The organism is Stenotrophomonas sp. ZAC14A_NAIMI4_1 (assembly GCF_003086915.1).
Taxonomy (GTDB): domain Bacteria; phylum Pseudomonadota; class Gammaproteobacteria; order Xanthomonadales; family Xanthomonadaceae; genus Stenotrophomonas.
In genome coordinates this window covers 1,547,143-1,662,485 of the sequence record NZ_CP026002.1, presented here as the reverse complement: position 1 = coordinate 1,662,485, position 115,343 = coordinate 1,547,143, and the positions used below count along the sequence as shown (strand labels likewise).

The following is a 115,343-nucleotide window of genomic DNA, read 5'->3' as shown; positions in this document are numbered from 1 at the left end:
GCATCGACGCTGGACAGCACGGCGGCAAACTTGTCGAACTGGTCACGGGTACGGCTGTAGCGGTGCGGCTGGAACGCCACCACCAGGCGCTTGTCGGTCCAGCCACCGCGCGCGGCGGCAAACACCGCTTCCAGCTCGCTGGGGTGGTGGCCGTAGTCGTCGATGATGCGCACCTTGGCGCCGCTGGCGGTGGTCACTTCGCCCAGGTCGTTGAAGCGGCGGCCGACGCCGGCGAAGCTTTCCAGTGCACGCGCGATCGCGTCCGGGGCCACGCCCAGCTGCCAGCCGACCGCAGCGGCGGCCAGCGCGTTCAGCACGTTGTGCTTGCCCGGCAGGGCCAGCACCACTTCCTGGCTGGTGCCCTGCGGCAGGCGCAGGGTGAAGCGCATGCGCGAGCCTTCCTGCACCACGTTCTCGGCGCGCACGTCGGCCTGCGGGCTCATGCCGTAGCTCATCACGTGGCGCGGGGTCTTGGCCGCCAGTGCGGCCACTTCCGGGTCATCGATGCACAGCACGGCCAGGCCGTAGAACGGCAGGCGCTGCAGGAACTCGGCGAACGCCGCCTGCACGCGGGCGAAATCGTTGCCGTAGTTTTCCAGGTGGTCGGCATCGATGTTCGTGATGATCGACATCAGCGGGTTCAGGCGCAGGAAGCTGCCGTCGCTTTCGTCGGCCTCGGCCACCAGCCACTGGCCACCACCGAGCTTGGCGTTGGCACCGGCGGCCAGCAGCTGGCCACCGATCACGAACGTCGGGTCCAGGCCACCTTCGCTCAGCACCGCAGCGGTCAGGCTGGTGGTGGTGGTCTTGCCGTGCGTGCCGGCCACGGCGATGCCACGGCGGAAGCGCATCAGCTCGGCCAGCATGGCCGCACGCGGCATGATCGGAATGCGCTGGCTGCGCGCTTCCATCAGTTCCGGGTTGTCTTCGCGGATGGCGCTGGACACCACCACGCAGTCGGTGCCCAGCACGTTGGCCGCCGAGTGGCCGCGCATGATGCGCGCCCCCAGGCCGGCCAGGCGGCGGGTGGCCGCGTTGTCGGCGTTGTCCGAACCGGACACTTCATAGCCCAGCGTCAGCATCACTTCGGCGATGCCGCTCATGCCGGTACCGCCGATGCCGACGAAATGCACGCGCGGGAACGCGCGCACCAGGTCGTTGGTGTCGTGCAGGCGGCGGATCATGCGCGACCTCGCGCGTGGCAGGCGCAGTGGCGGGCCTTCTTCATACAGCTTCCTCAAGAATGATATCGGCGATGCGCTCGGCGGCATCGACCTTGGCCAGCGCACGCGCGGCTTGCGCCATCTGCATGCGGCGGGCGGGATTTTCGGACAGTTCGCGCAGCAGTGCGGCAATGCCGTCGGCCAGCGTTCCATCCTGCTTCAGCAACACGGCCGCGTCGCGCTCGACCAAATACTCCGCATTGCGGGTCTGGTGATCGTCGACGGCGGCGGGGAACGGCACCAGCACGCTGCCCACGCCCACCGCGCACAGCTCGGCCAAGGTGGACGCGCCTGCGCGGCACACCACCAGGTCAGCCCACGCAAAGGCCTCGGCCATGTCGGCGATGAACGGGGTGATTTCAGCCTGCACGCCGGCCTTGGCATACGCCTCGACCGCTTCGGCATGCAGCTTCTCGCCGCTCTGGTGGCGCACCTGCACCGGCACGGCACTGCCCAGTGCAGCAATGGCCTGCGGCACACCGGTGTTGAGTGCACGCGCGCCCTGGCTGCCGCCCACCACCAGCAGCCGCAGCGGGCCCTGGCGATCGGCGAAGCGCTGTTCCGGCGGCGCGATGGCGGCGATTTCCGCGCGCACCGGGTTGCCGACGAACTCCTCGCCCTTGGCGAAGGTGCCCGGGAAACCGGTCAGCAGGCGGCGCGCGTAGCGGGCCAGGATGCGGTTGGTCATGCCCGGCGCACGGTTCTGTTCGTGTACCAGCAGCGGCAGGCCATGCAGGCGCGTGGCCATGCCACCGGGGCCGGAGGCGAAGCCACCGAAGGCGACCACGGCACGCGGCTGGCGCTTGCGGATGATCATGCCGGCCGCGCGCAGGGCGCGCATCAGCCGCCACGGCGCGCCCAGCAGGGCCAGCTTGCCCTTGCCGCGCAGGCCGGTGATGGCCAGCGTGTCGATCGGAATGTCGTGCTGCGGCACCAGGCGCGTTTCCATCGCACCGTCGGCCCCCATCCAGGTGACCGGCACGCCGCGCTGGCGCAGCACGCGGGCCACGGCCAGGCCGGGGAAGATGTGGCCACCGGTACCGCCGGCCAGGATCATCACCGGGCGGGCCTGGGTGGCCTGGGTGGAGGCGGTGCTCATGACAGCCTCCCGAACGTCGGTTCGATGCGCGACTGCAGACGGCTGGTGCCACGTGCGGCGGCCGGTGCAGCGGCAGCCACCGGCTCGGCGCCCATCGGCGCACTGGCGGCGGCCGGCGCGGCCGGTTCCGGCACGGGGGCGGCCACGGCGTCTTCGCCACCACCGATGCGCACGGCCTGGCGGCGCTCGGCGCGCTTCAGTTCATAGGAGACGCGCAGCAGCAGGCCCATTGCCACGCAGGTCATCAGCACCGACGAGCCACCCGACGAGATCAGCGGCAGGGTCAGGCCCTTGGTCGGCAGGATGCCCAGGTTCACGCCGATCGAGACGAAGGTCTGCATGCTGATCCACAGGCCGATGCCGAAGGCGATGTAGCCGGAGAAGTGGCGCTTCATTTCCACGCAGCGCATGCCCAGCCAGAAGGTGCGGCCGACCAGCAGCGCGTACAGGGCCACGATCACGCAGGTGCCCAGGAAGCCGAATTCCTCGGCGGTGACCGAGAAGATGAAGTCGGTATGCGCCTCGGGCAGGTAGTACAGCTTCTGCACCGAGTTGCCCAGGCCCACGCCGGTCCACTCGCCACGGCCCACGGCCATCAGCGCGTTGGACAGCTGGTAGCCGTCGCCCTGCTGGTCGGCCCACGGGTCCAGGAAGGAGGTGATGCGGCGCATGCGGTACGGCTCGATGATCGCCAGCGCGCTCATGCCGACCAGGCCGATGATCACCGGCATCGACATGCGCGGCATGTTGACGCCACCCAGCACCAGCATGCCGGCGGTGATCGCCAGCAGCAGGGTGGACGAACCGAAGTCCGGCTGCAGCAGCAGCAGCACCACCAGCGCACCGGCCACGCCCAGCGGCTTGAGCATCGCCGGCCAGGTTGCATTGACCTCGTCGCGGAAACGCACCAGGTAGCTGGACAGCCAGACGATGTAGAGGACCTTCACCGCTTCGACCGTCTGGAACTTGGAGATGCCCAGGTTGATCCAGCGGCGCGCGCCGTTGACGGTGCTGCCCAGGCCCGGCGTGAACACCGCCAGCAGCAGCACGAAGCAGCCCAGCAGCAGCAGCTGGTTGTACTGCTCGATCGACTTCAGCTCGGTGCGGGCGGCGACGACCGCCAGCACGATGCCCACCGCCAGGAAGATCAGATGGCGGTTGAGATAGTAGAACGGGCTGCTCATCAGTGCGATCGAGCTGGACGCCACCATGACCACGCCAATGCCCGTGAGCGCGATGATCGCGCCCAGCAGCCACTTGTCGTAGCTGCCTTCGATGGCTTCGAGGCGTGTTGCCTGGCGGGACAGGTCGTTCATTCTCAGCGCACCTTCAGGGTGGCAAGGCCGATCAGCACGAGCACGACCGAGATGATCCAGAAGCGCACGATCACGCGCGGCTCCGGCCAGCCCTTCAGCTCGAAGTGGTGGTGGATCGGCGCCATGCGGAACACGCGCTTGCCGGTCAGCTTGAACGAGGCCACCTGGATCATCACCGACAGGGTTTCGATGACGAACACGCCGCCCATGATCACCAGCACCAGCTCCTGGCGGGTGATGACGGCGATCGTGCCCAGCACCGCACCCAGCGCCAGCGCGCCGATGTCGCCCATGAAGACCATGGCCGGGTAGGTGTTGAACCACAGGAAGCCCAGGCCAGCACCGGCGATGGCCGCGCAGATGATGACCAGTTCACCGGCACCGGGGATCTGCGGGATCTGCAGGTAGTTTGCGAACACCACGTTGCCCGAGGCATAGGCGAACACGCCCAGGCCGCAGGCCACCAGCACGGTCGGCATGATCGCCAGGCCGTCCAGGCCGTCGGTCAGGTTGACCGCGTTGGAGAAGCCGACGATCCAGAAGTAGGCGATGGCCACGAAGCTGATGCCGGCCAGCGGCAGCGCGATCGACTTGAACATCGGGATGTAGAAGGTCAGCGCCGCCGGCACGTCGGCGGTCTGCAGCAGGAAGATGCCCGCAGCCAGGCCGAAGATCGACTGCAGCAGGTACTTCCAGCGCGAGGCCAGGCCGTTCGGGTCACGGCGCACGATCTTGATCCAGTCGTCGTACCAGCCGATGGCGCCGAAGCACAGCATCACCGCCAGCACCAGCCACACGTAGCGGTTGCGCAGGTCGGCCCACATCAGCACCGACAGGGTGACGGTGAGCAGGATCAGCGAACCGCCCATGGTGGGCGTGCCGGCCTTGACGAAGTGGGTCTGCGGGCCGTCGGTACGGATCGGCTGGCCGCCCTTGAACTGGGCAAGCCGGCGGATCACCGCCGGGCCGAGCCACAGCGACAGGAACAGGGCCGTCAGCGCGGCAAGGATGGCGCGGAACGTCTGGTAGTTGAACAGCCCGAACAGGCTCTCCAACTGCTGCAACCATCGAGCCAGTTCATACAACATGCGGGGAATCCTCTCCTTGCGCCAGCAGCGCTTTGACAATCGTGTCCATGGCGCTGCCACGGGAACCCTTGACCAGGCAGCGCACGCCAGCGTGCAGCTCGTCCTTCAGCGCCTGCGACAGCACGCCATGGGTGGGGAAATGACGGCCGCCTTCGCCGAAGGCGGTGGCGGCGGCGGCACTGAGCGGGCCCAGTGCGTACAGGCGCTTGAGACCGGCGGCACGCGCACGCAGGCCCGCCTGCGCGTGCAGGGCCTCGGCATCCGGGCCCAGCTCGCGCATGTCGCCCAGCACCAGCCAACCCTCTTCCGGGGCGGCGGCCAGGGCATCGATGGCGGCGGCCAGCGAACCGGGGTTGGCGTTGTAGCTGTCGTCCACCAGCACCGCACCGTTGTGCAGCTGATGGGCGATCTGGCGGCCCGGCACCGGCTGCGCGGCGGCCAGGCCCGAGGCCACCAGGGCCAGGTCGATGCCGGCGGCCAGGGCCAGGCTGGCTGCGGCCAGCGCATTGCTGACGTTGTGCCGGCCCGGCAGGCCGAGCGCCACGCGGGCCTCGCCCATCGGAGTCGCCAGGGTGAACTGGCTGCCCTGCGCACCACCGCGGATGTCGCGCGCGGTGACGTCGGCACTGTGGTCCAGGCCGTAGCGCAGCACCTTGCAGCGCGCCGGGGTGCCGACGAAATGCTGCTCGAACCAGCGGCCGTAGGCATCATCGACATTGATGACGGCCACGCCATCGGCCGGCAGCGCGGCGTAGATCGCGCCCTTGGTCATCGCCACGCCGAGCAGGCTGCCCATGCGTTCCAGATGGGCCGGGGCGATGTTGTTGACCAGCGCATAGCGCGGGCGGGCGATGTCGGTCAGGTAGGCGATGTCGCCCGGCTTGCCGGCACCCATCTCGTAGACGGCGTAGTCGGCATCTTCCGGTGCATCGATCACCGCCAGCGGCAGGCCGATCTCGTTGTTGCGGTTGCCCGGGTTGGCGTAGACCACCTTGTGCGCGTGCGCGGCCACCTGCTGCAGGATCGCCAGCAGCAGGCTCTTCACGCTGGTCTTGCCGTTGCTGCCGGTGATCGCGAACACCTCGGTGTCGCGGTCGCGCTGCATGCCAGCGGCAATCTTGGCCAGGGCCAGTTCGCTGTCGGCCACCAGCACCTGCGGCACGTCCAGCGGCAGCAGGCGCTCGACCAGCAGCGCGCTGGCACCGCGCGCCTGCGCATCGGCGGCGAAATCATGGCCGTCGAAGCGCTCGCCGCGCAGGGCCACGTACAGGGTGCCCGCGCCCAGGCTGCGGGTGTCATTGCTGACCGCATCGATGGCCACGTCGTCGCCGTGGATCTCGCCGCCGGCCCAGTGCGCGATCAGCGAAAGCAGGGTGCGCTTCATGCGATGCCCTCCCCGGCCTGAGCAGCAAGCACACCGGCCTTGGCAGCCAGCGCGGCAGCCGACACTTCGGTGTCGTCGAAGTCGTGGCGCACGCCATTGACTTCCTGATAGGGCTCGTGGCCCTTGCCGGCGATCAGGATGATGTCGCCCGCACCGGCACGCTTCACCGCCAGGCCGATCGCACGCGCGCGGCTGCGCTGCACGGTCACGGCCGAGGCATCGGTGAAGCCCGCGAGGATGTCGGCGACGATCACATCGCCATCCTCGCCACGCGGATTGTCGTCGGTGACGATGACCTGGTTGGCCAGGCGCTCGGCAATGGCGGCCATCTGCGGGCGCTTGCCGGTATCGCGCTCGCCACCGCAGCCGAACACGCAGTACAACGTGCCCTGCAGGTGGCCGTGCAGGCTGTCCAGTGCCTGTTCCAGCGCATCGGGGGTGTGTGCGTAGTCGACCACCACGGTGGGCAGGCCGTCTTCGCCGCCCAGGCGGTTCATGCGGCCACGGATCGGCTGCAGCGCCGACAGCACCCCGGCGATGCGCTCGACCGGTTCGCCCAGTGCATGCAGGCTGCCGGCCACGGCCAGCAGGTTGTCCACGTTGAAGCGGCCCAGCAGCGGCGACTGCACGGCAGCGCGCGCGCCATCGATGACCAGCTCGAAGCCGATGCCGCGACCGTCCAGCTGCAGGTGTTCCGCACGCACGCGGGCGTCGGCCGCACCGCGCGAGCTCAGGCCGATGGCCTGCACGCTGGCCGGCAGGCCGGCAAACAGCTGGCGACCGAAAGCATCGTCCAGGTTCACCACCGCCGCCTTCAGGCCCGGGCGATGGAACAGGCGCGCCTTGGCCGCGCCGTAGCTGGCCATGTCACCGTGGTAGTCCAGGTGGTCGCGGGTGAGGTTGGTGAACACCGCCACGTCGTAGTGCACGGCATCCACGCGGCCCTGGTCCAGCGCGTGCGAGCTGACTTCCATCGCCACCGCGCGCGCGCCGTCGTTGCGCAGCTGCGCCAGCAGCGCATGCATCTGCAGCACCAGCGGGGTGGTGAAACCGGTCGGCTCGATCGAACCATAAAGTCCGGCGCCCAACGTGCCGATACTGCCACTGGGCGTACCGAGAAGGTGCCAGGCCTGGGCCAGCAGCTGCACGGTGGAGGTTTTGCCGTTGGTGCCGGTCACGCCCACCATCGTCATCGCGCGCGAGGGCGCGCCATGGAACTGGTCGGCCATCGCGCCGAGGCGTGCGCGCAGGCCCGGCACGGCGATGGCATCGGCCGGTGCCGGCAGCTCGGCCGGAGCCGGCGGTTCAAACAGGATGGCGCTGGCACCGGCCGCACGCGCCTGTTCGACAAAGCCCAGGCCATGCGCGCCGAAACCGGCGATGGCGACGAAGGCGTTGCCGGGGCGCACGGCACGGCTGTCCAGCACCAGGCCGGTCAGGACGGGATCATTGCCCGCCAGGGCAACGTCCGGAAGCAACTGCGAAAGCAACATCGAAGGACTCATTGCGTGCCTCCCGCGGGCGGGGCCGGCACATGGTTCTGCGCGCTGGGCAGCGCGGCGTCGAATTCGGCGGCGGCATCGGCCGGCAGCGCGGCCTCGGCCGGCGGCGCCGGCAGGATGGAGGCCGAATGCCCCATCTTTCCGGACTGCTGGGCGGCCAGCCACGACTGCAGGTCGTCCAGCGGGACGTCCATCAGGCGCAGGGTGCCTTCCATCACGTTGTGGTACACCGGCGCCGAGACAAGGCCGCCATAGAACTTGCCGCCCTGCGGGTCGTTGATGACGATGACCGTGGCGAAGCGCGGGTTGGTGGCCGGCACCACGCCGGCGAACAGCGAGTTGTAGTGGCCACGCTCGTAACCCCCCGGGCCGGCCTTGCGCGCGGTGCCGGTCTTGCCGGCCACGTGGTAGCCCAGCACGGCCGCCTGCTTTGCGCCGCCCTGGGTCACCACCGTTTCCATCATCGACACGACCTGCTTGGCCACGCCCTCGTCGATGATCTGCTTGCCTTCGTTGCGCTGGCCCTTCACGAAGGTCGGTGCGATCAGCTTGCCGCCGTTGGCCAACGCCGAGTAGGCGGTGGCGATCTGCAGCGGCGTCACGTTCAGGCCATAGCCGTAGGACATGGTGGTCTTGGTGGCGCCATCCCAGTTGCCCGGGCGGCGCACCACGCCACCGGATTCACCGGGGAAACCGCTATGCGGCACCGAGCCGTAACCGAAGCGGCGCACGCCGTCATAGAAGGTCTGGTCGGTCATCTTCGCGGCGATCTTGGCCGCGCCGATGTTCGAGCTGCGGGTGATCACGCCGGTCACGTTGAGCACGCCGTTGTTGCGCGGCACGTCGCGGATGGTGAAGCGGGCCACCTGCATGTAGCCCGGGTTCGTGTCGATGATGGTGTCCTTGGTCACCGCACCGGACTGCAGCGCGGTGGCGATGGTCAGCGGCTTCATCGTCGAACCCGGCTCGACCAGGTCGGTCACGGCACGGTTGCGGCGCGTATCGGGCACGGCACCGTTGAGCGAATTCGGGTTGTAGGTCGGCAGGTTGACCATGGCCAGGATTTCGCCCGTGGCCACGTCCATGATCACCATCGAACCACCGGCAGCCTTGTTGGCCACCAGCGCACTGCGCAGTTCCTTGAAGGCCAGGTACTGGATGCGGCGGTCGATGCTGAGGGTCAGGTCCTTGCCCGGCTCGGCGGCGCGCAGCAGGTCGCTCTCCACCGTCTCGCCCTTGCGGTTGCGGATCACCCGCTTGGCGCCGGCCTTGCCGCGCAGCCATTCGTCAAAGGCCAGTTCCAGCCCTTCCTGGCCGCGGTCATCGATGTTGGTGAAGCCCAGCACGTGCGCCATCGCCTCACCCTGCGGGTAGAAGCGGCGGAACTCGCGCTGCGCGGCCACGCCCGGGATCTTCAGCGCGACCACCTTCTCTGCCTCGTCCGGATTGATCCGGCGGCGCAGGTACATGAATTCCTTGTCCGACTTCTGCGACAGGCGGCTGCTCAGCTCGTCCACCGACATGCCCACGGCCTGGGCCAGTTCGGGGATGCGGTCCGGCGCGCGCAGCAGGTCCTGCGGGTTCACCCAGATCGAAGCGACCGGGGTGGACACCGCCAGCGGCTCGCCGTTGCGGTCGGTGATCATGCCGCGCGAGGTCTTGATCGGCAATTCGCGCAGGTAACGCGCCTCGCCCTGGCGCTGGTAGAAATCGCTGTTGATGATCTGCACGTACGCCGCGCGACCGACCAGCGACACCGAGCACAGGCCGAGCGCCAGCGCGACCCAGCGCAGGCGCTGGCGCAGGTTGAAGGCGTTGCGCGGGCGGTTGCGGCCGGTCTTGCTCATGGGCGCACCACCACCACGTCGGCGGCTTCGGGGAACTTCATGCCCAGCTTCTCGCGGGCCACGCGGTCGACGCGGTTGGCTTCGGCCAGGGTGGCCTGTTCCAGCTGCAGGCGGCCGAATTCCAGGTTGATGTCATCACGCGTGCGCTCGGCACGCGACAGCTCGATGAACGTCTGCCGATGACGGTGACGCACGAACACGACGCCGATCGCCGAGGCCACGGTGCAGGCCAACAGGATGATCAGCAGCAGCCGGCTCATGCATCGGCCTCCCGCTTCTGTGCCACGCGCAACACGGCGCTGCGGGCACGCGGGTTGGCGGCCAGTTCTTCATCGGTGGCCTTGATGGCACCGCCGATCAGATCCAGGGTCGGCACGAACGCCACGGCCTCGGGCAGGCGGCGGTTGGCCGGCGGCGCCTTGGCCAGGCGGTTCATGTACTGCTTGACGATGCGGTCTTCCAGCGAGTGGAAGCTGATCACCGCCAGGCGGCCACCGGGCTTGAGCCGTTCCACGGCCGCATCGAGACCGGCTTCCAGATCGGCCAGCTCGCGGTTGATGTGGATGCGGATGGCCTGGAAGCTGCGCGTGGCCGGGTGGATCTTGTCCTTGCCACGCGGCATCACCGAAGCGATCAGCTCGGCCAGTTCGGCGGTGCGGGTGAACGGCTGCTTCTCGCGGCGGGCGACGATGGCACGGGCGATGCGGCGGCTCTGCCGCTCTTCGCCGTAGGTCCACAGCACGTCGGCGATCTCGCGGTCTTCGACGCGGTTGATCCACTGCGCCGCGCTTTCGCCGCTGTCCGGGTCCATGCGCATGTCCAGCGGGCCGTCCTTGCCGAAGCTGAAACCCCGCTCGGCCACGTCCAGCTGCGGCGAGGACACGCCGAGGTCGAACAGCACGCCATCCAGGCCTTCGGCCGTCGCATCCCACTGCAGCAGCTGGGCGAAGCTGCCACGGAAAATGGACACGCGCGGGTCCGGCGCGAAATCGCGCTCGGCTACGGCGATGGCTTCCGGATCCTTGTCCATGACCAGCAGGCGCCCCTCCGGGCCCAACTGGGTGAGCACGCCACGTGCATGACCGCCACGACCGAACGTGCCATCCAGATAACGTCCGTTTTCGATCACCCTCAGGCCGTCAATGACCTGGGTGTACAGGACCGGCAGGTGCACCGCCGGCGACTGCGACACCGGAAGGTGACCGGTCTGCGCTTCTGGGCGCATCCGGGCACCCCGGCTCACAACTTCAGGTCGAGCAACCCATCACCCAGATCCTCGTCAGACAATGTCTGCTGGATCAGGGCCCGATGCGCCTGCTCGCTCCACAATTCGAACTTGTCGCCCATACCGAGCAATACCGCCTTTTTTTCAATGCCCACCGCACCGCGGTGGCTGGCGGGAATGCTGATACGACCGTTGCCGTCCAGCTCGAGATGGGCGGCCGAACCGACCAGCTTCTGCTGCAACAGGCGCACGACACGCTGGGTGTTGGGCTTGGACATCACGTCGTCGCGGACCCGTTCCCATTCCGATTCGGCATACAGCCACAGGCAGCCGGCTTCGAACGGGTTGTAGGTAAGAACGAGACGGTTGTTGCTGGCACGCGCGACGAGGTCGCGGTAGGCGGTGGGAACCGCCATGCGTCCTTTATCGTCAACTGTGATGGCCGTCTCGCCCTGGAACACGACGCGTGCACCTTTCCTTCGCCCGGTGAAACATTGAACCACGAAAACCCACAAAACACCCGGATTTCCCTCTGATGCCCACCTTAGCAGCGGCCCTAGGGTTGTCAACAACTTTTCAGCGGGGAAATCGCCAGCCACATCAATGGCTTGCAGCAATGTTTAGAGAATTGTTCAAGGCTTATCCACAAGTTGCTGATCCGTCTCAATTTTTGAGATTGAACAGAAGTTCAGGGGTGTGGAGAGCGCGTGAAACATGGGCTGCGCATTCATCAAAAACGGGTTGAAAGCGGCGTCGCTCTGCGCAAACCGGGCACAATGACGCCATGTGCCTGCTTGCTCTTGGCTGGTTGCATCACCCGCGCTGGCGACTGGTGATGACCGGCAACCGCGATGAGTTCCACGCCCGCCCGACGGCGGCCCTGGCCCCCTGGCAGGACGAGCCGTCCATCATCGGCGGGCGCGACCTGCGTTCGGGCGGCGGCTGGGCCGGCGCAGGCAGTGCCGGACGCATGGCCGTGGTCACCAACGTGCGTGACCCGCTGGCCGCCCAGGCCGGCCCTTCGCGCGGCGCGCTGGTGGCCGATTTCCTGCGCGGCCGCGAACCCGCCGCCGTACACATGGACCGCCTGGCCGGCATCGCCGCGGCGTATGCCCCGTTCAACCTGTTGTTGGCCGATAGCGACAGCCTTGAGTATCTGGGCAACCATCCGGCCGAGCGCCAGACCCTGGGCCCGGGCGTGCACGGCATGTCCAACGGCGCACTGGACGCGCCCTGGCCGAAGACCCGCAGGTTGATGGATGCCCTCTCGGCATGGCTGGACGCCGATGGGGTCGGATCCCTTTCGCAAAGCGAAAGGGCTCTGACCCCAGACCTGACCCCGCTATGGAATGCCCTCGCCGACGAGCACCGCCCCGCCGACAGCGAGCTGCCCGACACCGGCATCGGCCTGGAGCGCGAGCGCTGGCTGAGCCCGGCCTTCATCCGCGGCGACGACTACGGCACGCGCGCCAGCACGGTGCTGCTGATCGATGCCGCGGGCCACGGGCAGATGCACGAACGCCGCTTCGGCGCGCAGGGTGTGTTCCTGGGCGAAAGCCGCGTCGACTTCTGAATTGATCGCGCTTGCCGGCCAGCGGCCGGCACTACCAGGGGATGCCAGGCGCGTACCCGGTAGATCCACGCCATGCGTGGATGGCATTGCCGATTCGGGCAATTGCCGATTCGAGAAATGGAGGCGGAGCCGGCCGATAAGCCGGGTTCTGTCGTGGACAGTCATTCCTCTAGGCGTTACGTCACCGCAACGCTCAAGCAACCTACCCGGATCCAACGCGGGCCGCGCCAATGGATCCCTATTTGGTCTTGCTCCAGGTGGGGTTTGCCGTGCCGGTCTGTTGCCAGACTCGCGGTGCGCTCTTACCGCACCATTTCACCCTTACCGGCCTTCCGAAGAAGACGTAGGCGGTATCTTTCTGTTGCACTTTCCGTCGGCTTGCGCCGCCCAGGCGTTACCTGGCACCTTGCCCTATGGAGCCCGGACTTTCCTCGGCACCCCCGAAGGGATGACGCGACTGTCTGGCCGGCTCCGCCAACGCGCATTCTAGCGCACGCACGCCTTTTCTGCCGTGCTGATCGCGGCGCCTGCATGGGGTGGTAGAGCCACGCCATGCGTGGCTGCAGGAATTTCCACCTCCACGCATGGCGTGGATCTACTGATCCGGCGCTACAGACAGAACCCGCACAACGGCAGGACCTGCGTTCCGAAACGTCGGTATTTATGTCATTTCGACAGACACTATGGAACACTCCGGCCATGGTTGATCCGTATGCCACTGCAAGGGAGCTGATCCAGCGCACGGGCACGGCGCGCTCACGCGACATGGTGCGTGCCGGTGTGGCGCGCGCGCAGCTGTCCCGGCTTGTCGCGTCCGGCGATCTGCTGAGGCTGTCGCGTGGCATTTACACCCTGCCAGACCTTGCGCCTGCGGAAGGACGGGAAGGACTGCTGGTCATCGCCGAACGTCTGGCCACGCCCCGACTGTGCCTGCTGAGTGCCCTGAGCCTGCATGGCCTGACCACCCAGGCCCCGTTCGAAGTCTGGATCGCCATCGGCAACAAGGATCGCGCGCCGCGGATCGACTGGCCGCCCCTGCGTGTTGTCCGCATGTCGGAAAAGACACTAGGGGCGGGACTGGAACCCCTGCAGATCGGCCACGTCACGCTCCGCGTGACCGGCGTCGCCAAGACCGTCGTCGACTGCTTCAAATACCGGAATCTCGTGGGTCTGGACGTTGCCATCGAGGCCCTGCGGGAGGCACTGGGAGCGGGCCTGACCACGATGGACGAGCTGTGGATGTATGCACGCCTCTGCCGCGTTGCCAGACTGATGCGACCTTATCTTGAAGCGCTGGCATGACTCCCACGCCTCCGGCAGACCGCGTCCGTTCCATCCGGCAACGGTTGCGTGATGGTGCACGTGCACGCAACGAAGACTTCCAGTACGTATTGGACCGGTTTGCGGTGGAACGCATGCTCTATCGGTTGTCGCAGTCCCCGTACCAGCAGCAGTTCCTGCTGAAGGGTGCGATGCTCTTCGCCATCTGGTTCGATGTACCCCATCGCCCCACCCGTGACGCCGACTTCCTGTGATACGGCCCAACCGACCCTGCGCACCTGACCCGCATCGTGCATGACCTGTGCGCGATTGAGCTGGACGACGGCCTGTACTTCGATGCCGCCTCCACCGTCATCGATCCGATACGCGAAGGATTCACCTATCAGGGCCTCCGCATGCGCCTGCAGGCGCGTCTGGGCAACGCGCTGTGTCACGTGCAATGGGACGTCGGCTTTGGCGATGCCGTTCTTCAAGCACCACCGGAATGTGAGTACCCGGTACTGCTCGATGAGTTCCCGCCGCCGCGCCTGCGGGTGTACCCGCGGGAGGCCGTCTTCGCCGAGAAGCTCGAAGCCATTGCGGCCCTGGGCATCGCCAACAGCAGGATGAAGGACTACTTCGACCTGTTGGCGCTCGCTCGTGAGGGTCAGATGGTGAGGCCCGCACTGGTCGCGGCGATAAGCGCGACGTTCGAACGGCGAGGTACACGCTGGACGCAGCCAGTGCCCTTCGGCTTGTCGGAGCAATTTGCCGACGATCCCCACAAGCAGGCGCAGTGGACTGCATTCCTGCGCAGGAATCGCCTGCACGCGGAGTCCCTGGACGCCGTAGTGAGGGACATCAGCGCCTTCGTCCGCGCCCTGAACAGGTAACGCGGGCCAAGGCCTTGGGGGTCGGAGCCCCTGCGGGGATCCAGAATCCTTGATTCCCGCCGCGCTACGCGCTCGCCGGGCACGGCCCGGCGCTACCGGCCGTACAACGCCTTGCGCGGGGCTCCGGTCAGTTCGGCCGCCAGCTTGGCGGCGGTCGACGGCGGCAGGTGCTCGCTCAGCTTGGCGTAGACGTGGCGGCCGTGCGCCAGCTGCGCCTCGGCATCGTCGCCGGCGCCCTGCACCATCACCACGAATTCGCCCTTGCGCTGGTTCTCGTCGGCTTCGACCCTGGCCAGCAGGCCGGCCAGATCGCCGTCCAGCACGGTCTCGAACAGCTTGGTCAGCTCGCGTGCCAGCACCGCCGGGCGCTCGGCGCCGAAGATCGCCGACATGTCCGCCAGCGATTCGACGATGCGGTGGGACGATTCGTAGAACACCATCGTGCGCACCTCGCCGGCCAGCGCCTGCAGGCGGTCGCGGCGCCCGCTGGCCTTGGCGGGCAGGAAGCCCTCGAAGCTGAAGCGATCGCTGGGCAGGCCGGCCACGCTGAGCGCGGCGATGGCCGCACAGGCGCCGGGAATGGGGCTGACCTTGATGCCAACCGCACGCGCGGCGCGCACCAGGCGGAACCCCGGGTCGCTGACCAGCGGCGTGCCGGCATCGCTGACCAGGGCCAGCGACTCGCCGGCCTGCAGGCGCGCCACCAGGCGCTGCGACAGCGCCTCTTCGTTGTGCTCGTGCAGGGCCACCAGCGGTTGCTGGATGCCGAAATGGGACAGCAGCTGGCCGCTGCGGCGGGTGTCTTCGGCACAGATGGCCGCCACCGAACGCAGCACCTCCTGCGCGCGCGGGCTCAGATCGGCCAGGTTGCCGATCGGCGTGGCGACGACATACAGGGTTGGCACACTCATTTCAGCGGTACTCACGGGGCAAGGGTAGAATCCTAGCGTGTACCTGGCCAAGGCCGCTGCCCTCATCGCATGGACCCGATCATGAACAAGCCCGCCGCACGCATCTCCGCCCTGTCGTTGTCGCTGATGCTTCTGGCCGGTTGTGCCACCACCAGCTTTACCAGCGCCCCCGAATCGCCGGCCCAGAGCCAGGCGCTGGCGCTGATCGAACAAGGCAAGCCGCGCGACGCTGCCCTGCAGCTGGAAGCGCAGGCCGCCACCCTGCGTGGCGGTGCCCGCAGCAACACCCTGGCCGATGCGGCCTGGGCCTGGCACCTGGCCGGTGACAGCGCCCGCGCGCGCAGCCTGCTGGGCCAGCTGACCGCGCGCCAGCTGTCCGGCGCCAGCCTGCAGCGCTTCCAGCTGGCCAGCGCCGAGCTGGCCCTGGCCGACCAGCAGCCTGCACAGGTGCTGGTCCTGCTGAAGGACCCGGGCGACAACGTGCACCCCAGCCTGCGCACGCGCTGGCACCTGGCCCGCGCCGCCGCGCTGCAGGCCAGTGGTGACGGCTTCGCCGCTGCCGGTGAGCGCGCCCGCGCCCACGCCGGCCTGGCGGGCACCGCCCGCAGCGAGAACCAGACCGCCATCGCCGGCCTGCTCGGCACGCTGGACGACGCCAACCTGCGCAGCCGTGCCACCGCGCTGCCGGCCAACGACCCGCTGTACAACTTCGCAGGCCGCGCGCTGATCGCCCGTGGCCTGCCGCTGCCGCGCCCGTTCGACCGCGAGGGCGCGGCCCAGTTCGATACCAGCAAGCGCCCGCCGGCCATGAGCGACGGCTACCGCCCGCCGGCGAAGATGGCCGTGCTGCTGCCGCTGAGCGGCCGCCTGGCCACCGCCGCACAGCCGGTGCGCGATGGCCTGCTGACCGCCTATTACGGTGAAAGCCGCCGCCGCCCGGACATCAACTTCTTCGATACCGCCGGTACGCCTGCCGGCGCGCTGGCGGCCTATGACAAGGCCGTCGCCTCCGGCGCCGACTTCGTGGTCGGCCCGCTGGGCCGCGACGAGGTGGATGCGGTGTATGGCCGCCAGCCGCTGCAGGTGCCGGTGCTGGCGCTGAATCGTGGCAAGGATGCGCCGCCGGCCGGCAGCGCAGGCTTCTCGCTGGCACCGGAAGACGATGGCATCGTGGCCGCCGAGTACCTGCGTGGCCGCGAGCGCAACCGCGCCCTGGTCATCAGCAGCAACGACGACACCGGCCGCCGCGCCGCTGCCGCCTTCGCCCAGCGTTTTGCCCAGCGCGGTGGCCAGGTGGCCGCCACGGTGGCCGTGGCTGAAGCCGTGGGCGATGTCAGCGCGCAGGTGCGCAATGCCGGCCAGATCGATGCGGTGTTCCTGGCGGTGCGTGCGCCGCAGGCACGGCTGCTGGCGCCGCAGCTGGCCCTGGCCGGTGCCGGTGGCGCCACCCGCGTCGGCACCAGCCAGCTGACCACCGGCAGCGGCAAGGCCGAGGAAGACGTGGCGCTGGACGGCATCATCTACCCGAACGAAGCCTGGAACGTGCGCAGCGTGTCCGGCGTACCGTCGGCCGCACAGGTGGGCCAGACCCTGCCCAGCGCGCGCGGTGCCGCCGGCCGCCTGTTCGCCTTCGGTGCCGATGCGTGGAAGATCAGCGCCTATCTGGAAAAGCTGTCGAACGAAGGCGGCCTGGATGGCGCCACCGGTACGCTGTACCTGGACAGCAACGGCAACATCCTGCGCCAGCCGGCGTGGTCCACCTTCAGCGGTGGCCGCCCGATGCCGATCGTCGGTGGTCGCTGAGCACCTGCAACGGGGCTCGGCGGTGGAAGCCGCCGCCGAGCAGCACCTGCAACAGGCCGGGTTGCAGCCGCGCGCACGCAACGTGCGTTACCGCGGTGGCGAACTGGACCTGGTGATGGACGACGCGGGCACCGTGGTGTTCGTGGAGGTGCGCTACCGCGCACGTTCGGATTTCGGTGGCGGCGCCGCCTCGGTGGATGCGCGCAAATGCCGGCGCCTGGCCCACGCCGCGCTGCTGTACCTGCAGGATCACCCTGCCTTGGCCGACGCGCCCTGCCGTTTCGATGTGGTTGACGCCAGTGGCGATCCGCCGCAGCTGCGTTGGCTGCGGGATGCGTTCCGGCTGGATGATTGCTGATGGCTGCCCATTGCCGGCCAGCGGCCGGCACTACCCCGAGCGATTGCCGGCCAGCGGCCGGCACTACCACGGTGTGTGACTGATGCCGTCGATCATCACCCATGCCGCCGTGCCGCTGGCGCTGTGGTGCGCCGCTGACCGCGGCCGTATTCCGCCGCGCCTGCTGGCCGCTGGCGTGATTGCCGCCATGCTGCCCGATGCCGACGTGCTGGCCTTCGCCCTGCACATTCCCTATGCCGATGCGTTCGGCCACCGTGGCGCCAGCCATTCGCTGCTGTTTGCGCTGGTCGTGGCGGCCTTGGCGACGCTGTTGCTGAGCTTTGGTAGTCGCCGACCTTGGTCGGCGGTTCTGTGCCAACCAAGGTTGGCATCTACCACGGCGCGGCCAACCGCGGCATCGACCGTGCAGGCCGCGGTCTTCGTCCTGGTCTGCGCGGCCAGCCATCCGCTGCTGGATGCGATGACCTCGGGCGGGCTGGGCGTTGCCCTGGCCTGGCCGTGGAGCGAGCTCCGCTTCTTCGCACCGTGGCGACCGATCCGCGTATCACCGTTTGCCCCGCAGTTCTTCAGCGCGCGTGGCCTGGCCACGTTGCTGTCCGAACTGCGCTGGGTGTGGCTGCCGCTGGCCACCGCCGTGGTCGCCTGGAAACTGATCCACCCTGCCCCTGCCGTTCCCCGGGAACCCTCATGAGTACTGCCCTGCCCGCCCCCCTCGTTGCCGAACTGTCCGCCCTGCTGGGCGCGGAGGGCTGGCGCATGGATGACACCGCGCTGGAGGCCAACGCGCAGGACAATTCCTGGCGCCGGCAGCGCCCGGAAGCCGTGGCCCTGCCGGCCGATATCGAGCAGGTGCAGGCCCTGGTGCGTGCGTGCCGCGCGCATGGCGTGGCTCTGGTGGCGCGCGGCGCGGGCACCGGCACCACCGGCGCGGCGGTGCCGCAGCCGGGCAGCATCGTGCTGTCGTTCACCCGCATGGACCGCATCGTTGACATCCGTGCCGGTGACCGCTGCGCCGTGGTACAGCCCGGCGTCCTGAACGGCACGCTGCAGCAGGCGCTGGCGCCGCACGGCCTGTTCTGGGCACCGGACCCCTCCAGTGCGGAGATCTGCAGCATCGGCGGCAACCTGGCCTGCAACGCCGGCGGCCCGCGCGCGGTGAAGTACGGCACCAGCCGTGACAACGTGCTGGGGCTGGTCGCGGTCACCGGTGCCGGCGAAGTGATCCGCTGCGGCGGCGCCTATACCAAGGACGCCACCGGCTACGACCTGACCCATCTGCTGGTGGGCAGCGAAGGCACGCTGGCACTCATCGTGGAGGCCACCCTGAAGCTGACGCCGCTGCCGGTCAGCCAGGCCGGCCTGCGCGTGCTGTACCGCGATGCCGACGCCGCCGCTGCCGCCGTATCGCGACTGATGTCGCAGCCGGTCGTGCCCACCCGCCTGGAATTCATGGATGCACGCAGCCTGGAGCTGCTGCGGTTGAATGGCGCCGATGTTCCCGAGGCCGGCGCGATGCTGCTGGTCGAAGCCGATGGCGACCACGACACCCTGCCCTACCTGCTGCAGGCGCTGGCCAGCGCCGCCGAAGGCGAGGGCATGATCGAACTGGACGTGGCGATGGAAGGCCGCGCGCGCGACCAGCTGTGGGCCGCCCGCAAGGCGCTGTCGCCCGCGCTGCGCAGTGTTGCCCCGGGCAAGATCAACGAAGACGTGGTGGTGCCAGTGTCGCGCATTCCCGATCTGGTGGCCGGCGTGCAGGCACTGGCGCGCGATTACACGCTCACCATCGTCACCTTCGGCCATGCCGGCAACGGCAACCTGCACGTCAACATTCTCTACCACCCTGAGGATGCCGAGGAGAACGCACGCGCGCAGGCCGCGCTGCCGAAGATCTTCGAGCTGACGCTGGCACTGGGCGGCACGTTGTCCGGCGAACATGGCATTGGCATCGCCAAGCGCGATTTCATGGCCCAGGCGTTCACCGCGGAGACGCTGGCGGCGATGCGCGCGATCAAGGCGGCGCTGGACCCGGATGGCATTCTCAACCCGGGCAAGGTGCTGCCGGCGGCATAAATGCCGCTGTAGAGTCGAGCTTGCTCGACTGTCGTCGGCCGCAGTCGAGCAAGCTCGACTCTACGAAAAGCAGTTTGTCGCAATCGGCATGCGTTGACGTGCTTCGCCGCGAAGCTGCAACGATTCGTATTTTTTCTACTTTGCAACTTTCCTCATTGGGCGCCAGGCGCTTGCGGCCAATCATGGGCGCGCCACCGACAACGGGTGGCACGGGACTCCAATCCCGTTCTGATCTGAAGGTTGTATACGTTTGCCTGCCGGCGTCGCGCATCCCGTGTGCGTGGCGTCGGCAGGCACTCTGTCCGCGCATCTATGGCGGGCGGTGCGTGGAGGGTTTCGGCCCGCCGGCTTCATTCAGATCACCGGTATTGGAGCCACGCATCGTCCGCCACCCTCGCGTTCTCGCGCCGGTGGCATCCCGGTTTCATGCACAAGGACGCCAAGATGACCGCAATCGAATATCCCTGTCTGTTCGCCACGCTGGGCGAAGCCGCCAAGCAGTTGCCCGATGAGCTGGCACGCGCACTGGAACGCACGCTTGCCGCCACCCCGGCGGCGAATGACCCTGAGTACTCGCCTGGCAGCATCACCGTGCTGGACTGCCTGCAGCGCATCCGCCAGGGCGAAGCCGCCGATGGCCAGCCATGGCCGAGCGATGGCCACACACCCGGCCAATGCATGGCGCTGGCGGGCATTGATCGTGCCAATGCCGGGCAGACCTTCCTGCTGGAACTGCTGCACGCCATCGAACGCACCCGCGTGGATGGCGATGAGAACCCACAGATGGGTGATGCGGCGCGCGAGGGGATTCTGTTTGCCTGCCGCGCGTTGGCCGAGTACGTGGGTGTGCAGGTGCGCGCGGCGTAGCGGGCGCCATCCCGCACCTGCACCGCGACGCGGTAGCGCCGGGCCAAGCCCGGCGTGTCCCTGTATCAGGCGAAGTGCTGGTACCCGCCGCTGGCGGGTTCACCATCGACCTGCACGCCCTGCCCTTCGGTGATGCGGCCGACGCGGGTCAGCGGCACATCCAGCGATTCGGACAGGTACAGCAGCGCATCGCGCTGGTCGGCTGCAGCGGTGAAGCACAGTTCGTAATCGTCGCCGCCATGCAGCGCGCACTCGCGCGCACCGTCGCGGCCCAGCAGGCCACGCAGTTCGGGCGAGATCGGCAGCACGTCGGCATCAATCTGGGCAGCGACGCCACTGCGCGCCGCGATGTGGCCCAGATCGGCCACCAGGCCATCGGACAGATCCACGGCGGCATGCGCGAAGGCACGCAGGCGCAGGCCGAGGGTGACCCGCGGGGTGGGACGCAGCAGGCGCAGGCGCAGGGTTTCGTAGTCACCCAGCAGGGTGGCGGTGGCCACGTCCAGCGCGCCCTGCTGCCAGAGCTTCAGTGCACCGGCGGCGTCACCGATCGTGCCGCTCACCCAGACATCGTCACCCACCTGGGCGCGGTCGCGGCGCAGCGCCTGGCCGCGGCCAACCTGGCCCATCGCGGTCACCGTCAACGACAGCGGGCCGCGCGTGGTGTCGCCCCCCACGAGGGCCATGTCGTGCTGGTCGGCCAGGGCGAAGAAGCCTTCGGCGAAGGCGTCGATCCACTCTTCGCTGGTGTCCGGCAGGGACAGTGCCAGCGTGCACCACGCCGGGCGTGCGCCCATCGCGGCCAGGTCAGACAGATTGACCGCCAGGGTCTTCCAGCCGATGTCGTAGGCAGGGGTTTCCGCCGGGAAATGCACGCCGCTGTTGAGCGTATCGGCGGTGACGACCAGTTGTTCGTTGGCACGCGGCTGCAGCAGCGCGGCGTCATCGCCGATGCCGAGCAGGATGTCGTCACGCTCGCTGGTGCGCGCGCGGATACGGTCGATGAGGGCGAATTCGGCCAGGGACATGGGGCGCTCCGGCGGGTTGCATGGATGGGCGGCGGGCGCGAATGCGGGCGGATCTTGCCGATCGGATGGAACGGCCGGGGTAGAGTCGACTGTCAGTCGACTGCTCTCCCGTCCGACACTACGACTGCTGATCGAAAGGCAGTCGACTGACAGTCGACTCTACCGAAGCAGATTCCCGCGCCGTTCAACGAACGATTCGGGACGCAGGGGATCAGTGACCCGATTCGACCTTGCGCCATTCCACGGCGGCACGATCCAGCACGCCGTTGACGTAGGTGTGGCCATGCTCGGAACCAAAGCGCTTGGCCGATTCGATGGCTTCGTTGATGACCACGCGGTACGGCACGTCCAGGCGGAAGCGCAGCTCGTAGCCGGCCAGGCGCAGCACGGCGCGTTCGATGGCATCCACTTCTTCAATGCCACGGTCCAGGTACGGGCCGAGGGCTTCGTCGATGTCGCGGCGGTTGTCCAGCACGCCATGCACCAGCGCTTCGAAATACGCCAGATCGGCGATTTCGCGGGCCTGTTCGTGGGCGAACTGGGCGATCAGCGACTGCGCGTTGCCGCCGGAGATCTGCCAGGCGTACAGCGCCTGCACGGCACGACGGCGGGCGCGCGAACGCAGCACCGGGTCGATGCCATCACGGCGGACGGGTTTACCGGAGGGCTTGCCCTGGGTGTTCTTGTTCATGGCAGTTGCTCCAGCAGGTTGACCATTTCCAATGCAGCGATTGCGACTTCTTCACCCTTGTTGCCATGGCTGCCACCGGCGCGGGCCTCGGCATCCTCGGCGCGTTCCACGGCCAGCACGCCGTTCAGCACCGGCACGCCGAAATCCAGCTGCACGCGCATCAGGCCTTCGGCGCAGCGGTCGGCCACGTGTTCGTAGTGGCGGGTATCGCCACGGATGACGCAGCCCAGGGTGAGGATGGCGGCGTGTTCATGGGCGGCGGCCAGGCGCGCGGCGACCAGCGGCAGTTCCCAGGCACCCGGCACGCGGATCACGTCGATGTTGGCTTCGGCAATGCCGTTGCCGGCCAGGCTCTGGCGGGCGCCAGCGACCAGGGTATCGGTGATGCGGGCGTTCCAGCGGCTGGCCAGGATGGCAAAGCGCGCCGACTCGGGGGTGCGAAGATCGCCTTCGTAGTGGCTCATATGCGGCTTGGGGGTTCGATTAGGGGGTGATTCTACCGTGGATGGGCCCCGGGGCGCCCGTGGGTAGTGCCGGCCGCTGGCCGGCAAACCCGGGATGGTGGTTGCCGGCCAGCGGCCGGCACTACCGATCCCATGTGCAGCGGCAGGTTACAGGGTGACCGTCTCCACCACTTCCAGGCCGTAGCCGGCCAGGCCCACCTGGCGGCGGGGGGTACCCAGCACGCGCAGCTTGCCCAGGCCCAGGTCGGACAGGATCTGCGAACCGGCACCGTTGCGGCGCCACTGGCCCACGTCCTTGTCCTTGCCCGGCACCACCGGCGCCGGCTGCTGGCGCAGGCGGGCCAGCAGGGCTTCGCCATCGCGCGGGGCCGACAGCACCACCATCACGCCCGCCCCTTCGGCGGCAATCGCGCGCAGGGCATCGGTGGCGGCCACGCCGAAATCATCGCGGCGCCAGTGCAGCAGGTCGGCCAACGGGTTTTCCACCTGCACGCGCACCAGGGTGGGGGTGTCGGCCGCCGGGGTGCCACGCACCAGGGCGAAATGCAGGTCGTGGGCGATGCGGTCGCGGTAGGTGACCAGCTTGAACGGGCCGAATTCAGTGTCGATCTCGCGCTCGTCCACGCGCTCGACGGTCTTTTCGGTGGCCAGGCGGTAGGCGATGAGGTCGGCGATGGAGCCCATCTTCAGGCCGTGCTCGCGGGCGAACACTTCCAGTTCCGGGCGGCGCGCCATGCTGCCGTCCGGGTTGAGGATCTCCACCAGCACGCCGGCCGGTTCCAGCCCGGCCAGCATGGCCAGGTCCACGCCGGCTTCGGTGTGGCCGGCACGGGTCAGCACGCCACCCGGCTGGGCGATCAGCGGGAAGATGTGGCCCGGCTGGTGCAGGTCGGCCGGCTTGGCGTTCGGCTTCACTGCAGTACGGATGGTGTGGGCGCGGTCATGGGCGGAAATGCCCGTGGTCACGCCTTCGGCTGCCTCGATGCTGACGGTGAAATTGGTCTGGAACTGCGCGGTATTGGCCTGCACCATCGGTGCCAGGCCGAGGTCGGCGGCGCGGGTGCGGGTCAGCGGCAGGCACACCAGGCCACGGCCATGGGTGACCATGAAGTTGATGTCCGACGGCTTGACCAGCTCGGCGGCCATGATCAGGTCGCCTTCGTTCTCGCGGTCTTCGTCATCGACGATGACGACCATGCGGCCCTGGCGGATGTCTTCCAGGATGTCCGGGATCGGGGCGAAATTCATGCGGCATCTCCCTGCAGGTGCTGACCGTTGGCCGGCACACCGATCAAACGCTCTACATAGCGGGCCACCAGGTCGATTTCCAGGTTCACCGCACTGCCCACGCCGGTGGCGGAGAAGGCGGTGTTGGCCACGGTGTGCGGGATGAGGGCGACTTCAAAGCCTTCCTCGTCCACTTCGTTGACGGTGAGGCTGACGCCGTCCACGCAGATCGAGCCCTTCTTGGCGATGTAGCGGCGCAGCGCGGCCGGCGCGGCGAAACGCCAGCGCTGGGCACGTGCATCTTCGTGGATGGACAGGACCTGGCCGAGGCCATCGACGTGGCCGCTGACCAGGTGGCCGCCGAGGCGGTCGGTCGGGCGCATGGCGCGTTCGAGGTTGATGACCGCGCCCTCACCCAGCTGGCCCAGCGTGGTCAGGCCCAGGGTCTCGGTGGAGGCATCGGCCTGGAAGCTGCTGGCGTCGAATGCGATGACGGTGAGGCAGACGCCGTTGATGGCGATGCTCTCGCCCATCTGCACGTGGTCGAACGGCAGGGTGCCGACATTGAAGGTGAAGCGGACATCGCCGCCGATGGATTCGCGTGCGGCCAGACGGCCGACGCCTTCGATGATTCCAGTAAACAAGAAACGTTCTCCGCGGAAAGTGAGCGAAAAACGCCGCAAGGCAAACAGGCGGGCGCAGGGCCGCAAAGGCCCTGTGGCACCGTCTTCTTTCATCCGGACTATGACCGTCGGCTCCGGCATTGGACCGGATCTGCTGACCCCCGGCCGTGGGCCGGGGCGCTCGCGGGCTCGTGCTTGCGCACCTACCGCCGGTGGGGAATCGCACCCCGCCCTGAAGACGTTTGTGTACCGGCGAACCGGCCCGCCCAGTGTACCAGCCTGGGCTGAACGGGGTCGGATCCCTTGTCTGGCCCGCTTGGGGTCAGAGCCCTTTGCGTTGCAAAGGGATCCGACCCCTGCCCTGAACGGATCCGTCCCCCAGATGAACCGACCGCCAGCTGTGACGTCCGTCGCTCGCAATTCGTAAAACTTTCATTAAACTCAAGCCTCGGACGACATGAGGTCGCCACGGACCGCCAACAGGGTGGCCCGCCAATGGACTGCAATTCACAGGAAACCCATGCGCAAGATCCTGATCGTGGCCGCACTGCTGGCCGCCGCCCCGTTCTCGGCCTCGGCCGACGGCCTCAGCTACACCTACGTCGAAGGCGGCTGGAGCCAGGTCAATACCAAGGATGATGGCTTCGACGACCCGAAGGTCGACGGCGGCTACGTGCGCGGTTCGTTCGCTCTGGCCGAGCAGGTGCATGTGTTCGGTGGCTGGAGCTACGGCAGCAAGACCTACCATTACTCGAACGCCAAACTGAAGCTGGAACTGAACCAGCCGGAGCTGGGCATCGGTTACCACATGCCCTTCAGCGACCGCGTGGACTACACCGCCGACATCGCCTGGGTCCGCCAGCAGGCTGAGGTCAAGGCGGACTTCGACGGTTTCGGTCGTATCACCGACAAGGACCACACCAACCTCGTGCGCGCCACCATGGGCCTGCGTGGCAAGCCCTCGGCCATGACCGAAGCCTGGATCAAGGCCGGTTACATGGATGGCGGCAACAACTTTGAAGGCACCTGGGTCGGCACCCTCGGTGGCCAGATCAACTTCACCAAGACCTGGGGTCTGGTGGGCGAGATCTCCGGCTACCGCGACGTCACCCAGTTCTCGGCCGGCGTGCGCGCCAGCTTCTGATTGCTCGATCCTCGTCGTGTAATCGAACGGGCCCCGCAAGGGGCCCGTTTTTTTTGCGACTGTCTTTTCAGACAAATTGCATGGCGTCCCGCGGGCTGCTGCCGCAGGCTGCTGCCCTTTCCCTCTCTGGATGGATGATGCTGGCTTACCGCCTCGCCCTGCTGCTGTGCCTGCCCTTCGCCGCGCAGGCAACTGCTTCGGAAAAGCTGAGCCCCGAACAGGCCTTTGACCTGTACGCGCAGGCTCTGCTGGAAGGTGATGCCCGCGCCGCTGAAGCGTTGACCCGCGCACTGCCCGCCGACGCCCTGTGGAATGCCACTGCCCTGCTGCGCCTGCCACGCCTCCTGCAGGAAGCGCGCGAACAGGTATTCGACCAGTGGGAAGATGACGTCGTCCCCGCCGTACTGGCCGAGGCGGTGGTGACCCAGATCGGCAGAACGTACGCCAGCAGCCACTGCCGGGCCGTGCCCGGGAAGACCATTGCCGAAGCTGCACCGGCCGGGCGGGCGCAGGTCAAGTTTACCTGCCAGGTTCCGGTATGGAATACCGGAAGCGGCCTGCTGGCCGACCCGGCCATCCAGCAGAAACTGCAGGACGACGAGGTGTTTGCTGCGTATCTGATCGCCTCGGAGCTGCGCATGGCGGAGCAGCAGACGATCACCGGCACCGCGCTGCTGGAAGGAAGCGCCGGGACGGGCTACTTCCCCGACGGCGACACGATCCGATTCCTTGCCCCGGTGCTGCTCTCGATCTTTCCGGAAGCGCTGGCCGACACATTGCTGGAAAAGTAGCCGCGTGGCGGCATGGCGTGCACGCCCCTGCCATCGCATCTGCGTGCAGATGCGCTAGTCTTTCGCGCCTCTGCACTACCCACTGGAAACGGAACACCGTCATGAAGACTCCCCTGCGCACCCTGCTCGCCAGCGCCCTGCTGTGCGCCCCTGTGTTCGCCACCGCCGCGCCGGCGCTGACGCCCGAACAATCGCTGGACCTGTACGCACGCGTGCTGATTGAAGACGATGCCGCTGCCGCGCGCACGCTCAACGATGCCCTGCGCAGCGCCCACGACGGCAAGGACGCGGTGACGCCCACGCCGGGCGCACTGGCCAAGGCCCTGGCCGAACCGTGGATGGCGCTGCAGGCCAGTACCGGCGGCACGCCCGATGCCGCCGCGACCGAAGCGCTGTATGCAAAGGTGCTGAAGGCATCGACCTGCCGCGCCACCGGCAGCACCATCGAAGACAACGAGTACGTAGACGGCCAGAAGATCGCCTCGGTCGATTTCAGCTGCAAGGTGGTGGATCTGGAAAGCGTGCGCCCGCTGTTCGCCGCCAGCATGAACAGTGACGACCCTGCCGCCCGCAGCCGCTTCATCGATGCCTACACGCAGGCACTGAAGAGCGGCACGCAGCGCACGGTGACGGGCAGCCAGAAGCTGTACTCCGGCGCAGAGCAGGCGTACTGGTTCAGTGGCAGCTTCGATGAGCTGGTCACCCCGGTGCTGGAAGCACTCGCGCCGTTCCAGCTGTGGATGGAAGATGCCCAAGCCGCCAGCGCACCGAAGGTGACCGGCGTGCCCAGCTGCGACCTGCTGCTGCAGCAGCACCGCAGCTGCGTGGCGAAGATCGCGCCGGATCAGATCAGTGGCGTGGACGCGATGGCCGAAGAACTGAAGGCCAAGGCGCAGGTGCAGTCGGCCGATGAAATGACGCAGGAGTGCAAGGCCCTGCGCCCGATCGCACAGATGATGTGGACCGACGAGTGCGCGTAAGGCCACGGCGCCAACCAAGGTTGGCGTCTACCAGAGCACGGTAGATCCACGCCATGCGTGGATGGCCTTCACCGCATCAAACGCACGGTAGATCCACGCCATGCGTGGATGGATGTCACCGCATCACGCGCGTAGCAGCAACCGCAGGTCGTCGCCCACCTGGCGCTGGTCGACCACGCGCAGGCGTCGCTGCTGGTCCATCGCCTCGATGCCCAAGCCGGCCAGCAGCGGGCGGCCGGTGTCACCCAGCAGCGTCGGTGCCTGGTACAGCAACAGCTCATCGACCCAGCCGCCGCGCAACAGCGCACCGGCCAGGGTGGCACCGGCTTCGGTGTGCACTTCGTTGATGCCACGCTCGGCCAGCAGCGCCAGCACCGCCCCCAGATCCAGGCGGCCATCCACGCTCGGCACGCTGGCGAATTCGGCGTCGGCCGCATCCGGCGCGCTCACCGCGGCAGCGTGCACATACAACGTCGGCGCCCCACCCTCGCGCACGCGGCCGCATTCCAGCGAGCGCAGGCGCGAATCAAGCACGACGCGCAGCGGTGGCATCACCTCGGTATCGGCCAGGCGCACGGTCAGCATCGGATCGTCGGCCAGCACCGTATCGGCGCCGGTCAGGATCGCGCCGGCACGTGCGCGCCAGTGCTGCACGTCTTCGCGTGCGGCGGCACCGGTGATCCACTTCGAGCTGCCATCGGCCATCGCGGTACGGCCGTCGAGGCTGGCGGCCAGCTTCACCCGCAGCCACGGACGGTTGCGTTCCACGCGGGACAGGAAGCCCTTGTTGAGTTCACGCGCCTGCGCGGCCATCAGGCCTTCGGCCACTTCAATGCCCGCTTCGCGCAACAGATCGAAACCACCGCCATCGACCTTCGGGAACGGATCGCGCAGCGCCGCGACCACGCGCGATACACCCGCGTCGATCAATGCCAGCGCGCACGGTGGCGTGCGCCCGTAGTGCGCGCACGGTTCAAGGGTGACGTAGGCGGTGGCACCCCGTGCTTCGCTGCCGGCTTCGCGTAGGGCGAAGACTTCGGCGTGCGGGCCGCCGGCACGCTGGTGCCAGCCCTGCCCGACCACGCGTTCGCCATGGGCGATCACGCAGCCGACCATGGGATTGGGGCGGGTGGTGTAGGCCGCACGCTCGGCCAGACGCAATGCGTTGGCCATGTGCAGGTGGTCAAGGACGGTGAACGGAGTGCTCATGCGGCCATGGTAACGCTGCCATCAGTGCCAACCAACGGTTGGCACCCACCGGGGCAACGGCGCCAACCAAGGTTGGCATCTACCGGGGCAAAGTAGATCCACGCCATGCGTGGATGGAGGCAGTCAGCCCTTCTTTTTCTTGGTCAGGGCGATGACATCGCCCAGCAGCTGCAGCTGTTCGGTGCTGGCCGGCAGCTCACGTTCCAGCTTCTCGATCTCTTCGCGGAAATCGGCCACGTCCTCGAAGCTGCGGTAGACCGAGGCGAAGCGCACGTAGCCGACGTGGTCGAGCTTGCGCAGTTCGTTCATCACGAACTCGCCGACCTTGATGGAAGGCACTTCGCGTTCGCCGCTGATGCGCAGCTGGTGGACTACGGCGCGCACCGCAGCTTCGATCTTCTCTTCGGGCACGGCGCGCTTCTGCAGCGCGCGGTCGAAGCCGGCGCGCACCTTGCGCTGGTCGAAGGCCTCGCGGGTGCCATCACTCTTGACGATGGCCGGCAGCTTCAGCTCGACCGTTTCCAGGGTGCTGAAGCGTTCGTTGCAGGCCTCGCACTCACGCCGACGACGGATCGTCGCGCCGTCTTCGGAGACGCGCGAGTCGATGACCCGGGTATCGGCATGCTGGCAGAAGGGGCAATACATGGAACGCCTGGCTCAGGAAAGAACGTCATGCCATCGTCATGGCAGCGTCGCAAAGGTACCTGAGAAGCGCTTTTGCAGCAAATCCGGGCGGCGCTCAGCCTTATGCGGCAAGGCGTTGCCGGCGGCGCAGCCAGGCCAGATGCGCCGCCGGCAGCAGCAGCGGCGGGCCGAACAGCAACAGGCCGAAGCCCTCCAGGCGTTCGGTCAGGCCGACCACCAGCCCCAGCACGACGGCGGGCACCGCGGCCAGCGCTCCCAGCGCCAGCAACGCCCACCACAGCCGGCCCACCTCCTGCAGGCCAGGCCGGCCCTGCAGCAGGAAACCGGCGCCGATGTGCAACCAGGCGACGATGCCCAGCGCCCCGGCGGTGCCCCAGCACACCAGCAGCAGCCGGCTCAGCAGGCGGGTTTCCTGCATCAGGCCGGAGTACACGCCCACCAGGGCCACGGTGCCGCCCAGCAGCACGCCGGGCAGGCCGAACAACAGGGCAAGTGCGAGGTGCAGGCGCTTGTGCAGGCGCTCATCCATGTGCGTCGCTTCCTGGGTGCCGGGTCAGAGCCCTTTTCTGCGAAAAGGGATCCGACCCCAGCGTCGATCCGGATGTCCGGGGTCAGAGCCCTTCCCTGCGGGAAGGGATCCGACCCCACTCCCCGGTCAGCCGTAGACCGGGTACTTGCGGCACTGCGCGCTGACGGCGTCGCGCACGCGGGCGATGACGGCGTCATCGGCCGGGGCGTCGAGCACGTCGGCGATCCAGTTGGCCAGGTCCACGCAGTCCTGTTCGACATAGCCACGGGTGGTGACCGCCGGGGTGCCCAGGCGCAGGCCCGAGGTCACGAACGGCGAACGCGGGTCGTTCGGCACCGAGTTCTTGTTGACGGTGATGTGGGCCTTGCCCAGCGCGGCTTCCGCATCCTTGCCGGACACGTCCTTGCCGATCATGTCCACCAGCATCAGGTGGTTCTGGGTGCCGCCGGAGACGATCTTGTAGCCGCGCGCGATGAGCGTGTTGGCCATCGCCTGGGCGTTCTTCACCACCTGCTGCTGGTAGGCGGTGAAGCCCGGTTCCAGCGCTTCCTTGAAGGCCACGGCCTTGGCGGCGATGACGTGCATCAGCGGGCCACCCTGGATGCCGGGGAACACCACCGACTGCAGCTTCTTGACCAGGTCTTCGTCGGCGCCCTTGGCGACGATGATGCCGCCGCGCGGGCCACGCAGGGTCTTGTGGGTGGTCGAGGTGACCACGTGGGCGTGTTCCAGCGGGCTCGGGTAGACGCCGGCGGCAACCAGGCCGGCCACGTGGGCCATGTCCACGAACAGGTAGGCACCCACCTTGTCGGCGATGGCGCGGAAGCGCGCCCAGTCGATCACCTGCGAGTAGGCCGAGAAACCAGCCACGACCATCTTCGGCTTGTGCTCCAGGGCCAGGCGCTCGACTTCGTCGTAATCGATCAGGCCCTGGTCGTTCACACCGTACTGCACGGCGTTGAACAGCTTGCCGGAAGCATTCACCTTGGCACCGTGGGTGAGGTGGCCGCCGTGGGCCAGGCTCATGCCGAGAATAGTGTCGCCCGGCTGCAGCAGGGCGAAGTACACGGCCTGGTTGGCCTGCGAACCGCTGTGCGGCTGCACATTGGCGTACATGTCTTCCGTGGAGCCGGCGCCGAACAGCTGCTTGAGGCGGTCGATCGCCAGCTGCTCGGCGATGTCCACGTATTCGCAGCCACCGTAGTAGCGCTTGCCCGGGTAGCCTTCGGCGTACTTGTTGGTCAGCTGGCTGCCCTGGGCCTCCATCACGGCCGGGCTGGTGTAGTTCTCGCTGGCGATCAGCTCGACGTGGTCTTCCTGACGCTGGGTTTCGGCGGCGATGGCCTTGGCCAGTTCGGGATCGTAGGTTTCGATGCGGACGTCACGCGGGAACATCGGTTACTCCGGCAGGCAGGGAAAAAGGGGGATGGCACAGCCCCTGATTGTAGCCCCGTGGCGGCCCGCCGGGGCCGGAATGGACGCGGGGCCGGATCCCCTGGCGGAGATCCGGCCCCGTATGGTTTTGCCTGTGGGCCTGGGGTCGGATCCCTTCCCGCAGGGAAGGGCTCTGACCCCGTTGCCTGGATGGGGTCAGAGCCCTTTCCTGTGGAAAGGGATCCGACCCCGACAGCAACGTGCTTAACGACTGAGCACGTACTGGGCGATGACGCCGGTGGCGATGGCCACCAGAAGCATGTTGCCGCGGTCATCGCGGATCCAGTGGTGACCATACGGCGGGCGACGCAGGTGGTAGCGCGGGTAGTCGTTCACCACGTAGATCGGGCCACGGTAGTAATCGCGGTAGCGGTGGCCGACCTGCCAGCCGTAGCCCGGGCCCGGGCGATAGCCGGGGCGGTAGACCACGCGCGGCGGCGGCGGCGCCGGATGGTAGTAGCGATGGTCATGGTCGCGGCGCCAGTCACGGCGTGCATCGCGGCGGTCGCGTTCGTAGTCGCGGCGCGCCTCGCGTACATCGTGGCGGTACTCGCGGCGATCGTCGCGGCGGTCTTCCCGCCATTCGCGGCGGTCACGGTGGTCGTTGTCGGCAAATGCCGGGGTGACGGCGCCCAGGGCCAGCACAGAGGCCATGGCCCCGGCCACGATGAAGTTGATGCGCATGACAGACCTCTGCTCAGCTGGGTGGGTGGTGATGTCCATATTGCGCAGGCGATCTGAACCGTTTCCGGCTGGAAACGCTTCCCGTTGACGTATTGCACTCTGTATTCAGCCTTCGGCCAGCCCCGCGGGGCGCCGACAGGCGCGGCCGGGAACCGGTTCCGGCTATAATTGGGGGTATTCCATTCAGTCTGTGCCCGCTGTCGTCCGGGATCTTCCCGCTGACGGACGGGTGCAGGGCCGCGCCCCTACGGAGACCTCATGTCCTCGCAATACATCTACACCATGAACCGCGTGTCCAAGGTGGTCCCGCCCAAGCGGCAGATCATCAAGGACATCTCGCTGTCCTTCTTCCCGGGCGCGAAGATCGGCCTGCTGGGCCTGAACGGCGCCGGCAAGTCCACCGTGCTGAAGATCATGGCCGGCGTGGACACCGATTTCGAGGGCGAAGCCCGCCCGCAGGCCGGCATCAAGGTCGGCTACCTGGCGCAGGAACCGGAGCTGGACCCGACCAAGACCGTGCGTGAAGCGGTCGAGGAAGGCGTGGGCGAAGTGCTGCAGGCCCAAGCTGCGCTGGACGCGGTCTACACCGCCTATGCCGAGGAAGGCGCCGACTTCGACGCGCTGGCCAAGGAACAGGAGCGCCTGGAGGCGATCCTCGCCGCGGGCGACGCGCACACTCTGGAAAACCAGCTGGACGTGGCCGCCGATGCGCTGCGCCTGCCGCCGTGGGATGCCGTGGTCGGCAAGCTGTCCGGTGGTGAAAAGCGCCGCGTGGCGCTGTGCCGCCTGCTGCTGCAGAAGCCGGACATGCTGCTGCTCGACGAACCGACCAACCACCTCGACGCCGAGTCGGTGGAATGGCTGGAACAGTTCCTGGCGCGCTACACCGGCACCGTGGTGGCGGTCACCCATGATCGCTACTTCCTGGACAACGCCGCCGAGTGGATCCTGGAACTGGACCGCGGCCGCGGCATTCCGTGGAAGGGCAACTACACCGACTGGCTGACCCAGAAGGATGAGCGCCTGAAGCAGGAAGACAACCAGGAAAAGGCCCGCCAGAAGGCGATCCAGAAGGAACTGGAGTGGTCGCGCCAGAATGCCAAGGGCGGCCGCACCAAGGGCAAGGCCCGTCTGGCCCGCCTGGAAGAGCTGCAGTCGGTCGATTACCAGAAGCGCAACGAGACCAATGAAATCTTCATCCCGCCGGGCGAGCGCCTGGGCAACGCGGTGATGGAGTTCAAGAACGTCTCCAAGAAGTTCGGCGACCGCCTGCTGTTCGACAACCTGAGCTTCCTGGTGCCGGCCGGCGCCATCGTCGGCATCATCGGCCCGAACGGTGCCGGTAAGTCGACCCTGTTCAAGATGATCACCGGCAAGGAAAAGCCGGATACCGGCGAGATCGTGGTCGGCCCGACCGTGAAGCTGTCCTACGTGGACCAGAGCCGCGACGCACTGGAAGGCAACCACAACGTCTTCCAGGAAATCGCTGGCGGCCTGGACATCCTCAACATCAACGGCATCGAGATCCAGTCGCGCGCCTACATCGGCCGCTTCAACTTCAAGGGCCAGGACCAGCAGAAGATGGTCGGTTCGCTGTCCGGTGGTGAGCGTGGCCGCCTGCACATGGCCAAGACCCTGCTGCAGGGTGGCAACGTGCTGCTGCTCGATGAACCGTCCAACGACCTGGACATCGAAACCCTGCGTGCGCTGGAAGATGCGCTGCTGGAGTTCCCGGGCAACACCTTCGTCATTTCGCATGACCGCTGGTTCCTGGATCGCATCGCGACCCACATCCTGGCGTTCGAAGGCGATTCGCACGTGGAGTTCTTCCAGGGCAACTACCGCGAGTACGAAGAAGACAAGCGCCGCCGCATGGGCGACGACGCTGCGCCGAAGCGCCTGCGCTTCAAGGCGCTGAAATAAGAAAGAAAGAACGGCCGCGCTCTGCGCGGCCGTTCTGCATTCTGGTAGGTCACCACCGTTGGTGGTGACGCTTTGAGGCGTACCGACCAACGGTCGGTACCCACCATGAACGCGCGATCGTTCGTTTTGGCAGCTTGCGATCAATGCTGTCGCAATCAACCTGCGTGCAACGTTGCAACTATTTGTATGTTCTGTGCCAGCCGCATCGGTTTTCCTACGCCCTGCTCCATCCCCCAAACGTAGGAAACCCCAATGAAAGCACTGATCATCACCTCGGCAGCGCTGCTGCTGTCTGGCACCGCCGCCGCCGCGACCCCTGACTGGGACGGCTTCTACCTGGGCGCCCAGGCATCACATGGCGAAGGCCACAGCAATGACCGCAGCAATGCCAACGCATCGGAAAAGAGCATCCGCGGCTTCACCGGCGGCATGCAGGGCGGCCGTCGCTGGCAGTTCGACAACAACGTCGTGGTCGGCGTGGAAGGCGCACTGTCCTTCGGCAGCATCCAGCGCGACTGGAAGGAACGCGAACATCATCAGTACAGCCCGTACTACGGCAAGGACGCAGTGACCCGTTCGGGCACCTTCGACGTGACCCTGGGCCGCGCGATGGGCCGTTGGCTGCCCTACGTCGGTGCCGGCGTGACCGTCGCCCGCCAGGAATTCTCGCTGGGCTGCGACAAATCGCTGGTGGAAGCCACCAACGGCTGCCGCGTGGCTGAATTCGAAACCCAGCGCTCGCATACCTCCACCGGCAGCCACGCCGTCGCAGGCGTGCTGTACCGCTTCAACGACCGCCTCTCGGCCGGTGCCGAGTACCGCCGTACCCACCTGGGCAGCAGCCCGGTGACCCTGGAAGACCCCAACTACCCGGCCGCGGCCCGCCGCAGCTTCCATACCGACTACAGCAGCGTTACGCTGAAGTTGAACTACCACTTCTAACCGCCTGGCGACGCACCCGCGGCTCCTTCCGGCGGCAGGGCGCTCAGGCACGAGAGATCTGCGATGTCCCTGTTCGAGCGCCTGTTCCAGCTGCAGCAGCACGGCACCACCGTGCGTACCGAGCTGCTGGCCGGTGTCACCACCTTCCTGACGATGTCCTACATCGTCTTCGTCAACCCGGAAATCCTGGGCACTACGGGCATGGATGCCGGCGCGGTGTTCGTGGCCACCTGCCTGGCCGCGGCCCTGGGCTCGGTGGTGATGGCACTGGCGGCCAACTTCCCGGTGGGCATGGCCCCGGGCATGGGCCTGAACGCCTTCTTCGCCTTCACCGTGGTGGGTGCTGCGGGCCTGCCGTGGCAGCAGGCACTGGGCGCGGTGTTCATTTCCGGGCTGGTGTTCCTGGTGCTGTCGCTGACCGGCGTGCGCGCGTGGCTGGTGGCCGGCATCCCTTCATCGCTGCGCTCGGCCATCGTCGCCGGCATCGGCCTGTTCCTGGCGATCATCGCGCTGCAGAAATCCGGGGTGATCGTCGGCAACGAAGACACCCTGGTGGCCCTGGGCCCGCTGAACACCGCACCGCCGCTGCTGGCCTTGGGCGGCTTCCTGCTGATTGCCGTACTGGAAGCGCGCCGCGTGCGCGGTGCGATCCTGATCGGCATCCTCGCCGTCACCGGCGCCGGCTGGGCACTGGGCGACGTGCAGTACCACGGCCTGGTCTCGCTGCCGCCGAGCCTGGCACCGACCTTCCTGCAGCTGGACCTGCCCGGCCTGCTGCACCACGACGGCGGCGCGCCGATCGCGGTGCTGCTGCAGGTGGTGCTGGTGTTCGTGCTGGTGGAAGTGTTCGATGCCACCGGCACGCTGTACGGCGTGGTGGGTCGCGCCGGCCTGCTGAAGCTGCCGGGCGCGCAGAAGCGCTTCGGCCGTGCGCTGCTGGCGGACAGCACCGCCATCGTGGCCGGTTCGCTGCTGGGCACCAGCAGCACCACCGCCTTCGCCGAGAGCGCCTCGGGCGTGCAGGTCGGTGGCCGCACCGGGCTGACCGCACTGGTGGTGTCGGCGCTGTTCCTGGCCGCACTGCTGTTCTCGCCGCTGGCGGCGATGGTGCCCGCCTATGCCACCTCGCCTGCCCTGCTGTTCGTGGCCGGCCTGATGCTGCGCGAACTGGTGGAAGTGGACTGGAGCGACCTGACCGAATCGGTGCCAGCCGCGCTGTGTGCGCTGGCGATGCCGTTCACCTACTCCATTGCCAACGGCCTGGCGTTCGGCTTCATCGCCTATGCCGCATTGAAGGCCGGTACCGGCCGCTGGCGTGAAGTGCACCCGGCGGTGTGGCTGGTGGCGACGCTGTTCGTGCTGCGTTATGCGTTGGAGTAAGGCGACCGCGCTGCGCGCTCGCCGGGCATGGCCCGGCGCTACCGGAACATGCCCGGCGATCTCCAGGTAGCGCCGGGCCATGCCCGGCGGCAGGTCAATTGTAGGTAATGGTGAACGTGGCGGTGCCGTTGGCTTCGCCCGGCCCCACCGTGCCGGCCTGGGTCTGGATGTAGCGCGCGCGCAGCGGCAGCGACATCGCCGAGCTGCCGGTCACCGTATCACCCAGCATCAGGCTGTCGCCGAAGCGGATCGTCTGCTCGTTGCTGCCATTGCGGCGCACGATCTGGATGCCGATGCGCGTGGCGCTGTTGCTGCCACTGGTGAGGGCCAGCGTCCCGGGCTGGTTGCCGCTGGCCGACGTGGCATCGAGCTGGATGCCGATGGTGCTCTGGTACTGCGCCACGTTGCTGCCCTGGCAGCGCAGGTTGATGTTGAAATCGCGATCCACGGCACGCGAGCCCACGCCGGTGAAGCTGTCGTTGGGCACGCTGCCGAAATCGACCACGATGTTGCGGCTGCCCGCATCCACTTCGCAGGTGGGGCTGACAACGGTGGTGCCCGACCCCTTGAAGGACGACGTCAGCACAGGGCGGCCAGCGCCATCACCGTCGAAGTAGTAATTGGTGAAGCGCCCGTTGGGCGCGATGATCCCCGAACCCGTCACCGCGGCAGTCTTGATCAGCTCGATCTTGAACTGGCCCGCGACCAGCGAGATGGTCGATCCGGCAGAGTAGGAGATCTGATGCGGGTAATAGGTCTGGATGGCGCCCGAGTCGCGGTACAGGCGGATGCCTACACCCTCCACGCCGGTCTGGTAGACATTGGAGTACCCGGGGGACAGCCGCTGCTGCGCGGCGTTGAAGTAGACGCCGACCGAGCGCCCACCCGCCCACCAGTCACAGCTGGCCACGCTGTTCCTTGCGATGATCGGCACGCTCAACTGCTTGATCACACCGCCCACGGGCGTGGTCGGCAAAATGACCACCTGCCCCATGTCCATTTCCACGTCCTGGGCAATGAAGCCTCGCGCATCGATTGAACACGCGGCCAGCGCCTGCCCCGACAGGCCCGTGCCCGCAGCCAGCAGCGCCATCACCAGGGTGCCACGGCGGAACGACATCAACGGCATAGGGCCTCCACGGTAGTCAGTCCGGCCGGGCCGGCGTCGGCGCTGGCGGGCGCCGTGTAATCGATCGTGCAGCGGGCATCCGCGTCGTCGCCCCACTCAACCTGCAGCTGGCCGCTGTCATCGGCGGTACGCACGTACACGCGGCCACCCTGCCCGACCATGCCCACCGGCTGGCCCTGTGCATCCTTCACCTGTGCACCGAAGGGCAGCGTGCTGCCATCGGCGCCATGCGCCTGGATCAACAGCGCGCGACCCTGCCGGGTTTCGAAGCGCAGCAGGCTGATCGCACCGGCGTACGGGGCGATCGACTGGCTGCTGCCTTCCAGCTCGACGTCCAGCGACATGCCCTGCGGGTCGAGGGTGATCGTGTTGAGGCGGTACGGCGAAACATACGGCACCACGGCATAGCCACGACCATCGATGCGCAGGCCTGGCGCATTGGCCACGCGGGCGTCACGGGCACCGGCGGCCTGCACCAGCACCAGCGTGTCACCGCGCTGCGGCGAAAGCGTTACGCCACCGCCATGCACCACCAGGCTGCCCGTCGCGCCGACCGCCAACTGGCGGAATGCGCTGGAGTACCCGTAGGACGCGCTCGTCGCTGCGTAGCGGCTGCGGTACTCGGCGTTGGCGATACCGGTGGTGCCACCCTCGCGGCTGTCCGACAGCGCGACGCCGTAGCTGAGTTCGTTGTCACTGCCGGCAGAGCCGGTGATGCCGATGCGGCTGGAGTCATAGCCCGAACGATCACGCACGCCCACGTCGGCGCTGAACGACATCGGCTGGCGGCGGCCCTGCCCCAGCGGCACGCTCATCGACAGCAGATACTGGGTGTCGGCAGTGCCGGCGAGTCCTTCTTCGGTACGGATGGCGGACACGCCGAAGTTCAACGAGCGCCAGGCGTTGTTGTAGCCCACCTGGTACTGCTTGCTGGTGCCGGGACGGTCATAGAAGTCGCGCAGCGCACCGGTGACGTACAGCGAACCACCGCGCAGGCCAAGCGGCTGGTTGAGGGTCACCTGGAACTGGCTGCGCTGGCGGCCACGCACGCTGGGGTCGTTGCCGCGGCTGATGTCGTCGCGCACCATCAGTGCGTCCTGGAGACTGTAGAAACCGCCGGTGGAATAGCGGTACGCGGCCAGGGTCAGGTTGGTGTTGGTCTCGCCGATCAGGTTGCTGTAGCTCAGGCGCACGCTGGCGCCGGAGCGCTCGCCCAGCGTATCCAGGCGTGTCCGCGCATGGGTGACATCGGCGGCGAACGCGCCCACCGGGGTCGACACGCCGGCACCGTAGAGCAGCGAAACGTAGCCGGTGCTCAACGCACTGCCGCCGTAGACCGTCACCCGGTTGTCGATGCCACGCTGCCAGGTGCCCTGCAGCAGCCACGGATCATCGCGCAGCAGGTCGTTGCGCACTTGGCCAGCGGTGACTGCATAGCGCGAGACACCCGCGCGCAGCATCTGCGGCACCGAGCCGAACGGCACGCTGAAGGTGCGGCGGCGGCCATCGGCTTCGATGACCGACACTTCCAGGTCACCGCCGTAGCCGGTGGGGTACAGATCGTCGATGACGAAGCTGCCGGGCGACACGGTGGTGGAATAGATCAGCTGCTGGCTCTGCCGCACTTCCACCCGCGCGTTGGTTTCAGCAATGCCGCGCACGACCGGCGCGTAGCCGCGCAGCGAGTCGGGCAGCATGCGGTCATCGGTGGCCAGGCTGGCACCACGGTAGGCGATGGAGTCAAAGAGTTCGCCACTGGTGAACGCTTCGCCGACGGTCAGCATGCCGCGCACCTGCGCGATGCCTCGCTGGGCATAGGTGGCGATGCTCTGCCAATGGCGCCCGTTGCCATCGCTCCAGGTCAGGTTGGAATCATGCCGCAGCTGCCAGCCGCCCAGGTTGATGCCGGAGTTCAGGCCCAGATAGGCGGTGCGGTTGCGGCCACCGCCTTCGGTACGCGTCTGGCTGTCGACGGCATTGAAGGTGTAGCCGAGGAAGCCGGCGTTGATGCCACGGTCCCACAGCGCAGGGTTGACGTAGCCGCGCGCGTGGCGGCGCAGGAACACCTGCGGGATGCTCAGGTCGTAGCGCAGGCTGCCACTGTCGAACGTGCCGAAGGCATTGGCCATGCGCTGCTGCACCGGCACGCAGGCATCGGCGGCCGTGGCGACGGCAGGGTCCTGCTGGGCCAGGACGGCCTCGCTGTCCACGCCGAATTCCTCCAGCATGGGCAGGCCCAGGCAGGCGTCGACCTTGCCCTGGGCATCGGCCCTGAACTCGACGTCACGACGCCCCTGCCACGCACCGTTGACGTACACATCCACGCGGTAGCTGCCCGCGACCATCGGATTGCCGTTGGCGAAGGCGGCAAGATCGACCTGGCCGGCCTTGCCGGACAGGAAACTGGAATTGAACTGGGCCTGCTCCGGGGGGGCGGCGGTCGCTGCGGTGCTCTGCGCCATCAATGCCTGCTCGCCCAGGTTTGCAGGCGCGGCCACAGCCCATCCAGGGCTTGCGGCCCCAGCGGCCAGCAGGCATACGGCCTGCCGGATCGACAATGTCAATCTGTTTCCAATCACACTGACATTCCTTGACGACGGCCGTGGTGCAGCCATGACGGGGCGCGCTGCCTGCATGCAGCCGTTCGATCAGTTCCCGCGGGCGAGATCGACGGTGCGCTCTACGCGTCCGCCAAAATCATTGATGGTGACGAAGCGCACCTGCGTGGTCGCTGCAGGCACGGTGAATTCAATGCTCTGGCCGGGCGCGGCCATTTTTCCCTTGTCCTCGACCACCTCGTCGCGGGTGCCTGCCAACGCATGCACTTCGGCCAGGGTGACGTGGTACGCACTCGGGTTTTCCACGCGCAGGCGGTCGCCCGAGCGGCTCCAGCGCAGCAGCGCGGGCGCTTCGTTGGCGGTGCCGGGAAGGCCCTGCGGGCGGTAGAAGAGCTTGAGCCGCGAGCGGAATGCCACCTGCAGCATGTTCTGGTCGGCATCGCCCGTGCGGGCCGGCGAAGGCGGCACGTCCAGCACATTGAACCAGAACACGGTTTCGCGATCGGTCGGCAGCTTGGCACCGGTGAACATCACGCGCAGCGCCTGGCTGCGGCCCGGCTCGACGCGGCTGATCGGCGGCGTCAGCACGAACGGCGCATCGCTGCTGTCGGCGGTCTGGTTGGCATCGCCACTGTCGATCCAGGCCTGGACCAGCGAAGGCGAATCGCCCACGTTGTCCACCTGTACGGTGACTTCGCGCGCCTGGCCGGGGTAGATCACCCGCGTACCGTTGATGACCACGCCAGCCAGCGCCGTCTGGCACAGGGCGAGTGAGAACGCGGCCGTCAGCAGCGTCCGGGAAAGAAAGGCTTTCATCGGAGGAACTACCCGTGGGTGAAGGCAATGCCCCTGCCCGGTGCTGGCACCGGGCAGGGACCAGGCGGCAACGATCAGTTGTAGATGATCGTGTACTTGACGCTGGTGCTGACTTCGCCAGCCGACGCTGCGCCGGTTGCGTAGTACTCAGCGTAGTAGTTCAGGTCGGCGGTGCCGGCGGTGCCGGTGTTCACCCACTGCGAGTTGGTCTGGGCCAGGCCGGAGCTGGCGGCCTTGATCGGCAGCACGTCGAAGTTGCCGCCCAGCAGCTGGACCTGCACGTTGCCTGCGCCATTGGCGGAGGTCGGGGTCTGGTTCAGCAGGCGGCCGGTCGCGAAATCAACGGTGGAACCCGGCTCGAAGTAGGTGGCGACGTTGCTGTTGGTGCCGCACTTGCTCAGGTTGATGGCGAACTGGGTGCGGCCGTTGGTGGCACCGACGGTGGCCAGCGAAGCCTTCGACACGGTCGGCAGGTTGACGGTGAAGTCCTTGCCGGCCGGGGTGGTGATCTGGCAGGTGACGTCGGTGACCTTGCCCTTGAAGGTGATCGTGCCATCGGCGGCGTTGGCGGCCAGCGGTGCGGCGGCGAGCAGGAGGACGGCGAACAGATTGATCTTGCGCATTTGCTTTCTAACCCTACTGAGGAATGTGGACGTAGAGGAGGAAGCAAGGAGCACTGCCGGGCATCAGACCCATCCTTGCGTCTCACCTGTGGCCGGACCCGCGATGACGCCATCCTTGGGGTCCGAGCCGACAGTATAGATCATAAATGTGATCCAGTTCACGCATTGAACGTGTCGCATCGCACATTGACGCCAAATATTTGGCGTGCTACCCGCCATGCCGCTGGCGCGTATCGAACGCACGTCACACTCCTGCGCAGCGGGGTTTACGCGCGTGTCACAGCGCGAGGAGGAGGCTGTTTTCAAGGCAAAACCGCAATATTTGACGCGCATCACTATTGCTCAGTGACGCGCCTTCCAGATCGAAACTCTGACCCTTAAAGACTGTTCCGGGCTGTCGTTAACAGACACATACCGAACCAGAGAACGTCATGAAGACCTCGATCCTGCTCTGCGTGGCCCTGATGGGCGTCAGTTCGCTGGCACATGCCGACGGCGGCACGATCCGCTTCAGCGGTCGCATCGTTGATCCGGGGTGCTCGGCGCGCGTGGACCAGCAGCAGCTGCGCCTGGAAGGCTGCCCGCTGTCGGCCAAGGGCGCGACGGTGGCACTGGTGGCGATGGATGAGGGCCAGGGCGCGGTGCTGCGCGACGGCAAGCGCCAGGGCCAGCAGCTGGCCGTGGCTGCCCGCAGCCTGCGCGCGGGCGATCTGGTGTTTTCGGAAAGCTACCGCCTGGAAGCCCCGAAGCAGCAGCCGCTGCAGGGGGCTTACCTGGTGCGCGTCGACTACCCCTGAGCGTCGCCGCCCAGCGCAACCGGCCCCGGGCGATCAGCCCTGGGGCACTTCCGGCGGCAGTTCGAACACCTGGCGCAGGTAGCTGAGGTAGCCGGGGTCATCGCACATGCTCTTGCCGGGCGAATCGCTCAACTTGGCCACCGGCTGGCCATTGCAGCGGACCATCTTGATGACGATGTTGAGCGGGGTCGGGCCCAGGTCGTTGGTCAGGTGCGTGCCCACGCCGAACGCCACCTGGCAGCGGCCGCGGAAGTAGTCGTACAGGCGCATCACCCTGGTGATGTCCAGGCCATCGCTGAAGACCAGCACCTTGCTGCGCGGATCGACGCGGCGCTGCTGGAAGTGGGCGAGCATGCGGTCGCCCCAGTCGAACGGGTCGCCCGAATCGTGGCGCACGCCGTCGAACAGCTTGCAGAAGTACATATCGAAATCGCGCAGGAACGCATCCAGGCCGACCACGTCGGACAGCGCGATGCCGAGGTCGCCGCGGTACTCGCGGGCCCACGATTCCAGCGCCGCCACCTGCGAATCCCGCAGGCGCGGGCCCAGGGCCTGGAAGGCCTGCAGGTATTCGTGGGCCATGGTGCCGTGCGGGGTCATGCCGTACAGGCGGGCGAAGTGCACGTTGCTGGTGCCGACCAGCTGCGGGCCGAGCGCATCGCGCAGCAGCGGCAGCAGGCGGGCATGCCAGTCACGCGAGTAGCGGCGGCGGCTGCCGTAATCGGCGATGCGGCACTGCTCGAAGCCGGGGGTATCGCGCAGCAGCGCGGCCTTGGCCTGCAGGCGGCGTTCGCCCTCGGCGAAATCAGCCGTGGTGGTGTTGCGGAACCACACCTCGTTGATGATCGCCAGCAGCGGCACTTCGAACAGGATCGTGTGCAGCCACGGACCGGTGATGTCCAGGTCGATCTCGCCGGGCACGGTCTTGGACGGCTGCAGCTGGATGTACTTGCGATCGAGGTGGAACAGGCCAAGGAAATCGGCGAAATCGGGCTTCACGAAGCGCAGGCCACGCATGTAGTCCAGCTCTTCGCTGGTGAAGCGCAGGCTGCACAAGTGGTCGATTTCTTCGTTGATCTGGTCGATGTAGCTCGCCAGGTCGATACCGGGGGTGCGGCACTTGAACCGGTACTGGACCAGGGCGCCGGGGTGCTGGTGCAGCACCGCCTGCATCATGGTGAACTTGTACAGGTCGGTGTCGAGCAGGGACTGGATGATGGCCATGGGCCAATTATGCGCCCGTTCGGGTGAATCGCGGATTCGCGGCGGCGCTGTGTAGAGCCGAGCCGATGCTCGGCTGCTCTTGCCTCAGACGTCATGGACCCGGAACGGAAAGCAGCCGAGCGTGGGCTCGGCGCTACAGGGATCAGAGCGCCTTGCGCAGCAGCCTCGGCACCAGCATCAACGCATGGGCCCAGATCGCGCCCCACACCATCACCCGCACCGGCGCCGAGCGCTGCTTCGCCTCGAACTTGCTGAAGTAGCGCCACAGCCCACGGTGCTTGTGCCATTCGACGAAGAACGGCCGCGAGCGACTGGATACCCCACGCACGTGGGTCACCCGCAGATCGTTGGCGATGGCGACCACGCCGCCGGCATCGCGTACGCGGCGGCACAGGTCGAGGTCCTCGGCGTGCAGGCGGTAGCCCGCATCCCAGCCACCGATGCGGTCGAACAGCGCACGCGACATCAGCAGCAGCGCGCCGGACAGTGCCGGCACCCGCTGCAGCGCCTGCGCCGGGTCACGCGGAATCGCCAGCCGCCCGCCGCGGCCAGGCGAACGCAGCATGGCCAGGAAATCGGGGTCGCGCCGGCGTACGGCTTCGTCGGCGAAGCCGTGCTCGTCCACCTGCTCCACGCCAAGCAGGCAATCACCCAGTGCCAGCGCGCGATCGCGCAGCGCCGCCAGGGTGTCCTCCTCCACCAGCAGGTCGGGATTGATGAATGCCAGCCACGGGCTGCTGGAATCGGCCACGCCCTGGTTGTTGGCGGCGGCAAAGCCGGGATTGTCCGGGTTGCCGATGAAGCGTACCCGCGGGTCGTGGCTGGCGTGGCGCTGCACGATTTCCAGCGTGTCATCCTGCGAACCGTTGTCGACCACCCGGATCTGGGCCACGTCCTGCGCCTGGCGCAGCCGCGACAGGCAGGCATCGATGGTGCTGCCGCTCTGGTAGGTGACGACGATGGCGGCGATGGCAGGGTTCAAGCAGGCGACTCCGGCGGCGTGGGCATGGCGAACAGGTCGCCCTGGTCACGCGGCATTATCGCCTGCCGCAACCGTTGCTGCAGGTCATCGCGCAGCGCATGCAGCGGATCGTGCATGAGGAAATCGGCCAGCCGCGGCATCCAGCCCGGCCAACGCGCGGCCAAGGCCTCCAGGTCGCCCTCGCGGCTCGCGGCCTCGCCGGCACGGCTGACGAAGGCGTTCTCGCATAGCACATTGCGCCAGCCCAGCCCGGCCATGCGCAGGCTGAGATCGACCAGCGCAGCGTTCCAGCCAAGGTAGCTGTCTGTGTCGAGGCCACCGGCACGGCGGCGCGCGTTGCCGCGCACCAGCACCGCATGGGTCACCGCCGAGGGCAGTTCCGGGTGCAGGTTGGGCAGGGATGCACAGGTGTGGGCCAGCAGCGCGGGATCGGCCGGTTCCGGATTGATCTCGCCCAGCCGCGGCCACGCGGCGGTTTCACCTGCGTTGCACCAGGGCGTGGCGGTGGCGATGGCGGCATCGCGGGCGAAGGCGGCCTGCAGCTGCTGCAGCCAGCCCGGCGCAGGCACGCTGTCCGGGGCCAGCACGGCCACGTCCAGCCCCTCGCAGGCGCGCAGCATTTCATCGAGGTGGGCGACTTCGCCGAGCGGGCGCGCGCGGCGGGTGTACTCGGCCTGCAGTGGCGTCTGTGCCAGCCAATGCTCGACCACGGCCTGGGCGCGCGGCCCCGCCTGGGCGTCATCGGCCAGCCACACGGCGGTACCCGCCGCGGTGCCGGCATCGAGCGCGGCCAGGCAACGGTCGAGCGCGGCATCGTCCACGCCCAGCGGCAACAACACGATCGCCCCCATCCCGCCTCCGTGGTTGTCGGTGGCGGTAGCGTAGCACCGGCAGGGCTGCGCCCTGCACCTGCTCAATGCAACGGCAACGGCAACGGCAACGTCAAAAGCTGGCATTCCGTGGGATGGCGGGGTGGGTCCGGTTGAGGGGGACGCCGTGAACCCATCCATGGGGGCTTGGTCGCGGCATCCATGCCGCTCACACCCCCTCAACCGGACCCACCCCGCCTTCGACAGGTTCCTGCGGCTGTTGGAACCTGCTGCGGTTGGTGGGTGCCGACCGTTGGTCGGCACGGATGAATTCATTCGATATTTGACAGAAAAAACGTGTCGACCAAGGTCGACACCTACCAAAAGCCGCCGTTACCAGTAGATCCACGCCATGCGTGGATGAATTCATTCGATATCCGACAGATGTGCCGACCAGCGGTCGGCACCCACCAACAGCCACCGGCCAACTGTCAGAGGCGGGGCGGTGTGGGTGGGCAGGACCGTTGGCGCCATGGATGGCGCCATCGAGCCCCCATGGATGGGTTTACGGCGTGTCCTGACCACCCACACCGCCCCGCCATCCCACGGAATGCCGCTTCGGCTTTTGACGTTGCCGTTGCCGTTGCTTGATGCTTCTGCAGGTGCAGGGCTGCAAGCCCTGCCACAAAAAAACCTTACTTCTTGCGCTCGCGGGTGGGGAACGGCTCCATTGCGCGGAAGCGGTTGCTGTACTCGTCGGTCAGCGTCCGTGCTTCCTGCCCGTTGCGGACGATGGTCGGGGTCAACAGCACGATCACTTCCGAACGCTTGTTCACTCGGGTCTTGTTGCCGAACAGACCGCCGACGATCGGCAGACGGCTCAGGCCCGGCACACCGCTGGAACCGTCCTCGTCGGAATTGGTGATCAGGCCGGCCAGCATGATCGTGTCGCCGCTCTGCAACGCCGCCTCAGTGGAAATCTTGCGGGTGTTGATCGGCGGGTTGCAGGTGGTCTTGGTCGGGTCGCAACCGGTCGGAATGGCACCGGCCGAGCTGACTTCCTGCACGATGTCCAGGAACACCACCCCATCGCGGGTGATGCGCGGGCGCACCTTGAGGATCACACCCGTGTCCAGATACTGCACCGTGCTGTAAGTGCTGTCACTGATACCGGTGTTGACCGACACCGAGTTGATCGGAATCTTGGTGCCGACGTTGAGCTGCGCCTCGGCGTTGTTGCGCACGAAGATGGACGGGGTCTGCAGCAGGCGCAGGTTGGTCACCTTGTCCAGTGCACTCACCACTGCGGCAGCATTCTTGCCGAGGAAGGTCCAGCCGGTCTCGCTGCCGGTGATGGCGCCGGCGAAGCTGCCCCAGATGTTGCGGCCCAACGCGCTGGGCAGGGTGGCGCCGCCGGTGGAACCAGTGAAATCCTGGCCCTGCACGGCATTTTCGAAGAACCAGTTGACGCCGTACTTCAGGTCGCCATTCAAGTCGACCTCAGCCACCTGCGCCTCGATGTGCACCTGCAGCGGCATCACGTCCAGCTTCTCGATCACTTCGCGGATCGAGCGCCAGGCCTGCGGCGTGGCGCGCACCAGCAGTGCATTGGTTTCTTCCACCGCCGACACACCGACGGTGTCGCCTTCAACGTCCAGGCTGACGCTGATGTTGCCTTCCTGGCGCTGCGGCAGGTTCATCGTGCTGGTCATGCCGCCGCTGGCGTTGGACGTACCCGTGCCGTTGTTGCTGCCGACATCGAGATTGTCGCTGTTGCTGCTGTTGCCGCCACGGCTGTCCAGCTGCATCGGCATGGCGCCCGGGGCCAGCCCGGGCACCGAGCCGCGGTTGTTGCGGCTGTTGCTGCTGGCGAAGGCTTCGGACAGGCGCTGGGCGAGATCACGCGCCTTGATGTAGCGCAGCTCGTAGGAGAACAGCCGTGCGCTGCCACCGGCGGTGTCGATGCGGTCCAGCCACTGCTGGATCTGGTCCAGGTAGCGCACCTGCGGGGTGATCACCAGCACGGCATTGGCGTTTTCCAGCGGCAGGAAGCGGAACATGCCGGCGCTGGGGGTCTTGCTGTCTTCGCCGAACACCTTCTCCAGATCGCTGGCGACCTGCTCAGCCTTGCCCGACTGGATCGGGAACACGCCCACCGACATGCCCGACAGCCAATCGACGTCGAAGATCTCGACGGTGTGCAGGTAGTTCTCCAGCTCGGCGCGGGTGCCACCGAGGGTGATGACGTTGCGGCCGGTGTCGACGTTGACGATGGCGTTTGGCCGCGCATACGGCTCCAGCACTTTCTTCATCTCGCTGGCGGAAATGAACTGCAGCGGCACCACCCGCACTTCGAAGCCGCGGGCGCTGGAGGCCGGCGCGGTGCTGGGTGCGACGGTACCGGCCAGCGCCTGGTCGGCGGCAACGATGTTGTAGCGGCCACCGCTGTAGACCATGCGGGCGTTGTTCCAGCCCAGCACCATTTCCAGCAGGTTCAAGGCCTGTGCCGGCGACACCGGCTTGGGCGTGGCCAGGGTGACCGTGCCCTGCACGCCCGGGGCGATGACGTAGTTCTGCCCGAGCATGTCGCCAAGGATCGCCTTGACCACGGCGTGCACCGACTCGCCTTCGAAGTTGAAGGTGGCACTGCCGCCGCTGGCCGAGTGCAGAGCCGGTGACGGCGCACGGGCCGCCTCGCGGTTGATCATCGTGCCGCTGCCACGGCGGATCACCGCCTGCGGCGTACCGGCGGCGGCATCACCTTCGACCACCTGTGGATCGGCGGCGGCGGCACCGGCCTCCGGCGGCGGCGTGGTGGCACTGCGATGGACATGCGGGCCGGACACGGTGGCGCAGCCAACCAGCAGCGTCAGGGCGAGGGACCAGGGCAGAAAACGCAGGTTCATGCATTCACTCTATCGGTTGGTGCCATCGCCCGGGGGCGGCGACGGTTGTTGCTGCTGTTGCTGCAGCTGACGGCGACGGGCCTGGATGCGTTCGCGGATGGCCTGCATCTGCGCTTCGCTGGGGCCGTTGTTGGCGGGGGCGGCCGGCGATGGCGCGTTCGCCGAGGCGGCCACGGCGGCGGCGGAGCTGACGACATCGGGGCTGGGCCGCGCATTGGACGCGGCAGCGGCGGCGGGGGGCGGTGGAGGCGGCGGCACGACACCGGCCGGCGGGACCGCACCATTGGCGCCACGCAGCACGGTCGGTGGTTCGCCCCCCTGCCCGTTGAAGGTGGCCAGTTCCAGCACCTGGCTGCCACTGGGGCCGATCACCGTGGCCTGGCGTGGTTCCAGCGCGACCAGCTGCCAGCCATCCACGGCTTCACCGTTCAGGCGCAGCCGCAGCGATCGATTCTGATCGGTGGTGAAGGTCGCCATGCTGAAGCTGTCGGTGAGCAGCACGCCGGTCAGGCGCAAGGCAGCACTGGCCGCCGGTTCGCTGCCGCCCAGCAGGTAGGGCCGGGGCCGACGGTCTTCGGCGAACAGCGGGCGTTCGCCGATGGCGCTGAAGCTGTCGGCAGCGGACATGCGCTCGGCCGCCATCGGCGGCAGGGCGGGCAGTACGGCCTGCGCGGCGGCATCGCTGTCGGCGGCCGGCAGGCGGCTGCCCAGTCCGAAGCCGGTGGCTAGCCAGATCGCGCCGGCCCAGCCGGCCAGGGCCAGCAGGAAACCGGTGCGCAGCGTGATCGGGTCACGTTTCATCGGTGCCCTCCGCTTCCACCGGCGGCTCGGCCGGTGCAGCGCCGGCATCGGCAGCTGGCGTCGGCGTCGGTGCCGGCGCCGCGGCTGCCGCTGGCGCGGCGGCATCACCACTGGCCGCCGGCAGCAGGTAGCCAGCCAGCTCGAACGACACATCCAGGCCCAGGCCCGATTCATTCGCCGATTGCTGGAAGCGCTGCGCGATCAGGTTGAGGTTGTCGACGAACAGGCGCGGGCTGCCCGTTTCCAGGCTGTGCAGCACGGTGGCCAGTTCGGCCACGCCACAGCGCAGGCGCACCTGCATGGCCACGCGCACGAACTCGGCGTCGCGGCGGTTGTCGGTGAGCGGCGTGCGGTTGCTGATGGTGCAACTGCGGTTGCCCGGGCTGGCGTTGGCCACCGCGTCCTGCACGCGCGCGCCGAGGGCCGCGGCGGCCGCTTCGGCGGTCGCTTCGCGCAGGAACCCAGGGCGCTGCTGCAGGGCCTCGCGGGTCTGCTGCAGGCGCTGTTCGATCTGCGGCTGCTGCTGCAGCTGTGCCTGCACGCGCTGCTGGCGCTCGCGCAGTGCGGCCACGTCGGCATTGACCGCCAGCAGCGGCTGGGTGAACCACGGGTGCACCAGCAGCAGGTAGGCCAGGCCCAGCACCGCTACAAGCAGTGCCAGCGCCAGCCAGCGGTCACGGCGCGGGTTTGGCATCGGCATCGGCCGCCTCCCTGGCTGGGGCGGCGGGCGCGGCGGGCGCGGCGGGCGTGGCCACCTGCACCGGCTGCAGTTCGGCGGTCAGGGTGAAGCGGTCACGGCCACTGCCGGCACCATCGGCCTGCAGCACGCCCGTCAGGTTGACCTTGCGCCACTGCGGCGCATCCTGCAGCAGCTGCACCAGCTGCGAGGCTTCGCTGCTGAGGCCGATCAGCTGCAGGTTGTTGTTTTCGATGGCCAGTTTTTCCAGGTAGGTGCCATTGGGCAGGCGCTGGGTCAGTTCGTTCCACAGCTCCACCGTGCTGGCGCGCTGGGCACGCTGTTTTTCGAGGAACGCGGCACCGTCCAGCAGCGCCTGCAGCTCGCTTCGTTCGCTGGCCACGCCACGCGCACTGCGGGCGCTGCGCTCTACTTCAGCGCGCAGCGCGTCGGCCGCCTCGCGGCGGTTGTCCAGCACCTGGGTGGCGGCCAGCACCAGCATCACCAGCGCGGCCAGGCCGAGCAGCAGGTTCCAGCGCCGTGTCGGGTCATGCCGTGGCTGGCGCTGGGCCTGCGGCAGCAGGTTGACCTGCAGCGGCTGGCCCTGCGCGTCGAGGGCGTCGACACCGGACAGCGCATCGGCCCAGGCCCCCACCTGGCCGCGCCAGGCATCGAGCTGGCGCAGCGGCCAGGCCACCAGTTCAACCTGCAGCAGGCCTTCGCCGGCACTGCCACGTTCGCGTACGTCATAGCTGACCTGGCTGGATTCGAACGGCGTCTGCCGGTCGATCTCGTAGCCGACCACCGCGCGCAGGCGGTCTCCTGCGGCCATGGGCAGGCGCAGGTTGCGGCGCAGGACCTGCGCGTCGGCCAGCAGCCAGACCCGCGGCAGGCGGCGCAGGCGCGCGTCCAGCACCCGGTCCAGATCGGCCGGCTGGGTCGGCCATGGCAGGCTCGCCACCGGCTCCAGGCCCTGCCCGGCTTCGCGCCAGACCTGCAGCAGGTCACCCTGCCGCTGCAGCAGCAGGCGGGTCTGCGACCAGCCCAGCGCCCATTGCCAACGCGCCGGCACCCAGGCCAGCAGGGACTGCCGCCACCAGCGCAGGAAACGGCCCGCACCTGGGCCGATCCGCCCCTGTACCTGCCGCAGGCTGTCCTGCCATGCCGTCATCTTGCTGCCATTCCCTGCTCCCAGCGAAGCACCGTGTAGGTTCGTCCGGGCACACCGCCCGATCCATTGCGTACCACCGCCTGCAGAACCGACAAGCGACCGCTGCCGTCGATGGCACGGGACTCGATACTATAGGTGCCGCTGCCGCTGGCAAGCATTGACGGCATCGCTCCGGAACCTTCGTCACGCTCCAGCTGGGCGCGCTGCGCCAACACCTGTTCGGCATCCAGGCCCAATGCGGTCAACACCGGTGCACCTGCGACGCGCGGATCGGGACGCGCCTGCCGGCTGTAAAGCGTCAGGTACGGCAGCATCGCCGAGTACAGCGACGCACGCATGCCGAGCACGCGCTGCAGTTCACCCAGGGTCTCGAAACGCTTGTTGCGCGGGCCGTACGGCAGGCCCGCAGCGGCGTAATCGGGTGCCTCGGCACCGCCGCCCGGCTGCAACAGGCTGTCTTCGTCGCGCCAGTCGATGATGGCGCCTGCCAGCTGCCGGGCCTGCTCGGGCGATTCGCCCAACGCCTGCAGGAACGCATCCAGCAGCGTCGCGTCGGCCAGGTTCAGGTTGATCTTGCCGTTCTCGTCCACCACCCGGATCTCGACGGGCACATCATCGTACTGCCAGCGGTAGGTACGCCCGTCCGCCTGCCAGGCCGGCCGCTGCGGGTCCGGGCGCAGGCGCAGCAGCGCGTACTCCATGCCGGCACGGGCACGCTCCTGGCCGCGCGCATCATCGTCGAGCACCCGCTGCTGCAGGTGCTCCACGCGTGCGGTCAGCGCGAAGGCACCGACCAGCGCGGTCATCAGCGCGATCAGCCACAGCACCAGCACCAGGGCGGCCCCGCGCCGTGCGTTCACCGCGCGCCTCCCAGGCCGCCGGCGCGCGGTGCGACCACCAGCGGCGGCCACGCCGCGCCACGCTGCGGCACGATCTGCACTTCCACCAGCAGCGGCAGCCGCCGGGTGTCGTCCCAGCGCGGCAGCCAGTCGCTCATCTGCCCATTGGCAGGATCGACGCCGCGGTAGCGCAGCGTCACGTCCTTCAAGCCGTCGGCGAGCACTTCAGGCGGACGCGGCGGGGTTTCCGGCAGGCGTTCGCCTTCCTGCAGCAGCACCATGTCCAGCAGCAGCCGGCGCTGCCCGGGGGCGCCGTCCACCTGCAGGGTATGCAGGTACGGGCCACCGCGGCCGAGATAGCCGGGCAGATCAGCGACGAACTGCATGCCTTCGGCATCGCCCTGGAAATACACCGGTTCGCGGGTGGGATCGGGTACCTCGATCGGGCTGCGCATTGCACCGCCCAGCTGCCGCCGCAGCAGCGCCTGCACCGCGCGCATCCGCTCGCTGTCGGCGGCGATCTGTTCGCCACGCTGGCTGACCGCCATCGCCGCGCGCACGCTGGCGAACGCCAATGCGAGGCCACCGGCCAGCAGCACGGTGGCCAGCATCACTTCGACCAGGGTGAAACCGGCGGCGCGACGCTTCATCGTGCGCTCTCCAGGTCCGGCGGCAACAGGCGCAGGGTGCGCCACTGCAGTCGCTCGCGTTCGCCATCCCCCCAGCGCACCTGCAGCTGCAGTTCGGCCAGCCACGGCGCACCCGGCGACTGCGTCGGCGCGACATCGCCGGCACGCGGCTCGCTCCAGGGCTGCACCTGCAGCTGCCAGTGGTAACGGCCCTGTTCCCACTCACCACTCTGGCTGCCGGCCTGCAGCGGCGCGTCGACACCGGCGCTGGCCAGCAGCGACTGCGCGTGCAGTACCGCACGGGTGCGCAGCTCGGCCTCACGCACCTGGCGCGCGCCGCCGGACAGGCTGCCCAGCAGCAGGGTCAGGGCCAGGCCCAGCAAGGCGAAGGCCACGATCACTTCGAGCAGGGTGAAGCCACGCACCGACTGTTTCATTGCGCCCGCCATGGACCGGAACGGACCTCGCCGGTCAGCCAGCCGACATCGATGCGCCATTCGGCGGCATCGCGCTGCAGGCGGATGCGGCCGCCACTGGAGCCGCCATCGGGATGGAACTCGATCACGCCCTGCCCCGGCGCATCGCTGAGCTGCGCGGCGCCTTCAAACACCACCTGCACCGGTTCGGGCACCGTGCCCTGGCGCTGGTTGGCACCCTGCCAGCGATGCTCGGCCGGCTCGATCACGAAGCGCTGCGGCTCACCGCGTGCGATCGCCTGCGCACGCACCATGCGCAGCTGGTTGGCGATGTCCTTGCCGGCGCTGCGCAGCTGCATGCCGGCAAAGCCACGCGACAGGCCGGCGGCCGTGATCAGGCCGATGGCCGCGATCAGCGCGATCACCAGCAGCATCTCCAGCAGCGACATGCCGGTGGCGCGCCTGCCGTGCAGGCGCGGGCTGGGCAGCCGGCGCGGCAGGGACAGCCTCATGCGGGATTACGGCTCGTATCGGATATCGGCATCGACGCTGCTGCCGCCGGTCTTGCCGTCCTTGCCCAGGCTGACCAGGTCATAGGCCTGGCCTTCGCCCGGCGCGCGGTATTCCAGCGCATGGCCCCACGGATCGTTGAGATCGGCGGCCTTGGCATACGGGCCCAGCCAGCCACCGACGCCGGCCGGTGCGGTCACCAGGTCATTGAGCGAACCGGGCAGCTTGCCGGTGTCGATCTGGTAGTTGTCGATCTTCGAGGCCACGGTCTGCACCTGGGCCTTGGCGATGTTCGCCTTGCCGCGGTCGGCGCCGCCGAGCACGCGGCTGGCGACCAGGGTCAGCACCGCACCGATCAGCACGATGACGATGATGATTTCCAGCAGGCTCATGCCGCTCTGGTGGCGTGCGCTGGCGAAGGACAGGCGGATCGGTCGACGGGAAGCAAGCATGGTCGGTCCTTTCAGTTGCGGTGAGTCGGGGTTGCAGGGAAGGCCATCGTCAGCCGATGGCGTTGGTGAGGTCGTACAGCGGCACCAGCACGGCGACGATGACCGCGCCGACCACCGATGCCAGCACCAGGGTGATGGCCGGCACCATCGCCGCCAGCAGGCGGTCGATGCGGCGGGCGCTGTCCTGTTCAAACGTGTCGGCGGCCTTGAGCAGCATGGTATCGAGGGCGCCGGATTCCTCGCCGACCTGGATCATCTGCAGGGCCAGGCGCGGGAAGCGCTTGCCGCGCGAGAGTGCCAGCGACAGGCCGGCACCGTTCTTCACTTCGTCGGCGGCGGTGTCCAGATCGGCGGCCAGCGCGCGGTTGCCCAGCACGTTGCGGGCGATGCCCAGCGCGCCCAGCAGCGGCACGCCGTTGCGCAGCAGCGTGCCCAGGGTGCGGGCCAGGCGTGCGGTTTCCAGTTCGCCCAGCAGGCGGCCGATGCCGCGCCGCTGCAGCAGCCAGCCATCCAGCGCCAGGCGGAACGCCGGTTGCCGCAGCTGCCGTTCCAGCAGCAGGGTGAACACGCCCGGCACCACCAGCAACAGGATCCACCAGTCGCGCACGAACAGGCCCAGCTGCAGCACCGCGTTGGTGAACCACGGCAGGGCCACGTCCAGGCTTTCGTACATCTGCGCGAACTGCGGCACCACGTAGCCGAGCAGGAACAGCAGGGCGCCACCGACCACCACCAGCAGGATGGCCGGGTAGACCAGCGCGTTGATGACCTTGCCCTGCAGCGCGCGGCTGCGTTCGAGGTAATCGGCCAGGCGCTGCAGGGTTTCGTGCAGGCTGCCACCGGCCTCGCCGGCGCGCACCATGTTCACGTACAGGCGCGAGAACAGGCCGTGCTGGCGCTCCAGCGCCGTCGACAGCGGCGCACCGCCGCGCACCACGTCGCGGATGTCGGTGATCGCGCGCCGCGAACGTTCGTCCTCGGGCAGGCCGAGCAGGATCGACAATGCGCGGTCCAGCGGCTGGCCGGCACCGAGCAGGGTCGACAGCTGCTGAGTGAACTGCAGCAGCGCCGCGCCCTGCAGGGGCCGCGGGCGGAACAGGCTGGCCAGGCTGCTGCCACCTGCCGCGCCGCCTTCGGCCAGGCGCGTTTCCATCGGCAGATGGCCCTGGTCCTGCAGGCGTGCGATCAGATCGGCCTCGCTGGCCGCTTCCATCTGCCCGTCGAAGACTTCGCCGTGCGGGTTCAGTGCCTTGTAGCGGTACGTGGGCATGTCAGCGTCGATCTCCCGCGCGCATCAACCCTCCTCGGTCACGCGCAGGACTTCCTCGATGGTCGTCTGCCCGCTCAGGGCCTTGGACAGGCCGTCTTCGTACATGGTGCGCATGCCAGCCTCGCGGGCGATGCGTTCGATCTCGCCCATGCCGTCGCGCCGCATCACCGCGCGCCGCAGCGCGTCGTTCATCACCAGGAATTCCATGATGGTGGTGCGGCCCAGGTAACCGGTCGGTGCCAGTGCCGAGGGCTTCGGGCGGAACAGGTGGATCGGCCCCTGCGGCTGCAGGCGGCGCAGTTCGAAACGTTCGATCTCCTCCGGCGAGGCTTCGTAGCGCTCGGCGTGGGTGGGCTCCAGGCGGCGCACCAGGCGCTGGGCGAGGATGCCGTTGATGGTGGACGTGAGCAGGTAATCCTCCACGCCCATGTCGAGCAGGCGGGTGATGCCGCCGGCCGCATTGTTGGTGTGCAGGGTGGACAGCACCAGGTGACCGGTCAGCGCCGACTGGATGGCGATGCGCGCGGTTTCCAGATCGCGCATTTCGCCGATCATGATGATGTCCGGGTCCTGGCGGACGATGCTGCGCAGCGCGTTGGCGAAATCCAGGCCGATCTGCGGCTTGGCCTGGATCTGGTTGATGCCTTCGATCTGGTACTCGACCGGATCCTCGACCGTGATGATCTTGACGTCGGCGGTGTTGAGCTGGCTCAGCGCGGTGTACAGCGTGGTCGTCTTGCCCGAGCCGGTCGGGCCGGTGACCAGCAGGATGCCGTGCGGCTGCTCGAGCACCTTGCGGAACTGCGGCAGGAACGCATCGGTAAAGCCGAGCCGGTGGAAATCGAACACCACGGTCTCGCGGTCCAGCAGTCGCATCACCACGCTTTCGCCGTGCGCGGTCGGCACGGTGCTCACGCGCAGGTCCAGTTCCTTGCCCTGCACGCGCAGCATGATGCGGCCGTCCTGCGGCAGGCGGCGTTCGGCGATGTTGAGCCGGGCCATGATCTTGATGCGGCTGATGACCGCGGCGGTGAGGTTGGCCGGCGGGCTTTCGCCTTCCACCAGCACGCCATCGACGCGGTAACGCACCTTAAGGCGGCTTTCAAACGGTTCGACGTGGATGTCCGAGGCGCGCAGTTCCACCGCACGCTGGATGACCAGGTTGACCAGGCGGATGACCGGGGCTTCGGAAGCGAGGTCGCGCAGGTGTTCGATGTCATCGACCGCGCCGCCTTCGCCATCTGCGGTTTCCACGATCGCACCCATCGCGCTGCGGCCCTGGCCGAACCAGCGCTCGACCAGGTCGTCGATCTCCGCGCGCATGCCCAGCATCGGGCTGACCGGTACGCCCAGCGCCAGCTGCACGGCCTGCTGCGGATAGGCATCGTGGGCATCGGCCAGCCACAGGCGTACGCCGTGTTCATCCAGCGCCAGCGGGCACACGTGGAACTGCTTCAGGAAACGCAGCGACAACGGCAGGCCTTCGGCCAGCGACTGCGGCGGTGCTTCGGGCAGCTGCTTGCCTTCCAGCAGCGGCAGGCCCAGTACATCGGCACTGGCCTGCGCCTGGTCACGCTCGGACACCAGCCCCAGCCGCACCAGCAGGCCCAGCAGGCTGCCACCGGCTTCGGCGTGCAGCGGCCGTGCGCGCGCCAGGTCCCCTTCCTTGAGGCGCCCGCGCGCCAGCAGCGCATCGAGGATGCGGCCTTCGGCGTCGTCGATGGCAGTGGCAGCGAGCGCGTTCACATGACTCTCCTGTCGATCCTCCCGACTTTAGCAGCTCAGCCCAGACTTCCGCTGCCTTGCGCGCGCAGGACCATGAAAGACGACGCCCGTCACCTTCCGGTAACGGGCGTCGCCAATTCACTTACGACATTACGTGCAGCCGTGGCCCTTACTGGGTGGCCAGGATGGTCACGCCGCTGAAGGCCGCTTCGCCCACCACCTTCACGTAGTAGGTGCCTGCCACCGGCTTGGCAACACGCACGGTCTCGGTATTGCCCGGGCGGCTGGACTTGGCATCGTTGTCGGTGGCGGTCGGCACGCGGCCCTGCGCCACGTACACCGACACGTTGCCGGTGCCACCGTAGGTCAGCACGCTCAGCTGCTTGCCGGCGACGGCTTCGAAGGTATAGACCGTCTCGCTGCCGGTGGCGCCGGCCACGCCGCTGAGGGCGACCTTGTTGGTCAGCGGGATGCCTTCGGGCTCGCAGTTCTCGGTGCACGGCTCAGCCAGGGCCTTGGCCAGCGCGGCCTTGGCATCGACGATACCGGTGCCGATCGGCGTGGAGGCCGGGATGGTGACCGGGAACGGACGCGCGGTTTCCTTCAGCAGCGCACGCAGGGCCGCCGGCGCCAGCGGATCCTTGCCGTTGGCGATGAGCGCACTCTGCACCAGGGCAGCAACACCGGCCACGTGCGGCGACGCCATCGAAGTACCGCCCATGCCCATGTAGCTGTAGGTGCCGGAGTCCGGCGTGGTGGCCGCATTCGAACCGGACTGCCAGATGTAACCACCCGGGTTGCCGTCCACGCTGCCACCGCCGCCCGGGCCGGACAGGTCCACGCGCGTGCCGTAGTTGGAGTAATAGGTGATGCCACCGGTGATGCGGGTCGCACCCACGGTCACCACGCCCTCGCAGCTGGCCGGGCGGTAGTTGGCGGCATTGTCGGTTTCGTTGCCGGCGGCCACCACCACGGTCGTGCCACGCGAGATCGCGCCGCTGATCGCATCCTGGTAGGCGCCTGCGCACGCACCACTGCCACCCAGGCTCATGTTGATGATTTCAGCCGGGTTGGTGTTGGCCGGAATGCCGGCGACGGTGCCACCCGACGCCCAGGTGATCGCATCGGTGATGTCGGAGAGGTAGCCACCGCACTTGCCGAGCACGCGCACCGGCAGGACCTTGGCCTTGTGTGCGACACCGGCCATGCCGACGCCGTTGTTGGTCTGTTCGGCAACGGTGCCGGCCACGTGGGTACCGTGCCAGGAGCTGTCTTCCGGCTGCGAGCCGTTGTAGCACTCGTTGGCGTTTTCCACCCAGTCACCGTAGTCCTGCGCGCCCGGCACGCGGTCGTCGGTGGCACGGCGCGAGGTCTCGGCGTCGCTGATGAAGTCGTAGCCTTCCAGCAGGTTGCCGACCAGGTCCGGATGCTGCGGCAGGATGCCGGTGTCGAGCACGGCGACGACCACGCCCTCGCCCTGCGAAACGTCCCAGGCCGACGGTGCGTTGATGCCGCCGGTGGGGTTGCTCAGGTGCCACTGGTACTGCGCGTAGAGCGGATCGTTCGGCACCAGGGCCGGCTTCACGTCGCCCGCGCGCAGTTCGGTGCGGCGCAGCTTGACGTCGGCTTCGGCGTACTGGACCGACGGGTCGGCCTTGAGTTCCTTCAGCACGCGCTGCAGTTCGGCCGGGGCCAGGCGGCCCTTCAGGCGGATCACGTCGGCACCGATGCCGAGCTTGCGCACCACCTGCGGGCCCAACGTGCTTGCACGGCTGGCGCCACCGGACAGGCTGGCGCGGGTGAGTGCGGACTGCACCGTGGACAGCTTGGCCGAGCGGTCGCTGGCAGCAGCGGTACCGGCGCGATACTTCACGATGATGCGCTCGGCGCCCGCTTCGGTGGTGCTGGCCTGGCGCACCGGCTCGCGGGTCGGCAGGCCAGCGGCGTGGACCGCGCCTGCGGCGGTCATCGACAGCATGGCGGCAGCAAGCACGTTGATGCGAAGGTTCTGCTTATTGATCACGTCACATTCCTCTTCTGGGTCATGGTTGGATCCAACACTGCGGCCATCAATCCTTGACGGTTCCCGGCTGGCCGAGCCGGGTTTGCCGAGACCTCCCCTCAGGCCCTGTTGCAGAAGCAGCGCCGGCAGCGTGGCCGCCGGCGCGGTGTTGCCTTACCAACCGAAGCCGGCACCGACGCCAACCGAGGCGTCATCACTGCTGAACGCACCGCCGAGGGTGACCGTGGCGCGATCGCTGATCGCACGCTGGTAGCCCAGCGACATCGCCGATTCGCCGCCCTGGAAACCGATGCCGACGCCGACCCGGTTCTGGGTGCGGATGCCCGCGGCACTGGTGGCCATGTTGAGCATGGCCGCGCTCATCGCGCCCTGGCGGTCGATGCGGCGGTCCATGTGGCGCAGGCGCCCATCCACTTCGCCCTTGAACACGTCGAAGCTGTCGGCGACCGCCTGCACGCGGCTGTCGGTGTAGCTGTTGGCGGTGGTGATGCCGCGGTCCAGCTGCCCCTTGTTGACCGCGTCGGTGGCGGCGGTACCGGCTGCCACGTTGGTCACCTGGCGTTCGTTGCCTTCGCTGCCCACCGAGACCGTGTTGGCGCGGTCGGCGACCGAACCCTGGCCCAGCGCGACGGCATTGGCAGCGGTGGCGGACGCGCCCTGGCCGATGGCCGTGGACGACGCCCCGCTGGCCACGGCGCCCTCGCCCATGGCGACGGCATTGGCACCGACGGCCGGCTGCGCGGCAGCAGCACCCTCCACGCTGGGCTTGGCCACCACGTTGGACCGCGAGGCCACTGCATCGGCCTCGGCCACGGTGGCCACCTGGGCGGTAGTGGCCTGCACGCTGGCGCTGCGCAGGCTGGCCGTGGCGGTACGGCTGGTGCCACCGGCAGTGCGCTGGTCAAGCTCGGTCACCTTCTTGTCCAGTGCGCCCAGCGCGTCGCCGACGTTGTTGTAGGTGCTGCCCTGGATGACGTAGTTCGGCGCGATGAACACCCCCTGCATGCCGACGCTGGCACCGCCGCCGAGGATGCTGGCGGCATCGCTGAGCGACTGGAACAGCTGGCCGCCGTTGATGGCCTGGTGGCTGCCCGAGGCGATGCTGCCCGCGCCGACGTTGTCGATGACAGTGCCGTCGATGCCGGACAGGGTCAGGCGGTCGTGGCTGGCATCGTCGTAGCCGATGGCGTTGGCGGTGCTGCTTTCGACGGTGGAGATGCGCGAATCGAAATCACCCACGCGGGTCTCGACCGCACCCACACGCTGGTTGGTGACGTTGAGCTGCGAACCGGTGACGGCATCGCTGCTGCCGGCGGCGATGCGGCCCTCGGCCACGTTGACGATGCGGCGGGTGGCCGGACCATCGGTGCCGTTGCCGCCACCGACCGAGACCACGTTGGCGTCCACCGCACGTGCGCCGGCACCCAGGGCCACCGAGTTGTTGCCGGTGACCGCACTGCCGGCACCCAGCGCCAGCGATGCGTTGCCGACGGCCCTGGCGCCGCTGCCCACCGCATTGCTGCGGTTGCCGCTGGCGGTGGCGTTGGAGCCCACGGCCACCGCATCGGTGCCGCTGGCGGTAGCCACGCCGCTGCCGTTGGCCTGGAAGCGCTGGCCGACCGCATCGGCGGTGGCGGCCACGGCATCAAGCTGGCCCTTGTTCACCGCATCGGTGGTTTCCGTACCGGCAGCCACGTTGGTGATCTGCCGCTGCGCTGCAGTGTTGCCCACCGACACCGTGTTGGCGCGGGTGGCCTGCGAGCCGGTACCAAGGGCGACGCTGTTGGCCGCACTGGCGGTGCTGTTGGCACCCAGCGCAGTCGCATCGGCAGCGCTGGCCCAGGCGTTCCAGCCGATGGCGCTGGCGTAATCGCTGGTTGCCCAGGCACCGGCACCGAAGGCCGCCGCGCCGGTGCCGCTGGCACGCGCCGTGATCAGGCCGGAGAAGGTGCTGCCACCGATGGCCACGCTTTCATCACCGCTGGCGTCGCTGGACTGGCCCAGCGCCACCGCGTTGGCACCGGCCGCAGTAGCACCGAAGCCCACCGCCGTGGTGTTGGCACCGGTGGCGGCCGAGCCGTAGCCCAGTGCGGTGCCAAGGCGGCCGCTGGCTTCGCTGTAACCACCGACGGCGGTGGTGCCATCGGCGCTGGCCGAGGCGCGGAAGCCGCTGGCCAGCGACTGCGCGCCGCTGGCGATGGCTTCGGCACCGTTGGCCGTGCTGTAGACACCCGTGGCCTGCGCCGCGTTGCCGGTGGCGGTGCTGCCGATCTCGCTGGCGACCGCAGCGCTGCCATACGCGGCACTGTTCTCGCCGGTGGCCTGCGCCGCGTTGCCGACGGCCGCCGCATTGACGCCGGTGGCCAGGCTGTTGAAGCCGACCGCCGTGGCATTTTCAGCCAGGGCGGTGGCGCCGCTGCCCAGCGCGGAGGTGCCGTTGCCGATGGCGTTGGATGCTTCACCCGCGGCCAGTGCGTTGTCGCCTTCCACGTAGGCACCCGCATCGCTGTCTGCGCTGCCGCTGGCCTGGAAGTACCTGCTGGTGGTCTCGGCGGTGGCGGCAACGGCATCCAGCTGGTTCTTGTTCACCGCGTCGGTGCCTTCGGTACCCGCTGCCACATGGGTCACCTGGCGTTCGCCGCCCTCGCTGCCGACGGCCACGGTGTTGTCACGGTCGGCCTGGGAAGCAGCACCCAGCGCAACACTGTTGATGCCGTTGGCGGTGGCACCCGCACCGAGCGCGGTGGACTGCGCGGCGCCGGCCCAGGAGTTCCAGCCGATGGCGGTGGCGTAGTCGTCGGTCGCCCACGCACCGGCACCGAAGGCCGCCGCGCCGTAACCGCTGGCACGCGCCGGGATCAGGCCGAAGAAGGTGCTGCCGCCGATGGCCACGCTTTCATCTCCGGTGGCTTCGCTGGAATCGCCCATGGCCACCGAACTGGCACCGCTGGCGGTGGCGAACACGCCGGCAGCGGTGCTGTTGGCACCACTGGCCAGGGTGCCATACCCCAGCGCCGAGCCGAGGCGGCCGCTGGCTTCGCTGTAGCCGCCCACTGCGGTCGTGCCATCGGCCGAGGCCGCCGCACGGAAGCCGCTGGCCAGCGACTGCGCGCCGCTGGCGTTGGCTTCGGCGCCGTTGGCCGTGCTGTAGACCGCCGTGGCCTGCGCGCCGGCACCGGTGGCGGTGCTGCTGGTTTCGCTGGCGACGGCACCGCTGCCCAGGGCAGCGCTGTCCTCGCCAGTGGCCTGGGCGTTGTTGCCGATGGCCGCTGCGTTGCCGCCGGTGGCCAGGCTGTTGAAGCCGACCGCAGTGGCATTGGCGGCCACCGCAGTGGCACCACTGCCGAGCGCGGTGGCACCGTCGCCGATGGCGTTGGCGGCCTCACCGGCAGCCAGTGCGTTGTCGCCTTCCACGTAGGCGCCGGCATCGCTGTCGTCGCTGCCGCTGGCCTGGAAGTACTTGCTGGTGTTCTCCGCGGTGGCGGCGACTGCATCCAACTGGTCCTTGTTCACCGCATCGGTGCCTTCGGTGCCGGCGGCGACGTTGGTGATCTGGCGTGTATTGCCAGCGCCGCCGACGGAGACCGTGTTGTCGCGGTCTGCAATCGAGTCGGCACCCAGGGCCACGCTGTTGGCACCCTGTGCTTCGGCCGCGTTGCCCAGCGCCGTGGCGTTGGTGCCCGGCGCCCAGGCACCGCCACCGACTGCGGTGGAGTAATCACCCGACGCTTCGGTAGCGAGCAGGCCGAACAGCGAACCGCCGATGGCCACGCTGTTCACGCCGGTGGCCAGGCTGCCCTGGCCGGTGGCCGTGGCGTAGGCACCGGACGCTTCCGAATCGCCGCCCAGGGCCACGCTGTTGGAACCGGAGGCGTTGGCGAAGTTGCCGAAGGCGGTGGCGTTGAACGCCGATGCGCTGGCATAGCCGCCGATGGCGGTGCTGTAGCCGCCGGTGGCTTCGGCACCGATGCCGAACGCCGCCGAGGCCGTGCCGCTGGCCACGCTCTCGCTGCCCACCGCGGTGGCCGCTTCGCCGCTGGCGCTGCTGAAGTAACCCACCGCCACGGCTTCCTCGCCGCTGGCTTCGGACAGCACGCCCGTGGCGGTGCTGCCGGCGCCACTGGACACGGCGGCGGCACCGAAGGCGGCACTCTGCTCGCCGCTGGCTTCGCTTTCCGCACCCTGCGCGGTGGCGTATTCGCCGGTGGCCTGCGCGTTGGCGCCGATGGCGCTGGCGTTGTCGGCACTGGCCAGGGCATTGAAGCCGATCGCCTGTGCGTTGGTGCCGATGGCGTTGGCGCCGCTGCCCAGTGCGATGGCGCCGTCACCGATGGCGTTGGCGGCTTCACCGGCGGCCAGTGCGTTGTCGCCTTCCACGTAGGCGCCGGCATCGCTGTCGTCGCTGCCGCTGGCCTGGAAGAACTTGTTGCCGGTGCCTGCGCTGGCGGCCACGGCATCCAGCTGGGCCTTGTTCACCGCATCTGTGGCCTGGGTGCCGGCGGCAACGTTGGTGACCTGACGTTCGCTGCCGGCACTGCCGACCGACACGCTGCGGTCGCGGTCAGCCACCGAGCCTGCGCCCAGGGCCACGGCGTTGTTGCCGTTGGCGGTGCTGCCGGCACCGATGGCGATGGCGCTTTCGCCATCGGCCACGGTATTCGTGCCCACCGCGATGCTGTTGATGCTGTTGCCCAGTGCCTGGAAGCCCAGTGCCAGGCTGTAATCGCCATAGCTGAAGGCACCGCGGCCGACCGCGGTGGAGCTGACGCCGTTGGCCCAGCTGTTGTAGCCGATGGAGGTCGCGCCGTTGGCACTGGCCCAGGCCGCCGGGCCGAAGGCCGAGGCGTTGGTGCCGGTGGCCCACGCGCCGGCACCGAAGGCGGTGGCGCCTTCTTCGCTGGCGGTGCTGTAACCGCCGACGGCGGTGCTGTCGTCGGCCTTGGCGAAGGCGCTGTCGCCGATGGCGACGGCATAGCTGCCGTTGGCGCGCGACTTGCCGCCAGCAGCGAAGCTGTTGTCGCCGGTGGCCTGCGCCGCGGTGCCGAACGCGCTGCTGCTGGCGCCGGTGGCCAGCGCGGCATTGCCCACGGCAGTGGAGCCGGCCGAGGCGGTGGTGCCGACCTGCACCGGATTGCCTTCGTCATCCAGCAGCGGCTGGTTGTACTCGTCGTAGGCCTGGCCGAGGCCACCGATGGCAACCGCACCGTCGCCATTGGCGAAGGTGTTGCGGCCCAGGGCAACGGTATCGGCGCCGATGGCACCCGCGCCCGCGCCCTGTGCGAGCGCGCCTGCGCCGATCGCATTGCTGGCCGAACCAGCTGCCACCGCACCTTCGCCTTCGGCATGGGCGCCGGCATCGCTGCCCTCCTCGCCCTGCGCCTGGAAGAAGCGCGCGGTGGTGTTTGCCGTGCTGGCCACGGCATCGAGCTGGGCCTTGTTCACCGCATCGGTGTCTTCGGTACCGGCGGCCACGTGGGTGACCTGCCGTTCGTTGCCGTCGCTGCCGACGGCCACGCTGTTGTCGCGCACCGCTTCGGAGTTGGCACCGAGGGCGACGCTGTTGGCGCCCCGCGCGGTGGCGTAGTAGCCCACGGCGGTGCTCTGCGCGCCGCTGGCCCAGGTCTGTGCACCCAGCGCACTGGCGTTCTCGCCGGGCGCATAGGCGAAGTAGCCCACGGCCACCGACTCGGCACCGGAGGCTTCGGTCAGGCTGCCGTTGGCCACGGCGTAATCGCCGCTGGCGATGGCACCGGCACCGACGGCGGTGGCGGCTTCGCCGCTGGCCTGGGTCTGTACGAAGAAGCCGAGGCCGGGGATCAGGTCGGCCGGGCCACCGATGGCCACGCTGCTGGTGCCGGTGGCGTTGCTCTGCGTGCCCACGGCGGTGGAGTAATCACCGACTGCGTTGGCCACTGCACCGAACGCGGAGGACTGTGCGCCGGCCGCATAGGCACCGACGCCATACGAAGATGCCGCGAAGCCACTGGCTTCGGCGCTGGCGCCGACGGCGGTACCACCGACACCGGCACTGGTCGCACCGGTTTCCACCGGCACGCCACCGCTGGTGATCAGCGGGTTGCCCGCTTCATCGACGGCGGCACCACCCACGGCCACGCTGCCCGGGCCGGCGGCCTGTGCGTTGTTGCCGAAGGCGGCGCTGTTCTGGCCGCTGGCCAGGGCGTTGTTGCCCACCGCGGTGGCGTTCTGGGCGACGGCGGTCGCGCCGGCACCGACAGCGGTGGTGCCGTTGCCGATGGCATTGGCGGCCTCACCGGCGGCCAGTGCGTCATCGCCGTCGGCCAGTGCACCGGCATCGCTGTTGCTGCTGCCGGTGGCCTGGAAGCGCTTGGCGGTGGTGTCGGCCACCGCAGCCACGTCCTTCAGCTGGCCGACATTCACCGCGTCGGTGTCTTCGGTACCTGCGGCGACATGGGTCACCTGGCGTTCGTTGCCGTCGCTGCCGACGGCCACGGTGTTGTCACGGTCGGCCTGCGAGGCCGCACCCAGGGCGACGCTGTTGCTGCCATTGGCGGTGGCACTGGCGCCGAGCGCGGTGGACTGCGCGCCATCGGCCCAGGCGTTCCAGCCGATGGCCGTTGCATAGTCTTCGGTGGCCCATGCGCCGGCACCATAGGCCGATGCACCGTAGCCGCTGGCGCGCGAGGTGATCAGGCCAAAGTAGGTGCTGCCGCCGATGGCAACGCTCTCGTCGCCGGTCGCTTCGCTGGCTTCACCCACGGCGACCGCACCGGCACCGGTTGCGGTGGCGAACACGCCGGCGGCAGTGCTGTTGGCGCCGCTGGCGACGGTGCCGTAGCCCAGTGCCGAACCCAGCCGGCCACTGGCTTCGCTGTAACCGCCGACGGCGGTTGCACCGTCGGCCGAGGCCGCTGCGCGGAAGCCGCTGGACAACGACTGTGCGCCGCTTGCGACGGCTTCGGCACCGTTGGCGGTGCTGTAGACCGCGGTTGCCTGCGCGCCGGCGCCGGTGGCGGTGGTGCTGGTTTCACTGGCCACCGCACCGCTGCCCAGTGCGGCGCTGTCGCTGCCGCTGGCCTGCGCGTTGGTGCCTACGGCCGAGGCATTCTCGCCGGTGGCCAGGCTGTTGTAGCCGAGTGCGGTCGCCTGCGCGGCGATGGCGGTCGCACCGCCGCCGAGCGCGGTGGCGCCATCGCCGATGGCATTGGCCGCTTCACCGGCCGCCAGCGCGCTGTCGCCTTCGGCCAGTGCGCCGGCATCGCTGTCCTCGCTGCCGCTGGCCTGGAAGTACTTGCGGGTGTTTTCTGCGGTGGCGGCGACCTCGTCCAGCTGGTCCTTGTTCACCGCATCGGTGCCTTCGGTACCGGCCGCAACGTTGGTGATCTGGCGCGTGTTGCCGGCGCCACCGACGGAGACGGTGTTGTCGCGCTCGGCGATCGAATCGGCACCCAGTGCGACGCTGTTGGCGCCCTGAGCTTCTGCGGCGTTGCCCAATGCGGTGGCATTGGTGCCTGGTGCCCACGCGCCGCCACCGACGGCGGTGGAGTAATCGCCCGAGGCTTCGGTCGGCAGCAGGCCGAACAGTGCGCCACCCACGGCGACCGAGTTGGTGCCGGTGGCCAGGCTGCCCTGGCCGGTGGCGGTGCTGTACGCGCCGCTGGCTTCGGCATCGCCGCCGACGGCCACGCTGTTGGAGCCGGTGGCGTTGGCCGCATTGCCGACCGCCGTTGCGTTGAAGGCCGAAGCGTTGGACAGGCCGCCCAGTGCGGTGCTGTAACCGCCGCTGGCTTCGGCACCGACGCCGAAGCTGGCCGACGCGGTGCCGCTGGCGGTGCTGCCTGCGCCGACGCTGGTGCTGCCACTGCCCGAGGCCTGCGCCTGCGCGCCAACGGCGGTAGCGCTGTCAGCGGTCGCCTGCGCGTTGTGGCCCAGCGCCGTGGTGTCGTCGCCATCGGCGGTTGCCGAAGCGCCGGCGGCCAGAGCGCCTTCGCCATCGATCTGCGCCGCATCGCTGTCATCACCCGCGCCGTCAGCCTTGAAGTAGCGGCTGCCTTGCGCGGCGGCGGCGGCCAGCGCGGCCTGCGTGGCCTGCGCCTGGGCGTCGAGCTGGGCGCGGTTGACCGCATCGGTGGCCGCCGTGCCTGCGGCGACGTTGGTGATCTGTCGTTCGTTGCCCGTTGCGCCGACCGACACCGTGTTGGCGCGGTTGGCGTTGGAGCCGGCCCCCAGCGCGACGCTGTTGGCGGCGCTGGCGGTGCTGCCGGTGCCCACCGCCACGGCGTTGCGGCCGCTGGCATTGGCACTGCCGTCAACCACGCACTGGTCGATCAGGCTGCTGCTGAGGGTCACGCAGTTGGCGTTGCCACCCACTTCCACCGACTGCGCGGCGGCGAGGCCTGAGCCTCCCAGTCCCATGGCCAGGGCAAGGGCCGCGGCCAGCGTCACCGGCCGTACGTGGTCGGCATCGCGACGCTGGTCGACGACCCCGCCGCGCGTGTCGGAAGAGGCCAGTTCCGAGGCCACCACCAACTGACCCAACGCTTTGTTCCAGACCTTGCGATAAATCCGATTCATCGGTACGGCTCCTGATTTTTTGGACTGGTTTTGGGCAAAGCAACGCCAGCGCCGGACCTTCTGGTCCAACGTCCCCTGGGGGCGTTATTCGCGTGATTTACTGCGGGTATTGCCGAACGCCGCGCAGCGACAGAAAACCGAGCGCAAGCGACGTGCGGTTACTGCGGTATGAACAGATTTGAAACAGGGCCCAAGTGTTAACGGGAACTTTCCGGGTCGTCAAGACTTTGACGCAGAAAATGCAATTGCCGTGAACCAGTTCACTTTTCCGCCTATTTATTCGGCGATTTTGTTATTTGCATGTGACGAAATGTCGGCGCCATGTAAATGCATGTAACTGATGGCTGCGGCAGGATTTTCTGCCCATATACAGAAAAACCCGACAGTCGCCTGCCGGGTTTTCCGTACTTCATCGCACTGCAGCCTGCGCGGCGGATACGCCGTCAGCCGCACCACACTCGGGCGTTGCGGAACATGCGCATCCACGGCGAGTCACCCTGCCACTCGGCCGGGGCCCAGCTCAGGTTGAGCGCGCGCGGGGTGCGTTCCGGGTGCGGCATCATGATGGTGACGCGGCCGTCGGTGCTGGTCAGGCCGGTGATGCCGTCCGGCGAACCGTTCGGGTTCAGCGGGTACTGGCTGGCGACGTTGCCGTTGCCATCGACGTAGCGCAGCGCCACGCGGGCGGTCGCCTGGTCCACGGTGTTGTCGAACACGGCCTGGCCTTCGCCATGCGCCACCGCCACCTGCAGGCGCGAACCGGCCATGCCACGCAGCAGGATCGACGGCGACTCCACCACTTCCAGCAGCGCGGTACGGGCTTCGAACTGCTCGCTGGCGTTGCGGCGGAACTGCGGCCAGTGCTCGGCACCGGGGATGATGTCCTTCAGCTGGCTCATCATCTGGCAGCCGTTGCACACGCCCAGGGCGAAGCTGTCTTCGCGGGCGAAGAACGCGGCGAAGGCATCGCGCAGCGCGCTGCGCTCGAGGATCGAGGTCGCCCAGCCGCGGCCGGCACCGAGCACATCGCCGTAGCTGAAGCCACCACAGGCCACCAGGCCGGCGAAGTCCTGCAGCGCCACGCGGCCTTCGATCAGGTCGCTCATGTGCACGTCGAAAGCGCTGAAGCCGGCACGTTCGAAGGCGTTGGCCATTTCGATCTGGCCGTTGACGCCCTGTTCGCGCAGCACGGCCACGCGCGGACGCGCGCCGGTGCTGATGAACGGTGCGGCCACGTCCTCGTTGAGGTCGAAGCTGAGCCTGGGCTTCAGGCCCGGCGCGTTGAAGGCACGGGCGACGTCACGCTCGGCATCGGCATTGTCCGGGTTGTCACGGCGCTTCTGCATGGCATGGGTGACCGACCACCAGGCATCGAACAACGCTTCCCAGCGCCACTCGGCCAGGTTTTCGCCGCCCAGCGACACGCGCACCACCGGTGCAGTGGTCGGCTTGGCGATGCGCTGCGCGCATTCGATCAGTGCATGGCGCTCGACCAGGTCGGCGAAGGCCGCACGGTCTTCGCGGGCGATCTGCACCACCGCGCCCAGCTCTTCGTTGAACAGGCTGCGGAACGGATCGTCGCCCCAGGCATCGAGGGTGATGTCCAGGCCCAGGCGCGAGGTGAAGGCCATTTCGCACAGCGCGGCGAAGGCACCGCCATCGCTGCGGTCGTGGTAGGCCAGCAGCAGGCCGGCCTGGCGCGCATCACGGATCAGCTCGAAGAAGCCACGCAGGCGCTGCGGGTCATCCAGGTCCGGTGCGGCACCGGCAAACGCCGGCAGGTCGCCATGGTCGGCATGCACCTGGGCCAGGATCGAGCCGCCCAGGCGCTGCTTGCCGGCACCGAGGCCGATCAGCCACAGCTCGCTGTCCACGTCGCGGTCGAGCAGCGGCGTCAGCTGCTGGCGCACGTCGGCCACCGGCGCGAACGCCGAGATGACCAGCGACACCGGCGACACGCTCTTGTGGGCTTCGCCCTGGTCGTGCCACTGCGCCTGCATCGACAGCGAGTCCTTGCCGACCGGGATGCTGATGTCCAGCTGCGGGCACAGTTCCATGCCCACGGCCTTCACCGCGTCGTACAGCAGCGCGTCTTCGCCCGGGTGGCCGGCGGCGGCCATCCAGTTCGCCGACAGCTTGATTTCATCCAGTGCGTCGACCGGCGCCGCGCACAGGTTGGTCAGCGCCTCGCCGACCGCCATGCGTGCCGAGGCGGCGGCGTCGAGCAGGGCCAGCGGGGTGCGCTCGCCCAGCGACATGGCTTCGCCCGCCACGCCGTCGAAGTCGGCCAGGGTGATGGCCACGTCGGCCACCGGCAGCTGCCACGGGCCGACCATCTGTTCGCGTGCGGTCAGGCCGCCCACGCTGCGGTCGCCGATGGTGACCAGGAAGTTCTTCGAGGCCACGGTCGGGTGCGCGAGCACGCGCAGGCCCGCTTCCTGCAGGTCCAGGCCACCGGTCTTCAGCGCCGGCCAGCGCGGTGCCGGCGGGTGCGCGGTGTCGCGGTGCATCTTCGGCGGCTTGCCGAACAGCACGTCCATCGGCAGGTCGATCGGTGCATCGGCCGGGGTGTGGCCGGGCACGGCGCCGTAGGCCACCACCAGGTGTTCCTCGGCGGTAGCCACGCCGACCGCGGCGAACGGGCAGCGCTCGCGGGCACACAGCGCGGCGAACTCGGCCAGGCGCTCCTGGGCCACGCCCAGCACGTAGCGTTCCTGCGACTCGTTGCACCACAGCTGCATCGGCGACAGCGAGGGGTCATCGGTGGGCACCTTGCCCAGGTCGATGACGCCGCCGACGCTGGAGTCGTGCAGCAGTTCGGGGATGGCATTGGACAGGCCACCGGCACCGACGTCGTGGAAGAACTTGATCGGGTTGTTGGCGCCCATCGCCACGCAGCGGTCGATGACCTCCTGGCAGCGGCGTTCCATTTCCGGGTTGTCGCGCTGCACGCTGGCGAAGTCGAGGTCCTCGGCGCTTTCGCCGGAGGCCACCGAACTGGCGGCACCACCACCCAGGCCGATCAGCATCGCCGGGCCACCCAGCACGATGACCGCATCACCGGCCTGCAGCGGGATCTTGTCGACCTGGATGCGATCGATCGCACCGAGGCCGCCGGCCAGCATGATCGGCTTGTCGTAGGCACGGACCAGGTCGGCGCCTTCGGGCAGCTCGAAGCTGCGGAAGTAGCCGAGCAGGTTCGGGCGGCCGAACTCGTTGTTGAACGCGGCGCCGCCGAGCGGGCCGTCGGTCATGATTTCCAGCGCCGGCGCCATGCGCGGGTTCAGCGCGCGCGGCGCTTCCCACGGCTGCGGCAGCTCGGGAATGCGCAGGTGCGAGACCGAGAAACCACTCAGGCCGGCCTTCGGCTTGCCGCCACGACCGGTTGCGCCTTCGTCGCGGATCTCGCCACCGTTGCCGGTCGAGGCGCCCGGGAACGGCGCGATCGCGGTCGGATGGTTGTGCGTTTCCACCTTGATCTGGAAGGCGCTGGGCACCTGCGGTTCGCGGCGGTACTCGCCGCTGGCCGGATCGGGGCGGTAGCGCGAGGCCGGGTGGCCTTCGATCACCGCGGCATTGTCGCTGTACGCGCTGAGCGTGTGCTGCGGGGTCTGCTGGTGGGTGTTCTTGATCATCCGGAACAGCGAACGGTCCTGTTCCTGGCCGTCGATGGTCCAGCTGGCGTTGAAGATCTTGTGGCGGCAGTGTTCGGAGTTGGCCTGCGCGAACATCATCAGTTCGACGTCGGACGGCGAGCGGCCCAGCGCGGTGAAGCGTTCGCGCAGGTAGTCGATCTCGTCCTGGGCCATGGCCAGGCCGAGGCGCTGGTTGGCGGCCTCCAGCTGGTCCACCGGCACGCGTTCCAGTTCACCCCGGGCCGGCGTGGTGAACAGGGCCTGGCCCTGCTGCACGGTTTCCAGCACCGACTGCGTCATCGGGTCATGCAGGGCCTTGACCAGCGCCTGCTGGGCGGCGGCATCGGTCGGCCAGCCCTGCACATCGATGCGCAGGCCGCGCTCGACCCGGCTGACCGGCTGGCCGGCACCGCGGACCAGTTCGGTGGCCTTGCTGGACCAGGGCGACAGGGTGCCCAGGCGGGGCACGACGATGCGGCTGACGGCGCCGTCGGCGACGGCCTCGGCCTGCGGCTGGGCTTCCAGGATGCGGCACAGGGTGGCCACGTCGGGGGTGGCCGTGCCTTCGGGCTGGACGAAGTAGACGTGCCAGGCACCGCTGATGCGCAGGGAGGGAGCGATGGACTGCAGGCGGGATTCAAGGCGTTCGCGGCGGAACAGCGACAGGGCGGGCGCGCCCTCGAGGACCATCATGTCCGGGGAACCGTAGTTGGGAAACGGGCCCGACATTGTACCGGAACCGGGGGGAGGGTCTTTGGCCGGGCGGCGCCCGGCACCCGCAGAGGCGCCCAAGCCAGGGCAACGGCCGGAGCAACCGCCAGAGCAACGGCAACAGCGGGTTTCCTGGGGATGGCGGGGTGGCTCAGGTTGCGGGGGACGGCGCAAGTACGTCCATGTAGCCTCGGTCGCGCCATCCATGGCGCTCACGCCCCCGCAACCTGAGCCACCCCGCCTTCGACAGTTTCCCGGTGGCCAGTAGATCCACGCCATGCGTGGATGCCGTTTGGTAGTGCCGGCCGCTGGCCGGCAACGGGGAAACAGATCAAAAGCAGGAAATCAGGCATCACGAGCGCAGCGACCGGCTTTTGCTTTTGAATTTTCTTTTGTCTTTCGTGGCTGGCGCGCGCAGGAACCTGTCCGTGGCCGGGCGGGTGGGTTGCGCAGGGGCGTGAGCCGCATGGATGCGGCGACCGAGCCTCCAGGGACGGATTCACGGCGTCCCCTGCGCAACCCACCCGCCCGGCCAACCCAAGTAATCCGCCCCCCAGCCACGAGGGGGCCCCGCCGATGGCAGCCAACCGCGCGCCAGCGCCGCTCTTCGCCGGAATGCCGGAATACCCGAATCCCGGAACCATGCGCTCGCTCACGGATTGCCCGGTCAATTGATGACAACGTTGTCCCCACTTGGCCCCGGACTCTCTCCCCGGCCAGCCAGGTACCCCGTCCGCCCCCACCGTCGCCCTTCCCCGGGCGATGTCCGGACCTGCGTCACGCGCGGTGCCATCCGGCCCGCGCGCCACCGGAAGTCGGAGACACACCATGTACGACAAGCTTGTGCAGAGTGCCGATGTACGCAGTGCCGAACGCTCCTCCCGCTCCCTCCGCCCGCGCCGCCTGGCCTGGCTGCTGGCCCTGGCCGCCGGGGCTGCCGCCCTGCCCGGCCTGGCCCAGGCCGCCAGCTGTGCCGGCGTTGCGCAGTGGGACCAGGCCAAGATCTACCGGGCCGGCGACACCCTGCAGAAGGGAGGGGTCCTGTACCGGGCGAACCAGGACATCTGGAACGCGCCGCCGGACCATCCGGCCGGGGCGCCCTACTACACCAATCTCGGTGCCTGTGACGGCAGCGGCGCCAACCAGCCGCCGGTGGTCAGCCTGACTTCGCCCGCCAACGGCGCCACCTTCAGCGCCGGCAGCACGATCACCGTGAACGCCAATGCCAGCGACCCGGACGGCAGCGTCAGCAAGGTCGAGTTCTTCCGCGATGGCAGCTCGATCGGGGTGGACACCAGCGCGCCGTACAGCGCCAGCTGGGCCAACGCCAGCGCCGGCAGCCACACCCTGCGCGCGGTGGCCACCGACAACAACAACGCCACCACCAGCACCCCCACCATCACCATCACCGTCAACGCGGCCAGCGGCGATACCACCGCACCCAGCGTGCCCGGCGGCCTGGCGGTGGGCACCCGCACTGCCAGCAGCATCGCGCTCAGCTGGAGCCCGTCCACCGACAACACCGGTGGCAGCGGCCTGGCCGGCTACGACGTGTACCGCAACGGCAGCCTGGTCGGCTCGCCATCCAGCGCCAGCTACGTCGATGGCGGGCTGACCGCTTCGACCACCTACAGCTACCGCATCCGTGCCCGCGACAATGCCGGCAACGCGTCGGCGCAGGGCAGCACGGTCAGCGCCACCACCCTGGCCGGCAGCGGCGGCGGCACCGGCAAGCGGGTCATCGGCTACTTCACCCAATGGGGCATCTACGGCCGCAACTACCGGGTGAAGAACATCGACAGCAGTGGTTCGGCCGCGCGCCTGACCCACATCAACTACGCCTTCGGCAACGTGCGCAACAACCGCTGCGAAGTAGGCACCACCCAGCCGTCGGACCCGAACACCGGTGCCGGTGGCGATGCGTTCGCCGATTACAGCAAGGCCTTCGCTGCCGGTGAGAGCGTCAGCGGCAGCGCCGATACCTGGGACCAGCCGCTGCGCGGCAACTGGAACCAGCTCAAGCAGCTGAAGGCCAAGTACCCGGACCTGAAGGTGCTGATCTCGCTGGGTGGCTGGACCTGGTCGCGCGGCTTCTCCAGTGCCGCACGCCCGGAAAACCGCCAGGCCTTCGTCGCCTCCTGCATCGATGCCTACATCAAGGGCAACCTGCCGGTGACCGATGGTGCCGGTGGCGCAGCGGCGGCACTTGGCGTGTTCGATGGCATCGACATCGACTGGGAGTACCCGGTGGCGTGTGGCATCGAGTGCGGCAAGCCGGAGGACAACGCCAACTTCACCGCGCTGATGGCCGAATTCCGCCGCCAGCTCGATGCGGTGCGCCCGGGCCTGCTGCTGACCGTGGCCGTGGGTGCGGGCATCGACAAGGTCCGCGTCACCGACCCGGCCGCGTACCACCCGTACCTGGACTACATCAACGTGATGACCTACGACTTCCACGGCGCGTGGGATGCGAAGACCAATCACCAGTCCGCGCTGTTCGACTCGCCCAATGATCCGTCCACCGGCGACCAGAAGCTCTACAACAGCAACGACGCCATCGAGGCCTTCATCAGCCGCGGTGTGCCGTCGGCCAAGCTCAACCTCGGCATCGGTTACTACGGCCGTGGCTGGACCGGCGTGGCCAGCGGCAACAACGGCATGTACCAGACCGCCGGCGGTGCTGCGCCGGGGACCTACGAGGCCGGCATCGAAGACTGGAAGGTGCTGAAGAACCTGGCCTGGCCCGGTTACACCGACAACACCGCCGGTGCCACGTGGATCTACAACGGCAGCACGCTGTGGAGCTTCGACACCCCGGCCAACATCACCCGCAAGATGGGCTACGTGAAAACGCAGGGCCTGGGCGGCGCGTTCGTCTGGGAGTTCAGTGGCGACGATGCACAGGGCACGTTGACCAAGGCGGTCAGTGATGGCCTGAAATAAGCAGGAAAAGCCGGGGATGCGAGACGCATTCCCGGCTTCCCAGCTGTAGAGCCGAGCCCATGCTCGGCTGATGCTTCCGCAGCCGAGCATGGGCTCGGCTCTACAGGGAAAGCGGTCAGCGCTTGGCCGACAGCTTCTCCAGCGCCGCACGCAGCTGCGCCGGCGGCAGGTAACCGCCCAGCTGGGTGCCGTCGGGGGCGAAGATCGCGGGCGTGCCGTTGACGCCCAGGCGCTGGCCCAGCGTGTACTGCATGGCCACCGGGTTGGTGCAGTTCTTGGCCGGCACGCTGCCGCCGCGCTTGGCATTGGTCAGCGCCTGGCGGCGATCCGCCGCGCACCAGACCGAGATCATGTCGGTGTAGTCCTTGCTGCCCAGGCCCATGCGCGGGAAGGCCAGGTATTCGACGGTGATGCCGTTGCGGTTGAGCTCGGCGATGTCCTGGTGCAGCTTGCGGCAGTAGCCGCACTCGATATCGGTGAACACGCTGATGGTGTACTTGGCGTTGGGCGCGGCGAACACGATGCGGTCGCCATGGTTGGCCTTGGCCAGCAGCTGGCGGCGGTAGCCCAGCAGGCCTTCGCTGTTGGCCGGGGCCTTCTCGCGGGTGTCATACGGCTGCGACTGGAACAGGTAACGGCCGTCATCGGAGACGTACAGCAGCTGGCCGGAAACGACAACTTCGCGGAAACCGGGGAACGGTGCCGCGCCGACATAATCGACTTCGAAGCCCGGGTTGAGCGCGGTCAGTGCGGCACGTACGGCCTGTTCGGGTGAACCCGCAGGCGCGGCCGGACCGGCCTTGGCAGCAGCGGCAGGTGCCTTGGCGGCCGGCGGCGCCGGCTGGGCGCAGGCGGTCAGGCTGACCGCACTGAACAATGCAGCGATGGCAAATCGGAACATGGGCAATCCGCTGGGAATCAGACCCCGGATTCTGACACAGGCCCACGTGACGGGCCGCGACCGTGCGCACGTACGGCATCCCTGCCGGCGTTGGCCGTTCAGCCGCGCGGATGGTGCCGGGCGTGCAGCTTCTGCAGGTGTTCGCGCGCGACCAGGGTGTAGATCTGGGTGGTGGACAGCGAACTGTGGCCCAGCAGCATCTGCAGCGCGCGCAGGTCGGCGCCACGGTTCAACAGATGGGTGGCGAAGCTGTGGCGCAGGCCGTGCGGGCTGATCCGCGCCGGGTCGATGCCGGCCACCTGCGCATGGCGCTTGACCAGGTGCCAGAACGCCTGCCGGGTCAGCGCATGCAGGCTGGGCTCGATGAACAGCGGCGTCTGCCCATCGGCCAGCGCGTGCACCTTGCCCTTGCCGACCAGCTGCGGCCGCGACTGCTGCAGGTAACGCTCCAGCCAGTGCTGCGATTCCTCGCCCAGCGGCACCAGGCGTTCCTTGCTGCCCTTGCCGGTCACCCGCAGCACGCCCTGGCGCAGGTTGACCGCGGTGGCCGGCAGCAGCACCAGCTCGCTCACGCGCAAGCCGGCGGCATACATCAGTTCCAGCATGGCGCGGTCGCGCAGCCCCAGCGGGCTGTCGATGTCCGGCGCGGCGAGCAAGGCATCGATCTGGCTTTCGGCCAGCGCCTTGGGCAGCAGGCGGGGCAGCTTGGGCGGATCCAGCAGCGCGCTGGGGTCTTCGTTGCGCTCGCCACGGCGCACGCCATCGGCGAAGAACGCGCGCAGCGCCGACAGCAGGCGCGCATTGCTGCGCGGCGACCAGCCATGGCGGGTGCGCCAGGCCAGGTAATCGAACAGGCCCGGGCGCTCGATGCCGGCCAGGCCGCCCTCGCGGCCATCCATCCAGCGCGCCAGGCCTTCCAGGTCGCGCCGGTAGCTGTCCAGGGTGGCGCGCGCCAGCCCGTTCTCGGCCCAGATCGCATCGAGGAAACGCTGGATGCGCACGCTGTCGGCGGCGCGCAGTTCCGGCAGCTGGGTGACCAGCTGGCGGCGTTCGGCGGGGGTGGAAATGACGGCCATGCGTGCAGGATACGAGGGCCACTGCGGGCGCGGCCAGCTTTGCGTATGCTCGGCGCATGTCCCAGCCCGCCACCGACACGGCCCCTGCGGCCGCCACTGGAACGCCCCGCCCGCGTGCGCTGCTGCCGTGGCGCGTGCTGGCGATGGTCTATGACGCCTTGCCCGTGCTGGCCCTGTGGATGCTGGCCGGCACGCTGTTCACCCTGGCCTACACCTTCAGTGGCCACGCCCAGCGCGAGAACATCGCGCCGTTCAGTGCGTGGCAATGGCTGCTGTGGGCCGTGTGCTGGGCGGTGACCGGGTGGTACGCCACGGCCAGCTGGCGCCGCGGCGGGCAGACGCTGGGCATGCGGCCGTGGCGGCTGAAACTGGAATCGCGCGATGGCACGCCACTGCGTCGCCGCCAGCTGTGGCTGCGCTTCGCGGTGGCCACGCTGTCACTGCTGCTGGGCGGGCTGGGCTTCTGGTGGGCGTGGCTGGATCGCCAGCGCCTGACCTGGCACGACCGCGCCAGCGGCACGCGCCTGGTGCGCATGCCCAAGCGCTGAGAGCATCCGCCGGGCGTGGCCCGGCGCTACCTACGTAGAGTCGAGCTTGCTCGACTACGGTGCACGGCCGTCGAGCAAGCTCGACGCTACGGGTCAGCCTTCCGGCAGGATCACCGCTGGCTGCGCCCACAGCTCGAAGAACTGCAACGAGAACGCCGTGGCCTTGACGTCGTCGGGCACCGGGATCTTGCCGTTCAATGCCGCGCGGGCCGTGCCGAAGTCCTGCCACAGCTTCAGGCTGGCCTTCTTCAGGCGCTTCTGCTCGCCGGCATCGCTGGCCGCCAGGTACTGCGCATACAGTTCGCGCATCGGCTTGCCCTTGGCCTCGAAGGCGGCGGGCAGTTCCGGCAGGGTGGCTGCGGTGTACTCGACCGTGGCGTCCGGCGTCTGGTAGCCCTCGGGGCCGAAGGCCGCGCGCAGATCGTCCTCGGCATCCAGATACTCGAAGAAGCCGGGCACGTTGTAGAGCTTGGTGCGGTAATCAGACGAGGTGTCCGGGCTGTTGGACATCACCACGCTCGGCAGTTCGCCCAGCAGGCCGATATCCCAGCGGCGCGGAATGAAAAGGCCGGTCGCCTTCACGTACGGGCCGTCGATCACCACATCATTCAGCTCGACCTTGGAGGCCAGGCCGCCGGAGTTGGTTTTGCTGGTGACGTACTGCTCGGTCACGATCACGTACTCGCCCAGCGTCGGGTTGATCAGGCCACCGATGCCGCCGGCGTAGACCACCATGCGCACGGTGCCGATCTTTTCGCTCTGCAGCCGGTACTCGCCAGGCTCCAGGCTGATGGGCACGGCCGTGTGCGGCGGAATGACGTGCGCCTGCGCGTCGATGGACAGGGTGACCGGTGCGTCGGTCGGGTTGTCGATCTCGAAATCGATCGGGCGCGAACAGCCCACCAGCAGCAACAGGGCGGCGACAACAGGAACCAGGCGATTGAAGAGCATGTTCATCCTTGAAGGTATTCATCCTTGGAGTGGAGCGTGCGGGCGCCGCATGCGCCCGCGCGGTGAAGAAAGGCGGCGCTACCTGCGCCGGAACAGCCAGCCTGACACCGCCAGCATGACGATGGGCGGCAAGGCGTAGGCAATGCGGTAATCGAATTTCAGCGCACCGGCCATGCGCCCGAAGAACAGCTGCAGCAGCCAGAAGCCCAGCGCGAACAGGATGCCAAGGAACAGGCGCTTGCCCATGCCACCGCTGCGCAGCGAACCGAACGCGAACGGCACGGCGGCCAGGCACAGCGCCAGCACGTTCAGCGGGTAGAACCAGCGGCTCCAGTAGACATCCTCGAAATCACGGGCATCGAGGTTGTTGCGCTCGCGGTACTCGATGCTGGTGCGCAGCTCGGACACGCTCAGGTTGCGCGGCTTGGCGATGCCGGTCGCCAGCGCGCCCGCGTCCAGCTTGGAATCCCAGGCCTCGCGTGCGGCTTCCTCGCGGGTCGCGCCACGCTCGGCGAAGGTGTCGCGCTTGACCCCGGTCAGCACCCAGCCGTCCTTGTCGTGCTCGGCGGTGGCCGCATGGGTGAGCGAGACGATGTTGCCATCCTCGGCGATGCGGTACAGGCGCACGTCACGCAGGATCAGCCGCGTGCCCTTGTCACCGACCAGCTGCTCTTCGCCGGTGGCGGCATTGAGGAAGGTGTCACCCTCGCGCGCCCACAGGCCCGAATAGCGGGCCGTGGTCACATCGGTGCCCCACTTGGCACTCATCTTCAGCGCATCGGCACGGTTCTGGCCCCACGGGCCAATGGTCTCGGCACTGATCACCATCACGCCGGTCAGCAGCGACAGCGCGATCGCCACCGAGACGCTGAGGCGTTTGCGCGACAGGCCCAGCGCGCGCAGCGCGGTCAGCTCGGAGGTGGCAGCCAGCTGGCCCAGCCCCATCAGCGCGCCGATCACCGCGGCGGTCGGGAAGAAGGTGTAGGCACGGCGGGGCACGGTATACAGCACCCACGCCGCGGCATGGCCCAGCGAATAGCCGTTCTTGCCGATGTCCTTGAACTCACCGGAGAAGGCCATCACTACGTCCAGGCCGGTCAGCACCGCCCAGGTGAGCAGCACGGTGGTGAACACCGCACGGCCCAGGTAGACATCGAAACGCATCGGACGCAGCTTCATGCGCGGGCTCCCTTCGGGCGGGCCAGGCGGCCATCGCGCGCGTACATCCAGATGGCGAACGCCAGCAGCGGCAGGGTCAGCCACCACAGCCCCAGCGCGCCGGGAATGCGGCCGTCGGCAATCCAGCCGGCGCCGATGAAGGTCAGGTTGGTGCCCACCATGTAGGCCAGCAGGGCCAGCATCATGCGGCCGTAGCGCTGCTGGCGCGGCGAGCTGCGGCCCAGCGGCACGGTCAGCAGGGCGAAGGCCAGGGCGATCAGCGGCGGGGCGATGCGGCGGTGCAGCTGGGCCTTGGCCTCAGGCCGGTCGTCACCCAGCAGCTGCAGGGTCGGCATCAGCTCGGGGTCATCCTCGGCCTTGGCCTGGGCGCCGTCGGGCAGGGCCACGTCATTGCGGGCGAAGGTGGCCAGCCGGTAATCCAGCGCGCCGGCCAGCGGGCCTTCCACCTGGTGGCCATCGTCCAGCTCCAGGAAGCGCTGCTGCTTGCCCTCGAAGAACATGCGGCCACCGGCAGCGGACACCACTTCCAGGCGGTCATCCTTCTGCCGCTGCAGGAACACCCGGCCCAGCGTGGTGCCATCGGGCGAGATCGAGGACAGGTAGACCACCCCGCCATTGGGCAGCGGGGTGAACCGGCCCGGCTCCAGGCCGGCCATCAGCACGCTGCGGTTGGCGTCCTGAATCATCTGCTCGGCGGTGCGGCCGGCCCAGGGGCCCAGCCACAGCGAGCAGGCCCCGACCAGCAGCACCACCGGCACCACCAGCATCAGCAGTGGCCGCAGCAGGCGCTTGGGGCCAACGCCGATGGCCGTCAGCACCGCCATCTCCGAATCGCGGTAGAGGCGGCCAATGGCCAGCAGCAGGCCCAGCATCAGCGCCAGCGGCAGGATCAGCGGCATGTAGGCGATGAACTGCAGGCCCAGCTGCGAGAACAGCAGCTTGGCCGGCAGACGTCCGTCGGCGATGTTGCCGAGGATGTCCACCAGCACGCCGCCCACGCTGACGACCAGCAGGACGATCAGGGTAGCCAGGAAACTCTGGACGAAATCGCCCAGCAGGTATCGGTCGAGCTTCAGCATGGGGCGGTGGTTTAAACTCTGGGGTTCGTTCGCGGTGCCGCCCAGTCTACTGTCTGGGCGTAAACGGCCTGCGATTGTACGGACTCGCCAATGGAATCTGCTCAATGGCCCTCGAATTCACCCTGAACCACCTCGCTCCGGCCGCCGCCAGCGTCGACTGCCTGGTCGTCGGCGCCTATGCCGACCACTCCCTGACCCCGGCCGCCCAGGCCCTGGACGCCGCCAGCGGTGGCCGCCTGGCCGCCCTGGCCCAGCGCGGCGACCTGTCCGGCAAGACCGGCGCCACCACCCTGCTGCATGACCTGCCGGGCGTCAGCGCCCCGCGCGTGCTGGTGGTCGGCCTGGGCGAAGCCGCCCGTTTCGGCGTGCCGCAGTACCTGAAGGCCGTCGGCGACGCCGTGCGCGCGCTGAAGGCCGGCGCCGCCCGCAGCGCGCTGTTCACCCTGTCCGAAGTGGCCGTCAAGGACCGCGACGCCGCCTGGGCGATCCGCCAGGCCGTGATCGCCGCCGACCACGCCGCCTACCGCTACACCGCCACCCTGGGCAAGAAGAAGGCCGACGACGCCGGCCTGGCCCAGCTGGCCATTGCCGGTGACGACGCCCAGGCCCTGGCCCAGGGCCAGGCCATCGCCGCCGGTGTCGAGTTCGCCCGCGAACTGGGCAACCTGCCGCCGAACTACTGCACCCCGGCCTACCTGGCTGAAGTGGGCGTGAAGTTCGCCGGCGAGCACGACGGCGCCGAGGCCGAGATCCTCGACGAGCACCAGATGGAAGCGCTGGGCATGGGCTCGCTGCTGGCCGTGGCCCGTGGCTCGGCCAACCGCCCGCGCCTGGTCGTGCTGAAGTGGACCGGTGCGGCCGACGCCAAGCCGTACGTGCTGGTCGGCAAGGGCATCACCTTCGATACCGGTGGCGTCAACCTGAAGACCCAGGGCGGCATCGAGGAAATGAAGTACGACATGTGCGGTGGCGCCAACGTCATCGGCACCTTCGTCGCCGCCGTGAAGGCCAGGCTGCCGCTGAACCTGGTGGTGGTCGTGCCGGCCGTGGAAAACGCCATCGACGGCAATGCCTACCGCCCGTCCGACGTGATCACCTCGATGTCGGGCAAGACCATCGAAGTGGGCAACACCGACGCCGAGGGCCGCCTGATCCTGTGCGACGCGCTGACCTACGCGCAGCGCTTCGAGCCGGCCGCGCTGGTCGACGTGGCCACCCTGACCGGCGCCTGCCTGGTTGCCCTGGGCCACCAGACCGCCGGCCTGATGAGCAAGCACGACGACCTGGCCAACGAGCTGCTGGCTGCCGGCGAGCACGTGTTCGACCGCGCCTGGCGCCTGCCGCTGTGGGACGAATACCAGCCGATGCTGGATTCGAGCTTCGCCGACGTCTACAACATCGGCGGCCGCTGGGCCGGCGCCATCACCGCCGGCTGCTTCCTGTCGCGCTTTGCCGAAGGCCAGCGCTGGGCCCACCTGGACATCGCCGGCGTGGCCAGCGATGAAGGCAAGCGTGGCATGGCCACCGGCCGCCCGGTCGGCCTGCTGAGCCAGTGGCTGCTGGACCAGGTCGCCCGCGCCTGATGCCGTACCTGCCCCTGGCCGGCACCTGCCGGCCGGGGCATCCTCCGGCCTGCCCGCCCGGCATGCCGGGCCCCTGCCCGACCCGGACCCTGCCATGCCCCGCGCTGATTTCTACCTGATCGCCAAGCCCCGTTTCCTGACCGAGCCGCTGCGCCTGGTCTGCGAACTGGCGCGCAAGGCCAACGATGCCGGGCTGCCCGCCCTGGTGCTGGCCCGCGACCAGGCCCAGGCCGAAGAGCTGGACGAACTGCTCTGGTCGTTCGACGAGGATGCCTACATCCCGCACCAGATCGTCGGCGAGGACGTGGACGAGGAAGAGGCCGTGGTGCTCATTTCCATCCCCGGGGACGAGGCGCCGATGCGCCCGCTGGTGATCAACCTGCGCGACGAACCCTGGCTGGGCCAGTGCGAGCGCGTGCTGGAAGTGGTGCCGGCCGACCCGGAAGCGCGCGAACCGCTGCGCGAACGCTGGCGCCAGTACAAGACCGCCGGCTACGACCTGAACAAGCACGACATGTGAGCGCGGCGTGGCCCCCTTGATGGGCCGCCCCGCTGCCCTGATCCTTCAACGATTACCTCCTGGTTCCCCCGCATGACCCAACTCGCCTCCAGCTACGACCCGAAGTCCTTCGAGACCGACCTCTACGAGGCCTGGGAGAAGGCCGGCCACTTCAAGCCGTCCGGCAAGGGCGAGCCCTACACCATCCTGCTGCCGCCGCCGAACGTGACCGGCACCCTGCACATGGGCCATGCCTTCCAGCAGACCCTGATGGATGCGCTGGTGCGCTACCACCGCATGCGCGGCTACGACACGCTGTGGCAGGTGGGTACCGACCATGCCGGCATCGCCACCGAAATGGTGGTCAGCCGCAACCTGGCGCTGGAAGGCAAGGGCGAAACCCGCGATTCGCTGGGCCGCGAAGGCTTCATCGGCAAGGTGTGGGAGTGGAAGCAGCAGTCCGGTGACATCATCGAGCGGCAGATGCGCCGCCTGGGCACCTCGGCCGACTGGTCGCGCAGCACCTTCACCATGGACCCGCAGCCGTCCGAAGCGGTGATCGAAGCCTTCGTGCGCTGGCACGAACAGGGCCTGATCTACCGCGGCCAGCGCCTGGTCAACTGGGACCCGGTGCTGAAGACCGCGATCTCGGACCTGGAAGTGGAGAGCGCCGAGGAAGACGGCTTCCTGTGGTCGATCGCCTACACGCTGGATGAAGGCCTGAGCTACGAGCACGTCGAGCGCGATGCCGACGGCGTGGAAACCCTGCGCGAAACCCGCGATTACCTGGTCGTGGCCACCACCCGCCCGGAAACCCTGCTGGGCGATACCGCGGTGATGGTGCACCCGGAAGACGAGCGCTACGCGCACCTGATCGGCAAGAGCGTGGTGCTGCCGCTGACTGGCCGCCGCGTGCCGGTGATCGCCGACGACTACGTCGACCGCGCGTTCGGTACCGGCGTGGTCAAGGTCACCCCGGCGCACGATTTCAACGATTACCAGGTGGGCGTGCGCCACAGCCTGCCGATGATCAACCTGTTCACCCCGGTGGCGGCGCTGAATGAGAACGCGCCCGAACGCTTCCAGGGCATGGACCGCTACGAAGCGCGCAAGGCCGTGCTCGGCGAACTGGAAGACCTGGGCGTGCTGGTCGAGACCAAGGCGCACAAGCTGCAGGTGCCGCGCGGCGACCGTACCGGCCAGGTGATCGAGCCCTATCTGACCGACCAGTGGTTCGTGAAGATGGACGAGTTGGCGCGTCGTGGCCTGGAGCTGGTCGAGAACGGCAGCATCGCCTTCGTGCCGCCGAACTGGATCAACACCTATCGCCACTGGATGAACAACATCCAGGACTGGTGCATCAGCCGCCAGCTGTGGTGGGGCCACCGCATTCCGGCCTGGTTCGATGCCGCCACCGGCAGCTGCTACGTCGGCCGCAGCGAAGATGAAGTGCGCGCCAAGCACAACCTCGGCAGCGATGTGGTGCTGAGCCAGGAAAGCGACGTGCTGGAAACCTGGTTCTCCTCGCAGATCTGGCCGTTCTCCACCCTGGGCTGGCCGAACGCGCAGGCCATGGCCGAGCGTGGCTTCGACCGCTACCTGCCGTCGTCGGTGCTGGTCACCGGCTTCGACATCATCTTCTTCTGGGTGGCGCGCATGATCATGGCCACCGACAACCTGACCGGGAAGATCCCGTTCAAGGACGTCTACTTCACCGGCCTGATCCGCGACGGCCAGGGCCAGAAGATGTCCAAGAGCAAGGGCAACGTGCTCGACCCGCTGGACATCATCGACGGCATCGCCATCGACGACCTGGTGGCCAAGCGCACCGGCGGCCTGATGCAGCCGAAGATGGTGGAGAAGATCGAGAAGGCCACCCGCAAGGAATTCCCGGACGGCATCGCCGCCCACGGTGCCGACGCGCTGCGCTTCACCATCGCCGCGCTGGCCACCCACGGCCGCGACATCAAGTTCGACATGAACCGCGCCGAGGGCTACAAGAACTTCTGCAACAAGCTGTGGAACGCCAGCCGCTTCACCCTGATGAACACCGAGGGTGCTGCGTTCAATGGCGTGCCGAGCCCGCGCACCGATGCCGAGCGCTGGATCCTGGCGCGCCTGGCCGCGGTCTCCGCCGAGGCGCAGGGCCATTACGCCAACTACCGCTTCGACCTGCTGGCGCAGTGCCTGTACGAGTTCGCCTGGAACGAGTTCTGCGACTGGTTCCTGGAACTGAGCAAGCCGGCCCTGAACGGTGCTGATGCCGCCGATGCCGACAGCACCCGCCACACCCTGCTGTACGTGCTGGAAGCGCTGCTGCGCCTGCTGCACCCGCTCACCCCGTTCATCACCGAACAGCTGTGGCAGCAGCTGGCCCCGCGCCTGGGCCTGGCCGAAACCACCCTGTCGCTGCGCCCGTACCCGACCGCCGACGAATTCGCCGGCGATTTCGCCCAGGCCGAGGCCGACGTGGAATGGCTGAAGGCCGTGATCAGTGCCGTGCGCCGCGTGCGCAGTGAACTGAACGTGGCCCCGTCCAAGCTGGTGCCGCTGCGCCTGCAGGCCGGCCTGGAGCTGGACCGCGTGCGCATCGAACGCTTCAGCGCTTCGCTGTCGTTCCTGCTGAAGCTGGACAGCATCCAGTGGCTGGCCGAAGGCGAAAGCGCGCCGCCGGCCGCCGCCGCGATCGTCGGCGAGCTGAAGCTGCTGGTGCCGCTGGAAGGCCTGGTTGATCTCGATGCCGAGCGCGCGCGCCTGGACAAGGAGATCAAGCGCGTGGAAAGCGAGAAGGAAAAGAGCGAGGCCAAGCTGGCCAAGTTCACCGACAAGGTGCCGCCGGCCGTGGTCGAGCAGGAGCGCGTGCGCCTGGTCGACTGGAACACCCAGCTGGCCGGCCTGCAGGAACAGCGCGCGAAGCTGTAACGGCTGCGGTCCGGGTGCCAACCAAGGTTGGCATCTACCAACGCGGTATCGGAAACGCCGGGCACTGCCCGGCGTTTCCATTTCTGCCCCATGGCATCATCGGGCGATGCCGCTTTCCATCTTCCTGCTGGTCCTCGCCGCTGCTGCCCTGCATGCCAGCTGGAACGCGATCGTCAAGCGCGGGCCGGACAAGTTCCTCGGCACCGTGCTGGTCACCGGCAGCGCTGCACTGCTGTCGGCTGCCGCCCTGCCCTTCCTGCCCGTCCCTGCGGCGGACAGCTGGCCGTGGCTGGCCGCGTCGGTGCTGCTGCAGGTGACCTACTACGGCCTGGTCGCACGCTGCTACCAGCAGGTGGACATGAGCCTGGCCTACCCGCTGATGCGTGGCTGCGCGCCGATCCTGGTCGCGCTGGCCGGCAGCCTGTTCGGCCAGTCGCTGCCCGCGGTCGCATGGCTGGGCGTGGTGCTGGTCAGTACCGGCATCCTGTGCATGGCGCTGGGCGCGCGTGGCGGCCAGCTCGGCCTGCCGCTGCTGACGGCGATGATGATCGCCACCTACACGCTGGTCGATGCGCACGGCGCACGCCAGTCGGGCAGCGCGCTGGGCTACACGCTGTGGCTGTTCCTGCTGTCGGGTGTTCCACTGCCGCTGTGGGCGCTGTACACGCGGCGTGGTGCGGTGCTGGCCTATGCGCGCCAGCATTGGCCGCTGGGCCTGGCCGGTGGCGTCGGCACGACCGCATCGTATGCAATGGCGCTGTGGGCGATGACCCAGGTACCGGTGGCGATGGTATCGGCGCTGCGCGAATCGTCGATCCTGTTCGCCCTGCTGATCTCGGTGTTCGTGCTGCGCGAACGCGTGCCACGCGTACGCTGGCTGGCGGCGGGATTGATCGTCGGCGGCGTACTGGCGCTGCGGATGGCATAAACCATCCATCGGTAGCGCCGGGCCATGCCCGGCGAGCGCAGCGGCAACCAACGCCCGTTACAGCGGCGGCATCGTCTGCAGGTCGTCGTTGACCAGCTCGATCGCCATCACCAGCGCATCCTCGCGGCCGTTGGCGGCCGGGTAGTAGCGCGGGCGGCGCCCGATCTCGTTGAACCCTTCGCTGTGGTACAGCGCCAGCGCCGAGGTGTTGGACGGACGCACTTCGAGGAACACGCGCTGCGCGCCCCGGTCGCCGGCGAGGCGCACCAGCGCGCGCATCAGTTGCCGGCCCAGGCCATGCGACTGCTCCAGCGGATCGATGCAGATGTTCAGCACGTGGGCTTCGTCGGCGGCGAGGCTCAGCACGCCATAACCGATCAGCAGGCCGTCACGCTCCATGGCCAGGCCCGGGTAGCCGGCACGCAGGCAGTCCAGGAAAATGCCGCGCGTCCACGGATACGGGTAGCCACGCACTTCGATGGCCATCACCGCATTGAGGTCGCTTTCGCGCAGGGCGCGCATCGACACCGGGCCCGGCCGGGCGACCGCACTCATGGCGCGCCCCGCTTGCGCAGCGCGCGCAGCTGCGGCCACAGCGCGCGCTTGGCTGCCGGGTCGCGACGCAGCTGTTCCAGTGGCCAACTGTCCATCAGGGCCTGCGTGGCCGGATCATTCGGATTGCAGCCGGAGGCCCGCAGCAGCGCGATCTGCAGTCGATCAGGCAGGCGCACCGACGGCTGCCGCGCGTTGCCGCTGGGCTGCGGTCGCGAGGCGGCCGGCGCGGTATCGGGGGCCGCCACCGGCGTGGTCCGCGACGGCGGCGCCCCACGCTCGTGCTGCACCGGTGCGCGTTCGGCCGGCGCGTCGGCCTGGCGTGGCGGTTGCCGCGGCGCTTCGCTGCGCACCGGCGCTGACGCCGCTTCGGCCTCGGCCACGCTCAACTGCGCGGCCGCGTCCAGCTCGGCGGCCAGCTGGCCGTCGTGGTAGACGGTATAGCCCATGGCCTGCAGCCAGGCCTGCTGGGCCGGGGACCACAACACGGGCAGGTCCTGGCTCACGCCGCCTCTGGCTTCTTGCGCAGGCGCTGCAGGGCCCACATCACCGGGCCGGACAGCGCGTAAAGGATGCCCACCACGAACAGCACCCGTGGCAGGTCGATGACCGCGATGGCGATGGCGATCGGCACCAGCGCCAGCACCAGGAACGGCACACGGTCGGAACGGGTGCCCTTGGCGGCACCGCCCTTGAAGCTCCAGAAGCGGATGCGGCTGACCATCAGCAGGGCCGCGACGACGGTGACGGCCAGCGCGACGAAGCGCAGCTCGTTGCCGTTCCAGCCCAGGCTGCCATCGGCGAAGGCCCAGACGAAGGACATCATCAGCCCGGCCGCGGCCGGACTGGCCAAGCCGACGAACCAGCGCTTGTCGACCACGGCCACCTGGGTGTTGAAGCGGGCCAGGCGCAGCGCCGCGCAGGCGGCATACAGGAAGGCCACCGCCCAGCCGAGACGGCCGAGCAGTTCGCCGTCGTACTTCAGCTCGGACAGCGACCAGTGGTACATCACCAGCGCCGGGGCCATGCCGAAGCTGACGAGGTCGGCCAGCGAGTCGTACTGCACGCCGAACTCGCTGCTGGTGCCGGTGAGGCGGGCAACGCGGCCATCCAGGCCATCCATCACCGCCGCCACGAACACCGCGATGCTGGCATTGACGAAATCGCCATTGGCCGCCGCGATGATGGCGTAGAAGCCGGAGAACAGCCCGGCGGTGGTGAACAGGTTGGGCAGCAGGTAAATCGTGCGCGAACGCGGCGGCGGTGTGATCGGGTCCATGGAATCCAGTTTAATCGACTTGCCAGCGGTCGGCGGCAATGCTGCAATCGGCGTTCTACGCCCATTCCGCGGAGTTTGCCATGCGTGCCTTGTCCTGCCTGGGATGCCTGCTGCTGTTGGCCAGTGCCAACGCGGGGGCCGGGCCCGTCTACAAGTGGAAGGATGCCAAGGGCGTGACCCAGTATTCGGAGACGCCGCCGGCCGGGGCGAAATACGAAACCCGGGAGCAGGCCCGCGGCACGCAGCCGGCCGCACCGGCCGCCGCCGAGGCCGCGCCGGTACCGGAGCAGTGCAGCACTGCCCGGGCCAATGTGACCCTGCTGGCGGGCACCGGTCCGGTGATGCAGGACACCGACGGGGATGGCAAGGCCGATACCGCGTTGACGCCGGAGCAGCGCAGCGCGCAGAAGGGCTTGGCCGAAGCGGCCATCAAGGCCTACTGCCCGCCGGAGGGTTAAGGGGTTCGGCAGGGCTTGCAGCCCTGCACCTGCGGTAGTGCCGGCCGCTGGCCGGCAAGCTCAAGATCAAAAGCGGCTCTGGTTTTCTGCTGGTCGGGCGGGGCGGTGTGGGCTTGCAGGACACGCCGTAAACCCGTCCATGGGGGCTCGTAGGCGCCATCCATGGCGCCTGCGGTCCTGCAAGCCCACACCGCCCCACCCCCGACAGTTTCCCGCGGCTGTTGGTGGGTGCCGACCGTTGGTCGGCACATCTGTCAGATATCGAATAAAACATCCACGCATGGCGTGGATCTACTGTGTCGACTCAGACGGGCTTCTGGTAGGTGTCGACCTTGGTCGACACGATTTTCCTCCCAGATATCGATATTCAAATGGGGTCAGAGCCCGTTGCGCAGCAACGGGATCCGACCCCGTGCTCCGACAGATCGCGGAGGTCTGTCGAAGGCGGGGTGGGTCCGGTTGAGGGGGCGTGAGCGGCATGGATGCGGCGACCGAGCCTACGCCATCCCCCAGGAACCCGGCTTTTGACGTTGCTCCGGCTTCGGACGTTGATTCGGCGGGTGCAGGGCTGCAAGCCCTGCCAGTACAAACCCCCGGCCGGGCTGGCAGAATAGGCGTCTCTGCCGTTATCCGAAGCCGACGATGCGCCTCTCCCAGTTCCACCTGCACACCACCAAGGAAACCCCCAGCGACGCCGAGCTCACCAGCCACCGGTTGATGCTGCGGGCGGGCATGATCCGCAAGCTGGCATCGGGCCTGTACACCTGGTCGCCGCTGGGCCTGCGCGTGCTGCGCAAGGTCGAGCGCATCGTGCGCGAGGAAATGGACCGCGCCGGCGCCGTCGAATTCCAGATTCCGACCATCCAGCCGAAGGAACTGTGGGAGCAGACCGGCCGCTGGGAAAAGTTCGGCCCGCAGCTGCTGAAGATCAAGGACCGCAAGGAACAGACCTTCTGCTACAGCCCCACCGCCGAAGAAGCCGCCTGCGATTTCGCACGCAGCGAGCTGTCCAGCTACAAGCAGCTGCCGGTCAACTTCTACCAGATCCAGACCAAGTTCCGCGACGAGATCCGCCCGCGTTTCGGCGTGATGCGCGCGCGCGAATTCCTGATGAAGGATGCCTATTCGTTCCACCTGCACGATGACTGCCTGGTGCGCGAATACGAAAACATGAAGGCAGCCTACAGCCGCATCTTCACCCGCCTGGGCCTCGATTTCCGCATGGTGCAGGCCGATTCCGGCGCCATCGGCGGCGATGCCTCGCAGGAATTCCACGTGATCGCCGATTCGGGCGAGGACGCGCTGGTGTTCTCCACCGGCTCGGATTATGCCGCCAACATGGAAGCGGCCGTGGCCGCTGACCCGGCACCGCGCGCGGCTGCCGCCGAAACCATGCGCAAGGTGGACACGCCCACGCAGAAGACCTGCGAGGACGTCGCTGCCCTGCTCGGCCTCGACCTGACCCGCACCGTGAAGTCGGTGGCGCTGATGACCGAAGGCGGCTTCGTGCTGGCCCTGGTGCGCGGCGACCACGACGTCAACGAGATCAAGCTGGGCAAGGTCGCCGGCCTGGAAGACCAGCGCTTTGCCAGCGAGGCGGAAATCGCCGAGTACCTGGGCAGCGTGCCGGGCTTCCTCGGCCCGGTCGCCCCGGCCAAGGCCATCCGCGTGGTCGCCGACCGTGAAGTGGCGGCCATGGCCGACTTCGTCGTCGGCGCCAACGAAGCCGGTTTCCACCTGGCCGGCGTCAACTGGGGACGCGACCTGGCCGAGCCGGAAGTGGCCGACATCCGCAACGTGCAGGCCGGTGACCGCGCCGTGGACGGCGGCGAACTGAAGATCGCCCGCGGCATCGAGGTCGGCCACGTCTTCCAGCTGGGCCGCAAGTACGCCGAAGCGCTCGACGCCACCGTGCTGGACGAGAACGGCAAGGCCGCGGTGATGGCGATGGGCTGCTACGGCATCGGTATTTCCCGCGTGGTCGCGGCGGCGATCGAACAGAACCACGATGACGCCGGCATCATCTGGCCCGACGCGATGGCGCCGTGGCAGGTGGTGGTGTGCGTGATCAACCCGAAGGGCGACGCCGGCGTGGCCGATGCGGCCGCCGGCCTGCTGCAGGAACTGCGCGATGCAGGCCTGGATGCGGCGCTGGATGACCGCGGCCTGCGCCCGGGTGCCATGTTCGCCGACATGGAACTGATCGGCGTGCCGCACCGGGTGGTGGTCAGCGAACGCGGCCTGGCCGCTGGCACCTTCGAATACCGTTCGCGCCGTGCCAGCGAGGCGGAGAGCCTGGACAAAACCACCCTGCTGCAGCGCCTGCAGGGTTGATTGGAAAGACCGGGGCCTGCCCCGGTCTTTTTTTGCCTGTTTTGTGCGCACCCGCAAAATGCCGGCGGACATAATCCGGTCAAAATGGACGGATTGGGGCCACCCGGCCGCCATGTCGCGACTGCCGGTATTTGTGCTGGGATTAATTCGTCATTATTCTGTCCCGCGACGCCACGGACCGGCTCGTCCCTGTCCCTAATTCAGTTTCCGGAGTAATCGTAAATGAGCATCGACCTGAGCGGCCTGTCGGCACGCGAGCTGGGCGCCCTGATCCGCACCGCCAAGAAGCAGCAGACCATCGTGGCCAAGCGTCGCCCGATCACCAAGGTACGTGCCCAGCTGAGCAAGCTGGCCAAGGCCGAGGGTTACACCATCGAGGAACTGTTCGGTGACGCGCCGGCCGCCCCGCGTGCGCGCAAGGCCACAAAGGCCACCAAGGCACCGGCGAAGACCGCGGGCCGCAAGCTCGGCAAGGTTGCGCCGAAGTACCGCAACCCGGCCAACCCGAAGGAAACCTGGACCGGCCGTGGCAAGCAGCCGCGCTGGATGGCCGAACTGACCGCCAAGGGCGGCAAGAAGCCGGAAGATTTCCTGATCAAGAAGGCCTGAGGCCCACGGTCGGAATGAAATGAAAAACGCCGGCGCAAGCCGGCGTTTTTCTATCTGGTAGCGCCGGGCCATGCCCGGCGGGCGCGATGCAGGGCTTCCCAATCCGCCGGGCATGGCCCGGCGCTACCGGATTCCATCACAGCGTCTTGCGCGCCGGCATCAGCAGGTTGCCGAACAGCAGGCCCGCCACCAGTGCCATCACCACGTTGAGCACGGTGAGGAACACGCTCTGCCCGGCGCCCACGTCCTGCTGCTGCACCAGGGTCAGCACGCCGCGCAGGCTGGTGCTGCCGGGCACCATCATGATGATGCCCGGCAGGCGGATGATCGCGCCCGGGCGCCCGACCAGGCGGCCGAACAGATTGCCACCGGCGGTGAGCAGCATGGCGGAAAGGAAAATGCCGGCCGGTGCGCCCCAGGCGTGGCCACCGAATTTGGAAATGGCATAACCGGCCACCGACGCCGCCATCACCCACGGATAATCGCGGCGATTGGCCTTGAACAGCATGGCGAAGGCGAAGGCGGCGGTCAGCAGCGAGCCCCATTCCACCCACGGCCCCTGCGGCCGCGAGGCGCGGATCACCGGCTCCAGGCCGAGTACGTCGGCCAGGGTCACCGCGATCATCGCGCCCACGCTGAGTTTCATGATGGTGGTCAGCGCGCCGGCAAAGCGTGCCGTGCCCGATACCCAGTGCTGGCTGGCCAGTTCATTGACCGCGTTGGTCAGCGACATGCCGGGCAGCAGCACCACCAGCGAGGCGATGATGACGGTATTGAGGTTGAGCGCGCCAACGAAGGCGGCCACCAGGGTGGCGACCATGCCGGCCAGCAGCGCGGCCAGCGCCTCGGCGGCCTCGCGGGTGGCCGGGCGACGGTCGGTGACCATGCCCAGCAGGCCGATCATCAGGCCGATGACACCGGCGGTAGCGATGTCCAGCCAGGGCAGCTTCCACATGCCGGCCACGCCGGCCGCACCCAGGCTGAAGGACAGGATGGTGCGCAGCTTGCCGCGCCGGCCAGGGTCTTTGTCCAGCTGGCGCAGCGCGGTATGGCCCTGGGCGATGCTCATGCGGCCGTTGGACACTTCCTCGGCGATACGGTCGGCCACGCTCAGCTTGTGCAGGTCGTTCTCGCCCGGCGCCAGGCGGATCACCCGGGTGATGTCGCTGGAGCCGATGGCCTGCGCCGGGTCGCTGAAGCTGAGGATGATGCCGGTGGGGTTGGACCACGGTTCACAATCGAGGTCCAGCTGCACCGCCAGGGCCACTACGGCCGTTTCCAGGCGCTGGGCGGTGGTGCCATAACTGTGCAGGCGCCCGGCGATCTCGGAAACAAACGCCACGCGCTGTGCGTAGGTGGCCTGGGGCGTGGGGATCGTGTGAGCGTCTGCAGACATGCGCCGTAGTATTACCTACGCGGGCCCCGGCAGGAGAAATTCATCCCGGTTCGACGCGGCGCGCAGGACGAAACGGTTATGCTGCGAGCCGAATGGCCCCCATGACCCCGAACCACGCCCCCCGGCTTGAACAGGACGCCCACGATCCCGGGCTGATCCGCCTGTCCGGGCATTGGACCCTGAAGACCGCGCTGGACGCGGCAGAGGTCCTGCGTGGCATTCCCGACACAGTGACCGGCATCGACGCCACCGGCATCGAACAGCTGGACTCGGCGGGCGTGTTGCAGGTGCTGCGCGTGGCCCATCGTGCCGACCTGGGCGAACAGGCGCTACAGTTCCGCCCGGACCACCAGGCGCTGGTGTGCACCATCGAGGAAGTGGCCGACGACCGGCCGCGGCCCAAGCGCGACTTCGGCGTGCTGGCCGCGCTCGAACGCCTCGGCGTCAGCGTCCATGCCACCGGCCACAACATCAAGGCGCTGTGCAGCTTCCTCGGCGAGAACCTGGTGAAGGCCGCGCGGCTGGTGAAGGAACCACGGCGCTTCCGCCTGACCGCCACCGTGCACCAGATGGAACAGGTGGGCCTGGACGCGGTGCCGCTGGTGGCGCTGCTGTCCTACTTGGTCGGTGCGGTCATCGCCTTCCTCGGTTCGACCATCCTGCGTGACTTCGGCGCGGAGATCTACGTGGTCGAACTGGTCAACATCGCCTTCCTGCGCGAGTTCGCCGTGCTGCTGACCGCCATCGTGCTGGCCGGCCGCACCGCCAGTGCGTTCACCGCGCAGATCGGCGCGATGAAGGCGCGCGAAGAGATCGATGCGATGCGCACGCTCGGCCTGGACCCGGTCGACCTGCTGGTGCTGCCGCGCCTGCTGGCCCTGCTGGTGACCCTGCCGCTGCTGACCTTCATCGCGATGATCGCCGGCCTGGCCGGGGGCATCACCGTCGGCGCGTTCGACCTGGACATTCCGCCGCAGATGTACATCGCGCGCATGCACGAAACGATGGAAGTGCGGCACATGCTGGTGGGCCTGTCCAAGGCGCCGGTGTTCGCGCTGATCATCGGCCTGATCGGCTGCCTGGAAGGCCTGAAGGTGGAAGGCACGGCGCAGTCGGTGGGCGAGCGCACCACCTCCAGCGTGGTGCAGACCATCTCGCTGGTCATCATCATCGACGCCTTCGCGGCGTTGTGGTTCATGCACATGGACTGGTGACATGAACACACACGACATCGATACCGACACCGCGATGCACGACGACCAGGGCCACGACCTGGCCATCCGCGTGCGCGGGCTGGTCAACCGCTTCGGCAGCCAGACCGTGCACGAAGGCCTGGACCTGGACGTGCGCCGGGGCGAGATCCTCGGCGTGGTCGGCGGCTCGGGCACCGGCAAGTCGGTGCTGATGCGCTCGATCCTGGGCCTGCGCGTGCCCGACGAAGGGCAGATCGAGGTGCTCGGCCGTGACGCCCGCGCCGACGATGCCGAAAGCCGGCTGCACATCGAGCGCAATACCGGCGTGCTGTTCCAGGATGGCGCGCTGTTCTCCTCGCTGAGCGTGGGCGAGAACGTGCAGGTGCCCCTGAAGGAACACCACCGCGAACTGCCCGAGCGCTGGCATTACGAACTGGCGCTGCTGAAGGTGAAGCTGGCCGGCCTGCCTGCCGATGCCATCAACAAGCTGCCCTCGCAGCTGTCCGGCGGCATGCGCAAGCGCGCCGGCCTGGCCCGTGCGCTGGCGCTGGACCCGCCGCTGCTGTTCCTGGACGAACCCACCGCCGGCCTGGACCCGATCGGCGCGGCCGCCTTCGACCGCCTGATCAAGACCCTGCAGGAAGCACTGGGGCTGACCGTGTTCCTGATCACCCACGACCTGGACACGCTGTATGCGATCTGCGACCGGGTGGCGGTGATCGCCGACCGCAAGGTGGTGGCCAACGCGCCGCTGCCGGAGATCGAGAAACTGGACCATCCCTGGATCCAGGAATATTTCCACGGACCCCGTGCGCGTGCCGCGCGCGGCGAACAGATCAAGAGTGCCTGAGCCATGGAAACCAAAGCCAACTACGTGCTGATCGGCGCGTTCACCCTGATCACCGGCCTGGCCCTGCTGGCCTTCGGCCTGTGGGCGGCCAAGTACTCCTCCGACCGCACCTGGCAGGAATACCGCGTGGTGTTCCGCGAGGCGGTCACCGGCCTGTCGGTGGGCAGCCCGGTGCAGTACAACGGCATTGCGGTGGGCTCGATCACCGAGCTGAACCTGGTGCCCGATGACCCGCGCCAGGTGGTCGCGCGCATCCGCCTGAACTCCAATACCCCGGTCAAGACCGATACTCGCGCCAAGCTGGCCATCACCAGCCTGACCGGCCCGTCGATCATCCAGCTCAGCGGCGGCACGCCGCAGGCACCGACGCTGACCACCGTCAACAAGGATCCGGCGCCGATCATTCCGACCACGCCGTCGGCCCTGCAGAACATCACCGATGTGGCCAACCGCATCGTCGAGCGCATGGACCAGATCCTGAGCGACCGCAACGTCGCCTCGATCAACGCCACCCTGGCCAACCTGGAAACCATCAGCGGCGGCCTGGCCGACCGTGACCAGGGCACCCAGGCGCTGCTGCTGAGCGCGCGCGATGCCGCACGCAGCCTGGACACCACGCTGAAGACCACCAACGGAACCATCGAGCGCCTGGACAAGAACCTGGTGCAGCAGCTGCCGGGCATCATCGACAAGCTCGACGCCACCCTCGGCAAGCTCGATTCGGCCGCGGGCAATGCCGATTCGATCCTGGGCGAGAACCGTGCGGCCATCAACAGCTTCGCCAACGATGGCCTGGGCCAGCTGGGCCCGACGCTGAACGAACTGCGCGGCCTGATCCGCGACCTGCGCCGCGTCAGCGACCGCCTCGAGAACAACCCCGCGCGCTACCTGCTGGGCCGCGACGCACCGAAGGAGTTCGAACCCAAATGAGCCCGATGACCCTTCCGCGCCTGCTGCTGGCCGCCTCGGCTGTCGCCCTGCTGGGTGGCTGCTCGATTCTTGGCAGCGGCGACAAGAGCCAAGTAACCCTGTATTCGCCCGCAGTGCAGGTAAAGGTGGACCCGAGCTGGCCGCAGGCCGACTGGCAGCTGGTGGTGTCCAAGCCCAGCGCCGCGCGCATGGTCGACAGCCCGCGCATCAACGTGCGGCCGACGCCGTCCGAGCTGGAGATCTACAAGGGCGCCAGCTGGGCACAGCCGGCCACCGACATCATCGAAGACACCCTGCTGCGCGGCTTCGAGGATTCCGGCCGCCTGCGTGGCGTGGCGCGCACCGCCGCCGGCATCCGCGCCGATTACAAGCTGGCCACGGATATCCGCCGCTTCGAATCGGACTACCAGGGCCAGGCCACGCCCACGGTGGTGATCGAAGTGAACGCCAAGCTGATCCACACCACCGACCAGCGCGTGGTGGCTGACCGCACGTTCCGCCAGGCGCAGCCGGTGGGCAGTACCGACGTGCCGGCCGTGGCCGCCGCCTTCGAGCGTGGCCTGCAACAGCTGGCGCAGGACGTGGTGGGCTGGACGCTGGTCAACGGGCAGAACGACGCAGCGTCGATGAAGCGCTGAACCCTATCCGCTGCGCTCGCCGGGCATGGCCCGGCGCTACCGCCGCGCGATGCAGGTAGCGCCGGGCCATGCCCGGGGGCACCCCTTATGCAATCCTGGGAGCGCCGGGCCATGCCCGGCGGCACCCCAGCAGGTGCGTGCGATAATCAGACTCCACGGCCCATTCCCACGCTGATGCCCGCCTCCGTCTCCATCGCCGTCTGCACCTACAACGGTGAGCGCTTCCTGCAGGCGCAGCTCGACAGCCTGCTGGCGCAGACCCACCGGCCGCAGCAGATCGTGATCCGCGACGACGTTTCCTCCGATGGCACGCTGGCGCTGCTGCAGGCCTTCGTACCGCGTGCGGAAGCCGCAGGCATCGCCGTGGACCTGCAGGTGAACCCGCAGAACGTCGGCTACCGGCGCAACTTCGATGGCGCACTGCGCGCCTGCACCGGCGAGATCATTTTCCTGTGCGACCAGGACGACGTCTGGCATGCCGACAAGCTCGCCCGCTTCTGCGCCGCGTTCGATGCACGGCCTGGCCTGCGTGTCCTGCACTGCAATGCGCGATTGATCGATGAAGCGGGCCAGCCGATGCCACAGACCCTGTTCGCCGCACTGCGTTACGGGGCCAGGCAACAGGCGCGGATGCATGCAGGCGATGGCCTGCGCGTGCTGCTCAAGCGCAAGCGGATCACCGGCGCGGCAATGGCATTGCACCGGTCGGTGCTGGACGACGCGCTTCCGCTGCCGACGTCGGACTGGGTGCATGACGCCTGGATCGGCACGCTGGCCGCCATGCGTGGCGAGATCGACAGCCTTGCCGAGCCCCTCATCGACTACCGCCTGCACAGCAACAACCAGCTGGGGCTGGGCGGCAACGATGCCACCCCGCGCGCGGTGCAACGCAAGCGCCAACTGGACAGCGAACGAGTGGAATGCGGCCTGTTGCTGGAGCGCGCCCGCGCCCGCGGCCTTCCCGCCGGCCCGATGGCCTGGGTCGAGCGCAAGCAGCGCCATATCACCGTGCGCGCCCAGCTGCCGGCTTCGCGCCTGCAGCGCATCCCGGCGGTGATCAGTGAATTGCTGCGTGGCAACTATGGCCACTTCGGCCGTGGCCTGCTGTCGGCCTGCATCGATCTGCTGCGCGCCTGACCTGTCGGTGCACGATCAGCGGGGCTGGATCCAGCGGAATGTCAGGTTGATGCGTTCGCCCTGCACCCGTGCCATCTTCGGCAGCGCGTGCTGGTAGAAGCGCTGGGTGCTGCCGCCCATCAGCAGCAGGTCGCCATGGCCCAGCAGGAATTCAGCCTTGCGCGTGGTGTCCTCGCGCCGCCGCAGCAGGAACCGGCGCGCCGCGCCCAGGCTGAGCGAGGCGATGAGCGGGGATGGCCCCAGTTCCGGCTCGTCATCGCTGTGCCAGCCCATGTAGTCGCCACCGCTGCGGTAGCGGTTGACCAGCACGCTGTTGAAGGCACCGATGCCCTGCCCCTGCAGCCTTTCGCGCAGCACCTGCAGCCGCAACGGCCACGGCTGCGGCACGAACTCGGCCCCCGAATAGCGGTAGCGCGCCTGCGGGTCACCGATCCAGCAGCTCAGCCGTGGCGAATCCACCCAGCGGCCGAACATGCGGATGCGATGCACCTCCCAGGGCAGTTCCGACTGCAGGGCCGACAGTAGTGCATCGGCGGCGGTGGCCGGCAGCCAGCCGGGCAGGTGCTGGACGTCGGCGTCGGGCAGGTCAGGGGCAAACAGCATCGCGCTCGTCCTCATGCGCGGGGCGGCAGACGCGCCCCGCGCGCGGCCACTCAGGCACGCCGGAACGGCACGCCGGTCTTTTCCTTCAGTTCGTCATCGCCGACACCCGGCGCGGCTTCGACCAGCAGCAGGCCGTCGTCGGTCACGTCGAACACGGCCAGGTCGGTGATGATGCGGTCGACCACGCCGACGCCGGTCAGCGGCAGCGAGCATTCGGCCAGGAGCTTGTGCTCGCCGTTCTTCGCGGTGTGCTCCATCAGCACCACCACGCGCTGCACGCCGGCCACCAGGTCCATGGCGCCGCCCATGCCCTTGACCATCTTGCCGGGCACCATCCAGTTGGCCAGGTCACCCTTGTCGGTCACCTGCATGGCGCCGAGGATGGCCAGGTTGACGTGGCCGCCGCGGATCATCGCGAAGCTGTCATGGCTGCCGAAGTAGCTGGCACCGGCACGCGCGGTGACGGTCTGCTTGCCGGCGTTGATCAGGTCCGCGTCCACTTCGGCGTCGGTCGGGAACGGGCCGATGCCAAGCAGGCCGTTCTCCGACTGCAGCCACACGTCCACGCCTTCGGGGATGTGGTTGGCCACCAGGGTCGGCAGGCCGATGCCCAGGTTCACGTAGGCGCCATCGGTCAGTTCGCGGGCGGCGCGTGCCGCCATCTCGTCACGGGTCCACGCCATGTCAGTTGCCCTCCGCGCGGATGGTGCGCTGTTCGATGCGTTTCTCGGGGTGCGGGTTGTGCACGATGCGGTGCACGTAGATGCCCGGCAGGTGCACCTGGTCCGGATCGATGGCGCCCACCGGCACCACCTCTTCCACTTCCACGATGCAGACCTTGCCGGCCATCGCGCAGGCCGGGTTGAAGTTGCGCGCGGTCTTGCGGAACACCAGGTTGCCCGCCTCGTCGGCCTTCCAGGCCTTGACCAGGGCGACGTCGGCGCGCAGCGCGGTTTCCATCACGTAGTGCTTGCCGTCGAACTCGCGGGTTTCCTTGCCTTCGGCCACCACGGTGCCGTAGCCGGTGGCGGTGAAGAACGCCGGGATGCCCGCACCGCCGGCCCGCAGGCGCTCGGCCAGGGTGCCCTGCGGGTTGAACTCCAGCTCCAGCTCACCGGCCAGGAACTGCCGTTCGAATTCCTTGTTCTCGCCCACGTAGGACGAAATCATCTTCTTGATCTGCCGCGTCTCCAGCAGCTGGCCGAGGCCGAAGCCATCCACGCCGGCATTGTTGGAGATCACGGTCAGGCCCTTGGCACCGCTGTCGCGCAGGGCGGCGATCAGCGCCTCGGGAATGCCGCACAGGCCGAAGCCGCCCACGGCCAGGGTCTGGCCATCGGCGATGACGCCCTGCAGGGCCTCCGCCGCCGAAGCGAAGCGCTTGCTGCGCTTGCCGCTGGAAGTTGCGTGTTCCATTTCTACAGCCCTACGGGGGAAGAATGATCGCATTCTAGCCGGACCCCGCCGATGGGCTGGGATGCGCCGCAGCATTGACCGTCTACTTGGCGCGGTCCCGCTAGAATGAAGGATTGCAGTTGGTTGACGCTGGTCGCTGATGACAATGCCCATCCCCTACGATGACCAGGACCTGTTCCGCTGGTTTGATGAAGTTACGCTCGGCCGCAGCGAGCAGTGCATAGGCGGGGTCCGCAACCTGCAACGCCACGGTGACCTGCTCATCGCCGACGTGCAGGGTTCGGCCCGACACCCTTACAGCGTCGAAATCGACCTGGGGGCCAGCACCCGCACGCCTCGCAGCCGATTGCAGGGTGACTGCTCATGCCCGGTAGCCCGCAACTGCAAGCACGTTGCTGCCGCACTGGTGGTCTACCTGCTGGACGATCACATCCATGTCTCTGTGGGTCCTCCGGCCGGTGGAGATGATGAGGACGACGAGGCTCTGGCATCGGCCTTCAACGGCCCCCCTCGCCCGGAGCTGCTGGCCGAACTCTCCCGCTGGCAGAGCAGGCGCAGCCTTCCAGCCAAGCCCCGCAGAAATGGCGTCATCTTCGATCTCTCGACATCCGGCCATCGGCCCTACGTGGTGATGCGAAAGGTCGATTACCGCCCCAATGGCACCCTCAGCATAGGCAAGTGGGTGGATATCAGCGCCGAGATGCTGCTCAATCCGCCGGGCTACCTCACTCCGTCCGATATCTCGGTGATCGCCCAGCTGTGGGCTGAGCGCCACGCGACGACTGCCGGGCCGCGCATCGACATCAATGCCACGCTGCAGCTCATCATCGACAGCGGCCACGGCTGGGTCTCGGGCCAGCGTCATGAACGTGTGCCTGCCCGTCATGGTGCTGCGCGGCGCGGGACGCTGGGCTGGCGCGTCGAGGACGTGGAAGACACCCCCTTGTCCACACCGACGCTGCAGGTGGAGGGCGATGCCGAAGGCCTGGTCATGGGCAGCGCCGCAGGCTACCTGGACCCCATCACAGGTGAGGTGGGCCCACTGCTGCTGGATGTGAAAACCGAGGACGCCGATTTCTTCCTGGGCCTGCCCCACCTGATGCCCAGTGAAGCGCCCGTGGTGGCACAGATGCTGCAGCAGATGGACCCGGCGCTGCCCCGCCCCAACACGCACGATGGACTGCCTACCCTGCAGATCAGCACCATGACACCGGTGCTGCGCCTGCACAGTTTCGAGTTCCGGCCAGCCTGGCTCAACCGTCGCGACCCCTCGCACTGGTCGGATTTCGCCACGGTCGCCTTCGAGTACGACGACCACGTGCGCTTCCTGGACAACCCGAGCGTGTTCGTCCACGACGCCAACGGAGATCTGGCGCTGCTGCCGCGTGATCCAGTCGAGGAAGCGCGCCGTGAGCGCGAGCTGCGCACCTTCCATCTTCATCGCGACATGGCGCCACGGGCAGCCCTGCACGACGCCGGGCCGCAGTTCCTGCTGCGCAGCTACAACTGGACCCAGCTGCTGCTGCAGGACGTGCCGCAGCTGGAAGCGCTTGGCTGGAGAGTGGAGGTAGATGACGATTTCCGTCACCGCATCACCCTGGTGGAGGACATTGATCTCGACATCCAGCCCAGTACGTCGGAAGACGGCTGGTTCGATCTGGGCCTGGACATCCAGGTCGATGGCCGCACGCTGCCGCTGGCTCCACTGCTGCACACCGTGCTGCAGAAGGATCCGCGCTGGCTACGCGGACAGATCGACGCTATCGATGACGATGAGAACGTGATGCTGTCAGCCAGCAACAACACCCACGTGGCCATCAAGGCGGCGCGGCTGAAGCCGGTCATCGCCCTGCTGGCGGATCTGTTCACGCAACGCGACGCACCTTTGCGGGTCTCGGCGCGTGATCGTGGCCGCCTGCGCGCCCTGCAGGACGACGCCCGCCTGCAGTTCAAGGGCAACCAGGACACCCGTGCACTGGTGCAACGCCTGTTGCAGACCCCTGCCCTGGAGGAAGTCGTCCCCCCGGCCGGCCTGGCCGCCTCACTCCGACCCTACCAGCTGCAGGGCCTGGCGTGGCTGCAGTACCTGCGGCAGCAGGATCTGGGCGGCGTACTGGCCGATGACATGGGCCTGGGCAAGACCCTGCAGACTCTGGCCCACATCCTGCTGGAAAAGGAACAGGCCCGGCTACAGCAGCCGGCGCTGGTGGTGGTGCCTACCTCACTGCTGCACAACTGGGCCAGTGAAGCAGCCCGCTTTACCCCCGATCTACGCGTGCTGGTCCTGCACGGCACCGACCGTGCCACCCGCTTTGACCGCATCGGCGAACACGATCTGGTGCTGACCACCTACCCGCTGGTATGGCGCGACGAAGAGGCACTGCTGGCACACGACTATCACCTGTTGATCCTCGACGAAGCCCAGCAGGTCAAGAACGCGAAATCGAAGGCCGCCATTACCCTGCGCACGCTGCACGCGCGCCATCGCTTGTGCCTGACCGGTACGCCGCTGGAGAACCATCTGGGCGAGCTGTGGGCGCAGTTCGATTTCCTGTTGCCCGGCCTGCTGGGCAGCGAGAAGCAGTTCAACCAGCATTGGCGCCACCCCATCGAACGCGGCAGCGACCCGCAACGCGCGCACCTGCTCGCCCAGCGCCTGCGCCCGTTCATGCTGCGCCGGCGCAAGGACCAGGTGGCCGCGGAACTGCCGCCGAAGACCGAGATCACCCGCACGGTGGCGCTGGAAGGCGCACAGCGCGATCTGTACGAAACCGTGCGTGCATCGATGGAAGCCAAGGTTCGTGAAGCCGTGGCCGCGCAGGGCCTGGGACGCAGCCACATCCTGGTGCTGGACGCCTTGTTGAAACTGCGCCAGGTCTGCTGCGACCCGCGCCTGCTGCCCGGCGATACCGGCAAGCGCAGTGCGCCCTCGGCCAAACTGGACCTGCTGCGCGACATGCTGCCGGAGATGGTTGAAGAAGGCCGGCGCATCCTGCTGTTCTCGCAGTTCACCAGCATGCTGGCGCTTATCGCGCAGGCGCTGGATGAGATGGGGCTGGCCTACGTGCAGCTGACCGGGGACACCCAGGATCGGGCAACGCCGGTGCAACGCTTCATGGCGGGCAAGGTACCGATCTTCCTCATCAGCCTGAAGGCGGGCGGAGTTGGCCTGAACCTGACCGCGGCAGACACCGTCATCCACTTTGACCCCTGGTGGAACCCGGCTGCCGAACGACAGGCGACCGATCGCGCCCACCGCATCGGCCAGGAGCACCCGGTCTTCGTCTACCGGCTGATCGCCGCCGGCAGCATCGAAGAACGCATTGCCGAACTGCAGCAGCGCAAGGCAGCGCTGGCCGAGTCCATCATTGAAGGTGGAAGTGCCAGCGGCCCGCGCTTCAGCGACGACGATCTGGAGGCACTGCTGGCGCCACTGCCGGGGGGGGTGCCGAAGGGCAAGCGGGGGCGGCCGCCGCGCGCCTGAGGCGCCGGCCGGTCAGGTGCCATTGCGGCATGGAAACGATTCCCATACAGGGCTGGCGGTACAATCACGGGCTGTGCCCACAATGGACCCGATCGATGCCCCTGCCCGCCTTCAAGGCCTATGACATCCGCGGCCGCGTGCCGGAAGAACTGAACGAAGACCTCGCCCGCCGCATCGGCGTGGCCCTGGCCGCTCAGCTCGCGCCGGGCCCGGTGGTCCTGGGACATGACGTCCGCCTGACCAGCCCGGCCCTGCAGGACGCGCTCGCCTCCGGCCTGCGCGGCGTCGGCCGCGAAGTGATCGACATCGGCCTGTGCGGCACCGAAGAAGTCTATTTCCAGACCGACCACCTGGGCGCCGCGGGCGGCGTGATGGTGACCGCCAGCCACAACCCGATGGACTACAACGGGATGAAGCTGGTCAAGGAAAACGCACGGCCGATCAGCTCCGACACCGGCCTGTTCGCGATCTCCGACGCCGTGGCCGCCGATACCGGCAGCGCGCAGCCGGCGAGTGCAGCGCAGACCGCGCGCCACGACAAGAGCGCCTACATCGACCACCTGCTCAGCTACGTGGACGCCAGCAAGCTCAAGCCGCTGAAGCTGGTGGTCAACGCCGGCAACGGCGGTGCCGGCGCCATCGTCGACCTGCTGGCGCCGCACCTGCCGCTGGAATTCATCCGCATCTGCCATGAACCCGATGGCAACTTCCCCAACGGCATCCCCAACCCGCTGCTGCCGGAAAACCGCGCCGCCACCGCCGAGGCCGTGCGCGAACACGGTGCCGACTTCGGCATCGCCTGGGACGGCGATTTCGACCGCTGCTTCTTCTTCGACCACAGCGGCCGCTTCATCGAGGGCTACTACCTGGTCGGCCTGCTGGCCAAGGCCATCCTCGCCCGCCAGCCGGGCGGCAAGGTCGTGCACGACCCGCGCCTGGTCTGGAACACGGTGGAAATGGTCGAAGCGGCCGGCGGCGTGCCGGTGCTGTGCAAGAGCGGCCACGCCTTCATCAAGGAAAAGATGCGCGCCGAAGATGCCGTGTATGGCGGCGAGATGAGCGCCCACCACTACTTCCGCGAATTCGCCTACGCCGACTCCGGCATGATCCCGTGGCTGCTGATCGCCCAGCTGGTGTCCGAAAGCGGCCGCTCGCTGGCCGACTGGGTGGAGGACCGCATGGCCGCCTATCCCTGCAGCGGCGAGATCAACTTCAAGGTGGCCGATGCCAAGGCCGCCGTCGCGCGCGTGATGGAGCACTTCGCCGCACAGGCGCCGGCGCTGGACCACACCGATGGCATCAGCGCCGATTTCGGCGACTGGCGCTTCAACCTGCGCAGCTCCAACACCGAGCCGCTGCTGCGCCTGAATGTCGAAGCCCGCGGTGATGCAGCGCTGATGCAGGCGCGCACCGACGAAATCTCCCACCTCCTTCAGCAGTAACCAAGGAAGACCATGAGCATCATCCAGCCCGTCATTCTCTCCGGTGGCTCCGGCACCCGCTTGTGGCCGCTGTCGCGTGAGTCCTACCCGAAGCAGTTCCTGCCGCTGGCCGGTGACCTGACCATGCTGCAGGCAACCTGGCAGCGGGTCGCGCCCATCGCCAGCCGTGGCCCGCTGGTGATCGCCAACGAGGAACACCGCTTCGTCGCCGCCGAACAGCTGCACCAGGTCGGCGCCGAACCGGCGGCGATCATCCTCGAGCCGATGGGCCGCAACACCGCGCCGGCCATCGCCGTGGCAGCGCTGGAAGCGACCCGTGACGGCGCCGATGCGCTGCTGCTGGTGCTGCCTTCGGACCACGTGATCACCGATGAAGCGACCTTCCGCAGCGTCGTCCAGGCCGCCGCGAGTGCGGCCGAGTCGGGCAAGCTGGTGACCTTCGGCATCGTGCCCACGGGCCCGGAAACCGGCTATGGCTACATCAAGGCCGCCGATGGCCAGGGCCTGCGCGCGGTCGAACGCTTCGTCGAGAAGCCCGACCTGGACACCGCCACCGGTTACGTGGCCAGCGGCCAGTACTACTGGAACAGCGGCATGTTCCTGTTCAAGGCCTCGCGCTACCTGCAGGAACTGGAACGCTTCCAGCCGGAGATGCTGGCCGGCAGCCGCAGCGCCTGGCAGCAGGCCCGCCGCGATGCCGACTTCACCCGCCTGGACAAGGATGCCTTCGCCGCCGTCACCTCCGATTCCATCGATTACGCGGTGATGGAAAAGACCGCCGATGCGGTGGTGATCCCGCTTGATGCGGGCTGGAACGATGTCGGTTCGTGGACCGCGCTCCGCGATGTCTCGCAGCAGGATGGCGACGGCAACGCCCACCAGGGGGATGTGATCGCCATCGACTGCCGCAACACCTACGCCTATGGCCAGCGCCTGGTGGCGATGGTCGGCCTGGACGATGTGATCGTGGTGGAGACCGACGATGCGGTGCTGGTCGGCAAGGCCGACCGCATGCAGGAGGTCAAGGCGGTGGTGTCGCAGCTGAAAACCGAAGGCCGCAGCGAAGCGACCTGGCACCGCAAGGTCTACCGTCCGTGGGGTGCCTACGATTCGATCGACAATGGTGACCGCTTCCAGGTGAAGCGGATCACGGTCAAGCCCGGCGGCACGCTCAGCCTGCAGATGCACCACCATCGCGCCGAACACTGGATCGTGGTCAGCGGCACCGCCGAGGTCACCCGCGGCGACGAGGTGCTCCTGCTGAGCGAGAACCAGAGCACCTACATCCCGCTCGGCGTGACCCACCGCCTGCGCAATCCGGGCAAGCTGCCGCTGGAACTGATCGAAGTGCAGTCGGGCAGCTACCTGGGCGAAGACGATATCGTCCGCTTCGAGGACACCTACGGGCGCAGCTGAGCCGCGCCCGCATCAGGCGGAGTGCAGGCCCCGCCTACGGAGCACCGGCGCCATCTTCTGGCGCCGGTCCCGCGCGGTGTCCCGGCAGGACCTGGCGCAGCAGGGGATCATCCAGGCGCTGCTTCAGGTTTTCCGCATCGGGGTAAGGCAACACGAAGCCGTCGCCCTGCGGTGCCCGCAGGTCCTCACCGGCCAGATGGCGTTGCACGTTGTCCTGCTGCAACCGCGCGTCGGCAGTGAACTGCTGCAGCTTGCCGGCATCCTTGCTGGCCCGGCCCAGCAGTGGCCAGGCCACCACGATTGCGAACAGGACCACGACCGTGCGGGTGGCAAGGCGCAGCCGCGCCCCCTGGCCGGCTTCGCCCCACAGCCGGATGGCGAACCACGCACTGGCAAACAGCCCGGGAACGAACAGTTCGGTATAGCGGGACATCGGCGCCCGCATGTCGTGACCACGGCCATAGGCGATGGCCAGCGCCTGCAGCGCGGACCAGACGCACAGCCCGGCCATCACCAGATCGGCAGGCGTCGCCCGGCGGCGGACCAGCATCCGGCCGATCATCACCAGTGCGGGCAGCCAGATGATCGGCGCGAATGCGCCCGAACGCATCGGCCATGCCAGCACGCGGACGGCCGCGCCGGCGAATTCGCCGACACCCTGCGCCCGCAGGGCCGCATGGGCCTCGATCACCGGCACCCATGCGTAGGCGGCGATGGCGACGACCGCCAGCAGCGCGGTCGCGCACAGCGCCGGAGCGCGACGCCCCGGCAGGCAGAGACAGGCCATGATGCAGGTCGCGCCTGTCGCCACGGCGGTCAGCAGGCCTGACGCCATGGTGGCGCAGGCAAACACGCTCAACGCCACCGCGCCAGCCAGGGCGGCAATGCTCTGGTGATGGCGGGCCACCAGCGCAATGGCCACGATGCTGGACAGGATCAGGAAGTAGAACTGCGACTGGAAGCCGACCAGGAAGTTCTCCCACGCGAACGGCAGTACCGACAGCAGCACCGCCAGCGGCGGCAACCAGCGACGCGCCGCGACACCCGCATCGCGCAGGGCGTGCCAGGTCAGCAGCCCGGGGATGAAGCAGAAAACGACAGCAGCGATCCGTGCTTCGTGGACGTTGTTCCACTCGCCGGTGGCCGCATACGACAGCAGCGTGACCAGGCGCGTGGGCAGGATGCGATGTTCGTTGTGCGGCGAGACCAGCATCTGCCACTGCAGTGAACCCTGCAGCCATGGCTTGAGTGCACTCGCCCACTCGCCGTCCCACTGGTCCATGTAGGGCATCGGCGTAGCGAAGTACTGCACGTACAGCAGCCTCGCCAGCAGGGCCAGGGCAGCTACGCCCATCGCGAGTGTGAGCGGCGACATTCCACGCGGTGCGCGGAGGGTGGAACGGGGCAGATCCATGGGGCGTCCTTGCAGGTGCGAGCGCAGCGATATCCACGCGCTGCGCGGAATGATCCTGCCGCGCATGGTAGTCCAGAAGCACGGACGCCGCCGACGTGCAGTCGCGGTGCGGAGGGTGGATGCACATACCACGGCATCCGCAAACGCAGAAGCCCGGCCAGGGCCGGGCTTCTGTCTGCCACGAGGTGCGGGCGCCGATCAGAGTTCGGCGATGACCCGCTGCAGGCCTTCCTGCCACGTCGGCAGCGTGATGCTGAAATCCTGCTGCAGCCGGCGGTTGTCCAGCACCGACCAGGCCGGACGCTTGGCCGGTGTCGGATATTCGGAACTGGGAATGGCGACCACCTCCGGTACTTTGGCCAGCACGCCGCGGGCCAACGCTTCGGCGAAGATCGCCTCGGCAAAGCCGTGCCAGCTGGTCTGGCCACTGGCGGTCAGGTGCCAGGTGCCCGACAGCTGCCCCGGGTGCTGCAGCGCCTGCGCAGTGGCATCGGCGATCAGCGCGGCCGGGGTCGGCGTGCCGATCTGGTCGGCCACCACCCGCAGCTGGTCGCGCTCGGCGCCCACCCGCAGCATCGTGCGCAGGAAATTGGCACCGTGCGAGGCATACACCCACGCCGTGCGGAAGATCAGGTGACGGCCACCGGCGGCGCGCACGGCGTCTTCGCCATCCCGCTTGCTGGTGCCGTACACGCCCAGCGGCGCGGTCGCTTCGTCTTCGCCGTAGGGCGCATTGCCCTGGCCATCGAACACGTAGTCGGTGGAGTAATGCACGAACGGCACGCCGTGCGCCGCACACCAGCGCGCGATCACGCCCGGCGCCTGCGCATTGGCCGCAAACGCGGCGTCCACGTCCTGCTCGGCGCGGTCCACGGCCGTGTAGGCCGCAGCGTTGACCACCACCGACGGCTGCAGGCGATCGAGCAGTGCCGGCAGGCTGTCAGGCTGGTCGAAGTCGGCCACCTCGCACGCACGGCCATCGGGCAACTGGCCGCTGCGGGTCGTGGCCACCACCGGCCCCAGCGGGGCCAGCGCGCGCAGCAGCTCCTGGCCGACCTGGCCGTTGCCGCCGAAGACCAGCACGGTCATGGCGCGCCCTGTGCAGCGACGTAGACCGGCAGGCGGTCTTCGGCGATGTCCTTCAGGAAGGGCGCGTTCTCGTCCTTGGCCGACAGGGTCGGCGCACTCACCGGCCAGTCCACGGCGATGTCGGCATCATTCCAGCGCACGCCGGCATCGAAGTCCTTCAGGTAGACCTCGGTGCACAGGTAGCTGAACACCGCACGCTCGGACAGCACGGCAAAACCGTGGGCGAACCCTTCCGGTATCCAGAACTGCTTCTTGTTCTCCGCGCTCAGCACCACCGCTTCCCACTGGCCGAACGTCGGCGAGCCACGGCGGATGTCGACGGCCACGTCATAGACCTCGCCTTCCAGCACGCTGACCAGCTTGCCCTGCGGGCGCGGCCACTGGTAATGCAGGCCACGCAGCACGCCCTGCGCCGAGGTGGACACGTTGCTCTGCACGAAACGGTCCGGCAGGCCCAGCGCAGCAAAGCGCTCGGCATTCCAGGTTTCGAAGAAATAACCACGCGCGTCGCCGAACACGGCCGGCTCGATCACCACGCAGCCGGGCAACTTGGTTTCAATCACTTTCACGGAACGACTCCACGCAGGGCAAGTGTGTGCAGGTATTGGCCGTAGCCATTCTTGATCAACGGGGCGGCCAGCGCCTCCAGCTGTTCGGCGTTGATCCAGCCCTGGCCGAAGGCGATTTCCTCGGGGCAGCACACCTGCAGGCCCTGGCGGGTCTGGATGGTCTCGATGAAATTGGAGGCTTCCAGCAGGGACTGGTGGGTACCGGTATCGAGCCAGGCATAACCACGGCCGAGCGCTTCCAGATGCAGCTGGCCCTCGGCCAGGTAGCGCTTGTTGAGATCGGTGATCTCCAGCTCGCCACGCGGCGACGGCTTCAGTTCGGCGGCATGGTCGCTTGCATTGCCGTCGTAGAAGTACAGGCCGGTCACCGCATAGTTGGAACGCGGCTTCTCCGGCTTCTCCACCAGGTCGATGACCTTGCCGGCCTGGTCGAACTCGGCCACGCCGTAGCGCTCCGGATCGTTCACCCAGTAGCCGAACACGGTCGAGCCGTCCACGCGCTGGTCGGCACGCTTGAGCACCTCGCGCAGGCCGTGGCCGTGGAAGATGTTGTCACCCAGCACCAGGCAGCTCGGCTTGCCGGCCACGAAATCGCGGCCGATCAGGTAGGCCTGCGCCAGCCCGTCCGGGCTCGGCTGCACGGCGTACTGGATGTCCATGCCCCACTGCGAACCGTCGCCCAGCAGCTGCTGGAACAACGCCTGTTCGTGCGGGGTGTTGATGATCAGCACTTCGCGGATGCCCGCCAGCATCAGCACGCTGAGCGGGTAATAGATCATCGGCTTGTCGTACACCGGCAGCAGCTGCTTGCTGACGCCCTTGGTGATCGGATAGAGCCGGGTGCCGGAACCGCCGGCGAGGATGATGCCCTTGCGCTGGGTCATGTCGTCTCCTGGGTTCAGGCCGCAGTGCCGATGCGCTGCAGGCGGTAGCTGCCGTCCAGCACGCCGTTGACCCATTCCTGGTTGTCCAGGTACCAGTCGACGGTGAAGGCGATGCCCTGTTCGAAGGTGTAGGCCGGTTCCCAGCCCAGGTCGTTCTTCAGCTTCGACGCATCGATCGCGTAGCGGCGGTCATGGCCCGGGCGATCAGCCACGTAGGTGATCTGGCTGCTGCGCGGCTGGCCATCCTCACGCGGGCGGCGTGCATCGAGCAGCGCGCAGATCGCCTGCACCACTTCGATGTTCTGCTTTTCCGAATTGCCGCCGACGTTGTAGGTCTCGCCGACCTGGCCCTTGGCCAGCACGGTGCGGATCGCTTCGCAATGGTCGGTGACGAACAGCCAGTCACGCACCTGCTTGCCATCGCCGTACACCGGCAGCGGCTCGCCGGCCAGCGCCTTGGCGATCACCAGCGGGATCAGCTTTTCAGGGAAGTGGTACGGACCGTAATTGTTGGAACAGTTGGTGGTCAGCACCGGCAGCCCGTAGGTGTGGTGGAACGCACGCACCAGGTGGTCCGAGGCGGCCTTGGACGCCGAGTACGGCGAGTTGGGCGCGTACGGGGTGGTCTCGCTGAACTTGCCGGTCTCGCCGAGGGTGCCGTACACCTCGTCGGTGGACACATGCAGGAAGCGGAACGCCGCGCCCTGCTCGGCCGGCAGCCCCTTCCAATGGTCGCGCACGGCTTCCAGCAGGCCCAGAGTGCCCACCACGTTGGTCTGGATGAAGGCGCCCGGGCCGTCGATGGAACGGTCGACGTGGCTTTCGGCGGCGAAATTCAGCACCGCGTCGGGCCGGTGCTCGGCCAGCAGGCGGGCAACCAGGCTGCTGTCACCGATGTCACCCTGCACGAACACGTGGTTCGGGTTGCCGTCCAAGCTGGACAGGGTCTTCAGGTTGCCGGCATAGGTCAGCACGTCGAGATTGACGACCTTGATGCCGCGGGCGACTGCTTCGAGAACGAAGTTACCGCCAATGAATCCGGCGCCGCCGGTGACAAGCCATGTGGCCACTACCTGTTCTCCTGTTATCGAAATCATTCGTGGGAGCGCTCTGAGGCGCCCCGGCACAGCGCGACAGCATACAGCGCCACTGCCTTCACGACTGCGTGCAGGACGTGAACAACGAGGGTCCGGCGAGGCATTTTTTGCGGCAATGCAGCAAACCATACGCATTCGCATGGTTACCCCAAGCCAGCTAGAATCGGGATCCCACCCCCGAACCGGTTGCTGTGCGAGGACCGGACGTTTCCCGTTACTGTGAGCCGGCCAGCGGCCGGCACTACAAGGATCGAGTACCAGATGAAAATCCTCGTCGCGTACAAGCGCGTGGTGGACTACAACGTCCGCATTCAGGTCAAGCCGGACGGCTCCGGCGTGGTCACCGACGGCGTCAAGCTGTCCCCCAACCCCTTCGATGAAATCGCCCTGGAAGAAGCCCTGCGCCTGCGCGACAAGGGCATCGCGACCGAAGTGGTGGTCGCCACCATCGCCCCGGCGGATGCCCAGGCGCACCTGCGCAATGGCCTGGCCATGGGCGCAAACCGTGCCATCCACGTCGTTACCGACCAGGCCATCCAGCCGCTGACCGCAGCCCGCACCCTGCTCAAGCTGGTCGAGAAGGAACAGCCGGACCTGGTGATCCTCGGCAAGCAGGCCATCGACGACGATGCCAACCAGACCGGCCAGATGCTGGCCACGCTGTGGGGCCGCCCGCAGGCGACCTTCGCCAGCAAGCTGAATATTGCCGACGGCAAGGCCACGGTCACCCGCGAGGTCGATGCCGGCCTGGAAACGCTGGAAGTGGACCTGCCGGCCGTGGTCACCACCGACCTGCGCCTGAACGAGCCGCGCTTCATCAAGCTGCCCGACATCATGAAGGCCAAGGCCAAGCCGCTGGAGACCCTGCAGCTGGCCGACCTCGGCGTTGAAGCCGCCGATACCTTCAAGACCACCCAGTACGCCGCGCCGTCCAAGCGCAGCAAGGGCGTGATGGTCAAGGACGCGGCCGAACTGGTTGCCGCACTCAAGCAGAAGGGGCTGCTGTAATGAGCAAGATTCTCGTCATCGCCGAACACCACGACGGCAAGCTCAACGCCGCCACCGCCAAGACCGTCAGCGCCGCCGCCGCCATCAGCGGTGCCAGCATCGACGTGCTGGTGCTGGCCGCCGACCCGGCCGCTGTCGCCACTGAAGCGGCGAAGATCGCCGGCGTCGCCAAGGTCCTGACCGTGGCCAACGCCGCCAACGCGCAGGCCATCGCCCAGGTACTGGCACCGCAGATCGCGCAGCTGGCCAAGGGCTACAGCCACGTGTTCGGCCCGTCCACCACCTTCGGCAAGGACCTGATGCCGTGCGTTGCCGCCCTGCTGGGCGTCAACCAGGTGTCCGACCTGATGGCCGTGGAAGGCAGCCACACCTTCAAGCGCCCGATCTACGCCGGCAACGCCATCATCACCGTCGAAGCGCCGGCCGACCAGATCGTGGTCGCCACCGTGCGCGCCGCATCGTGGCCGGAAGCCGCCCAGGGTGGCAGCGCCGCCGTTGAAGCGGCCAGCGTCGATGCCGCCCTGCCGGCACACACCCGCTTCGTCGGCCTGGCCGCCGGTGCCAGCGACCGCCCTGACCTGCAGAGCGCCAAGCGCGTGGTCTCCGGTGGCCGTGGCGTCGGTTCGGAAGAGAACTTCAAGGTCATCTTCCAGCTGGCCGACAAGCTCGGTGCCGCCGTCGGTGCCTCGCGCGCCGCGGTCGATGCCGGCTACGTGCCCAGCGACCTGCAGGTCGGCCAGACCGGCAAGATCATCGCGCCGGAACTGTACGTGGCCGTCGGCATCAGCGGTGCCATCCAGCACCTGACCGGCATCAAGGATGCCGGCACGATCGTGGCCATCAACAAGGACGCGGATTCGCCGATCTTCGAGATCGCCGACATCGGCCTGGTCGGGGATCTGTTTGCGATCCTGCCGGAGCTGGAAAAGGCCCTGTAATGGCCAACCGTCGCCCTCCGGTGCCGGTTCAGCCGGCACGCGGGGGGCGTGCGGGCCTCTGGGTCGCCGCCATTGCAGTGATCTATGTGGCGGCACTGTGGTACCTCGATCGCGACAGGAACATCTTGTCGCAATTGGCCAAAATGGCGGCGCCGCTGTCGGCCTGCGCCGTCCTCGTCCTGCTCAGCTATGCGTGCCGGTACCAGCGCTGGCGCAGCGTACTGGCGGCACAGGGGCATCCCGTGCACGCCTGGTGGCAGGGGCTGCTCGCCTACCTCGCTGGTTTCGCGTTCACGGCATCGCCCGGCAAGGCCGGTGAACTGCTGCGTATCCGCTATTTCAACTGGCAGGGCATCCCGCCCCGGGCCACGTTGACGACATTCATCTTCGAACGGGCCTGCGACCTGCTGGTCATCACCCTGCTGTCGATTGCAGCAGCCACCCTGGTTCCGGCGTTCGGCCTGCTGGCGCTGATCATCCTGGTGCTGCTGCTGGCATTGCTCGCGCTTGGCTGCTGGCCACCGTTGGCGGGGTTCGCACGCGGGCTGGCCGCGCGCCTGCCCGGCGCACCGGTGCGGCGGGCAGCAGGCTTCCTGGTCGACGGGGGAACCGCGCTGGGCCCCCTGCTGCGGGTCCGCCTGCTGCTGGGCAGCCTGGGCTGGGGCAGCGTGGCCTGGCTGCTGACAGCGGCGGCGTTTGCATGGCTGTGCCACAGCGCGGGCATCACCTTGCCAGCGCACCTGCTGCTGGGCATCTACCCGATGGCGATGCTGATCGGCGCCCTGTCCTTCGTGCCCGGCGGCGTCGGCACGACCGAAGCGGCCATCGTGCTGATGCTGGTGGCCTGCGGCGTCGGCGCGGACGCCGCACTGGCCATCGCCATCGGCATCCGCCTGGCCAGCCTGTGGCTGGCGGTGCTGGTGGGCATGCTGGCCATGGCAACGCTGGAATCGCGCGCACTGTCGCCTGCAACCGGGCGCTGATGCGTGTACTGACCCGGTCACCACCTTCATTTATCATCCATTCGGTCAACGGCGAAATACAAGGTTCAGCAATGCAACATTCCGATGCAGTCCACCCCGGAGCATTCACGCCGTGACGGCCTCCAACCGCCCGCTCTGCGTCGACCTTGACGGCACCCTGCTGCGCTCGGACATCCTTTACGAGTCCCTGCTGGCCCTGCTTTCGAACAACCCGCTGTACATTTTCCTGGTGCCCTTCTGGCTGCTGCGTGGCAAGGCCTACGTGAAGCGCCAGCTGGCCTCGCGCGTGCAGTTGCCGGCCGAGACGCTGCCGTACGACGAGCGCGTGCTGGAGATCCTGCGCACCACCACGCAGCGCCCGCGCGTGCTGTGCACCGCGTCGGACCGGCTGCTGGTGCAGCCCATCGCCGACCACCTCGGCCTGTTCGAGGAGGTGATGGCCAGCGATGGCCAGACCAACCTGTCCGGCAGCAACAAGGGCCAGGCGCTGGCCGCGCGCTTCGGCGAACGCGGCTTCGACTACATGGGCAACGGCCAGGTCGACCTGAAGGTGTGGGCGCATGCCGGCGGCGCGATCGTGGTCAACAACGGTGCCGGGCTCGCCAGCGCGGCGGCGAAGCAGACCGAGGTGCTGGCCCACCTGCCTTCGCAGAACGGCGGCCTGATCACCTGGATCAAGGCCCTGCGCATCTACCAGTGGCTGAAGAACCTGCTGGTGCTGGTGCCGCTGCTGACGGCGCACCGGTTCTTCGACATCGCCTCGATCATCGACGCGGGCACGGCGTTCCTCGCCTTCGGCCTGTGTGCATCGGGCGTCTACCTGCTCAACGACCTGCTCGACCTGACCCCGGACCGCATGCACCCGCGCAAGCGCAAGCGTCCGTTCGCGGCCGGCACGCTGCCGTTGCTGCATGGCCTGCTGGTGGCGCCGCTGATCACCCTGGCCGGCTTCGCGCTGGCCCTGGCCTGCAGCCCGGCCTTCGCCGGCGTGCTGCTGTGCTACTACGTGATGACGCTGAGCTATTCGCTCAAGCTCAAGCGCATCGTGATGATCGACGTGGTGCTGCTGGCCGCGCTGTACACCGTGCGCATCATCGGCGGTGCGGTGGCGATCAATTCCGAACTGTCGTTCTGGCTGCTGGCCTTCTCGATGTTCGTGTTCCTCAGCCTGGCCATGCTCAAGCGCTATACCGAACTGGCATCGGCGCTGGCCAGCGGCAAGGAAATGGCGATCGGCCGTGGCTATTCCGTGGCCGACCTGCCCCTGGTGCAGTCGCTGGGTGCCGCCGCCGGCTACATCGGCGTGATGGTGTTTGCCCTGTACATCAACAGCCCGGAAAGCCTTGAGCTGTACAGCAACCCCAAGCTGCTGTGGCTGCTGTGCCCGATCCTGCTGTACTGGATCAGCCGGATGTGGATCGTCTCCCACCGCGGCGACATGCATGACGATCCCATCGTGTTCGCGGCCATGGACCGTGGCAGCCAGGTCGTCATCGGCCTGTGCGTGCTGATCGTGCTGATCGCAATATGAGTGCAGCGCCCGGCCAGTCCTGGGGACGCTACCCGCGGGTCGAGCAGCGCATCATCCCGGTGCTCGACCGCGCGTCGGTACTGCCGTTGCCGCCGGAAGGCGGCACGGTGCTT

At 68.1% G+C, this 115,343-nt stretch carries 94 protein-coding genes, 1 other RNA gene, 2 pseudogenes and 1 riboswitch (2 of these 98 only partly in view); of the genes and pseudogenes, 37 read left to right on the top strand and 60 right to left on the bottom strand.

Annotated features, from left to right (window positions below):
- The 10 genes in view from murC to mraZ are tightly spaced (at most 40 nt apart) and all read right to left on the bottom strand, a layout consistent with a single transcriptional unit that may run on beyond the window.
- Positions 1–1,184 carry the 5' portion of a UDP-N-acetylmuramate--L-alanine ligase gene (gene murC, locus C1926_RS07650; protein WP_079220631.1) on the bottom strand. 253 nt of this gene lie to the left of the window's left edge, so 1,184 of the gene's 1,437 nt are visible here — the first part of the coding sequence; its start codon is at positions 1,182–1,184; the stop codon falls past the left edge of the window.
- Between the two features lie 40 nt (positions 1,185–1,224).
- Positions 1,225–2,322, bottom strand: coding sequence for an undecaprenyldiphospho-muramoylpentapeptide beta-N-acetylglucosaminyltransferase (gene murG / locus C1926_RS07645; RefSeq protein WP_079220630.1), 1,098 nt, complete (start codon positions 2,320–2,322; stop codon positions 1,225–1,227).
- Positions 2,319–3,638: a putative lipid II flippase FtsW gene (ftsW, locus tag C1926_RS07640; RefSeq protein ID WP_079220629.1), complete on the bottom strand. Its 1,320-nt coding sequence runs from the start codon at positions 3,636–3,638 to the stop codon at positions 2,319–2,321. Before ftsW ends, murG begins: the two co-directional genes overlap by 4 nt.
- Before the next feature lie 2 nt (positions 3,639–3,640).
- The gene (gene mraY / locus C1926_RS07635) at positions 3,641–4,726 is read right to left on the bottom strand and encodes a phospho-N-acetylmuramoyl-pentapeptide-transferase (RefSeq protein ID WP_079220628.1); all 1,086 of its coding nucleotides are present in this window, start codon (positions 4,724–4,726) and stop codon (positions 3,641–3,643) included.
- Positions 4,716–6,110, bottom strand: a complete 1,395-nt coding sequence (gene murF, locus C1926_RS07630) for a UDP-N-acetylmuramoyl-tripeptide--D-alanyl-D-alanine ligase (RefSeq protein WP_108758791.1) — start codon at positions 6,108–6,110, stop codon at positions 4,716–4,718. Before murF ends, mraY begins: the two co-directional genes overlap by 11 nt.
- The gene (locus C1926_RS07625; RefSeq protein ID WP_108758790.1) at positions 6,107–7,615 is read right to left on the bottom strand and encodes a UDP-N-acetylmuramoyl-L-alanyl-D-glutamate--2,6-diaminopimelate ligase; all 1,509 of its coding nucleotides are present in this window, start codon (positions 7,613–7,615) and stop codon (positions 6,107–6,109) included. Before C1926_RS07625 ends, murF begins: the two co-directional genes overlap by 4 nt.
- Positions 7,612–9,459: a penicillin-binding protein 2 gene (locus C1926_RS07620; RefSeq protein WP_108758789.1), complete on the bottom strand. Its 1,848-nt coding sequence runs from the start codon at positions 9,457–9,459 to the stop codon at positions 7,612–7,614. The genes C1926_RS07625 and C1926_RS07620 overlap by 4 nt, the downstream gene beginning before the upstream one ends.
- Positions 9,456–9,719, bottom strand: coding sequence for a cell division protein FtsL (gene ftsL / locus C1926_RS07615; protein WP_079220624.1), 264 nt, complete (start codon positions 9,717–9,719; stop codon positions 9,456–9,458). Before ftsL ends, C1926_RS07620 begins: the two co-directional genes overlap by 4 nt.
- Positions 9,716–10,684, bottom strand: a complete 969-nt coding sequence (rsmH, locus tag C1926_RS07610; protein ID WP_079220623.1) for a 16S rRNA (cytosine(1402)-N(4))-methyltransferase RsmH — start codon at positions 10,682–10,684, stop codon at positions 9,716–9,718. Before rsmH ends, ftsL begins: the two co-directional genes overlap by 4 nt.
- 14 nt (positions 10,685–10,698) lie before the next feature.
- Positions 10,699–11,145, bottom strand: coding sequence for a division/cell wall cluster transcriptional repressor MraZ (gene mraZ, locus C1926_RS07605; RefSeq protein ID WP_004143635.1), 447 nt, complete (start codon positions 11,143–11,145; stop codon positions 10,699–10,701).
- Positions 11,146–11,468: 323 nt separating this feature from the next.
- Between mraZ and C1926_RS07600 the strand changes: the two genes are divergently transcribed.
- Positions 11,469–12,257: an NRDE family protein gene (locus C1926_RS07600; RefSeq protein ID WP_108758788.1), complete on the top strand. Its 789-nt coding sequence runs from the start codon at positions 11,469–11,471 to the stop codon at positions 12,255–12,257.
- Positions 12,258–12,378: 121 nt separating this feature from the next.
- On the opposite strand, the gene rnpB is transcribed toward C1926_RS07600, so the two are convergent.
- Positions 12,379–12,730, bottom strand: an RNA gene (gene rnpB, locus C1926_RS07595) — RNase P RNA component class A.
- A gap of 226 nt (positions 12,731–12,956) precedes the next feature.
- Here rnpB and C1926_RS07590 point away from each other — a divergent pair.
- Positions 12,957–13,559: a type IV toxin-antitoxin system AbiEi family antitoxin domain-containing protein gene (locus tag C1926_RS07590; protein ID WP_108758787.1), complete on the top strand. Its 603-nt coding sequence runs from the start codon at positions 12,957–12,959 to the stop codon at positions 13,557–13,559.
- Positions 13,556–14,410: pseudogene (locus tag C1926_RS07580) on the top strand (nucleotidyl transferase AbiEii/AbiGii toxin family protein). Before C1926_RS07590 ends, C1926_RS07580 begins: the two are co-directional and overlap by 4 nt.
- Before the next feature lie 92 nt (positions 14,411–14,502).
- Here the strand turns inward: C1926_RS07580 and rsmI are convergent.
- On the bottom strand, positions 14,503–15,321 hold the full coding sequence (rsmI, locus tag C1926_RS07575; RefSeq protein WP_108758784.1) for a 16S rRNA (cytidine(1402)-2'-O)-methyltransferase: 819 nt from the start codon (positions 15,319–15,321) through the stop codon (positions 14,503–14,505).
- An 81-nt stretch (positions 15,322–15,402) separates the two neighbouring features.
- Here rsmI and C1926_RS07570 point away from each other — a divergent pair, with 81 nt between their 5' ends.
- From C1926_RS07570 to C1926_RS07550, 5 genes are all read left to right on the top strand, one after another.
- Complete coding sequence (locus C1926_RS07570; protein WP_108758783.1) at positions 15,403–17,124, top strand: penicillin-binding protein activator; 1,722 nt, start codon at positions 15,403–15,405, stop codon at positions 17,122–17,124.
- Positions 17,114–17,482 carry a YraN family protein gene (locus C1926_RS07565; protein ID WP_174208667.1) on the top strand — a complete coding sequence of 123 codons (369 nt, stop codon included), beginning with the start codon at positions 17,114–17,116 and terminating at the stop codon, positions 17,480–17,482. The genes C1926_RS07570 and C1926_RS07565 overlap by 11 nt, the downstream gene beginning before the upstream one ends.
- 82 nt (positions 17,483–17,564) lie before the next feature.
- Positions 17,565–18,173 (top strand): metal-dependent hydrolase, encoded by a 609-nt coding sequence (locus C1926_RS07560; RefSeq protein ID WP_108758782.1) that lies wholly within the window; start codon positions 17,565–17,567, stop codon positions 18,171–18,173.
- On the top strand, positions 18,170–19,555 hold the full coding sequence (locus tag C1926_RS07555; RefSeq protein ID WP_108758781.1) for an FAD-linked oxidase C-terminal domain-containing protein: 1,386 nt from the start codon (positions 18,170–18,172) through the stop codon (positions 19,553–19,555). Before C1926_RS07560 ends, C1926_RS07555 begins: the two co-directional genes overlap by 4 nt.
- Before the next feature lie 444 nt (positions 19,556–19,999).
- Positions 20,000–20,422: a hypothetical protein gene (locus C1926_RS07550; RefSeq protein WP_108760644.1), complete on the top strand. Its 423-nt coding sequence runs from the start codon at positions 20,000–20,002 to the stop codon at positions 20,420–20,422.
- A 65-nt stretch (positions 20,423–20,487) separates the two neighbouring features.
- On the opposite strand, the gene thiL is transcribed toward C1926_RS07550, so the two are convergent.
- The 5 genes from thiL to C1926_RS07525 form a co-directional block, all read right to left on the bottom strand.
- Positions 20,488–21,444 (bottom strand): thiamine-phosphate kinase, encoded by a 957-nt coding sequence (gene thiL, locus C1926_RS07545; RefSeq protein WP_174214121.1) that lies wholly within the window; start codon positions 21,442–21,444, stop codon positions 20,488–20,490.
- A gap of 217 nt (positions 21,445–21,661) precedes the next feature.
- A complete protein-coding gene (nusB, locus tag C1926_RS07540) occupies positions 21,662–22,141 on the bottom strand; it encodes a transcription antitermination factor NusB (RefSeq protein ID WP_079220616.1) in 480 nt (159 codons plus the stop codon).
- On the bottom strand, positions 22,138–22,605 hold the full coding sequence (gene ribH, locus C1926_RS07535; RefSeq protein WP_079220615.1) for a 6,7-dimethyl-8-ribityllumazine synthase: 468 nt from the start codon (positions 22,603–22,605) through the stop codon (positions 22,138–22,140). Before ribH ends, nusB begins: the two co-directional genes overlap by 4 nt.
- A gap of 147 nt (positions 22,606–22,752) precedes the next feature.
- Positions 22,753–23,853 carry a 3,4-dihydroxy-2-butanone-4-phosphate synthase gene (gene ribB, locus C1926_RS07530; protein WP_108745954.1) on the bottom strand — a complete coding sequence of 367 codons (1,101 nt, stop codon included), beginning with the start codon at positions 23,851–23,853 and terminating at the stop codon, positions 22,753–22,755.
- Entirely contained in the window at positions 23,850–24,476 is a 627-nt protein-coding gene (locus C1926_RS07525) for a riboflavin synthase (protein WP_108758779.1), read from the bottom strand. The genes ribB and C1926_RS07525 overlap by 4 nt, the downstream gene beginning before the upstream one ends.
- 77 nt (positions 24,477–24,553) lie before the next feature.
- Positions 24,554–24,699: riboswitch (FMN riboswitch) on the bottom strand.
- 276 nt (positions 24,700–24,975) lie between these two features.
- Between C1926_RS07525 and C1926_RS07520 the strand changes: the two genes are divergently transcribed.
- The 3 genes from C1926_RS07520 to C1926_RS07510 all read left to right on the top strand — a co-directional run bounded on the left by C1926_RS07520 (position 24,976) and on the right by C1926_RS07510 (position 27,370).
- Entirely contained in the window at positions 24,976–25,599 is a 624-nt protein-coding gene (locus tag C1926_RS07520; RefSeq protein ID WP_079220612.1) for an outer membrane beta-barrel protein, read from the top strand.
- 53 nt (positions 25,600–25,652) lie between these two features.
- Positions 25,653–26,390 (top strand): hypothetical protein, encoded by a 738-nt coding sequence (locus C1926_RS07515; protein ID WP_159095048.1) that lies wholly within the window; start codon positions 25,653–25,655, stop codon positions 26,388–26,390.
- A 101-nt stretch (positions 26,391–26,491) separates the two neighbouring features.
- Positions 26,492–27,370 carry a hypothetical protein gene (locus tag C1926_RS07510; RefSeq protein ID WP_108758777.1) on the top strand — a complete coding sequence of 293 codons (879 nt, stop codon included), beginning with the start codon at positions 26,492–26,494 and terminating at the stop codon, positions 27,368–27,370.
- Positions 27,371–27,493: 123 nt separating this feature from the next.
- Here the strand turns inward: C1926_RS07510 and ribD are convergent, their stop codons facing one another.
- The 5 genes from ribD to C1926_RS07485 all read right to left on the bottom strand — a co-directional run bounded on the left by ribD (position 27,494) and on the right by C1926_RS07485 (position 31,871).
- Positions 27,494–28,579: a bifunctional diaminohydroxyphosphoribosylaminopyrimidine deaminase/5-amino-6-(5-phosphoribosylamino)uracil reductase RibD gene (gene ribD, locus C1926_RS07505; protein ID WP_108758776.1), complete on the bottom strand. Its 1,086-nt coding sequence runs from the start codon at positions 28,577–28,579 to the stop codon at positions 27,494–27,496.
- A gap of 123 nt (positions 28,580–28,702) precedes the next feature.
- Complete coding sequence (gene nrdR, locus C1926_RS07500; RefSeq protein ID WP_079220607.1) at positions 28,703–29,224, bottom strand: transcriptional regulator NrdR; 522 nt, start codon at positions 29,222–29,224, stop codon at positions 28,703–28,705.
- A gap of 100 nt (positions 29,225–29,324) precedes the next feature.
- Positions 29,325–29,753: a hypothetical protein gene (locus tag C1926_RS07495; protein ID WP_108758775.1), complete on the bottom strand. Its 429-nt coding sequence runs from the start codon at positions 29,751–29,753 to the stop codon at positions 29,325–29,327.
- Positions 29,754–29,879: 126 nt separating this feature from the next.
- Entirely contained in the window at positions 29,880–31,148 is a 1,269-nt protein-coding gene (gene glyA / locus C1926_RS07490; protein WP_108758774.1) for a serine hydroxymethyltransferase, read from the bottom strand.
- 243 nt (positions 31,149–31,391) lie between these two features.
- Positions 31,392–31,871, bottom strand: coding sequence for an RcnB family protein (locus C1926_RS07485; protein ID WP_108758773.1), 480 nt, complete (start codon positions 31,869–31,871; stop codon positions 31,392–31,394).
- Between the two features lie 258 nt (positions 31,872–32,129).
- Here C1926_RS07485 and ettA point away from each other — a divergent pair, with 258 nt between their 5' ends.
- From ettA to C1926_RS07470, 3 genes are all read left to right on the top strand, one after another.
- On the top strand, positions 32,130–33,794 hold the full coding sequence (gene ettA / locus C1926_RS07480; RefSeq protein ID WP_108758772.1) for an energy-dependent translational throttle protein EttA: 1,665 nt from the start codon (positions 32,130–32,132) through the stop codon (positions 33,792–33,794).
- A 252-nt stretch (positions 33,795–34,046) separates the two neighbouring features.
- The gene (locus tag C1926_RS07475) at positions 34,047–34,736 is read left to right on the top strand and encodes an outer membrane beta-barrel protein (protein WP_108758771.1); all 690 of its coding nucleotides are present in this window, start codon (positions 34,047–34,049) and stop codon (positions 34,734–34,736) included.
- Between the two features lie 63 nt (positions 34,737–34,799).
- Complete coding sequence (locus C1926_RS07470; protein ID WP_108758770.1) at positions 34,800–36,116, top strand: NCS2 family permease; 1,317 nt, start codon at positions 34,800–34,802, stop codon at positions 36,114–36,116.
- A gap of 94 nt (positions 36,117–36,210) precedes the next feature.
- Here C1926_RS07470 and C1926_RS07465 read toward each other — a convergent pair whose 3' ends face one another.
- From C1926_RS07465 to C1926_RS07450, 4 genes are all read right to left on the bottom strand, one after another.
- Positions 36,211–37,245 (bottom strand): fimbrial protein, encoded by a 1,035-nt coding sequence (locus C1926_RS07465; RefSeq protein ID WP_108758769.1) that lies wholly within the window; start codon positions 37,243–37,245, stop codon positions 36,211–36,213.
- Complete coding sequence (locus C1926_RS07460) at positions 37,236–39,860, bottom strand: fimbria/pilus outer membrane usher protein (protein WP_343125649.1); 2,625 nt, start codon at positions 39,858–39,860, stop codon at positions 37,236–37,238. Before C1926_RS07460 ends, C1926_RS07465 begins: the two co-directional genes overlap by 10 nt.
- A 33-nt stretch (positions 39,861–39,893) precedes the next feature.
- Positions 39,894–40,619, bottom strand: a complete 726-nt coding sequence (locus C1926_RS07455; RefSeq protein WP_108745945.1) for a fimbria/pilus periplasmic chaperone — start codon at positions 40,617–40,619, stop codon at positions 39,894–39,896.
- Between the two features lie 74 nt (positions 40,620–40,693).
- Positions 40,694–41,242, bottom strand: coding sequence for a fimbrial protein (locus C1926_RS07450; protein ID WP_108758767.1), 549 nt, complete (start codon positions 41,240–41,242; stop codon positions 40,694–40,696).
- A gap of 431 nt (positions 41,243–41,673) precedes the next feature.
- Here C1926_RS07450 and C1926_RS07445 point away from each other — a divergent pair, with 431 nt between their 5' ends.
- A complete protein-coding gene (locus C1926_RS07445) occupies positions 41,674–42,039 on the top strand; it encodes a type 1 fimbrial protein (RefSeq protein WP_108758766.1) in 366 nt (121 codons plus the stop codon).
- Between the two features lie 33 nt (positions 42,040–42,072).
- On the opposite strand, the gene pncB is transcribed toward C1926_RS07445, so the two are convergent.
- From pncB to purL, 17 genes are all read right to left on the bottom strand, one after another.
- On the bottom strand, positions 42,073–43,263 hold the full coding sequence (pncB, locus tag C1926_RS07440; RefSeq protein ID WP_108758765.1) for a nicotinate phosphoribosyltransferase: 1,191 nt from the start codon (positions 43,261–43,263) through the stop codon (positions 42,073–42,075).
- 142 nt (positions 43,264–43,405) lie between these two features.
- Entirely contained in the window at positions 43,406–44,245 is an 840-nt protein-coding gene (locus tag C1926_RS07435) for a glycosyltransferase family 2 protein (protein WP_108758764.1), read from the bottom strand.
- A complete protein-coding gene (locus tag C1926_RS07430; RefSeq protein WP_079220594.1) occupies positions 44,242–45,096 on the bottom strand; it encodes a glycosyltransferase in 855 nt (284 codons plus the stop codon). The genes C1926_RS07435 and C1926_RS07430 overlap by 4 nt, the downstream gene beginning before the upstream one ends.
- Positions 45,097–45,749: 653 nt before the next feature.
- Complete coding sequence (gspD, locus tag C1926_RS07425) at positions 45,750–47,960, bottom strand: type II secretion system secretin GspD (protein ID WP_108758763.1); 2,211 nt, start codon at positions 47,958–47,960, stop codon at positions 45,750–45,752.
- Positions 47,961–47,969: 9 nt separating this feature from the next.
- Complete coding sequence (locus C1926_RS07420; protein ID WP_108758762.1) at positions 47,970–48,761, bottom strand: general secretion pathway protein GspN; 792 nt, start codon at positions 48,759–48,761, stop codon at positions 47,970–47,972.
- Positions 48,751–49,461: a type II secretion system protein GspM gene (gspM, locus tag C1926_RS07415; RefSeq protein WP_108758761.1), complete on the bottom strand. Its 711-nt coding sequence runs from the start codon at positions 49,459–49,461 to the stop codon at positions 48,751–48,753. The genes C1926_RS07420 and gspM overlap by 11 nt, the downstream gene beginning before the upstream one ends.
- Positions 49,436–50,608 carry a PilN domain-containing protein gene (locus C1926_RS07410; RefSeq protein ID WP_108758760.1) on the bottom strand — a complete coding sequence of 391 codons (1,173 nt, stop codon included), beginning with the start codon at positions 50,606–50,608 and terminating at the stop codon, positions 49,436–49,438. Before C1926_RS07410 ends, gspM begins: the two co-directional genes overlap by 26 nt.
- A complete protein-coding gene (locus tag C1926_RS07405) occupies positions 50,605–51,468 on the bottom strand; it encodes a type II secretion system protein GspK (RefSeq protein WP_108758759.1) in 864 nt (287 codons plus the stop codon). Before C1926_RS07405 ends, C1926_RS07410 begins: the two co-directional genes overlap by 4 nt.
- A complete protein-coding gene (locus C1926_RS07400; protein ID WP_108758758.1) occupies positions 51,465–52,097 on the bottom strand; it encodes a type II secretion system protein J in 633 nt (210 codons plus the stop codon). Before C1926_RS07400 ends, C1926_RS07405 begins: the two co-directional genes overlap by 4 nt.
- Positions 52,094–52,513 carry a prepilin-type N-terminal cleavage/methylation domain-containing protein gene (locus C1926_RS07395; protein ID WP_079220587.1) on the bottom strand — a complete coding sequence of 140 codons (420 nt, stop codon included), beginning with the start codon at positions 52,511–52,513 and terminating at the stop codon, positions 52,094–52,096. The genes C1926_RS07400 and C1926_RS07395 overlap by 4 nt, the downstream gene beginning before the upstream one ends.
- Positions 52,510–53,004, bottom strand: a complete 495-nt coding sequence (locus C1926_RS07390) for a GspH/FimT family pseudopilin (RefSeq protein ID WP_108758757.1) — start codon at positions 53,002–53,004, stop codon at positions 52,510–52,512. Before C1926_RS07390 ends, C1926_RS07395 begins: the two co-directional genes overlap by 4 nt.
- Before the next feature lie 6 nt (positions 53,005–53,010).
- Positions 53,011–53,454 carry a type II secretion system major pseudopilin GspG gene (gene gspG, locus C1926_RS07385; protein WP_079220585.1) on the bottom strand — a complete coding sequence of 148 codons (444 nt, stop codon included), beginning with the start codon at positions 53,452–53,454 and terminating at the stop codon, positions 53,011–53,013.
- A 49-nt stretch (positions 53,455–53,503) separates the two neighbouring features.
- Positions 53,504–54,724 (bottom strand): type II secretion system F family protein, encoded by a 1,221-nt coding sequence (locus tag C1926_RS07380; RefSeq protein ID WP_108758756.1) that lies wholly within the window; start codon positions 54,722–54,724, stop codon positions 53,504–53,506.
- A gap of 24 nt (positions 54,725–54,748) precedes the next feature.
- Positions 54,749–56,470 (bottom strand): type II secretion system ATPase GspE, encoded by a 1,722-nt coding sequence (gene gspE, locus C1926_RS07375; protein WP_108758755.1) that lies wholly within the window; start codon positions 56,468–56,470, stop codon positions 54,749–54,751.
- Between the two features lie 148 nt (positions 56,471–56,618).
- Complete coding sequence (locus tag C1926_RS07370; RefSeq protein ID WP_108758754.1) at positions 56,619–58,472, bottom strand: S8 family peptidase; 1,854 nt, start codon at positions 58,470–58,472, stop codon at positions 56,619–56,621.
- Between the two features lie 153 nt (positions 58,473–58,625).
- Complete coding sequence (locus C1926_RS07365) at positions 58,626–67,025, bottom strand: ESPR-type extended signal peptide-containing protein (RefSeq protein ID WP_108758753.1); 8,400 nt, start codon at positions 67,023–67,025, stop codon at positions 58,626–58,628.
- Positions 67,026–67,468: 443 nt separating this feature from the next.
- On the bottom strand, positions 67,469–71,353 hold the full coding sequence (gene purL, locus C1926_RS07360) for a phosphoribosylformylglycinamidine synthase (RefSeq protein ID WP_108758752.1): 3,885 nt from the start codon (positions 71,351–71,353) through the stop codon (positions 67,469–67,471).
- Between the two features lie 846 nt (positions 71,354–72,199).
- Between purL and C1926_RS07355 the strand changes: the two genes are divergently transcribed.
- Positions 72,200–74,314 carry a glycosyl hydrolase family 18 protein gene (locus tag C1926_RS07355; RefSeq protein ID WP_108758751.1) on the top strand — a complete coding sequence of 705 codons (2,115 nt, stop codon included), beginning with the start codon at positions 72,200–72,202 and terminating at the stop codon, positions 74,312–74,314.
- Between the two features lie 115 nt (positions 74,315–74,429).
- Here the strand turns inward: C1926_RS07355 and C1926_RS07350 are convergent, their stop codons facing one another.
- Positions 74,430–75,215 carry a DsbC family protein gene (locus C1926_RS07350; RefSeq protein WP_108758750.1) on the bottom strand — a complete coding sequence of 262 codons (786 nt, stop codon included), beginning with the start codon at positions 75,213–75,215 and terminating at the stop codon, positions 74,430–74,432.
- 98 nt (positions 75,216–75,313) lie between these two features.
- The gene (gene xerD, locus C1926_RS07345; RefSeq protein WP_108758749.1) at positions 75,314–76,291 is read right to left on the bottom strand and encodes a site-specific tyrosine recombinase XerD; all 978 of its coding nucleotides are present in this window, start codon (positions 76,289–76,291) and stop codon (positions 75,314–75,316) included.
- Positions 76,292–76,347: 56 nt separating this feature from the next.
- Between xerD and C1926_RS07340 the strand changes: the two genes are divergently transcribed.
- Complete coding sequence (locus tag C1926_RS07340) at positions 76,348–76,839, top strand: RDD family protein (RefSeq protein WP_079220575.1); 492 nt, start codon at positions 76,348–76,350, stop codon at positions 76,837–76,839.
- Between the two features lie 93 nt (positions 76,840–76,932).
- Here C1926_RS07340 and C1926_RS07335 read toward each other — a convergent pair whose 3' ends face one another.
- From C1926_RS07335 to lptF, 3 genes are all read right to left on the bottom strand, one after another.
- Positions 76,933–77,790, bottom strand: a complete 858-nt coding sequence (locus C1926_RS07335; protein WP_108760643.1) for a hypothetical protein — start codon at positions 77,788–77,790, stop codon at positions 76,933–76,935.
- 78 nt (positions 77,791–77,868) lie between these two features.
- Complete coding sequence (lptG, locus tag C1926_RS07330) at positions 77,869–78,969, bottom strand: LPS export ABC transporter permease LptG (RefSeq protein WP_108758748.1); 1,101 nt, start codon at positions 78,967–78,969, stop codon at positions 77,869–77,871.
- Positions 78,966–80,048 (bottom strand): LPS export ABC transporter permease LptF, encoded by a 1,083-nt coding sequence (lptF, locus tag C1926_RS07325; protein WP_079220573.1) that lies wholly within the window; start codon positions 80,046–80,048, stop codon positions 78,966–78,968. The genes lptG and lptF overlap by 4 nt, the downstream gene beginning before the upstream one ends.
- 104 nt (positions 80,049–80,152) lie before the next feature.
- On the opposite strand from lptF, the gene C1926_RS07320 reads away from it, so the two are divergent.
- The 4 genes from C1926_RS07320 (at position 80,153) to C1926_RS07305 (ending at position 85,980) form a co-directional block, all read left to right on the top strand.
- The gene (locus C1926_RS07320) at positions 80,153–81,631 is read left to right on the top strand and encodes a leucyl aminopeptidase (RefSeq protein WP_108758747.1); all 1,479 of its coding nucleotides are present in this window, start codon (positions 80,153–80,155) and stop codon (positions 81,629–81,631) included.
- Between the two features lie 94 nt (positions 81,632–81,725).
- Entirely contained in the window at positions 81,726–82,151 is a 426-nt protein-coding gene (locus C1926_RS07315) for a DNA polymerase III subunit chi (RefSeq protein WP_108745936.1), read from the top strand.
- A 72-nt stretch (positions 82,152–82,223) separates the two neighbouring features.
- Positions 82,224–85,052 carry a valine--tRNA ligase gene (locus C1926_RS07310; RefSeq protein ID WP_108758746.1) on the top strand — a complete coding sequence of 943 codons (2,829 nt, stop codon included), beginning with the start codon at positions 82,224–82,226 and terminating at the stop codon, positions 85,050–85,052.
- A gap of 106 nt (positions 85,053–85,158) precedes the next feature.
- Complete coding sequence (locus C1926_RS07305) at positions 85,159–85,980, top strand: EamA family transporter (RefSeq protein WP_108758745.1); 822 nt, start codon at positions 85,159–85,161, stop codon at positions 85,978–85,980.
- Positions 85,981–86,037: 57 nt separating this feature from the next.
- Here the strand turns inward: C1926_RS07305 and rimI are convergent, their stop codons facing one another.
- The 3 genes from rimI to pssA are packed head-to-tail and all read right to left on the bottom strand — an operon-like array spanning position 86,038 to position 87,811.
- The gene (rimI, locus tag C1926_RS07300) at positions 86,038–86,535 is read right to left on the bottom strand and encodes a ribosomal protein S18-alanine N-acetyltransferase (protein WP_079220568.1); all 498 of its coding nucleotides are present in this window, start codon (positions 86,533–86,535) and stop codon (positions 86,038–86,040) included.
- The gene (locus tag C1926_RS07295) at positions 86,532–86,981 is read right to left on the bottom strand and encodes a hypothetical protein (protein ID WP_174214120.1); all 450 of its coding nucleotides are present in this window, start codon (positions 86,979–86,981) and stop codon (positions 86,532–86,534) included. The genes rimI and C1926_RS07295 overlap by 4 nt, the downstream gene beginning before the upstream one ends.
- A gap of 53 nt (positions 86,982–87,034) precedes the next feature.
- The gene (gene pssA / locus C1926_RS07290) at positions 87,035–87,811 is read right to left on the bottom strand and encodes a CDP-diacylglycerol--serine O-phosphatidyltransferase (protein ID WP_079220566.1); all 777 of its coding nucleotides are present in this window, start codon (positions 87,809–87,811) and stop codon (positions 87,035–87,037) included.
- A gap of 80 nt (positions 87,812–87,891) precedes the next feature.
- Here pssA and C1926_RS07285 point away from each other — a divergent pair, with 80 nt between their 5' ends.
- The 3 genes and pseudogenes from C1926_RS07285 to C1926_RS07275 all read left to right on the top strand — a co-directional run.
- On the top strand, positions 87,892–88,269 hold the full coding sequence (locus C1926_RS07285; protein WP_108760642.1) for a DUF4124 domain-containing protein: 378 nt from the start codon (positions 87,892–87,894) through the stop codon (positions 88,267–88,269).
- Positions 88,270–88,911: 642 nt separating this feature from the next.
- Entirely contained in the window at positions 88,912–90,603 is a 1,692-nt protein-coding gene (locus tag C1926_RS07280) for a proline--tRNA ligase (protein WP_079220565.1), read from the top strand.
- 222 nt (positions 90,604–90,825) lie between these two features.
- Positions 90,826–91,206: pseudogene (locus tag C1926_RS07275) on the top strand (H-NS histone family protein); the annotation flags it as partial.
- A 142-nt stretch (positions 91,207–91,348) separates the two neighbouring features.
- Here C1926_RS07275 and C1926_RS07270 read toward each other — a convergent pair.
- Positions 91,349–92,608: a threonine/serine exporter family protein gene (locus tag C1926_RS07270; RefSeq protein WP_108745931.1), complete on the bottom strand. Its 1,260-nt coding sequence runs from the start codon at positions 92,606–92,608 to the stop codon at positions 91,349–91,351.
- A 92-nt stretch (positions 92,609–92,700) separates the two neighbouring features.
- On the opposite strand from C1926_RS07270, the gene C1926_RS07265 reads away from it, so the two are divergent.
- The 5 genes from C1926_RS07265 to C1926_RS07245 all read left to right on the top strand — a co-directional run bounded on the left by C1926_RS07265 (position 92,701) and on the right by C1926_RS07245 (position 97,356).
- Positions 92,701–93,822 (top strand): ABC transporter permease, encoded by a 1,122-nt coding sequence (locus C1926_RS07265; protein WP_174208666.1) that lies wholly within the window; start codon positions 92,701–92,703, stop codon positions 93,820–93,822.
- Between the two features lies 1 nt (position 93,823).
- Positions 93,824–94,651 (top strand): ABC transporter ATP-binding protein, encoded by an 828-nt coding sequence (locus tag C1926_RS07260; RefSeq protein ID WP_108758743.1) that lies wholly within the window; start codon positions 93,824–93,826, stop codon positions 94,649–94,651.
- Between the two features lie 3 nt (positions 94,652–94,654).
- Complete coding sequence (locus C1926_RS07255; RefSeq protein WP_079220561.1) at positions 94,655–95,581, top strand: MlaD family protein; 927 nt, start codon at positions 94,655–94,657, stop codon at positions 95,579–95,581.
- Positions 95,578–96,219: an ABC-type transport auxiliary lipoprotein family protein gene (locus C1926_RS07250; protein WP_108758742.1), complete on the top strand. Its 642-nt coding sequence runs from the start codon at positions 95,578–95,580 to the stop codon at positions 96,217–96,219. Before C1926_RS07255 ends, C1926_RS07250 begins: the two co-directional genes overlap by 4 nt.
- Before the next feature lie 174 nt (positions 96,220–96,393).
- On the top strand, positions 96,394–97,356 hold the full coding sequence (locus C1926_RS07245) for a glycosyltransferase family 2 protein (protein WP_108745929.1): 963 nt from the start codon (positions 96,394–96,396) through the stop codon (positions 97,354–97,356).
- 15 nt (positions 97,357–97,371) lie between these two features.
- Here the strand turns inward: C1926_RS07245 and C1926_RS07240 are convergent, their stop codons facing one another.
- Genes C1926_RS07240 through C1926_RS07230 form a run of 3 tightly spaced genes read right to left on the bottom strand, consistent with a single transcriptional unit; the run spans position 97,372 to position 99,375 of the window.
- Positions 97,372–97,959: an alpha-ketoglutarate-dependent dioxygenase AlkB gene (locus tag C1926_RS07240; protein WP_108758741.1), complete on the bottom strand. Its 588-nt coding sequence runs from the start codon at positions 97,957–97,959 to the stop codon at positions 97,372–97,374.
- 50 nt (positions 97,960–98,009) lie between these two features.
- Positions 98,010–98,642 (bottom strand): CoA transferase subunit B, encoded by a 633-nt coding sequence (locus C1926_RS07235; RefSeq protein ID WP_108758740.1) that lies wholly within the window; start codon positions 98,640–98,642, stop codon positions 98,010–98,012.
- Between the two features lies 1 nt (position 98,643).
- Positions 98,644–99,375 (bottom strand): CoA transferase subunit A, encoded by a 732-nt coding sequence (locus tag C1926_RS07230; protein WP_108758739.1) that lies wholly within the window; start codon positions 99,373–99,375, stop codon positions 98,644–98,646.
- 145 nt (positions 99,376–99,520) lie between these two features.
- On the opposite strand from C1926_RS07230, the gene C1926_RS07225 reads away from it, so the two are divergent.
- The 3 genes from C1926_RS07225 to C1926_RS07215 all read left to right on the top strand — a co-directional run bounded on the left by C1926_RS07225 (position 99,521) and on the right by C1926_RS07215 (position 105,717).
- The gene (locus C1926_RS07225; RefSeq protein WP_108758738.1) at positions 99,521–102,859 is read left to right on the top strand and encodes a DEAD/DEAH box helicase; all 3,339 of its coding nucleotides are present in this window, start codon (positions 99,521–99,523) and stop codon (positions 102,857–102,859) included.
- 95 nt (positions 102,860–102,954) lie between these two features.
- Entirely contained in the window at positions 102,955–104,301 is a 1,347-nt protein-coding gene (locus C1926_RS07220) for a phosphomannomutase (RefSeq protein ID WP_108758737.1), read from the top strand.
- A 12-nt stretch (positions 104,302–104,313) separates the two neighbouring features.
- The gene (locus tag C1926_RS07215) at positions 104,314–105,717 is read left to right on the top strand and encodes a mannose-1-phosphate guanylyltransferase/mannose-6-phosphate isomerase (protein WP_108758736.1); all 1,404 of its coding nucleotides are present in this window, start codon (positions 104,314–104,316) and stop codon (positions 105,715–105,717) included.
- Between the two features lie 34 nt (positions 105,718–105,751).
- Here the strand turns inward: C1926_RS07215 and C1926_RS07210 are convergent, their stop codons facing one another.
- From C1926_RS07210 to rfbB, 5 genes are all read right to left on the bottom strand, one after another.
- Positions 105,752–107,131: a hypothetical protein gene (locus C1926_RS07210; protein ID WP_159095047.1), complete on the bottom strand. Its 1,380-nt coding sequence runs from the start codon at positions 107,129–107,131 to the stop codon at positions 105,752–105,754.
- 198 nt (positions 107,132–107,329) lie between these two features.
- Positions 107,330–108,220, bottom strand: coding sequence for a dTDP-4-dehydrorhamnose reductase (rfbD, locus tag C1926_RS07205; RefSeq protein ID WP_108758734.1), 891 nt, complete (start codon positions 108,218–108,220; stop codon positions 107,330–107,332).
- Positions 108,217–108,789: a dTDP-4-dehydrorhamnose 3,5-epimerase gene (gene rfbC / locus C1926_RS07200; RefSeq protein WP_079220551.1), complete on the bottom strand. Its 573-nt coding sequence runs from the start codon at positions 108,787–108,789 to the stop codon at positions 108,217–108,219. Before rfbC ends, rfbD begins: the two co-directional genes overlap by 4 nt.
- Positions 108,786–109,673, bottom strand: coding sequence for a glucose-1-phosphate thymidylyltransferase RfbA (rfbA, locus tag C1926_RS07195; RefSeq protein ID WP_108758733.1), 888 nt, complete (start codon positions 109,671–109,673; stop codon positions 108,786–108,788). The genes rfbC and rfbA overlap by 4 nt, the downstream gene beginning before the upstream one ends.
- A gap of 14 nt (positions 109,674–109,687) precedes the next feature.
- Positions 109,688–110,743 (bottom strand): dTDP-glucose 4,6-dehydratase, encoded by a 1,056-nt coding sequence (rfbB, locus tag C1926_RS07190; RefSeq protein ID WP_108758732.1) that lies wholly within the window; start codon positions 110,741–110,743, stop codon positions 109,688–109,690.
- Positions 110,744–111,031: 288 nt separating this feature from the next.
- Between rfbB and C1926_RS07185 the strand changes: the two genes are divergently transcribed.
- From C1926_RS07185 to C1926_RS07165, 5 genes are all read left to right on the top strand, one after another.
- On the top strand, positions 111,032–111,778 hold the full coding sequence (locus tag C1926_RS07185) for an electron transfer flavoprotein subunit beta/FixA family protein (protein ID WP_108758731.1): 747 nt from the start codon (positions 111,032–111,034) through the stop codon (positions 111,776–111,778).
- Complete coding sequence (locus tag C1926_RS07180; protein ID WP_079220548.1) at positions 111,778–112,716, top strand: electron transfer flavoprotein subunit alpha/FixB family protein; 939 nt, start codon at positions 111,778–111,780, stop codon at positions 112,714–112,716. Before C1926_RS07185 ends, C1926_RS07180 begins: the two co-directional genes overlap by 1 nt.
- Complete coding sequence (locus C1926_RS07175) at positions 112,716–113,699, top strand: lysylphosphatidylglycerol synthase transmembrane domain-containing protein (RefSeq protein ID WP_108758730.1); 984 nt, start codon at positions 112,716–112,718, stop codon at positions 113,697–113,699. Before C1926_RS07180 ends, C1926_RS07175 begins: the two co-directional genes overlap by 1 nt.
- Before the next feature lie 112 nt (positions 113,700–113,811).
- A complete protein-coding gene (locus C1926_RS07170; protein WP_108758729.1) occupies positions 113,812–115,230 on the top strand; it encodes a UbiA family prenyltransferase in 1,419 nt (472 codons plus the stop codon).
- Positions 115,227–115,343: the 5' portion of an FAD-binding oxidoreductase gene (locus tag C1926_RS07165; RefSeq protein ID WP_108758728.1), read on the top strand. 1,197 nt of this gene lie beyond the right edge of the window; the window shows 117 of its 1,314 coding nt (coding positions 1–117); the start codon lies at positions 115,227–115,229; its stop codon lies off the right edge, out of view. Before C1926_RS07170 ends, C1926_RS07165 begins: the two co-directional genes overlap by 4 nt.

What these genes read in the sequence shown, in the direction of transcription:
- C1926_RS07475 (WP_108758771.1), top strand. Translation starts at nt 34,047, where the DNA reads ATGAAAGCACTGATCATCACCTCGGCAGCGCTGCTGCTGTCTGGCACC.
- C1926_RS07625 (WP_108758790.1), bottom strand. Translation starts at nt 7,615, where the DNA reads ATGAGTCCTTCGATGTTGCTTTCGCAGTTGCTTCCGGACGTTGCCCTG.
- pncB (WP_108758765.1), bottom strand. Translation starts at nt 43,263, where the DNA reads ATGGCCATCATCCAGTCCCTGCTCGACACCGACCTGTACAAGTTCACC.
- C1926_RS07445 (WP_108758766.1), top strand. Translation starts at nt 41,674, where the DNA reads ATGAAGACCTCGATCCTGCTCTGCGTGGCCCTGATGGGCGTCAGTTCG.
- C1926_RS07430 (WP_079220594.1), bottom strand. Translation starts at nt 45,096, where the DNA reads ATGGGGGCGATCGTGTTGTTGCCGCTGGGCGTGGACGATGCCGCGCTC.
- rfbA (WP_108758733.1), bottom strand. Translation starts at nt 109,673, where the DNA reads ATGACCCAGCGCAAGGGCATCATCCTCGCCGGCGGTTCCGGCACCCGG.
- nusB (WP_079220616.1), bottom strand. Translation starts at nt 22,141, where the DNA reads ATGAACAAGAACACCCAGGGCAAGCCCTCCGGTAAACCCGTCCGCCGT.
- C1926_RS07495 (WP_108758775.1), bottom strand. Translation starts at nt 29,753, where the DNA reads ATGGATGAGCGCCTGCACAAGCGCCTGCACCTCGCACTTGCCCTGTTG.
- C1926_RS07365 (WP_108758753.1), bottom strand. Translation starts at nt 67,025, where the DNA reads ATGAATCGGATTTATCGCAAGGTCTGGAACAAAGCGTTGGGTCAGTTG.
- C1926_RS07590 (WP_108758787.1), top strand. Translation starts at nt 12,957, where the DNA reads ATGGTTGATCCGTATGCCACTGCAAGGGAGCTGATCCAGCGCACGGGC.
- ftsL (WP_079220624.1), bottom strand. Translation starts at nt 9,719, where the DNA reads ATGAGCCGGCTGCTGCTGATCATCCTGTTGGCCTGCACCGTGGCCTCG.
- C1926_RS07250 (WP_108758742.1), top strand. Translation starts at nt 95,578, where the DNA reads ATGAGCCCGATGACCCTTCCGCGCCTGCTGCTGGCCGCCTCGGCTGTC.
- lptF (WP_079220573.1), bottom strand. Translation starts at nt 80,048, where the DNA reads ATGCTGAAGCTCGACCGATACCTGCTGGGCGATTTCGTCCAGAGTTTC.
- gspG (WP_079220585.1), bottom strand. Translation starts at nt 53,454, where the DNA reads ATGCTTGCTTCCCGTCGACCGATCCGCCTGTCCTTCGCCAGCGCACGC.
- C1926_RS07265 (WP_174208666.1), top strand. Translation starts at nt 92,701, where the DNA reads ATGGCCCCCATGACCCCGAACCACGCCCCCCGGCTTGAACAGGACGCC.
- C1926_RS07335 (WP_108760643.1), bottom strand. Translation starts at nt 77,790, where the DNA reads ATGCTCTTCAATCGCCTGGTTCCTGTTGTCGCCGCCCTGTTGCTGCTG.
- murF (WP_108758791.1), bottom strand. Translation starts at nt 6,110, where the DNA reads ATGAAGCGCACCCTGCTTTCGCTGATCGCGCACTGGGCCGGCGGCGAG.
- C1926_RS07355 (WP_108758751.1), top strand. Translation starts at nt 72,200, where the DNA reads ATGTACGACAAGCTTGTGCAGAGTGCCGATGTACGCAGTGCCGAACGC.
- C1926_RS07455 (WP_108745945.1), bottom strand. Translation starts at nt 40,619, where the DNA reads ATGAAAGCCTTTCTTTCCCGGACGCTGCTGACGGCCGCGTTCTCACTC.
- C1926_RS07320 (WP_108758747.1), top strand. Translation starts at nt 80,153, where the DNA reads ATGGCCCTCGAATTCACCCTGAACCACCTCGCTCCGGCCGCCGCCAGC.
- C1926_RS07400 (WP_108758758.1), bottom strand. Translation starts at nt 52,097, where the DNA reads ATGAAGCGTCGCGCCGCCGGTTTCACCCTGGTCGAAGTGATGCTGGCC.
- C1926_RS07560 (WP_108758782.1), top strand. Translation starts at nt 17,565, where the DNA reads ATGCCGTCGATCATCACCCATGCCGCCGTGCCGCTGGCGCTGTGGTGC.
- pssA (WP_079220566.1), bottom strand. Translation starts at nt 87,811, where the DNA reads ATGGACCCGATCACACCGCCGCCGCGTTCGCGCACGATTTACCTGCTG.
- C1926_RS07235 (WP_108758740.1), bottom strand. Translation starts at nt 98,642, where the DNA reads ATGGCGTGGACCCGTGACGAGATGGCGGCACGCGCCGCCCGCGAACTG.
- C1926_RS07180 (WP_079220548.1), top strand. Translation starts at nt 111,778, where the DNA reads ATGAGCAAGATTCTCGTCATCGCCGAACACCACGACGGCAAGCTCAAC.
- C1926_RS07310 (WP_108758746.1), top strand. Translation starts at nt 82,224, where the DNA reads ATGACCCAACTCGCCTCCAGCTACGACCCGAAGTCCTTCGAGACCGAC.
- ftsW (WP_079220629.1), bottom strand. Translation starts at nt 3,638, where the DNA reads ATGAACGACCTGTCCCGCCAGGCAACACGCCTCGAAGCCATCGAAGGC.
- C1926_RS07210 (WP_159095047.1), bottom strand. Translation starts at nt 107,131, where the DNA reads ATGGATCTGCCCCGTTCCACCCTCCGCGCACCGCGTGGAATGTCGCCG.
- C1926_RS07225 (WP_108758738.1), top strand. Translation starts at nt 99,521, where the DNA reads ATGCCCATCCCCTACGATGACCAGGACCTGTTCCGCTGGTTTGATGAA.
- C1926_RS07460 (WP_343125649.1), bottom strand. Translation starts at nt 39,860, where the DNA reads ATGGCTGCACCACGGCCGTCGTCAAGGAATGTCAGTGTGATTGGAAAC.
- mraY (WP_079220628.1), bottom strand. Translation starts at nt 4,726, where the DNA reads ATGTTGTATGAACTGGCTCGATGGTTGCAGCAGTTGGAGAGCCTGTTC.
- C1926_RS07600 (WP_108758788.1), top strand. Translation starts at nt 11,469, where the DNA reads ATGTGCCTGCTTGCTCTTGGCTGGTTGCATCACCCGCGCTGGCGACTG.
- C1926_RS07340 (WP_079220575.1), top strand. Translation starts at nt 76,348, where the DNA reads ATGTCCCAGCCCGCCACCGACACGGCCCCTGCGGCCGCCACTGGAACG.
- C1926_RS07390 (WP_108758757.1), bottom strand. Translation starts at nt 53,004, where the DNA reads ATGAGGCTGTCCCTGCCGCGCCGGCTGCCCAGCCCGCGCCTGCACGGC.
- C1926_RS07450 (WP_108758767.1), bottom strand. Translation starts at nt 41,242, where the DNA reads ATGCGCAAGATCAATCTGTTCGCCGTCCTCCTGCTCGCCGCCGCACCG.
- C1926_RS07380 (WP_108758756.1), bottom strand. Translation starts at nt 54,724, where the DNA reads ATGCCCACGTACCGCTACAAGGCACTGAACCCGCACGGCGAAGTCTTC.
- ribH (WP_079220615.1), bottom strand. Translation starts at nt 22,605, where the DNA reads ATGAGCCACTACGAAGGCGATCTTCGCACCCCCGAGTCGGCGCGCTTT.
- lptG (WP_108758748.1), bottom strand. Translation starts at nt 78,969, where the DNA reads ATGAAGCTGCGTCCGATGCGTTTCGATGTCTACCTGGGCCGTGCGGTG.
- ribB (WP_108745954.1), bottom strand. Translation starts at nt 23,853, where the DNA reads ATGAATTTCGCCCCGATCCCGGACATCCTGGAAGACATCCGCCAGGGC.
- C1926_RS07520 (WP_079220612.1), top strand. Translation starts at nt 24,976, where the DNA reads ATGCGCAAGATCCTGATCGTGGCCGCACTGCTGGCCGCCGCCCCGTTC.
- C1926_RS07620 (WP_108758789.1), bottom strand. Translation starts at nt 9,459, where the DNA reads ATGAGCAAGACCGGCCGCAACCGCCCGCGCAACGCCTTCAACCTGCGC.
- C1926_RS07255 (WP_079220561.1), top strand. Translation starts at nt 94,655, where the DNA reads ATGGAAACCAAAGCCAACTACGTGCTGATCGGCGCGTTCACCCTGATC.
- C1926_RS07230 (WP_108758739.1), bottom strand. Translation starts at nt 99,375, where the DNA reads ATGGAACACGCAACTTCCAGCGGCAAGCGCAGCAAGCGCTTCGCTTCG.
- C1926_RS07185 (WP_108758731.1), top strand. Translation starts at nt 111,032, where the DNA reads ATGAAAATCCTCGTCGCGTACAAGCGCGTGGTGGACTACAACGTCCGC.
- C1926_RS07285 (WP_108760642.1), top strand. Translation starts at nt 87,892, where the DNA reads ATGCGTGCCTTGTCCTGCCTGGGATGCCTGCTGCTGTTGGCCAGTGCC.
- C1926_RS07315 (WP_108745936.1), top strand. Translation starts at nt 81,726, where the DNA reads ATGCCCCGCGCTGATTTCTACCTGATCGCCAAGCCCCGTTTCCTGACC.
- purL (WP_108758752.1), bottom strand. Translation starts at nt 71,353, where the DNA reads ATGATGGTCCTCGAGGGCGCGCCCGCCCTGTCGCTGTTCCGCCGCGAA.
- C1926_RS07295 (WP_174214120.1), bottom strand. Translation starts at nt 86,981, where the DNA reads ATGGGCTATACCGTCTACCACGACGGCCAGCTGGCCGCCGAGCTGGAC.
- rsmI (WP_108758784.1), bottom strand. Translation starts at nt 15,321, where the DNA reads ATGAGTGTGCCAACCCTGTATGTCGTCGCCACGCCGATCGGCAACCTG.
- rfbD (WP_108758734.1), bottom strand. Translation starts at nt 108,220, where the DNA reads ATGACCGTGCTGGTCTTCGGCGGCAACGGCCAGGTCGGCCAGGAGCTG.
- xerD (WP_108758749.1), bottom strand. Translation starts at nt 76,291, where the DNA reads ATGGCCGTCATTTCCACCCCCGCCGAACGCCGCCAGCTGGTCACCCAG.
- glyA (WP_108758774.1), bottom strand. Translation starts at nt 31,148, where the DNA reads ATGTTCCCGCGTGACGTCCGCATCGAAACCTACGATCCCGAACTGGCC.
- ettA (WP_108758772.1), top strand. Translation starts at nt 32,130, where the DNA reads ATGTCCTCGCAATACATCTACACCATGAACCGCGTGTCCAAGGTGGTC.
- rimI (WP_079220568.1), bottom strand. Translation starts at nt 86,535, where the DNA reads ATGAGTGCGGTCGCCCGGCCGGGCCCGGTGTCGATGCGCGCCCTGCGC.
- C1926_RS07555 (WP_108758781.1), top strand. Translation starts at nt 18,170, where the DNA reads ATGAGTACTGCCCTGCCCGCCCCCCTCGTTGCCGAACTGTCCGCCCTG.
- C1926_RS07215 (WP_108758736.1), top strand. Translation starts at nt 104,314, where the DNA reads ATGAGCATCATCCAGCCCGTCATTCTCTCCGGTGGCTCCGGCACCCGC.
- nrdR (WP_079220607.1), bottom strand. Translation starts at nt 29,224, where the DNA reads ATGTATTGCCCCTTCTGCCAGCATGCCGATACCCGGGTCATCGACTCG.
- C1926_RS07220 (WP_108758737.1), top strand. Translation starts at nt 102,955, where the DNA reads ATGCCCCTGCCCGCCTTCAAGGCCTATGACATCCGCGGCCGCGTGCCG.
- C1926_RS07570 (WP_108758783.1), top strand. Translation starts at nt 15,403, where the DNA reads ATGAACAAGCCCGCCGCACGCATCTCCGCCCTGTCGTTGTCGCTGATG.
- C1926_RS07550 (WP_108760644.1), top strand. Translation starts at nt 20,000, where the DNA reads ATGACCGCAATCGAATATCCCTGTCTGTTCGCCACGCTGGGCGAAGCC.
- C1926_RS07280 (WP_079220565.1), top strand. Translation starts at nt 88,912, where the DNA reads ATGCGCCTCTCCCAGTTCCACCTGCACACCACCAAGGAAACCCCCAGC.
- C1926_RS07470 (WP_108758770.1), top strand. Translation starts at nt 34,800, where the DNA reads ATGTCCCTGTTCGAGCGCCTGTTCCAGCTGCAGCAGCACGGCACCACC.
- gspD (WP_108758763.1), bottom strand. Translation starts at nt 47,960, where the DNA reads ATGAACCTGCGTTTTCTGCCCTGGTCCCTCGCCCTGACGCTGCTGGTT.
- gspM (WP_108758761.1), bottom strand. Translation starts at nt 49,461, where the DNA reads ATGCCGATGCCAAACCCGCGCCGTGACCGCTGGCTGGCGCTGGCACTG.
- murG (WP_079220630.1), bottom strand. Translation starts at nt 2,322, where the DNA reads ATGAGCACCGCCTCCACCCAGGCCACCCAGGCCCGCCCGGTGATGATC.
- C1926_RS07410 (WP_108758760.1), bottom strand. Translation starts at nt 50,608, where the DNA reads ATGACGGCATGGCAGGACAGCCTGCGGCAGGTACAGGGGCGGATCGGC.
- C1926_RS07510 (WP_108758777.1), top strand. Translation starts at nt 26,492, where the DNA reads ATGAAGACTCCCCTGCGCACCCTGCTCGCCAGCGCCCTGCTGTGCGCC.
- C1926_RS07245 (WP_108745929.1), top strand. Translation starts at nt 96,394, where the DNA reads ATGCCCGCCTCCGTCTCCATCGCCGTCTGCACCTACAACGGTGAGCGC.
- C1926_RS07420 (WP_108758762.1), bottom strand. Translation starts at nt 48,761, where the DNA reads ATGAAACGTGACCCGATCACGCTGCGCACCGGTTTCCTGCTGGCCCTG.
- C1926_RS07305 (WP_108758745.1), top strand. Translation starts at nt 85,159, where the DNA reads ATGCCGCTTTCCATCTTCCTGCTGGTCCTCGCCGCTGCTGCCCTGCAT.
- C1926_RS07465 (WP_108758769.1), bottom strand. Translation starts at nt 37,245, where the DNA reads ATGCCGTTGATGTCGTTCCGCCGTGGCACCCTGGTGATGGCGCTGCTG.
- C1926_RS07270 (WP_108745931.1), bottom strand. Translation starts at nt 92,608, where the DNA reads ATGTCTGCAGACGCTCACACGATCCCCACGCCCCAGGCCACCTACGCA.
- C1926_RS07485 (WP_108758773.1), bottom strand. Translation starts at nt 31,871, where the DNA reads ATGCGCATCAACTTCATCGTGGCCGGGGCCATGGCCTCTGTGCTGGCC.
- ribD (WP_108758776.1), bottom strand. Translation starts at nt 28,579, where the DNA reads ATGAGCACTCCGTTCACCGTCCTTGACCACCTGCACATGGCCAACGCA.
- C1926_RS07350 (WP_108758750.1), bottom strand. Translation starts at nt 75,215, where the DNA reads ATGTTCCGATTTGCCATCGCTGCATTGTTCAGTGCGGTCAGCCTGACC.
- C1926_RS07240 (WP_108758741.1), bottom strand. Translation starts at nt 97,959, where the DNA reads ATGCTGTTTGCCCCTGACCTGCCCGACGCCGACGTCCAGCACCTGCCC.
- C1926_RS07260 (WP_108758743.1), top strand. Translation starts at nt 93,824, where the DNA reads ATGAACACACACGACATCGATACCGACACCGCGATGCACGACGACCAG.
- rsmH (WP_079220623.1), bottom strand. Translation starts at nt 10,684, where the DNA reads ATGCGCCCAGAAGCGCAGACCGGTCACCTTCCGGTGTCGCAGTCGCCG.
- C1926_RS07395 (WP_079220587.1), bottom strand. Translation starts at nt 52,513, where the DNA reads ATGAAACAGTCGGTGCGTGGCTTCACCCTGCTCGAAGTGATCGTGGCC.
- C1926_RS07175 (WP_108758730.1), top strand. Translation starts at nt 112,716, where the DNA reads ATGGCCAACCGTCGCCCTCCGGTGCCGGTTCAGCCGGCACGCGGGGGG.